The sequence below is a fragment of the Mucilaginibacter metallidurans genome (genome assembly GCF_003286435.2).
Lineage (GTDB): Bacteria > Bacteroidota > Bacteroidia > Sphingobacteriales > Sphingobacteriaceae > Mucilaginibacter > Mucilaginibacter gossypii.
The window spans coordinates 6,448,951-6,564,293 of sequence record NZ_CP043449.1 but is presented as its reverse complement, the minus strand read 5'-3'; the positions used below and the strand labels follow the sequence as shown (position 1 = coordinate 6,564,293).

Below are 115,343 nucleotides of genomic sequence, written 5' to 3'. Positions count from 1 at the left end.
ATTGAACGAAACCTGGGAGTTTGAAGCCAGAGATTTTAAAAACTTCAAGTCCGCAGATGAATGGGCAGCCATTATTGAGCAGGCGGGATTTAAAGATGCCGGTAAACGAATACTACAAGATAAAGATCCATCCGATAACACCTTAATGTTGTTTACCAAAATATAGGCATGAAAAGGTTAAGGATACTGACATTAATTGCGCTGCTACTGGCTATCATAACTTTTGTTGTTAAAAACAGGAAGCCATCCACCGTGCCTGCCGGGAAGGGTTTGTTAGTGGATAAAGCCTGGCTATCAATCAATAAGCACCCGCTAACGCCTCAGGCAGTCGTACGTCCGCCTGATCAAACTTTTCTGACCTACCCCGAATGGTTCCTGGTGTTTAGTCCGGCTGAGCAGGCAGATTACTTTAAAACCCATACTTCAACCACCTTTCCATACCTGAAACATGTTGACCAGATGTGGGGTGGTTACGGTGTAATGTACGATCAGATTAAAGGAAATTTTCCATTCAATACCGGTTATCATGTGATGATATGGGTAATAGCCGGCAGCACAACCGTTGAGTACGGTATCAAATCATTTTACGAGACCATTATTGGCCGTGTGACCGATACCGGCCCCAATGAAGAAATGACCGCCGAAGATACGTTTAACGCTGATTATGAATACAGTTATGTGAAATTTATTGAGGTGCTGCCATGGTACGAGTATGATTTTAACCATCAGCTCAAAATGTTGTGGAGTAGTACCTCTTTCTCCGGTCCGCATTTGCTGCGTAAACTGGAGAGGCGCTATTATCTAACCACTGAACTATTGATTAAAAGCGGCTATGGCTGGCTGATCGGCCTCGGCACCAAATCGGCTTATGAAACAGCCTCGTTGCAAACAGCAGTAGTGATGGATAGGCTACCCACAGGGTTGGATACAACCGGATTTATGCATAATATAAAAGTATTGCCAAACGGTATGGTGCTGGCTAATTTACCCCGTTATGCTGAATTTAATACAGCGGTTAGTAAGCTGGCAAAAAATGGTGTTGGTTTTACTGAGATTGCCGGAAATAACAGTGCTATTATGCTTACTGTTTTAACCGAAAAGTCTTTAAATATAACCGCTAATTACAAAATACTATTTACTCAGCCAATCTTTACCAAGCCGGGCTTAACTAGGGTTGCTATAGTGACAACGGTGGGAAACCTTAGCTCGCTTGTAAGAACACTTAAACTAAAAGGAGTGACGATAGAGCATATTTATGATTATTAATTAATTCTTTCTACAACTTATGAAAGTTAACCTACTTATCATATTAATAGTATTTAGCCTCGAAAGTTGTTTAGGCCGAACAGATAAAAAGCTAATCAGTAACTGGAATACGCATCCAATTCCTACTAATCCGGACAGCCTCAGAAAATATGGTTTCTCTTTTCACGAATGGGCTGTCTATAAGAAAAACGATTCTGTTTTTGTGGTAGATAAGAAAGAACTTCCATCTCCTCAATTACCTTTTCAAATTAAAGTTAAAAAAGCTGATAGTCGTGACTTTGGGGGAAGGGCCTCAATCTTGAAGGTAGAAGATGGTTATTTAGTAGGTTTTTACAGAGGTGAATGGGGTGGTGCTCTATACTGGGTTTCAAGTGATGGTAAGAATTATTATAAAATATCAAATCATGAGATAGTGCAGTTTATTAATAGAGGAGGCAAACAATACGCCATTGAAGGGCTTGCACACTTAGGAACCTCGGAAGGAAGCATTATTGAAATCTATAAACCAAATGATAAGTGGGCTGTAAGAGAACACTTAAAATTACCAACAGCACCAGAAGCTATCGCATTAGATCATCAAGATAACTTTATCATTATTACTTCTAAAAGTTTGTTAAAAGTAGGTCGAAATGCACAAATATCTTTTTTAGTAGATAAAGGATTATGGTACGCGGCTCTTTATCCCAATTCAATGGTTATCAGAAATAATATTATTTACGCAGGCATGCGCGCGGGAGTTTATCATTACGATCTGGGTACAGGGAAGGATTCCTGGTTGTTGCCATATTAGTATTAGCGATTCCAAGCTTGACAAAATTGAAAAGATCAAACATAACTCCGCTCAAAGCCCTTGCCATATTGGCCATCTGTTTAGGCCTGGCGATAATTTACTTAACCGGTGGGTTTGGACTGGGAATAGGGATATTGATGATGATAAGTTCAATATTACTTTATCTCATTAATTATTTTGCTTCCAAGACTAAACATTTTAAACTAATACAGATGGGAGTATCGGCAGTATATATTTTTACTGTTTCTTATTGTGCTTTGAAATGGCAGGAACATACAACTTTTATCTTCTCTAAAGCATCCAGGGGCGCAGCAGGGATAGTTTTCGGAATTCAAGGTTACCCTGCGCTGCCTCCAGCTTTTCTTTGGACTAAAACTGTTACCATCCCGGATAGCGGTATTGTCATCACGTCTACAAAAGGGGAAGAGATGCCAACCTGGCAACGATACCGGTACTCCGATAGATCTGCAGTTGAAACGAACGACATTGAATGGAACCCAAACTTTCAATATCCCTGCATTAAAAGCAAGGGAATAGTAAAGGCATGGTTATTTAGCAAAAGAGGGCAATCCGATTCATTAGCGCAAAAGCGTATAGTAGAAATTGTGAACAAAATTGATGCAGGCAAATTGAAAACCCTTTATACGTCTCCAGGAGTGTCAATTGTAATGGCTAATGAGGGAGCCTATCTAACTCTTCAAGGTGCCGGACTTGCTTACCGGCCCGATGCTGTCAGCACATTACCAATTAATACAATTTACCTCGCACAGAATAAATTTACAACAATACCCCCACAGCTTTATAAAATTAAATCACTTCATAATGTTTATTTGGGTGCAAACCCCATAAAGTCACTTCCTAATGATTTGTATAAAATGCGAGGGCTAAAAAGCCTGCTGGTAGGAAAAACGGAAATCCGCGAAATTAAAACTGATCTTTCAAACCTTGATAGTTTAGAGTATCTTGATATTTCTGGCAATAAATTGTTAATGTTTCCTGAAAAAATCAAGACTATTCCCCACCTAAAATGGCTTTCAATTGAAGAGAATGAGTTTAAAGATTTGGGCTTCGTAGATAATAAATTAAGTGGGCTTCAAACATTACAGGTCTATAGCAATAAGATTAAACGCATACCTGATAATATTCGCTATCTGTCAAATCTTAGAGAATTACTAATTTTTGATAACCAAATAGATAGTATCCCTAACTGTATAGGTTCGTTGGTTAATCTCGAAAAACTTGAAATTTGGAATAACCCACTTCGTTATATTTCTCCTGAAATCAAAAAATTAACAAAATTAAAAGAGGTAAGGTTGGATGACAATTACTTATCAAAAGAAGACAAGACACAGTTAAAGCAGTGGTTGCCGCATTGTGATATTCACTTTCAACCCAGATAAATAATTAATATGCTGGTGCTGTGTCGACAGTATCAATAGGATCAGCCGATAGTTAATTCATTAACAAAACGGATGACAAGATACTTTCCGCTGGGACAACAACGTTTTGGCCAAAAACCTTACAAGTCTATTTTTCACGCAGATTGGGATTGGAACATATCAATAAAACTTACGGAAAGTGTTGTGCCGGTGTAGTACCCATAAAAAACAGGCTTTTAGAAATTAATCTAAAAGCCTGGTAATCGATATGTGGAGAATATCAGAGTGTTCAAAACCTCTAAAACAACAGCCAAACGCCGTTTTGAGGCTTTTACGAAAAAAACCGGTTACTTTTGCCGCCCGTTTTAAATTACTGCCCTGATGGTTTTAACCGGATTACCACGCTCAAGGGCGTTATGCTCCTGCCATTGGCTTTGCTGTTGCTCTATCAATTTTTCTGTTTGCCAGATCAGTATTTTGGCTTCCAGCCGGGCTAAACAAAGCTTTTTGTTTTCGATCTGCGACCGGCTATCCATTGCCATAACTTGCAGTCCCGATGGTAAATGTGTCCCCCGAACCGCGGTTTCCACTTTGTTTACATTTTGACCGCCAGGCCCCGACGAACGGCAGGTTTCCAGCTTTACATTTTTAGGGTTCCATTGCATCAGTTCTTTTACGTCAAAAACAGATACGCCCACAAACCAGTTTTTACGTTTATGATATTTTCGATACGGACTTTGCGCTATCCATTGTATTGTACCGGTCCATTCTTTTACAAAGGCATCCAGGTTATTACCTGTAGCCATCATCGTAGCGGATAGTAAAGTGCCGTTTAACCCGCCGGCTTTGTTTTCCAGTACTTCAAGCTGAATGCCTTGCTGTTTGGCTTGCTTCAACATCAGGTTTTGTACGCGGGCTACAACCCGGCAGCATTCTGCCGGGCCTTTGCCTGAAGTGATTTGTATCATCATCTTTTTCATCACTACTCCTTATTCATCCGAACGATACGTGGATAAAACTTGCCCTGGATATCAACCAGGTCGCTTTGCACCGCCATTACGGCCTCGATATCCTTATAAGCTAAGGGGTTCTCTTCAACGGTACCGCCAATTAAGGTTACACCTGCATTGGTCAGCAACTTTTTCATGGCCGAAACCGTCATGCTGTCCTTAGCCTTTTGCCTGCTCATGGCCCGGCCGGCACCGTGCGATGCAGAATATAAAGCATCATTTGCACCTTTGCCCGATACCAGGTAAGCCGGCGTGGTCATGCTGCCAGGGATAATGCCCAGCTCGCCTTGATGCGCCGGTGTCGCTCCTTTGCGATGGATAATAACCTCCCGGCCGTCAGCCAATTGTTCTTTCCAGGCAAAATTGTGGTGGTTTTCCACCACGTGCAAAGCTTTCAAGCCTAAAGCCTTTAACAGGTTGGCGTGTATGCGCTCGTGACAAGCTTTGGCATAATCTCCGGCCAGGGTCATGGTTAACCAATATTCCTGGCCCGCCTCACTGTTCATATCCAACCAGGCCAGTTGCTGTGCGTGGCGCGGAAGTTTGCAGGTATTCATGGCTATCTGCGTGTACTGCCTCGCTATTGCCGAACCTAAACCCCGGCTGCCCGAATGTGTTAACAAGGCCGTATACTTTTTGGCGGGTAAACCTAAAGCGTTATCAGCCAAAAGTTCGATCTCGCCAAACTCCACAAAGTGGTTTCCGTTGCCCGAGGTGCCTAATTGCCGTACCGCCTTACTCCGCAGTGGTTTTAAAAATGGAATCTCATTAAATACCCTGCTATCCAGCACTTCATGCTCCTGCCTTACATCCAGGCCTCCTTCCATACCAAAATGAGTATGATTTTTTAAGGCTTGTTTAATTTGATATTCGAATCGTTTTAGAAAACCATCGCCCTCATCGATAATTGACAGCGCCATGCGACAGCCAATATCCATACCTACAGCATAGGGAATTACCGCGTTGTTTGCAGCGAGTACGCCACCAATAGGCAAACCAAAACCCATGTGCGCGTCAGGCATTAATGCACCTTGAACGCTTACAGGCAGCATATTAGCCAGCTCCATTTGTTTTTTGGCCGATTGCTCAATGCCCTTGCCACCGTAAGTTTTGCAGTATACCGGTTCATTACGCAGTGCAAACGTTTTAAAGGATGGTGTGTCCGTTTTGCCAATTACCTTTTCGGCTATCTTGCTTGTTAACTCATCATCCAGAAATGCTTCCGGATCGTTCTTAATATTCACCAACAGGTCCAGTAGCTGCTGCTTACTATGGTGCTTGAAATTTTTAGAGGTTATACCAATAACCAGGCTTCGCAGCTGATCATTATGATAACCTATTTTACTTAAATCTTTTGTTCTTAAATTGCCCATGTGGGTTATGTTTCTAATTCCAGGTAAGCTTCTTTACAGGCATACCTTGGTGTGTTTTTAAATTTGTTAATGTATTTTGGCCGGTCGTTAAACTCATCTTTCCAGCGATAGCTCCGGCCACGGGTTAACAGGTTGATGCGCGGCCACAAGTGGTTGTTATCAATGTGTTCGTCTATCCACGCTAATTCCCTTTCAATATCCGCATCGATCATTTTAGTATGTGTTACCATATGCGGCGCTACCTTTAGCACATATCGCCAGGGCTCGGCAAACACGTATTTCACCTCGGTACGGTAGGTTTTAACATCAAAAGTTTCAACACGGGTAAAGCAAGTCTTTTCCTGTTCGGTTAAATTGATCCTGTTGATATCCCAGCTATGCTGCGACAGCTCACGCAGCATTTGCGGTTTTGCCTGGTACACATAACGTTGTTTGCGACGTTTTTTCCGTTTGAAGGATTTGTCCTGATGATATTCAACCGTGTTAATTTTCATCAGCAGAGCTTCATAAAAGTCCTTCCCCGGGTTACGCTTCTGGTCATCCCGCAACACAAAAAAACGTTTCCAGCCACGTTGATACGGGTGTTCAAGCGCAACCATCGGCAAAAGCCTTCTTTGCCCCCTTAGTTCATCGCGCCGTTTGTCCAACTGTATTAGTTGTTTATCCCGACCGGTTTTAACGAGCCGCCTTTTGCGCCGTGCCGATTTGATACAGCGCGGCCATTCATGTGTGTTCATCACACTTTCATTTAATTTTCCTGAATTTGATTTTTGATCTCAGTTCGTCCTTGAGTAAGGATATACCCTTGTTAGAGCGCTCAAAAAATCCTGTGAATTTGGTGGCAGGCAAAATAATGCACAGGTTACTGACGCAACCGTTTAATTATTTAATAAAATACAGGGTTTGCCTGCCTGATCAGGCAATGAGCGAAAGGGGCGATATGTAGATTTGCTCTGTCATGATTCCTTGATATTTAAAAGATTAACAAATCAGGAATTGGATGCAAAGATAGAATTTAATTCGAAATATCAAGAAGCGGCTATTTAGTTTGCAGGTTTGGGCCGCAACGTAGCTACAATTTCCATCGCCGGCGCTTGTTGCTTATGATTTAAACTGCGCTTACCTATTACCATAGAATTGTAAAGCATACCTGACGAATTATCAACTTTCGCTTTACGTCCAGGATTGCGCGGCGCCGGGCCGTGGTCAATACTGTAAACGAGTAATAATTGTAGTGTGGATATTAAGCGGATCATCGGGTTGGTAGGGATTATGCTTGTTATAGTCTGCACCCTGTTTAGAGCTGTTGTTAATGGGAATATTGATAGTGCAGGTAATCAACATCAATAAAACCGGCATCTTGCAGGTCGTTAAAACTGTAGATGGCCAGCCTGTCGCCCCTGTATGATCCCCATCTTAACTGATAGGTTTCACCAATGGGTTTAAAATGCCTGCCATCCGTGCTGTACGTAAAATTACTTTTGCCATCCAGGCCCCACGCTGTGCGTAACCAAATGCTATTGCTCTTGATGATGGGGCCGTCGGTTACGGCATTTTCAGTAAAAAACTGCAACTGTTTACCGCTGCTGGTTTGCACTATACCGGCCGCCGCATAATGGGGTGCTCCAAAGTGCGATAGCCCGGCGCGCTGGCCGTTAGCCATACCGCTCAGGTCAATTTTAACGGTGGCCTCGTTGGCGTTGGTGCGGTAGCAGCGCTGGGTTATGGTGTTGCCGGCATATAACAAATAGTTTTTGAGCGGTTTGAAGGCGTGCAGCCTGAGCCAGCCTCTTCGCTGAGTTAAGGACCATTTGCCGGCGCGGGGCTGGTAGTTCCATTCCCACTGGGGGCCAGGCGTGTTGCCGTTAAACTCATCCGAACTTTGCGGAACAACCCGACCGGTGCCGGTTACGGGCATAGGGGCCTGCCACACCATTTCGCCAAGGCCCGCTGCATTAGGCCGGCCAATGATAGGCCAGCCATTAGTCCAGGTTACAGGTAACAGGCTCAATATCCGGCCCGACCAATCGCCCGAGCCATGGTGGGTCAAAAAGTACCACTTATCGTCAGCAGCCTGTACTAATCCGCCCTGGTTGGGTTCGTTAAATTGCGGCTGACCTTCGTTCAATTGCTGTGGGCCTTCGTAAGGGCCCCGGATGTTTTTGGCCCGCTCCATCATGAGCACCCTTACGTTGTTGCGCACCTCGCTAAACAGGTGGTAATAATAGCCATTAATTTTGTACAGCTTGTTTGCCTCGCTGCCCTGCGATTGGTAGATCACCTTGTCGCTTTCCCGGTTAATCACCGAGCCATCGGCCGACATTTTAAACAGGTGGATTTTATAGTTGTCGGCAAACCTGGTGCCTATCAGGTAGCCCTGGCCGTCATCATCCCAAAACGGGCAGCAGTCGTCCCAGCCTTTTTCGCTCAGTACATGTTTTAAAGGTGCCCAGGGGCCTTCGGGCCGTGTAGCCGAACTCATAAAATAACCCTCATCCGGATCTCCGAAGTAGATCCAGAAACGGTTGTTGTGATAGCGTATGGCCCCCGCCCAGATCCCACGGCCATAACGGTCCATCCTGGTGTAATTCATAGCGGGCGAAATCACCGAAATATCGTTGACGGCGTGCCCCAGGATGCGCCAGTTCACCAGGTCCCTGGAGTGCAGGATCACAAAACCAGGCGAATACTGAAACGTAGAAGATACAGCATAATAGTCAGTACCCACCCGGATGCAATCCACATCGCTGTAATCACCGGGTAAAACAGGGTTACGGTAACTACCGTCGGGTTGGTCGCCCCAGTGAGTCCAGTTGCCCCATAGCGGGGCTACTTGTTTAGGCTGGCAACTGGCTTTATTAAAACAAAGCAGGGCTAAAACAAGGCCCGCAATAACGGGCGCAAAAGAAATATTACCGAACATAGTATTAAAAAATCAGGGAAAGCTTAGTTTTCATTTTTCCGGTTTAAAATTCTGTAAGGTCATAACCAGTTTAAACAAAGTTTATAATTGCACCTCAGTCGACCCGGCTTATCAAGTCCTGTAAAAATCCGGGCTTTTCAACCGCAGGCATACCAAAATTGATGGTGCAACCAGCAGATATGATCACGGCTTTGTTTGCTCAGGCTAAATGGTTGATACGAATTTATGGGTATCAAAAAGAATATTGTTGTTCCAAATAGACTTTTTGTTATATAAACCCGACCTGACGATGTCAGCATTTCCGGCTATATTAATATTTTTAAAAGGTTATTCTAACCTAACCTGATCAAACCTGACCGTTGTAGATACCGCTTCAAGGTCTGAAAAAACAATTATGCCGGCTTCTGTCAGCGACAGGTTTTGTGCTACAGTCCCGATCAGTTGCCACTCTTTGCCATCTGCGGAATAAAACGCGTTTACCTGGTTTTGTTCCTGAACCAACTTCAACCAGCAACCGCCCGTCATACGGTTAAAAGATATCACGGGTTCTTTTATATCGAACGTTGCTCCCACCTGTGTTAAACTATCGCCCGGGTGAAGCCGTGCCGTACAGGTTACTACCCATTTTGGAGCCTCAAGTTGTTGCGAAACTTCTGGATAGATCAGCAAATTTACCCCGGTCCCCTTTTCCTTCGCAGACTGCCGGAACGAAATGCCGAAGCCGGTGAACTGCGAAGTCAACTGCGGCTGGTAATGAATGGCGAGCGTTTGATAAGGCACTAATTTGTGATGGATGTAGGTAGCCTGCTCTTCGTTTCCGGTAAATCCCATGCCGGTACCTTCAACAGTAAAACCAGAATCCAATGACCGTGCTTGTCCTTTTTTTGATTTGGGGTCGAGATCGGTAACCGACCATCCGGCGGGCAATCCCGCTGTAACAGCAGCAGGATAGGCATCCATACTTTTACCTTTATTATTCACCGCCGATACGGTATACACATACTTGCGCCCCGATGCTACGTTTTTATCCTGAAACTGTGCATTGGTAACCCTGGTGGAAATTATTTTAAACTTTCCTTTCCTGTTGACCGCCCTTTTAACCTGATAAAAAGTGGCTCCCCGTACCGGTACCCACGTCAATTGAATGGACCCATTCTCGGGCACGGCCATCAATCCCGACGGTGTGCAGGGCGTAATGGTTGCATAGGGATCAATAGTTTGTATACTGCGTGTGTACAATAAAGTACCGAAGCCAATATGGTCTGCACCTGGCGTGCCTTGCGGTTCCGGCCGTACCTTTTCAGCAGCTTTCTGTGTAAAAATGGCCGTTTTATTCGCCCGGTGAACATAGTGATTAAATACCTCTTCATAAACCGCACGCAGTTTGCCGCGCCCTTCTGTAGCTATCTGCGCATGCAAATATTTTCCGGTCCGGTCCATTGCGGGCAAATAAGGAACATCCTCCCCCAAATTATATTTCGCGGTATACTCGAAGCCCCTGAGCAGGCGATCATTGAGTATACCGTAAAGGTTTAGTCCCTGTTGCCACGCTATCTCGGCGCAATCGGCAAGATGCGCAATACCTAATTGCGTATGCGATTGGTCTCTTCCGCTTTCCTGACACTGTCCTTCTTCATTAATAATATAATTGGGCAGGCTGCCGTTGCCTTCGCCATGTTGATAGTAAACAATCGCGCGTTCAAACATTGGCCGGTCATTGCAGAATACAGCTATGGCCATCATTGTTTTTAGTGCAGCTGAATCCCAGTTGCCGTTAGCAAAAGGTGCAAAATCTTTAATAACCGGATAAACCACTTCTTTAAAGTGCTTCTCAGCCTGCTTAATTTTGAGAGGTGCCCAGTTTGAATTGGTATAGCGCAAAATTTCCGCGGCATTAACCATTTTGAACGGTCCAAGACCGGCCATTAATACGGCGTCACGGCCTTTTATGGATTTTAATGTCGATGCCCAGGCATCAATAATTTGTTTTGCTTTTTCCGCATAACGTTGATCGGCTGTTATGGTCCACATGATGGCGTTCTGATAGGCCGCATTAGCGTCAGCATCATAAACACCCTGGCCCACGGTAGGATTTCGGCCAACCATCTCCATTGGCCCCTGCATTTTATAATCGAACTGCGACTGGCGATTATCTTTTAATTCATTATAGCCCGTAAAAATGGGCTCAATGCGCATGGCAACGCCGTTTTTTATTCTGGCCAGGTCTTCGCGGCTTTGAAGCAGCCCCGGATGGACAAACTGTTGTGCTGTTGAAGTTTGAAAGCAAAACAACAGCGCTGAAGCATTAATAAGGTACCTGACAACTGTTTTCATAAACGTGTCTTAAATAATTAAAATTGAATATTTTTTTTAATTCGCCGAAAATTTAAACCAACCGGCCCTGCGGATATTACAAAAGGCCCGGTAATACGTCAATTGTGCCTAATGTTTATCATTTGTTATAGTCATTATAAGTGACAAATCGGACGCCTTGCACACGTTCAGCCCGGAAGATACTCACTATATCAGCAGGAAAGCACACAGTACAACTCTTAACAGTTTTTTATAAAAAAGACACATACAGGAAAGACACTTTTTACCTTTTTTTATACTCATTACTATTGCCGCAATGACTTAAAAATGGAACAATAGTCTTGTTTTGATAATTCGGCACCTTTGATCATGTCATCTAAAGTCTAATGACAATATGGATAATCAGCTATTCGATATCTGCAATGAGCGTTATCAATATGGCGGTTTTGCACATTCGTTGTACGATTAGTTACATACAGGACATCCGGGCGAATGCTGTAACCATATTTTTAGGTCTTATATTCATTTGTACACTGATGACTTTCAAATCCATTATTTTCCGTTGTAATTTAATAGTTGTTTGTTCTATCTTCTGGTATCATGGCGCTATGGCCCAGTTCAATAAGGTAGAAGATATCAAGCCGGCCCCTTACCCCCGGGATGCAGCAAACCAGGTTAAAACTTATGTTAATCCGGTGCTCGCCGGGGATCATCCGGACCCGACGCTCTTAAAAGTTGGCGATCACTTTTACATGTGCGGCTCCAGTTTTCATTTCGTCCCTAATTTACCGATTCTCCATTCCAAAGACCTGTTGCATTGGGAGCTCATTTCAAGGGTTGTGCCCGCGGATTGGGATGAGTTAAAGTCCGGGGCGCCGGGTGCCGGCATTTGGCAAGGCGCAATAACCTATTTTTATGGCGTTTATCGTATTTATTTTTCAAACAGCGCAGGGGGCGGGCAATACATGTCAAGCGCCACGAAACCGTCGGGGCCATGGTCTGCGCCTGAAAAAGTTAAAACAACCCCGGATACAGGGCCTATCGGCTACGATAATTCTATTTTCGTAGATGACGACGGCACGCCTTACATGATCATTAAAGCCAGTCAGACAGCTAACCGCATACAGCAGATCGATCGTTCCGGCCACCTGACAGGCAAATTGATTAACCTGGACTGGATCAATCATGACAAGAAATACAGCTGGGCTGAGGGCCCTGTGATGTGTAAGAGGGATGGCTGGTATTATTACTTCATGGCTGGTGATGTTACAGGCGGGCAGTATGTACTTCGTTCAAGATCACTTACTGCGGATTCAGCGAAATGGGAGAACCTTGGAAAAATATTCGCGTTTTCAAAAGATCCGGATAACAGGTTCAGATCAGTCAATCACATGTCGTCTCCATTTCGGTTAAGTGACGGTACCTGGTGGTGTATCGCTCAAAGTTACGATGCACCCAAAGGGGACGACTGGAGCGGCCAGGGAAGGCAGGACCTGATTTTGCAGGTTCAGTGGACAGCCGACGGCCGTCCGTTCGTTCCTTATCCCTCAGATATGCCCCTTGCACGTCCAAATCTTACAAATAACGGCCTGGCCTGGCGCTTACCGAGGTCGGATGAATTTTCAAGTTCAAATTTGTCGTTGTATTGGCATTTTTTCAACAAGAACGCTGCGCAACAGTATTCAGTCACTGACAATAAAGGCTGGCTTAGGCTTAAGCCGAAAATTGGCAGGACCCACATTCTGCAAAAAGAGGCGGGACATTATTATTCGCTCGTTACGCGGGTAAGGCTGAATGCCCTGGCATCGGGGCAAGAGGCGGGCATTTACCTTGCTTCCGGCAATGAATCGGTAAACGTGCGTCTTTGTACTGGGTTTGAAGGAGGCAGAAAAACATTCAATTTCGCGATGGGCGGCCAGTCGTTCAGCACAGAAAACAAAATTGGGGAAAACGTATGGCTAAAGCTGGAGCGAAAAGCGCATGAGCTAACCGGTTACTACAGTTCTGATGGTCTGCAATGGCATCAAATCGGTACGGTCATCAATGCAAGTGAACTGGACAAAGCCCAGCCTAATTTTAATTCGTGGGTAGGTACCAGCCTGGGCCTTTTTGCTGAAGGCAAGGAAGCTGATTTCGATCTTTTCGTTTATAAAGACGGTTATTCGGAGCAGCCTTTAGCAGGCGCCAATAATTATTGGGGCGTTACGTTATCTCAGGTTGATGGCGCTATCTTAAATAATGATGCCGGAGGTTGGGTGATGTTAGGCGGAGTGGGTATGGGGAGAGGGGCAAACCAAGCAACCAGTATTTTTTTGACCGCCGCGGCGCTTAGTAACGGCAGCGTTGAAATATGGATCGATGACCTAAACAAAGAGGGCAGGAGAATCGCCGTTATACCGGTTAAAAGTACGGGCTCATTGAATAAATGGTCGGCCATATCTGCAAAGATACCGCCCATTGCCGGTCAGCATGATCTATATGTTAAGATAAAAGGATCTAAGAATGCATTGGCAATAAGATCATTATCATTTAAATAAGCTGTCCCTGCCCGAAACTAATTGATCATAAAGGCAGGCGTTCTCAGTGCTTTCCGATTGCCATCCCTGGGCGGAAAAAAGGTAATAAATTAATAAGCTACGGTCTTTAGCCCAATTGAAGACCGTAGCTTATTCTAAATTTTATTTTGATTTAAACGGGTCAATCAGGGCTATACTGCCATCTGAACGGTGGTAAAGCGGCGTTACCTTAACATTTCTCAGGTGTGTTTTGCCGGAGATTTCCGTGTCGTGGTAAAACAGGTACCATTTTCCTTTAAACTCCACAATAGAATGGTGCGTGGTCCAACCCTGCACCGGTTTCAAAAATATTCCTTTATAGCTGAAGGGGCCGAATGGCTTATCACTTGTAGCGTATGCCAGGTAATGCGTGTCACCTGTAGAATAGGTGAAATAGTATTTGTCTTTAAATTTATGCATCCAGGGCCCTTCAAAAAAACGCCTGTCATGGTCTTTTCCCAGCAGCGGTCGCCCGCTCTCGTCCAGGATAATAACATCCTTCACCGGCCCCTCAAAATGCTTCATATCCGAACTTAGCCTGACCACTTTACAGCTGAGCGCCGGGGCATCATCGTTCTGAAGGTCGGTTTTGGAACCGTTGGGCTGGTATTTACCCGTGGCCCATTGCTGTAACTGACCTCCCCAGATACCGCCAAAATACATATAACTTTGGCCATCCGAATCTGTATAAACCGCCGGATCGATACTAAAACTGCCTTCAATTGGCTGTGGTTCCGCTTTAAAAGGCCCCGCGGGATTTTTGGAAGTAGCGACACCAATATGGAAAACATCTTGTTTATCCTTCACCGGAAAGTAAAGGTAATACACGCCATTTTTGTAAGCACAATCCGGCGCCCATAGCTGCCTTCCTGCCCAGGGGATATTTTTTATATCGAGGGCTACCCCGTGATCGGTTACCGGCCCGTTGATATGATCGAGCGAAAGGATATGATAATCCCTCATCGCAAAGTGATCGCCGCTGCCGTTGTCGGTTACGGCTGTGTCAATGTCATGAGAAGGGTAAATATAAATTTTACCATTGAAAACATGTGCGGAGGGATCTGCGGTATAAATCGATCTGACGAGGGGAGGAGATAAAAATGTTTGTTTTTCTTTTGTTTGGGCGGCGGCCTGACTTACGGTGAAAACCGCCGCCATGAGTGTGCAGATAAGTTTAAATTGGGTTTGTTTCATCTTTGTTAATATTGTTTTCCAAAGGCAGCAGGCAGGGCATTTATACTTCGATGCTTAATTTGACGGGGCTGGATAGCCCGGGTTGTCCGGCATTTTTTTATCATATCGCCGGCCAATTCCCTTTTATATGTTTATAGCGGGAAATTGCTACTACAACTCATCGTATTAATTACTCAAATAACGCGGTATGTTTTACCTGCCAGGGTTGGAAGATCATATAAATAACTTTTCGGGAGTTTTACGCTTAGATCTTTATCGTTTTTTTTGATGATGGGTTGCGCGATGTCGGTGATACGATAGAATCGATTGCTGTTAACCCCGTTTGCTTTTTTTAACATCCGGTTGTTCAGCAGTTCGTTAACACGCAGCCGGCAATTCCCGCCAAGGGCCGAATGTATAACGAGTTTTGTTAGGTGACGGCCTGACCATGCCAGGTCTATCTTGAATCCGCCACGGGCCATCAGCCCGTTTACGCTGCCTTTATCCCAGTCGTCGGGCATAGCAGGCAGCAGATAGATTGCAGCATCATGGCTTTGCATCAACATTTCGGTGATCCCCGAAGTGCAGCCAAAATTGCCGTCAATCTGAAAGGGGGGATGTGCGTCAAATAAATTGGGATATGTGCCTCCGGATCCGGTCATGACTGGTTTTATCTGGTCTTTGATTAGCTTGTAAGCGTGATTGCCGTCTAATAACCGGGCCCACAAATTAATCTTCCAGGCCATTGACCAGCCGGTAGATACGTCACCGCGGTATACCAATGAATTTTTGGCCGCGGCGAATAATTCCGGATGTATAAAAGGAGAAATCTGGTTCCCCGGGAAAAGTCCGTAAAGGTGCGATACGTGGCGGTGATTGTCAGTTGGCCGGTCAAGGTCGTCCAGCCACTCCTGCAATTGCCCGTACCGGCCAACCTGCATTGGCGGCAATTTTTCGCGCAGCGCTTTCAGCGAATCGGCAAATGTTTTGTCCGTATTCAGGTCTGCCGCAGCATATATAACATCTGTAAATAAGCCATATACCAATTGGTTATCCATCGTGGTCCCGGCAGCAACCGACACCTCATGGCTCCCGGTTATGTATTCGTGCTCGGGCGAAACAGACGGGCTTACGACGAGCCAGCCATGATCCGGTTCTTTTTGCAGCACATCAACGAAATAGGTAGCGGCACCTCTCATTACCGGGTAATATTGCTTCAGAAATTTTTTATCTCCTGTGAAAAGATAATGCTCCCACAGATGCTGGCACAGCCAGGCATTTGCGGTTGGCCATAAACCCCAGAATGCGCCGTCGACTACACCAGTAATCCGCCAGATGTCTGTATTATGATGAAGCATCCAGCCCCTGGCCCCATACATCTGCCTGGCTGTTGCCTTACCGGTTACGGAAACATCTTTGATGAGGTTAAATAAAGGCGTGCCCAGCTCAGACAGTTGGGTGGCCTCAGCCGGCCAATAGTTCATTTCAGTATTGATGTTGACGGTATACTTACTATCCCACGGGCCTTTCAGTTCCCCGTTCCATATGCCCTGGAGGTTGGCCGGTTGTGATCCCGGTTGTGACGAACAGATCAGCAGGTAACGCCCGAATTGAAAATACAGTTCGGCCAGCTGGGCATCGTTGTTACCTGCAAAGTTTTGTATCCGCACATCTGTGGGCAGCTTGATCGCGTTTGTCATGCCCAGGTCCAGTTTTATCCGGTTAAAGTACGATTGATAAAACCTGATATTAGATTGGCGCAGGGTATTAAACGATTTGTTACAGGCAGCCTGCATATCGTTGCGGGCCCGCCCAGGCGCGTTTCCTGACAGGTCGTGATAGTTGATGAAATTAGTGCCGATGGAGAGGTAAATAGTCGCCGTGTCCGCATGGGCGATGGTCATCCCGGAAGTATCCGTTTGTATAGTACCCCCATGATTTTTTGCACGGGCGATCATGTTAAACCTAACCTGGCCTTTTTGATTTTCGTGATCGCTGCTTTTACCTGAAAGAACGATTTCCTGGTTAGCTGCGGTAAGCTCTTGTACAAGCGGGCTCTGGAGCCTTACCTTGCAATTGATCATTCCCGGTTTATCAGCACTCAGCCGTACCAGTAACACATGTTCTTTGAAAGAGGTAAAGTATTCCCGCTTATACTGAACACCTCCCGAGCTGTACCGTACTGTAGCTGTGGCATGTTCAATATCCAGGTCGCGGTAATAATTGCTAACATCTGTTTGGCCGGGAAAAGTGATATACAAATTGCCGGCGAGCTGATAAGGCATGCCGCTGTTGCCCTTCGGGCCGAGATATTTATTGGCCGCCGCCTGTGCCTCGAGGTGTTTTTTTTGAGCCAAAAGCACACGTACTTCTTCAATATGAGGCTTAGCGGCCGAATCAATGTTATTGTTGGGGGCGCCTCCCCAGATGGTAGATTCGTTGAGCTGGATGCGTTCCTGCTGTACGCCGCCAAAGACCATTCCACCTATAAAACCATTCCCTATCGGCAGGGCCTCATTCCAGGTGGTCGCGGGCCTGGTGTACCATAACTTATAACGCAGATCCCGAAGAGCGGATTGATTGTTTTGGCCCCAGGCGACGGCACAAAAAAAGCCTGCAATTATTGCTAAAAATGTCTTTTTCAATTTTATCAGTTTAGTTATGACAGGGGTATACAAGCCCGTGCCGGTTTGCAAGTCAGTTTATTGGGTTATAGCGCAAGTCACTTTTTTAAGTATGGCTGCTTTTTTCTTACAATATATTGACTATTAGCCTCATGAACAATATTTTATCCCCGGATTAATTATCCCGATTGATTTTCGAACAAGCTCCGTTTTAAAGAAAACAGGGTTCGCCGAATAGGCCTGCGCAATACAATTGCGCAAATGTTAAACCGGAAAGCTGCATTAAGCTGTATAAATTGCCTCTCAAACACGAGAAAGATCATTGTATAATTTATGCAAATGCTGTGCGCTAAGCATCACCGACCGGAAGAAATTAAGAGGCTGTTCACAAATTGAACAGCCTCATTAAAAAATCATTATTTCTCCAGCTTAGTATCCCGGATTCTGGTAGGCAGCCTTATCAGCAGCGCTCATAACCAATGCATCTATTTGCCCCTGCGGAATAGGGCGAAGATAGAGATGCGAGTCGATGGAACGTGTAACTTTAACCGGCGTGTGGTCTCCAAAGGTGGTTCCTGCAATTGTAAAGGAAGCAGCAAGTTCCCCCCACTTTTGCGTCCGTACCAGATCGAACCAGCGGCCGCCTTCTGCATAAAATTCCCGGGAACGTTCCGCTAATACATAGTTCATGTCGATGATTGCGGGAGTAGCCGCCATCATAGCCTGGCTATCGTCTTCAATCTTTACTACATTACCATTATTATTGAAACGCCACTTGCCTGCGCGTGCCCGCAGCACGTTAACGAGTTCACGTGCGGATTTTCCGGGTTTAACAGTGGCGCCTTTAACTGCCGCCTCTGCTGCGATCAGGTATAGCTCCGAGAATTTTGCTATTGGATAGGGACGCGTACTACCGGCATTTGGCTGTCCCAAACCTGTGCCGTTATCTGTACGATAAGGCCCCAGTTTCCAGAGTCCCGGATAAATTATCCGGCTTATATCGCCAGGGTTGACCACCCAATCTGATCTCCCCGGCAGCAGTCCCGCACCAACATTCCCGTTTCCTTTGGCATACACTACGTTCGGATCGTCATTATCCAGGAACGAGAGTATCGCGCCCCCCTGTGCTACGGGCAAGCCGTTGGCATTGGCTAAGGTCTGGGCCGTATTTCCGCCCTTTTGCCAGTTTCCGCGATATACGGTTGTGAAAGTTCCGTCATATCGCGAATCGTTCACTTTATCAGCGAAAGTGTTTTTCAGTACTTCAACAGTAGGGGCCATGCGGACCCAGGGCCGGCCCAAATGTTGATCTGCCTCACGCAGAACTGAGTTCACCCCGCCACTGATTATGTTAGGATAGTTCCAGGTCATCATCCAGCCGGCAAAGTTATCCGGAGCGCCGCCGCTTCCGTAGGTCAAACTCGAACCGTTATATTTTTCACTGGTTTGGGTATGGTCTGCATAAAGCACCATTTCGCTGTTACGGTCGTTTGTTCCAACATTCACATCGTAAAATGTTGGCTGTAATTTGAACGAGCCCGGATTATCAATTGCGGTGGTGGCGATATCGTAGGCGTTTTGAAAATACCACGCAGCATCGTGTCCATTGGGATCTGTCCGGTTACTTGCGGGATAGGTCGGGATACTATTGGGATTTTGCAACCACCATGCATAAGTTAAATAGGCTTTAGACAGGAAAAGGCGAGCTGCCGTTTTGGTCAGTCCGCCGGTTACCCGGCCGGTTTCCGGCAGATCATTGATCGCCTGCAGCAGATCCGGGAAAATCGCCTTTGTATAAACTTCGGGTACCGTATTACGCACCGACGTCCTTGAAGGCGTGATATTAAATTTCAACGCTCCCGACCCCAGATCAAGCGGTACGCCGCCGTAGGATTGCACCAGCAAAAAATAATCAAATGCCCTGAAGAAGCGGGCCTCAGCAATCAGAGCGCTGGAAATCCCCACGGCACTGGCGTTTTCGATTACACCGCTGGCAGTGTTGATGTCGGTAAAAGACTCGCCCCATATGATACTGGTAGGATAACTGGTTGAAGATATAATGCCCACGCCTGAGCAATCCAGGTCTTTGAAGTTTCCGTCGGCGCTCTGGCCCCATGTAGCTTCATCGGTACCGGTAACACCCGAATTATAGTAATAAGCCTGCCCGTAAATATTACGCAGGTGAGCGTACATGGCTGTTAATCCACCATTTACACCCTGTACCGTTTTAAAATATTCCGGGGTGAAGGAGGAACGCGGTTGTTCATCAAGCACTTTTTTACATCCCGTAGATAAGACCGTTAGCAAAAGCGTGGATTTTATGACGCTTTTTATCTTTAAAGTTTTCATGTTGATAATGTTAAAATGTCAAATTCAATCCAAGTACATAATTCGTGGTCGAAGGGGCGTTGCTGCCGACTGTCAGGAATCGTCTTAGACTGTTTGACAGGGGCACCGCCGCGTTTTCATTACCATAAGAGTTTGGTTCAGGATCCATCCCGGACTCTTTATGATAAGGCGAGAAAAATACAAATGGATTTTGCACGGTGAAGTAAGTGCGCAGGCGCATATTCGCGTGCTTTGAGAGCAGCTTGCTAAAATCATAGCCAAGCGTCATTGTCCGGATTTTGAGATAGGATGCATCAAAGTAACCGAGCGTACTGCCATATTTCGGATTATCGCCACTCAGGATACCGCCTGGTTTCGGGTATTTTGCTCCTGTGTTATCCGGCGTCCAGTAATCTTCCTGAACGTTATTACTGCGGCCTGTCATCAGGTTCAGATAGCCACCTGAGCCGTACAGGCTACTGATGAGCGTGCCCCCTTTCTTAAAGGCACCTACAACACTAAAATCAAAACCTTTATAGGCCACACGCGTATTAAAGCCGCCTTCGAATTTAGGATCAACATCGATGATCTGACGATCGGCAGCCCCGATAGCCCTTGTTGGCTGGCCGTTGGCGTCATAAGTACCGGTATACAACACTTTGATCATGCCCACATTTCCGCCCGGTTCAAGGGTGCTCAGGTAAGGATCGCCTGTCTGCCACAATCCGATTTTCTTATAATCGTATATGGCGTTTATATTATGGCCTACGAACCATGCGTTGCCCTCATCACGTGTCTGACCTGAAGCAAGCGCCACAAGTTTATTCCTGTTTCCATAAATATTAATACCCAAATCCCAGGTAAACCCGTTTTTATTGATGAGCGTACCATTCAAACTTAACTCAAGCCCCTTGTTCTGAGTCCGCCCAACGTTTGCTGTATAGCTTCCAACCCCTGCGGTAGGAGGCAGTCCTACGCCCAGTAAGATGTCGTTTGTATTTGTAACATAATATTCAACAGTACCTGATAAGCGATGTTTAAACAAAGAAAAGTCTATTCCATAGTTCCATGTCTTGGAATATTCCCAACCTAAAGTTGGACTTGGAAGCTGGGTTACATAATAACCCGTAGCATAGTTTGTGTCGCCGAAATTATACTGACGCGTACCCAAAGTACCTAATGTCTGATAAGCGTTTACTGCCTGGTTTGAGGTTTGCCCAAAGCCCGCGCGCAGTTTCAGATTATCTATGACCGAAATGCCTTTCATGAACGACTCGTTCATGATATTCCAGCCTGCTGAAACCGCGGGATAAGTGTGCCATTTATGACCTGGAGCTAAGCGGGAAGAGGCATCCGAGCGCACGGTGGCAGACAGCAGGAAGCGGTCATCGTAGGAATACATCACACGCCCCATGTAGGACATCAGGCCGCTCTGGCTGTAGTTGCCGTTGCCGATCGTGATCTCGCCGGTTGCTGCACCCAAATTATAAAACTGGAAAGCATCAGCTGGAATATCTTTGGCCGACATGCTGGAAGAATTGTACCTGGTTTGCTCGGTAGAATACAGGGCTACGACATTTATGTTATGCTTTTGAGCGAAAGTATGGTCGTAGGTCAGCAAATTTTCAACCGCCCAGTGATATTGGGCTGAGTTGCTTACGCCCGCTGTTGACGGCGTTGTAGGCGTGGCACTGCCAATCCCAACTCCGGTATAGTTGCCGTTGTTACTTTGCACATAATCGAGACCAAGGTTTACCCTGTATTTCAGGCCTTCTACCCACGGAATTTTTACTTCGCCATAAACGGAGTTGTATGTGGCGTAATTTCTTGTTTCGTTAAGCCATTGATCGTGGAGGTTATTGATGATACCTTTGGTCAACACGAAACTTTCAGACAGTGGCGTTTTAACCGTCCTTTTCAGGCTTCCGTCCGCATTATAGGGGTTGGCAAGGGGCGAAAGTCCCAAAACACTGCCAACGCCAACCTGGCTGCCTTCAGTAAGGTTATAGTTATTGTTAGTTGTAAAGCCAACTTTAACGTATTTGCCTACATTCTGGTCCACTGACCCTCTCATGGAGTAGCGGGTATATTGCTGCGTAGGAATAAGGCCCTGATTTTTATAATAGCCGCCGCCGAAATTATATGTACCCGTTTGACTGCCTCCGGAAACACCTACGTCATTACTGAAAACCATACCGCTTCTGTAAAAAAGCTTCTGCCAGTCGGTATTAACGTCGTCAGCTTCGTCTACGGCGTTAGTGTACAGGCCTGCCGCTTTACGTAGTTTTAAAAATTCGGGACCGGTCATCATCGGGTACCTGGCGAAAAGTTTTTGCTCCCCATAATAGGCGTTATAGGTAATTTTAGCGGCTCCTCCCACCTGGCCCCTGTTAGTGGTAATAAGTACAACGCCGTTTGCTCCCCTCGAGCCATAAATAGCTGTGGCGGAAGCATCCTTGAGAATATCGATACTTTTAACGTCGTTAGGGTTAATATCTCCAAGAGAGCCGGTAAAAGGGATACCGTCAAGTACGATCAAAGGATCATTGCTTGCAGTAAGCGACCGTTGGCCCCTGATGAGGATCTGCATCGTTGCACCTGGTTTTGTAGAAGTTTGAGAGACCTCTACGCCGGGTAACCTGCCTTGTATAGCCTGGCTGATATTAGGCGCGGGAATATCACGGATCCGTTCGCCGCTGATCGACGCGACTGAACCTGTTACAGCTTCCCGCCTTTGGCTACCATAGCCGATAACGATCACATCGTTAAGGCTGTTACTGCTTTGGCTAAGACGAATGGATAAATGGGTTTGCCCGTTAATCTGGATTTCCTGGTCGGCATAACCAATAAAAGTCACAATAAGCGCCCTCTCGGTTGGAGGGACAGTTATGGTGAAATTGCCGGCAACATCGGTTACTGACGTTGCTTTAGCTGTTTTTGCCCTTACGGTAGCGCCCGGTAAAGGCAGACCCTTCTCATCGACTACGGTACCGTTTATTTTCCTGCCTTGCCCAAATGCTGTAAGGCTGGAAAGCAAAACCGCCAGCAGCAGCAAGAATGGTTTCTTTTGAATAGTTTGTAATGATTTTTTCATAATTCAGGTTTAAAAAAATTGAAGTTTTTGTGCCATGGAGCAATTTGCCCAGGTTTGAATTTTATATGCTTCCCGTCCGGGCCTCTAATCAGGTTTTTCATTTTATAGTTTGTTAAATCACAACGGTAACTTTATTATGACCAGCTTCGCAATCGATTGCGAAATTGACGGTGACATCATGCGGATCTTAATCCGGACGATATCAAATAAATCAGAATGCTTTTTTTAGTTTATAAATTGTACATGGCGGCAGGAATGCCCCTCATAGCTATGCCGAAGATCATCGCTTTAAAATGATTAGGGTAGGACAAATCGCAAAATTCGTGATACATTTGTTCAATGATGCCCTTATGGGTGGTTTCTGCAGTGTTGTTGAATTACTTTGCCTTGAGCGCGCGCCCCCCCGAATATCCGGAATGCTGCTTCCGATACATGTACCATTGTGTGAAAAGATGGCTGCGGAGGCTATAGGACGCCTTAAATTGCAGGAGTGGCCTTGTTTTTAGACATATTCCTTTTGATGATCATGTACTCCGACGGTAACATGCCGAAGCGTGTTTTAAAGATCCGCGAAAAATAACTGGGTGTGCCGAAGCCTGTGATATAGGCGATCTGAGCTACATTATAATCACTGATTTCCAGCAACTGGGCTGCTTTGTCAAGTTTGACGTTGCGGATGTACTCCACCGGGGTTTGCCCCGTAATTTCCAGAAGTTTGTAATAAAGTGATCCCCTGCTCATGCCCACATGCCGGCTCAGTTCTTCAACTGACAGCCCCGGCTCACTTAATTGATCTTCTATATATTTCATGATCGAATTTAAAAGCTTTACGTCGGCCGACTCCATTTCAACCTGAGGGCTAACCATCTGTATTTGCCTGGAATATGTATCTTTTAGATTTTTGTTCAGATCAAGAAGGTTATCGATCTTGGTTTGCAGGATTTGGAAATTGAAAGGCTTCGTAAGATAGTCATTAGCGCCTGTTTTGAGGCCTTTTAACTGATGCTCTTCCCCGGTTGTTGCCGTTAATAATATTACAGGGGTATGGCAGGTGCGTTTATCGGCTTTAATTTTTTTGCTCAACTCAATCCCATCCATGTGGGGCATGTTGATATCACTGACAACCAGGTTAACATGCGCGCCAAGTGTTTTTTGCCATCCTTCTTTACCGTGGGCCGCCTCAATAATATGATAGTATTTTTTCAGATGATCCGACAAATAAGAGCGGAATTCGTCATTGTCCTCTACCAATAGTACGGTTGGCTTTAGTTCAGGGTTTTCACTGCCGGCCGGCCTGTCTTTAACGTTTTCTTTATTAGAAACGGGAGGTGTTTCGCATGTACCGGCTTCCACCGCAGCGGTGAGCGGAAGCCTTACTAAAAAGCTTGTTCCCTGTCCGGCTATACTTTCCGCCTGAATTGTGCCGCCGTGAAGTTCTATAAATTCTTTGGTTATGGAAAGGCCTATGCCGGTACCCTGGTTGACTATTGCACTGCTTTGGCGCGATTGATAAAAGCGTTCAAATATTTTTTCGAGATCATCGGCCTGTATGCCAATTCCGGTATCAGTAACCTTAAGCAGCAGGCCCGTGCTTAACAACGAATTCTTTTCAGCCCGGGCGCTTACAGAAACCACCCCGCCGGCAGGGGTGAATTTAAATGCGTTAGACAACAAGTTGAAAATAACCCGCTCCAGTTTATCCGGGTCAAAGTAGGCCCGCATCTCTTCCTGTTGCACATCAACCTCCAGTGTAACCTGTTTTTTTAAAGCAAGATCCTGAAATGCTTCGCACGACTCAGTGATAAAAGACATAATCTCTCCCGCCGAAAGGCTGAGCTTCAACTTTTGCTCTTCCATTTTACGAAAGTCAAGCAACTGGTTGACCAGGTTGAGTAACCTGCGACCATTTCTATTGATCATTTTCAGATCCTCAATGTCATTCCCCGGAACAGATTTTTCAAGCAGTTTTTCGACCGGGGCCAGGATCAGCGACACCGGGGTTCGAAACTCGTGGCTTAGATCTGTTAAAAACTTTATTTTCAGCAAGTCCAGCTCATGCAAACGTTCAGCTTCCCGCCTTTCCTGTTCAATAAGCTGACTGACTTGAAGTTTCTCCTGGGCCTGCTCAAATTGCCTCCGGATCTTCTGAATACCACGTCTCCTTATGAAAAACAAAGCCGATCCTAAAATAACCACGTAAGCAATATAGGCATAAACTGTTCGCCAAAACGGAGGCAATATAGTTATCCTGATCGTCGTCACCGGGTTATTCCAGTGGTTTTCATCTTTACTGGCCATCACCTCAAAACTGTATGTCCCGGGATCAATATTGGTATAGCTGGCTGTCCGAATATTTTGAACATAATTCCAGGCTTTATCAAAACCTTTTAACCGGTAAGCATATAAATTCTGTTTAGGAGATGTATAATCCAGTGCCACATAACCGATGGAAAAATTTTGGCCGTATTTCAAAGTGATTTCTTTTGCGGTACTGATATGCTCATGAATCGGTGACTCATTTCCAGGATTTACAATCGCATTATCAACGGTTAAATTGCTTAGAATTACCCGTCCGGGACGAGAGACAACCGGTAATCTCGATGGATTAAAAAAATTAAAGCCGTCCTGACCTCCAAAATAAAGATTGCCGTCCCTGGTTTTTATTCCTGAGCCTGAAGAAAAAGCTCCTTGCTGTACGCCGTTTTCGTTAGTAAAATTGCGGAAAACCCTTCTTTTGTAATCAAACGAACTGATTCCGCGATCTGTGCTTAACCACAGGAAACCTTTATCGTCTTGCAAAATTGATTTTACGAAGGAATTAGCCAGGCCCTGATCTTCACCGTAAGAAATGAATTTTTTTTGATTTTCGTCGAAGTAGCTAATCCCCTGTTTGGTGCCAGACCAAACACTGCCGTCATTGGTTACAAATAAGTTCAGTACCACGTCGTCGGCCAGTGCCGAATTTTTTTTATTGTAATGCGTCCACTTTTGATGCTCAGTATCAAGCACTACGATTCCAGTTCCCATCGAAGCAATCCACATGCGCCCGTCCCGGCCCGGAATAACAGAAGAAATAAAACCGTTAACGGGTAAACTCCGGCTCTGGCCGCCGGCCCCGTTTTGACTTGTCAGATGTGAAAATGAATGGCTATTTTCATCATATATATCTATTCCCCGACCCAGTGTACCTATCCAAATTCTGCCACTCGCGTCGGCGTTAATACAAGTAATATCATTGCTACAAATTCCATGACCATTGCCGTCAGCTGTATATTGTACATATCTATGAGTAGCGGTGTCGATTCGGAAAAGCCCGTTATGGTAAGTTCCCGCCCACAAGTTTCCTTTCCTGTCTATATAAAGTGATGTTACGGCCAGTGAGCTTCCACGGCGTTTCAACTTACTTTGTATATCATACGAATGCAAAAGGCCTGTCTTTTTGTCGAGCAAAGCAATACCTGCGTCGGTCCCTACAAAAATGTCACCGCTGCTGCATTCCGCGAAAGCGGTTACAAGCGGCGATTTTAAACCGAGAGGATCGAAAGGGTCACTTTTCTTGTGATTGAAGAGTGCAAGATGAGGGTCGTATTTTCCGATCCCTTCGGTAAAAGTTCCAACCCAATATATACCTGCAGGGTCAACAAATATGCTGCGTATGGAATTGCTTTTCAGGCTGCCCGCATTCCTGGGATCTGCGGTTAATTGCTGAAAAACCTCCAGTTGAGGATCGAATAAATTGACCCCACCCTCTGTTCCGATCCAGATCTTGCCGTCTTTAGCCAGGCTCATCGTGAAAATTGCGTTATTGTCCAGACTCAGTGACGATTGAGTGCCAGAACGAAAAATTTCAAAATGCCCATCATCTGTCCACTTGTTCAGCCCGTCGTACGTACCAAACCAAATGCTGCCTTTTCTATCTTCAATGATTGCTTTAACCGTGTTATTACTTAATGTGTACCTGCCCTGTTCATTGTGCGAAAACCTTTTGAAAGAATTTGATGACCATTCATACAGGTATAACCCGTAATTGGTACCAATCCACATCCGCTGTCGACTATCTTCGAACAAAGAGAGCACGACAAACGCGCCCGCATCCTTTTTATCAGGTTCCGGAATCTTAACAGGCGTAATTCTGCCGGTTTTCGCATCAATTATCCGGAGATCTTCATAAGTGCCTACCCATAATTTGCCCTGGTGGTCCTGGCAAATAGCCCTGACTGATATGTCTGAAATTTCTGGCCAGGAACCGTCTCCCCTGAAAGGCTCGAATCGATCAAACTTGCGGTTGTAATAAGAAAGCCCCCCTCCGCTGGTGCCAATCCATATCCGCCCATTTTTATCTTCAAACATTGACAAAACTTCGTTGGAAGGAATACTATTACCAGATGCGCCATGCCTGTAAATAACGAAATTACTGCCATCGAATTTGTTAAGCCCGTTTCCCGTTCCAAACCACATCAATCCAAACCGGTCTTTTATAATGGTATTTACGGTATTCGAAGACAATCCTTCTTTTATTGTAATAGATGTAAAGTTTATAGCGGCCTGTCCATAAATTTGAGATGGGACATACAAAAAGAGCAGGCATGTCAATATATAACAGCTTTTAAACTTAAGCATGATTAAAATTTGATGAATAGTCACTCGCAGCAACCAATAAAGGCTTCAGTAATTTATTTTAATTGGTGTTGTTTTGACAAATATAACCCAGTTGATGCAAATATCATTGTTAATTTATGACCAGAGGGTATTTCCAGACTTATTCTCAAATATTTCGTCTTTTTATCAGGCGGCAGCGGGTCTTATTCGCCATCATTTTTGGGATATCCCAGACTGTTTAAAAACGTCTTACCGCAGACCGCAGATCGTAAATGGAGCTGGTGGTGAATTTAAATTAAATAGCCATTAATCGATTTTACTTAACAATCACCAAAAATGTAATAAGGAAGTAGCTGGATATTCCCGAGCCGTTGATCATGAAGTTCGGAAATAGCGGACCAATAGTTCGGCTACACTTTGACCATATCAAATCTTGATTAGTAATTGCGATTTCGAAGCGATAAATACAAGGTGTTGTTCGAATGGCACAGAACCACCTGATCAAGGCCTCTGGGACCATCAATCAGTGCTTCCAGTCATATAATCGCATTAGCGATACGTAACACAATCGATTCAATTTCAAACAACGTCCTTTATACTGATCATGTGTGGTGCTCAAATATTCAGGCTTACGGTCAAGCGCACCAAAAACGGTAAAAACGTCAGAATCTTTAAAATTAAGTTATAGGAAGTTTTTGATTATCGGAGAACAAGTGTTTGTGACATGGTATTCGTTCATTTCGTTGACCTTATGGACGAATTTGTTTAGGGCCTTTAAAACAACCCAATTTCTTAACCTTTTGATTTCGGCGATAAGCTCAACCAGGCGTTTTGGACGAAATCAATGCAACAAACTCTAATGTATTTGCAACAAGTGCGAAAGTAAAACTGATTACAATGCTGTTTTTTTGAATGACTTTATTAATCATAAAATTCTGCTATTTAAAATCTACCTGCCCACTTTTGCTTGTATCACGCTGATGGGACAGTGAATCCCGTAAATGTGCCTTGTATACAAAAACAAATAGAAAAATCTAAGAATATATAATTAAATAAAATTGACAACATGACTTTATTTCTTAAACGGCAAGGTTACCGTACCGTATTGTTCCTGATGTTCGCTGCCCTGTCGATGCAACCTGTATATGCCCAGAACTCAGCCAAAAAAAGAAAAATATTCATTTTTCCCATAGAAAGCCGGCGCGATACTTTTGACACGATGGAAGATGCGGGCAAAAGATGGTTTGACCTCAACAAGAAAACAGCCAAGGGAGATGAAACCCAGTATAAATACCTACGTGCCAAGCCAACTCCATCAGGGTCATCCGTGATAATTATCGTCCAGCGCACCTGGATAAACCGAGCAGGCATAGGTGGGGCTTTACAACCCAAAAAGGAAACGGACGATCCTGAAGAAGTATGGACGAGTATAGATATTGACTCTGTCGATAACCGTGGGGCAGGGAGAACTTTAGAAAGAAAAAATAAATCAGAGGCGGACAATTTCGAAGGCGGCGCCATGGGCGTGGCTATGAGTCTTGATTCCAATAATAAGCTCGTTCCCGTTCTCAGATATGATAACAAAAACCCAAAAGGCAGACGATTCATTAAGTTTGATGGAATAGAGGGCAATACCTTGATCGACAGAAAGCTGAATGTAACTACGCACAAAAAATCGATCGACCAGGTACAAAGAGCTGACGAGGCGCTGAAACAAAACACCAATTACAACGTCAGGTACGAGGTACCTGCTAATAGAGTAAATGCTATGAAAAAGTTGCTAATTAAGGCGGGCGTAGCCGGTAATCCCCATATAACGGTAGTGGCTGTAAAGCCATAGCACATTAATATTCGCTTGAACTGTCCCGATGATCAGGGACAACGAAATTTAATTGCATTTTACTACTCGCAAAAAGCTATTCAAAAACCACATGTCTGCGTATTTGCAAAGGCTTTATACTTTATAGTATTCATATATTTAAAACCTTTTTTAACTTAAATTGAAAGAGGGTTTAATTGATTTTATGTGTTAACAGTATTTGGCTGAAAAGAAAAAGGGCTTTACAGATCCTGTAAAGCCCTGATTATCAGATGTGGAGAATATCGGAGTCGAACCGATGACCTCTTGCATGCCATGCCGTTTTTAGCAAATTAAAAAGAGTTTCAAAAATCATGCAAAACAATTGAATATCAGATATTTAAGTGAAAATATTTTGCTAAAAAATTTGGAATTTTAGACCTAAAATCACTACTTTTACTTTATCTCAGCTTCATCTTATGTGGGATAAAGCCTGACCGCTTGCATACATACTTGCATGCACTAATAATTTAAAATTTTGGACTATGAAAATTTCGACAACACCAATCATTTGGACATATCGGAAAATTAAAGACACGGATAATAACTTCATAAAAGACGAGCATGAAGTAAGGGTTAGGATGTGGCAAAATGAAAAGCCGATATATATTCCTACTGGTTTCAGCAGTTCAGTAGAAAACTGGGATAAGGAACATGCCAGACCAAAAACAACTCATCCAAAGTTTTTGGAATTATCATCCAAGATAAAGGGTATCATCGATGATATTGAATATGAAATAAAGACTGCGGATAAGGCAGGCCGTGTTATTACACACATTGAAATCAAGGCAAATCTGGGTTTAGATCGTAAGCTTACTCCGGTTATTGATAAACCGAATAAGATTATGGCTTATGCGCAATCAATTGTTGATTATTACAACTCAGTTGATAATCCCGGTTACGCCAATGTATTTTATAACTGCAAACTAACATTAAAGAAACTGTTAAAAGATAGAGACAAAATGTTTCTGTCTTTCACAAAGGCAGACCATGAAGCATATGAACAGCAAATTACCGGGCTCTCGGAATCAACTATTAGTAATTATCTGCGGACTTACTATCGTATCTGGAATTTGGCCATAGAAGACGGTCTTTGTACAAAAAACCACCATCCTAAAAAGTTTATAAAATTCAAAGCTTATAAACGTATCAGGACAAAAAAACGATCCATCAAGTCTGATTACTGGGATCGTATAATGAAGCTAAAACCATCAAAGGAAACCCGAATTTATAGGTCACATTTGATGATGCAGTTTATGTATTACGGACGGGGGATGAACTTCAACGATATGTTAAAGCTGAAAAGAGAGCAATTCGTAAACAATGGTATCGTATACAGGCGTTCAAAAAATAAAAGAAGTTATGATTTTGAATTGCACCCAAAGGCGGTTGCTGTGGTGAAATTATTAGAAAACTTCCCAGAGCAGTCTGATGCCGGTTACATATTTCCGTTTATTATGCAGGAGCACGATACAGCTAAAAAAATTGATGCGAGGATAGATTCTGCCTTAAAGGATTTTAATGAAGATTCGCAAGCGATGGCAGATGCGGTGGGTTGGAAAAAAAGGTTTACTTCAAACGCTTTAAGGCATGGGTTTGCAAGTCATTTAAATGAAGCGAATGTGCCCATTAAGATAATTCAGGAAGCATTAGGGCACGAAACTCAACTGCAAACGAGGGTTTATCTGGATGATATAGAGGATGGAATTATTACAAGTGCAATTAATGCAGCGCTTAAATAAACTTACTTTGAGTGAATCATTATGCTTTCGTTTATTCTGATGATTTTACTAAATTATCCAATAAACAGAACTTTTCAGGACATAAATATTAATCATTTCTCAAGCGTCTTCATCATCAGGTTAATTAACGCATAACCGCGAAAAAACAGATAGTCGATATGTTGAATATTGGTCAGGGGTATTTTATCAGTTTCAAAATGCCTGATTTGAAACTGGTTTCCAATGGTAGTAAGTTGTCCTGCTTCTAAGGTTAGTAAATCCGCGAATGGTTGGTTCCCCGCAGAGATTTCATTAACCAGTTGTTGAGCTGAAATCTTCTTATTGGCTGAGTAGTATGTTTTGGCTCTTTCAAAAGCGTCCCATAGCCTTTCCAACCCATGCTTTCTATCAGAAAGCGCTGGCATGTGAATTTGTTCCGCTGCTTGGTTTAACAAATCATTTAAGTCAGCGTCGTTAGTTTTATAATTCTTCTTGATGATATTTTGCATTTCCTCTGGTAATAGCCGTTGGACTTCGCCATTAGTGTTCATTTCGTAAGCGATGCCGTTACGTTGAAATAAATAATTTACGTCTGTTCTAAACTTTGCCTGTGCAATTTCTCGAGTAGAAAACGAATAATGATAATGTTGAAAATAGTCGTGTAAGTCGCCAACTGATTTGGCATCATATAAGTGCTGGTAGCAGAACTCTAAAAAATCCAGTATAGCAATTGTTTCAGTTAAATCAGTTTCATTGCTGGGCTTCGGTTGTGTGACATCAGGCGCAGGTTCTCCCCAATCGCTATAATCTGGTTTTACTTCTGCTCTTTTTATTGAAATAGGTGTTTCTATTTCAGGAATGGTTGCCTTTAAGAGATGATTGAATTTGTAAGGATCAAAACCAATAATACCCCTTCCGTCCTGGCATTGTTCCGGAAAATCCTTATCCAAAGAATGGTTTGCTACGTAACTTTCATAAATAGATACTATACCGTTCCAAACTGATATTTCAATTTGTTCATTTGTTGCAGGTTTTTTTCCGAACTCTCTGTCGCTGAATAAGGCCATTGTCATAAAAATTTAGTTGTAAAACTACTAATTTAGTTGCGTACTGCTACACATTCTGTAGCTATATGCAAATTGAAAATATCAGTTGTAAATCATTTCATTAATACTATATTTGCGTAACACTACACAATTCGTAGTAAAATGCAAACCAAAGTAACTAATTTTCAAGGGCCATCATATAATTATTTAGAAGACTTTATTACTGAGATAAGGTCTAAGGGAAGGTATGTGCTTACCCTCGAAGAAGTTAAATCTAAATTTAATCTTTCCGATAAGGCTGTTAATCAGGCATTATACCGACTCAAAGCTAAGAAGCGAATTGCTCAAATAAGAAAGGGTATTTATGCAATTATTACCCCTGAGTATCTAAGACAAGGAATGGTTCCCCCCGCCCTATTTATTGACGACATGATGCAGGCATTAAACAAGCCTTACTATATTGGATTATTGTCTGCCGCTGCATTATACGGTGCCGCGCACCAGCAACCAATGGAGTTTTTTATAGTTACTGAAAAGCCCGCCTTACGCCCTATCAGAAATAAGAAGGTTAAAATAAATTTTTACATAAAAAAAGAGTGGTTTCAAGAAGACATAAGAAAAATTAAAACAGATGCTGGCAATATTAAAGTTTCCACACCCGAAATGACGGCGTTAGATCTGATCTATTACCAGGAAAGCATCGGTTTAAGCCGAACGCTGACTATTTTGGAAGAACTCGCTGGACAAATGAAACCATCAATTTTAAACCAAACAGTTAGACGATACCCACACGTTACAGCTGTCCAACGTCTGGGGTTTTTATTGTGTATTGAATTGCAATTGCCACACCTTGCCGCTCCTTTAATAAAATTTATTGCTGAAAAAAAAGTCTTGCCAATTCCTTTATCGACCAATAAACAGCGTGGTGGGGAATTGAATGAGCAATGGAAAATTATAAAAAATATTGAATTAGAATCAGATTTATGATTGCTCGGCGCTATATAGAAGAATGGAAGGAATTTGCTCCCTGGCCCGATAATGCCCAGGTTGAACAGGATCTGATTATTGAGCGCGCATTAGTGGAGATGTTTTCAGATGAGATGATTAGGGAAAATCTCGCGTTCAGAGGTGGTACGGCTTTTCATAAGCTATTTTTAAAACCTCAGGTAAGATATTCAGAAGACATTGACCTGGTTCAAATACAGGAAGGCCCGATTAATCCAATTTTAAAACGTATACGAGAACGGCTAGATTTTTTGGGGACAAAAAGGATTGTAAAACAGAAAGCCAATAATAATACAATTGTTTATCGATTCGAGTCGGAAATAGCGCCTATAATTAATATGGCTTTAAAAATCGAAATTAATTGCCGTGAACATTTTAATGTCTTGGGTTTGCAATCATTTCCCTTTAAAGTTGAGAACTCTTGGTTTAATGGTGAATGTGATCTGACCACTTATCAATTAGAAGAATTATTAGGCACCAAATTAAGGGCGCTTTATCAGAGGCGGAAAGGGAGAGATTTGTTTGATTTATACTGGGCGTTGACAAATCATGAAATTGACAAAGAAAAACTACTGCACTGCTATCGTAGCTATATGAAGTTTTCTTCCGCGCAGCCGCCTACTCCAAAAATGTTCATTGCTAATATGGATGAGAAATTGAAGGATAAGGAGTTTACAGATGATATCCACGTGATACTGAGACCCGGGATTGAATATAATAATGAAATAGCATACGAATTAGTTAAACGGGAATTACTGGAGAATATATAAATGACACCCAAAACTTGGAAAAATGTTGCGCTAAGTGACTTATTTATTTTTATTGGGGGAGGTACGCCGGATAAATCCAATTTAAAATTTTGGAATGGGGATATACCTTGGGCATCTGTTAAGGATATTAAATATGAAGTTTTAAACGATACCATTGATAGAATAACCGCGGCTGGGTTGGAAAACAGCTCATCGAATCTCGCAGTTAATGATGATTTACTTTTGGTTACTCGAATTTCACCTGGAGAGGTAACCATTTGTAAAAATTCAATGGCAATAAACCAAGATCTGAAAATAGTAAAAAGATTTGGAGGAATAAGTCCCCTATTTTCATACTATTTAATTAAGGCACATAAACAGAAGTTTTTAGAACGCGCAAGCGGCACAACGATTAAAGGAATCAGATTAGCTGACTTAGATGAAATTGTGTTGCCACTTCCTCCAGTTCAGGAACAGATAAGAATCGTCAATGCCATTCAAGAATATTTCAGCGAAATTGAAGATGCAAAAAAGGAAATTTCCACTGCGCTGAAAAGACTTGATATTTATAAACAACTGGTTCTTTATAAAGCTTTTGATGGCACTTTGTTACCGATACCACCAAACGAATATGAAACGGGAACGACTTTAATCGAAAAAATTCAAAACGATTTTCAAAACCATTATAGGCTGAATTTAGACGACTATTATAAAGATTTTAAACTATGGCAAGCTGATTCTAATAAGGGTTTAAGACCAGTTAGACCGTCGAAGCCGCAAGCATACGTTGCAACCGACGCAAAAGAGTTAGAGAGCATGCCAACTATACCTAAATCTTGGAAGTGGGAAAAATTAGGTAATTTTTCTTTTGTGACAAAGCTTGCTGGTTTTGAATTTTCAAAATATATAAAATATGAATCAACGGGAGACATCCCGGTGATTAAGGCTCAAAATGTTTCTAAAGGCGGATTTTCTGATAACGAGTATTCCTATGTAACTAGAGAAATGTTGACGCACCTACCTCGAATTAAGTTATCGGGCGGAGAAATACTATTTGTGTTCGTTGGTGCTGGCTTAGGTAATGTCGGTGTTGTGCCATTGGGTAAAGAATATATGCTCGGTCCTAATGTTGCTTTAATTAAGCCAAGTGAATATGTTTTTAATAAATATGTGCAGTACTTTTTGTCATCTCCGATCGGTAAAAAGCACATTTTGGAACTTTCAAAAGCGACAGCACAAGGGTCTATTTCAATGGAGAATATTAGAAATATTTCAATTCCACTTTGCAATTTCGAACAACAGACTTCCATTATCAACAAACTCGACACGCTGTTGACTCATGCGGATCATTTGATTGATATGTTAAAAATCGCTTTAATTAAAGCTGATAATTTCAAATCTTATATTTTAGATAATGCCTTTAAAGGCAAACTAACCGACCAGAATTTGGACGATGAAAACGTTGAAATTTTACTTAATAGAATTAAAGTCGAAAAGGAACAATTTCTGTCTGAGCAAAAAATCGCAAATAAATTTAAACAGAGTAACAAAATAACAATGGAGCCCCTCAAATCGATCATAGAAATATTAATGGAGAAAAAAAAACCGGTTTTTACAAAGGATCTTTGGAAACTCTCTGTTCATAAAGACGATATAGAAGCCTTTTTTGCGGAATTAAAATTAATTGAAGCAAAAATCCAAGTAACATATGAGAATCAAGAATCGTTAATTTCCCTTGTTCCATGAGAATCGACAAAGTTTATATTGAAAATTTTAAGAATCTCAAAAAGTTCAGTATTGATCTCGATGAGTCACAAATGAACACGGTGCTTCTTGGTAAGAATGCTACGGGTAAATCCAATTTCATAGAAGCCTTGATTTTAATATTTAAATATTTAGATTTAAAACAGGAGCCGCCAAAAGAACTTCAATTTCATTACCGAATAGAATATCGGGTAAGAACATATAAAATAATAGTCGACTTTTTGGAAAGCGCTTATTCATTCGAGATTTTTAAGCAAAGTGACACTGACGGAACTGTTTGGGAAAAATTGGCAAGACCGGTTACGAAAACAGATTTTTTCAGAAACAAAGATTTATATCTTCCAAAATATGTGTTTACTTATTATTCTGGTTTGAGTGATCGTTTAGATAAAATATTTTGGAAACACCAGCAAAATTTCTATAATGAAATTAAAAAACCAAATTTTGACAGAAAGAAATTAGATGATTTAAGACGTCTTTTCTACGTTAAGCAAATTCATAGTTTTTTCGTGCTCTTGGCGTTTTTCGCGCTACCGACTGTCGAAAACAGAACAAAACAATTTCTGAATGATGTGTTAGGCATAGAAGACTTGGAATCTGTTTTGTTTGTTTTAAAACGGCCATCGTGGCGCGGAAAAGGCGATCAACGGTTTTTCGGAGCAGAGGGTCTTGTCAGCGAATTTTTAAAAATTTTATGGCAGTATTCACTAGCTCCCATTTATTATTCAGAAACCGTTTATCCGGATTTCCGAAGCAAGGGCGTGAAGCAAGATCAATTGTATTTATATATAACTGATAAGAAAAAACTAAACGAATTTGCGTTAGAATTTTTTCGATTGTCTGATATACAACCCAATAATACGGATCTCTTTAAGGCGCTTGAAAGCACTTACATTTCCGAGTTATTAGAAGAAGTGAAAGTCAAAGTCAAAAAAAGAGTTGACGGGGAGGTAAAATTCAAAGAATTAAGCGAAGGAGAACAACAATTGTTGACTGTAATTGGATTGTTGATTTTCACGAAAGAAGAAGAGTCACTGGTTTTACTTGACGAACCTGACACACATTTAAATCCATTGTGGAAGTACGATTATTTGCAATACCTAAATAAGTATGTAAAAAATATTTCGGTGGACGAGAGTGATCCCTCAAATATTATAGAAGACTCTACTACCCAAATAATTATTAACACCCATGATCCATTGGTAATAGGCAGTATGGACAAATCACAGGTAAGAATGTTCGGAAAGAAAATTATCCACGTCCCGAATACTGAGGATATCACCGAAGACAAATTTGAACAACTAAGAATTAATGGTTTAAATCAAGCTATTGAACCTGAAAAGAGTCCACGAGGAATGGGAGTAGCGGGTATCTTGACGAGCGATATGTTCGGACTTCCGAGTATTTTAGATAAGGATACCCAAAAGAAATTGAATAGAAAAAGGTATCTGCAAGGGCGGCTAATGAGGGAAACACTTAGTCCAGAAGACTTGGAGGAATATAAAGGTCTAAAATTAGACCTTGAAAATTATGGTTTTTATGAGGAGACGGAGGATTATTGGTTTAAGGAGTACATTTCCGAAATGTCGAAAGACGAAGCATTTCAAAAGGTCGAATTCACTGAAGATGAACGAGATAAACTTAGCCTTCGTAGTCAGGAGGTAATTCAGCGCCTATTAACTAAGAGGAGGGAGAAGTTATGAGGTATATAAAGATCAGCGAGTTAAAAGCTGTTTTTGAAGCACTTCATGGAACTGGGTCTTTTATTGCATGGGAAGAAAGAGCTAACCGACATCTTGCGGCGATTACTACGAAAACTCAAAGAGAACGAAAAACATATTGGGCAGCAAACAATATTTGGACGGACCTTTATGATGCAATGTCGGAATTATCAGGGCATAAGTGTTGGTATACTGAATCTAAAGAAAATTCAAGTGAATGGCAAGTAGATCATTTCAGGCCTAAGGCTAAGTCATTGAATTCAGAAGGCGAAATAATTTCCGCCACTGGCTATTGGTGGCTCTCTTATTACTGGCGAAACTTCCGCCTATCTGGCTCTCTTTCAAATCTATTAAGGAAGGATCGTTTTGTTGATGACGATGACGTTTTTGGAAAAGGAAGCTACTTTCCTTTGAAAACCGGATCGCAATTCTCGTTAGAGAATGATATGCGCTGTCGCGGTGAAATTCCAATGCTTCTTGATCCAACAATTTCACGGGATGTGGGGTTGCTTTCATTCGATCAAAATGGGGGGGTATTCGCTACTTATAACGCTGACGATAATGATCATAATCACAATCGTGCGGTCCTTTCTATTAAATGCTATGGGCTTGAACATAGCCCATTGATACGTGGCCGGAAAAGGGTATGGGATGAATGTGAAAGTATTGTCGAACTTACTCAAAGTGATTTGAAGGTGCATATAAACAATGACGAATTAATAGATCAATCGCTTGAAGAGTGCTATCAAAGATTGGCTGATCTTGCAGCAAAGAATCAACCACATTCCATTGTGGTTTTTAACTTTGTTCAGGAAAAATTAAATAACGAAGATTATTATTGGCTTAACGAAGCCTTAAAAGCTATTGCATGAAAGCAAATACCCTTGTATCAAAAATTTGGACGTTTTGTAATACACTCCGAGATGATGGCTTAGGCTATGGCGATTATTTGGAACAACTGACTTACTTATTGTTCTTAAAAATGGCCGATGAAAATCCAGGAGAATATGATTTGCCGTCAGATTGTGACTGGTCATTTCTTAAAGATAAGGAAAAGGGGGACTTGATAGGAACCTATGAAGATATTTTAAAAGGTTTGTCAAGGTCAGGCGGAATGCTCGAAAAGATATTTGCTGGCGCGCAAAACAGAATACATGATTCATTTAAATTAAAAAAGCTAATAAAACTAATTGACGAAGAAAACTGGACATCAAAGAATTATGACTTAAAAGGTGAAATCTATGAGTCGCTATTACAAAAAAATGCGGAAAATAGCGGCGCAGGTCAATATTTCACCCCGAGGCCAATTATTTCAGCCGTTATCGAGTGCATTAGGCCAGTCTTAGGCGAAACTATCGCTGATCCAGCATGCGGAACCGGAGGTTTTTTTTTAGGTGCATTGGAATCACTCTCCAGACTGGAAGCAGATAGCGTTCAAAAGGAATTTATTAAATTTCACACATTTAAGGGCTGGGAAATAGAAAGCTCAACCGCCAGACTGTGTTTAATGAACTTATTTCTTCATGGGCTTGGAGATTTAAAAGAAACTCCAGATATAGAAATCGGGGACAGTTTGAAAAGCCTTTCTTTGAATAAAGTTGATATTGTCCTTGCTAACCCCCGTTTGGAAAAAGCAGCAGTGATATTCCTACTCCTGACCTAAAACTATCTGAAAAAGATGGTTATTATCTACGTTCCGATTTTTGGGTCACCACTAGCAATAAACAATTAGCCTTTCTACAGCACATTTATTCCTTAGTAAAAGAAAATGGCCGTGCCGCAGTGGTGCTCCCCGATAACGTTTTATTTGAAGGAGGGCCTGGTGAAATTATACGCACTAAATTATTAGATCTGGTAAATTTGCATACGATATTGAGGCTCCCGACAGGAATTTTCTATGCTCAAGGCGTAAACGCAAATGTTCTGTTTTTTGAAAAAAAGAGTGAAAATTCATCGCCAGCTACTAAAAATTTATGGTATTATGATTACCGAACAAATATCAGACATACGCCTAAAAAAAATCCTTTAACCTTTGAGAATTTAAAAGATTTTATTAATTGTTATCTTTCGAAAGAGCGGGCAAATAATGAACAAACCTGGAGTGAAAGTAATCCGTTAGGCCGTTGGAGAAAATATACTTACGATGAATTAATTTCCAGAGAAAAAGTTAATCTCGACATTTCTTGGTTACAAGATGAAAATTTGATTGATTTCAGCAATATGCCTGATCCCGAAGATTTCCTTAACGATATTATTGAAAATATAGAAAGTGCTCTTCGCAATTTTAAAACGATAAGAGAGAATTGGTACTAAATTAATAGCTTGTAATCTATTGATCCATCGCACAATATCGGCAGCAATCTAAAATTGCATTTAGGAAACGGGGGCTTTCCCATAAATTTAAGAACGTGGGAAGCATCGGGAAAAAGGATCTCGAAGTTATTCGCGGGAAATTTACGGCAAAGGGATTTGAAATGCCGGAAGCATCTGAATAGCAGGGCAGTTATTGTCCTTTATGAGCTTTCGCCTTTGTTTTTTGGGTAAGAGTGACTAATAATTCGTCGATTTCTTCCGCATTATAATAGCAGACGCCCCCTAACTTTCTAAACGGGATCTTGCCGCGATTGCGTAGTGTTTGTAAGGTCACTTCAGATATATCCAGCATTTCCATAACTTCTGCTGTCTTCAGCCACTTTTTGGCGGGCTTGGCCAACAACAATTCCTTGATTTCGGAGATTAACTGTAACCGGAATTTTTCCAAGTCTTCAGTTGTTAAGACTTCTAAGCCCATAAGGATATTTGCTTAAAGTTATAACCGTCCCGGTCTGTCCGGAACGGTCTGTTGATAATAGTGATTGACGGCTATTGGGCCATAGCGGAAAGAGGTTCCACTGCATCAATCATTTTTTGGTAGTAGTTTTTGCGTACTTCTAAAAATTCGATGAGGTCACCGAATGTGTTTTTCATACCTGAATTACTAACCCCTTTCAATGTAAACCGGATAGCTGGCGATCCCTCGCTGACAATGGTAATGTTAACCACATCTACCAAGTTCATTATAGGGGTTTGGTGAATGAAATAATCCTTGATTTTCAGGTGTTCTACCCATGCTACCTGCTTTTTCAGCAAGCCTTTGCTCACCAAAAAATATTCGGGAGTAATGAAGTAGGTATGAGATTTCAATAGCAAAACGTGGTATAAAAAAGCGAAAAGTGAAACCCAGCTGCCGACGATCAGCAGCGGAAACACATAATATCCGGCGACAGTTAATATAAAAAACACAAAAAGCCAGGGCGCTGTGCAAATGGCGGTATAGCGGATAGATGGCCTGACAGGCGCTATCCAAACCTGATGTAGATTCATGATATTAAAATAAAAGGATGAGTGATCTGTAAAAAGCCTAACCCGGAAGGGGAAAAAGAAAGGTTTAAAAATAGAAAAGTCCTGAACGCTCGCCGCCAGGACTCTTCAACCTAAACCTTATCACATACAGTGTTGAGCACTGTAATAATGTGGCCAATTTACATTAAATTTTTAATTGATTAATAGCGGTGACTATTCGACCTTGAGCGCATGTATTCGCGGAACATCCATTCTTCGTACTCGCGCTTCATGGCATTGCGTTTAGCACGCACATTATAACGCCAAAGAAATATGCCCCAGATCCCAAATGCTACTGCAAAACCCGGCCAAGGGTTGTCTTTCATACTTAATGCACCGCAAAAAGCAAAGAAAGAAACCATGCAGGTAAAGAGAAAATGGATGAAATTTTTCATATCGGCTCAATAATTAAATTTACTAATTATGTTAGTAAATCCCAGGCGAAATTTAATTTATTTCATAGATATGATTGTCCTGCCGGGCCTTTTGTACACGCTCGCGGATGGTATCTATAATTTCCGACTCGGGAATGCCGAACATGTTAATGGCATGGTTTTCCGGGTCGGTAGTTATTAGTGTTACATTCATCAATTTAAAAAGCTGCTGAAAGAAAGACTGCGTAACGATGTAATCTTTGATGCGGAACATCTCAACCTGGTCGGAACGCTTATTAAGTATACCATGCTGCAAGCGGATGACTTCAGTGGTTACATGGAAAGTGTAGCTGCGCAGGTAGAGCATTCGGTACCAGGCAGCGCCGGTGACGGCAAGGCTGAAAAGGATAAAATAATGTGACAGCCACCATGCTAACAGCAGGAAGGTGACCGCCAGCAAGAGTAATGGCAAACATTTGAGGAAAGCCCAGATATAAGCGGGCTTTAACTCGATATCTTTAGCTGGTATCATATCTTAATTGATCTAAAAAAGTGGAATAATGAATTGGTTTACGGGTACGGATGCCGGTGCGGATGGAGAAGGCCAGTTCAAAGGTATTCAGTGAAAGCTGATCTACGGGAAATTTAACGCTCCTGTTTTTGCAGGCTACCACTACTGTTTCACCCAACCATTGCAGCCTGATCGGGTGGGATTTTAAACCGGCAGCAACCACAATGTCTGTGGCCCTGCCGGCCAGGTCATCCTCAAAAAGCAATGTATATTTTCGTTTTTTGAAGTTGTCCCTGATCCAGTTAAGCTGTCCGTTTGCCGGCCTGTTGCCAAGGCCGATAAAGCAAAGTTTTTCCGGTTGACGATATTTGACCAGGTTAAGGGAAAGAAAGGCGATGCAGTCCATGGCCGAGCGACTGATTAAAACCTCTGTGGCAGATTCGTTACCTGCGATCCAGAGATTACGGCTGGCAGGGATAAAAAATGATGCAGGAGTATAAGTTTCTACGCTATCACCATAATCAAACACGGCATCCCGCAGGTTAAAAAGACGCTGTACTTCTAAGGGAACGCCGAGAGCATTTAGCGCTTCGCACATTACCGCGATTGTTCTTCCGCACGGTCGGTTCGTCCAACCTGCGGAATGGCCTGCCTTTGCTGATTTTGCATGTCCTTCACCGCGTTATGATAACCGGGGCTTAATTTCTCGGCTTCTTTAGCATCCCGCTTTTTATTAAACAAGGCATTCAATCCTTTGTACAGCACATAGGATAAACCTCCATCGATCAGGATAGATGCTATTAAGGCAATTTTATTGGACCGTATACCGTGGGTATCTTTTCCTGAGTAATTAAATACGGTATGGTCGGGTAGCTCTACCTGCTTGCCTTTGCGATAATTTTCTTTCTGGGCAGGTGTAAGGAACTCGCCGTTAACCATATCCGGTGCCAGTATTTTATCGGTATCGGATACGATAAACTCGCGGGTGTCCGCATCGTATTCAACCAGCAATTCCTTTTTATTGCCCTTGTCATCAATGGTGATCTTCTGAAAGTTTTCTACCTCCCCTTTTTGCAGCAGTTCTGCCTCGTTATCTTCCAGGAAGGAAGGGGTTACCGCTTTGCGGTACACCGGATGGATGAGCAAGTCAAGTTTGCCGTTCTCATCCGGTGCCAGGGAAATTTTGGCGTCCAGGGTTTTGATATGTATATTTTCGGCCTGCAGGTTATGCAACTGCATAAGGCCGGTGCGGCGACCTGAAAGGAGCGCTTTCAGGTCATCCACGTTCAGCAGGAGCTGGCCGCCTGCGGCCAGTCCTATGGTTTCCAGATCTTCAATCGGAAGTTTGTTTTCGTTATAGCTGATCAGGTTCATATTATCGTTCCATGTTATACATTTGTTCAGCACCATACAAGTCCGCATCCCGTGTCTTGCCTTGTCCCTGTTCTTCCCCTACCTTCGGATGGTTACGGGCTTCGAGCAGGGAATTATAAAGGCCATCAGTGGCTTTGATAGTCTTTCTTGCGCCATCAAGGTCTTCCACCTTGATGCTTTTGTTTTTGTAAACATCAAGCACTTTGTAGCTGGTATCCATATAGGCAATCTGGTCGCCTTTTTGGAAGGTCAGGTTTTTTTCTGCACCCACTTTCTGTTCCGCTTTTGTGCTATACCCAATAGTTGCGAAGCGATCTTTTGGGCGTCACGGGCAACCTTGGTGATTTCGAACGGCTCATCCCGCAGGATCTTCTGAAAGTTGTTGGAGTAAGCAGCATGCGGGCCAAACTGATGACCAAGCTTTATTTCACCGCCAATGAGCATGGATGCTACTGCCGCGCGCATTTCTTCGCGGGAATATTCCAAAGAACCAAATTTACCTTCCATCGGGCGATTCTGACGGCTTTCGTGCCCGGTCCAGTGTGCCAGCTGGTGAATGGCCGCCTGGTAGTATTTTACCTCGCTTTCAAATTCCTCTTTTTCCGGCAAAAAGATGGCATCACGCTGCTTATCGTAATAAGCTTCCTTACCGCCGTGGATGATCACGGCTTTGCTGTCTTCGATGATTTTTTCAGCTTTCTGGATCGGTGTTAGCGTTTGGCCCTGCTCTTGTTTTTTCAGAAATTCCTCCAAGGGCGGCAGGTCATTGATCTGGGAGCCGTTAAACAGGAAGGCCTTGCCTTGCTGCGGCTTTTCAAATTCAACCGTTTTGGTTTGGGTTTTACCATCTGCGCCTTTGATTTTTTCCCCTTCAGGTGTGCGGATGGCTTGAATGTCATTGGTTTTCGGGAACTCGATCAGGGTACCGGTTGAGCCCTTTTTAACCAGGTAACCGTTAAAGCTGGCGGCATCGGCCGACATCCAGCGCGGATCATCATGGCCTTTCATGGCCAGGATGATCTGGTTCATGGCGCTATACCCTTTACCGGTAGTGGGGTTGATGGGTGTTACAAAGGCGGGCATGCCATTGTCTTTGACCGGCTTTTGAAACAGGGAAGTTCCGGCTTTGAGTTCAGCGGCCAGCTTTTCTGATAACTGTACCGGCAGTCTTTTGAAATTTTCGCTCATCTTGTTGATTATTTAGTAGTTCATAAAAAAATTTGATAGGGTTGATAAATCGCTGCTGATAGCGCAGGCTGAAATGCAAATGCTCCCCGGTCACCCGGCCTGTGGCACCGGTAATCGCTATGGGCTGGCCAGCAAAAACGGAATCCTGTTCGCCAATCAATAGCTGACTCAGATGGCCGTAGATGGATTCTAACTGGCCATGGCTGATGTGCAGGTTGATGCCCAGTACCTTGTCGTAGCTTTCCGCCGATACGCGGCCATCCATAATGGCGTAAACGGTATCGTCATGAGCTTTCAGGTCGATACCATAGTGCATGGCATATTTCCCCGAGATCGGGTGCAACCGGTAACCGTAGTAAGAATTGATTTTAAAGTGTTTCAGGGGGAGGCAGATCAGGCAGAGGCCGACCAGCCATTTCATCTGGAAAGGGTATTTTCCAGTTCTATTTTTTCGGAGCGGTTTACCGCTTCGAGTGTTTTATCCCAGATACCGGGATGATCGCGTGCGATCTCTAACGCGTTGAACAGGTCTGAAGAAGTTCCCATATCCTGCCGCATCATGATCTTGTACATGGTCTTAAAATCGTTTAAGGGCATCTTGGAACCATTTTGCAATAATTCTTTCATGATCTCCTCTTTAGGCTTTAGCATCATCAGGTCTTTGGCCTGATAGACAGATTCACCGCCTTTGGGAAAGCTGACGTAATTCTCGCTGGCATCCCTTGCGTAGGTCAGTACGCCAACCTGTCCCTGCTTGCCGACAGGGTCGTTTTTCACCTCCGGATGCACGAGCACGAGCGAACCGGTAATCGTTTCATTTTTCATTTTTTAAGTCATTTTGTTAGCTATTGAATTTTGTTTCTATTTGGTTTTAGGTGCCGGTGGTTCGGGTGGTTTGAATTGAATCACCATTTGCTCGATCTCCTGGCTGATGCGGAAATAGTTTTGTGAAAGCTGCTCATCACGCTTGCCACCAAAATCATAGTAGGCGGGCAGCGGTTTAAATGCTTTTTCCTCTTTGGCGATCTGGACCATATCGAGGTTAATGCGGCAATTGATGGCGGACGTTTCAAACTGCCCGGAGTATTTCTCCTGTGCTTCCGCCGCGATGACGCCCACCATTTCCCCCGAATTGAGCGAGGCTATTTTCCCTGCCGGGATAAGCGCTTCCAGTTTTTCGTTGAGGGAGGTAGATGTTTTGTTGCGGTCAATGGACAGGCCTTCTCCAAGCTGTTTGGATTTGCCAAAGAGCCGTTCCAGCCAGTCCAGTGTTTCCTTGTTACGAACCGAACCGGAAAGTACATTACCGACTACGGCTGTGATGGTGGCAGCCGTATCTTTACCATATTGCTGATTGAATTGGGGTAATTCCTGCAAGCCCATCAGTACCGCCACTTTATTACTTCGTGCGGTCGCGATCAGGTTCTCTACCCGGTGTACAAATAAGGTTGGCACCTCATCGACGATCAGGGCTGAAGGAAAATTGCCTTTGGTATTAATGAGTTTGGTCAGGCGGTTGATAACAATGGAGTAACAGGCCGAATTGATGTTTTGCGTATTCGGGTCATTGGCAAGTACAAGCATGCCCGGCTTTTCCTTATCGGAAATTTTGAGGTTAAAGTCGTCACCGCTGAAAACCCAATAGGTTTCTTTGGTAGCCAAACGGCTGATAAAGATCTTCAGGGTACCGACCTGCCCTTCGAGCTGGGAAAATGCTTTGGCGTGATAGGCGGTCATAAACGGCGAAAGCAGGGCTTTCAATTCCGGCTCGGACATCAGCGTATCAAAAATCTCTTCGTATGAACGGTTGAGCAGTGCCAGCACATGCGGAAAGCTGGAATATTTGCCACCCTGGTATTTGCTCATGAAATAGATACAGGATGCCAAGAAGTTAATGGCAGACTGCGTAAAAAACTGATCACTACCGCCTGAGCGGTCACCCTTTTTTAGTGCCTCTACCAATCCCTCGGCAGTTTCAGCCGCATCTGCCAGTGAGCGAATATAATCCGCCCGCCAGGGATTGATACGGCGGCTTTTTTCGATGTCATTCAGGTTGATGACATGAAAGGCAAATCCCTTTAGTTTGCCCTGTTGTTTCGCCAGCAGGTAATGATAATAAGCAATCTGGCCGAGGTCGGGAAACTTGAAATCATAGAGGCAGACCGCGAATTCTTTAGCGATCAGTTGCCGGATAAAAGGGTTGACGATGCTAAAACTCTTCCCGCTGCCGGGGGTACCGATTACCATCGTCCCCCTGAAAACATTGCAGATATTGATCCAGCCGCTATGCACTTTTTTCCGGTGGTAAAACAACATGGGGATGTTAACCGAGTAAGGCGTATCAATCCGTTTTACCGGCTGCATGAAACTTTCCGCTTCTGTATTCCATTTATCCTTGCCAAGCCCGGACTTGATAATCTTGGATATGTTGTCCATGGAGAGGCTGACCATGAGCGCGCCGACCAGGGAGCAGGTCAAATAAGCAAAGTCAAACCACGAAGTGTAAGCAAAGGCAGGCGGTGAGGCACGTCCCTGAAACGCGATACTGCCAAAGAACAGCAGCAATCCTGCGCAAAGCGGGTAAACGATATGCTTTTTGGGGTCAAGTTCCGTTTCCTTTTTTGCCAGCGTACCGATAGAGACGAGGCAAATCAGGCCAAACGTGGTGAGTTTGGAGTAGACCAGTTTCTGATAGATAAAAATGCTCGCGAGCCTGGCGAGCGGGTTAATGAAAATACCCCAGAAAGGGGCATTTAAGTAAACAAATATGGATGCTTCTAATAAAACAGATACATAGATCGCGCATTGCAAAAACCCATGGAGTTTTTGTTGCTCCCGTGTTTCTTCCATAAACTGAAATTTTAAATATGATGCAGCACGAATGCCACGCCGGCCAAGTGGAATCAGGGCTGGTAGCGTTCGACGGTGGCAATGGTGTCATGAATAGCTCCACCGTGACTAAATAGGGCAAGCCGTTCCAGGTTGAATTGTCGGCTTTTTCCCATAACAATAGAGTGATAACCAAAAGTAATTACACTTCCACCAGGCGAAAGGCATAGGGGTATTTCATCTTTCAGTTGCCGAAAAGGACTACAGATCATACCGTTGTATAATTCCATGCTTTTCCGGAGAGCGTAGGGCGGATCGAGTATAATCGTTTGAAAAGGCGGGCCATCCCATTTTCTAAGGAAGGTAACCGCATCGAGGTGGTAATCGGCCGGCATCAATGGATCAAGGTCATTTCGGACTTCATTGACCGTAAGTATGGTCGCGCCTGCAAAAAGATTCAGTACCCGCCCTTCACACCGCTGCTCTACCCAATCCCTTACCGGTTTTACCGAAAACGTATAGCGGTGTAACGGACACCTGAAATGTTCAAAAAGGATCATTAAGTAATTGAATAGTTGTGTCTGATTTTTTCGCTTAAGTTCTCCTGAGATACTTCTAAAGCGTGATAATCAGCGGGTAAGTTCCGTAGAGACGGAAATGTCCGCTGTTTTTACCTGGTCCCGGGCAAAAATTTCCGCACCGGCGGATTCCCTTTCTTTTTGGGCGATGCGCTGACTGATCTCGGCTTCCAGCTTTTCCAGCTGGGCTTTCATACGGAGCAGGTCCTGCTCCTGGTCAAACGGGCGCTGGGTGAGTTCCAGAATTTCAGGAATCTGTTTCTCCAGATCCACGAGATCTTTCTCATAACGCTCGGCCATTCCTACCACCCGGTGAATGGCATCGAGGAAGTAACGGGCAGCGATCTTTGGATTGTCCACGTTGGGCGCGCCGCCGTTTTGCAGGTACTTGATCCCTGTTTTGCGACTTTCGGCATAAAGGGAGGTAATAAATTCCACTCGGTTACTAAAAACCGGATCCGAAGCTGATACCTTCCGCCTGATATACAGGTCAAATCCATAAAGTTCCCCGAGGTGAAGTTCCGGTTTGTTGAAATCCGAGGGCGACCAGTTGGTATACAGGTCGATCAGCTTTTTACCGATCACCGCCGCATCGGCTTCCGGTAAGTTAGATAACCTGATGGGATTTAATTTGCTTCCATCGGTATCGTGTTTAAGTGCTTTCCGGTAATTGGCTTCGTCCTCCTTGACCAGGTGCAGCGTGTGCTTGGTGTCCGTGCGTTTTTTCTGCAGGTCTTCCAGCAGGTAACGGCTGCGGGCTACTTCCTTATAGTGGGCCGAGCGGTAGCTTTCCAGTTCAGCCACTTTTTTTTCGAGGCGGGTTTTTTCCAGCAAAGAAGTATCCCCGGAAAGAATGGCGATATACTCAGAAAAGTTCATACCGCTTTCTTCATCGATAGCCCCTTCATCAAGCGTACGTTTGGCCAGTTCATTGGTTTTCATCTGGCTGATAAATACCTGTTTGTTTTTAAGCAGGTTGAACTTGTAGTTATCCAATGATTGTTCCACAGCATAAATAAAATTGCGGACTTTGTTGCCAAAGTGCATTTTAGCCAGCCAGTTGCCCTGGCGTGCGCCACGGCCGTTTCGCTGTTCCAGTTCGGAGGGTTTCCATGGAATATCCAGGTGGTGCATAGCCACCATGCGTTCCTGCACATTCAGGCCGGTACCGGCCTTTTCAGTGCTGCCGATCAAAATGCGGATCTCCCCGGCATTCATTTTCCGGAACAGTTCCTTGCGCTGTTTATCGGTGGCCCACTGGTGGATGTAAGTGATCTGAGCAGCAGGGATGTTAAAGTCGTTAACCAGCTTATCCCGGAGGGCATCATACACGTTAAACTCATCGGGCTTTGGAGTGCCGATATCGCTGAAAACGATCTGGGTGCCTTTATGCTCTTTGCTTTCCTCGAAGATCGTGGCAATGTTCCTGGCGGCTACGCTGACCTTATTGCCCGGATGGTCGCCATATTTAACCGGATCGATCATACGCATATCCACCGCCATTTTTTTGGCGTAGTTGGTTGCGATCAGCATCCGGCCTTTGTCCTCATCGGCGCTTAATGGCCTTCTGCCAATCAGGGTGGCATTGCCGGATTTGGCAAACTGCATCAGGCGTTTGGTAAAATCCTGCTGATCAGGCGTAGGTTTGATGTTAACCAATACCTCATCAATTTCGGGCTTGTCCAGGTTGATGTGTTTTGCGGTTTTGTAATCCGTGATCTGGTTATAGAAAAGGGCCAGTTCGGGTACTTTGATAAAGTGCCGGAAGCGTTCTTTGGCGCGGATCTCGTTGGTGACCGAAAACTCAAAGTCCACCGACTTCCGGGCATAAACCGCTGCCCAGGAATCAAAGTTGGAAATGCGCTGGCTTTCCAGTTCGTTTGGCCGCAGGTATTTAAAGATGAGGTACATTTCCGTCAGGCTGTTGCTGATGGGCGTACCGGAAAGAAAGGTGGCATTGAGGTCACTGCCAAACCTATCCTGCAGAGAGCGGATCGCAAAAAGCATATTCAGCGCTTTTTGGCTACCGTTGATGTTGCCTAAGCCGGCAACCCGGTTATGCCTGGTGGTAAAAGTCAGGTTCTTAAACTTGTGGGACTCATCAATAAATAAGTGATCAACATTCATTTCCTGGAAGTTGATGCCGGTATCCTTGCGGCTTTCGATGGCCTGTATCACACCATGGAGTTTGGCTTGCAGGTTCTCTTTGCGTATTTCAAGGCCTTTTAGCATTTCACGGGTGATGTCATCACCGGATTTCTTCACGGCCAGCAAGTCGAGTTCAGTGTTATCCAGTTCTATTTCAAAAATCTGCCGTTGAATTTCCGGGGATTGCGGAATTTTTCCGAACTGGTCATGAGTAAGGATAATGGCATCCCAGTTATTGTTTTTGATCTCATGGAAGATGCGTTTGCGTTTAGCAGGCTCAAAATCGTTTTGGCCCGGAGCCAGCAACCTTGCTTTTGGATAGGCTAAGCGGAATGTATCGGTGATCTGCTGGATATTGGCCTTTAAAGCGATGATCATCGGCTTATGAACGATCCCGAGGCGTTTCATTTCCATAGCCGCGATGATCATGGTCAGGGTTTTCCCCAGGCCAACCTCATGGTCGATGAGTGCGCCGCGGTTTTGTATCACCCGCCAGGCTGCATTCCGTTGGGACGGATACAGATCGGTGATTTTTAGCGCCTTTCGGTCAAGTCCGGGAAATTTAAGGTGGCTGCCGTCATATTCCCGAAGCACATAACAGTTGTAGGTGTCATTGTACAGCTTTTCGAGAAATTGCTTGTCCTCATTAGGCAGTTCCAAAAGCCATAATAAATACCTGCTGCGAATCGTATCAATCTTCCGGTAGGCAGTTTGAATAGCCTCGGTATCAGGAATCTTGATCGTCTTACCACCCTGCTCAATCGAAATGGTAAAGTTCGGGCTTGTATTTAGCAGGGCATATTCGAGAAGCCCCCTGCCAGTCACCTTGTGGCTGTCTTTGGGTTTAACGGCAAATTCGGTATCCGTGATTGTGTTTCCACTTCGGCCATAACTTACTTTGTAAGTATCCAGCGAGCCATAGTAACTGACGGTGGTGTTCAAGTTGAACAGGTCGCTGGCAAACCTTGCATAATACTCTACGGGTACCCAGCGCTCCCCAAGATTAAAATCAAGCTGTTCAAAAGGAATATGTGCTGGTTGCACACGCCGGATAGCAGCAAGGCTCCTGGCAAACTGAAGGTTACCAGGCTCTTTCAGCGCCTGTTCATCGGCCTCCTTCATTTTGGCTACTACATTTCCAGATAAATAATTATCAGTGGTTTCCCAGTTCATCGTTCCCGGATTCAACAGTATCTGACCGTCGAGCCCGATTATTACCTCCTCTTCAGTAAGGCCCGTTATTTGGCTGATCAGCGGAAGGTCAACCCGGCCGAGATCATTCAGGCTGATGGCCAGCGCTTCCGTAGGGTCGTCTGTTTTTATGGCGGACTTTTGTGCAAAAAGCGGCCCGTGGAATATGTCGGATTTGACATAGGATTCGCCTTCGCGCAGTTCCAGTGAAGAGATAATTTTAAAGCCGTAGGCGATGTCGTTAAAAACCCGGTTACGGTTGATGTTTTTGTTTAACAGCCCGTGTTTGGCGACAAACTCATCGTAAAGCTTGTTCAGGGATTCCCGCAATTCAGGGAACTGCGCCAAATGTTCATTTTCAGAACCTGAAAGATCGAGGTAAGTGTCCCGGAGCGGAATATAGGCACGGTAAAATTCAAGGTCAGCCTGCTGATCAAATTCGGTAAACTTAGCCTGTCCATTTTTAGGCTGCCCGATGGTGCCCAGCTTGCCGCCATGAAATGCCAGCGTGTCCTTAATGTAAAATGATTTAAGGGCGGAGAACGGTTTTTCCCGGTCACCGGTTATTTTAAAGGCCGGTTCGAGCGTAGTATCACCTTCGTACCGGTAGTCATGGCCGTATTGTTTCAGTTTAATAGATAAGGCATCCAGTTCCTGGCCAAGTGTAACCCCGGAAATCCATTTGGCTGAAAAATTAAGTTCGGCAACATTGCTGTACAATTTATAGAGGTACCGGTTGTTGGCAGCAGATCGTGCGGTCATCAAAACAATACTGTCATGCAGGGGTCGGTCGGTTGTCCGGATGGTACTGATCAGTCTGGCGGAATCGGCAACAATGAGTTTGCGGTCGATATCGTCGAGATAAGCAATGGCTTTATTTACCGCTGGCGGTGGCGCATCAAATAAGCCAAGCTGCCCGGCTCCTAAAGGCTTTTTTTCTTCCGGTTCCGGTACCGGCAGGAAGGTTAACTGCCGTAACTGGGTTTGCTTGGGCTCATAGGTAATCGCCTCCCATTTTTCACGGTTAAAATTGCTGAACCCGTTAATGATCATTTCCTTCAGCGGGCCGGCGATGTCCTCCATCTTTCCGTTTTGCCAGACCTGTGTGGTAGGACTACCATAGGCGTTGGTACCCTCAATCACTTCATCGCCTAATGCATTGGAAAAACGGTCGTTGAGATAAGCATTTTGATGGTACTTACCATACTCATTTTCCTTTTCTATGGTATCGATCAGCAGCGTTTCGGCAGGGCTTAACGCATTTTTATGGTCGTTTTTTTGAACGATGATCAGGTGGGTGCCCACTTCCACATTGGCGTTTTCTTTCATCAGGTTGGCGGGCAGTGCGGCCACGGTAAGCAGGTCAGCGGAGGTGAACAGGTATTTGCGGGCAGTTACATTACCCGGCGTATTCAGAAACGCATCGGTTACCAGGTAAGCCAGTATGCCACCATCCTGTATTTTATCCAGTCCTTTAGCAAAAAAGTAGTTATGGATACGGGAAGCTATACCACTTTTATTATAGGCCGGGTCATGTACGGCAACATTTCCAAATGGAATATTACTGATGACCAGATCAGACTGGCCTTTTTCGGTTGCCGCAGTTTCTTCCAAACGCCTGATTTGTACCTCAACCGGCACATTAAGCTCTTTAGCAATAAGTGTCAATATCCTGCCGGTGATCAGATCCTTTTCTACCGCATCCATTTTTTCCAGATGGGGAAATGCGGCGGCAGCTTCGGTCAGGAATATACCAGCCCCGGCGCTCGTTTCATAGAGACGACGTGGAATAATATCCAACTCATTTAAGGCCGCATATACCGTTTGGGGTATAAGTGCCGGCGTAAAATAAGCAGTATGGACACTGGTTTTAATAGAGTCAACGGCCGATTTGTAATCCTTTTCACTAAGGTTATCAGCAAGCAACTGGTGGAGTTCCTGAACCTGCAGGTAAAGCTTAAAGTCAGTATTGGAGGCATTTAATTGCTGCCAGTCTTCACGGCTTCCTTTAGGGAGCAATACCGTTTTCAAACCACCAAACCCCGCGTATTGCTTTAAAGATTCAAGTTCGTTGGAGGTCAGCGGTTCGTCGCCGTGTGTAAGCGCGATACGTATGGCGGCTATATTGCCGGCCATGACTTTAACGGGATTAAAGGCCATTTAAACCTCCTGTAAATAATCTGCAATGGTTCCGATTACCTCATACCGGAGAAATCGGTCGTCCTCGTCCAAGCCCAGCACCAGCGGGGCGCATATTTCGAGGATATTGGTCAGCTCATAATGAAGAATGCCATGGTTGGAAAACCGCAGGTAAGTTCCCAGAAATTCCTCTTCCAAAACGAGCTTTAGATAGTCGTAGGCTATGGAATCAGTCATAAAATTTATTTGGGGTAGCGACCTGTTAATCGGGAAGCGTATCAGCGTTAAGCACATCCTGATACGATATATTAATAGTGATCACCCGGCCGGAGATCTGCTGTTCACTGAGTTCAGCTTTCAGCACCTTGTTTCCTGGGAAGGTTAGCTTTTTAAGTACGAAAATGTTGCGGGAATTCTTTTCAAATGAGGGTATCGGAAACAATATAAATTCCGGCTTCAGTTCCACCGACTGGCTGTTGGCGGCTTTAACCACTTTTTTATCGTCTACCTTAAAGCGAAAATCGGCGATATCGTATTTGAGGTTAGTTTTATTGTGGTAAGAAATATCCAGGAAGATATAATCCCCTACGGTATAAACGTGATTTAGGGTCGCCTTCAAACCGAAAGCTTTTACTTTTTCAATGGCACGACCAGGGCTATGGGCGATGAGATTTAGCGACATGGCTTTGAGCTGATTTTGTGAAAAACCGATCCCGGAAATATCCAGCGGTTTGGTATCGCCGGGCTCAATGTCTACCTCGGTTGGAACGCCCGGATGGCCGGGAATCAGGTTGTATTGTGCGATAAACTTTTCGCCGACGATGGTGACCACGGCACCGGTAAAGGATTTAAGGGTATCCTTTAATTTTAACCGCAAAACATTTTTGAGGGGCAGATCGCCTACAATATCACTGGTGGATATATCTACGTACTGGATGTTTTCAGGCGATACGAAATGGATGGTCAGGTTTTCAGGCAGGAAAACCACAGGCAACTTTCCCTGAGCAAACAGTGTATGTGCGAAGAAGAAGGATAAAATAATCATTAAATTTTTCATATCAATAAGTTTTTTGAGTGTTCTGTAAAGCATCGGTATCGATGAGATAGATGTATGAATTGTACTTCAGCCTGGCCTTGTTTTTCCGGATCAGGTCGGCAATAGCAGATGAAGTGGACTGAAACATTTTATCGAGCGAACTCATGATGAACTGGCTGTTTCCAGAACTGCCGTCGATAGTTACCCCCTGAACCGCGTTGCCTCCAAGGTCTTTGGTAAAATCACGGAAGGCTGAAGAAGGCACATATAAACCCGGCAAGCCATCCAAGTCATAGAGATCGAGTTTGACCGGTAATATTTTGCCCTGGTACAGGATGGAGCTGATGGATAAGGTTACCCGCTGTTCGGAAAACCCCGTGATTTGTGCAAAGAGGTAAGTTCCTTTTTTGACGAGGTAGTTACCCGCTTTGATATCTTCCATGAGTTTAAGGCGAAGGCGCGAACCTGCATAACCCGTCACATTTTCATCGATGGCCGCGCTGATAAAGTTGTTTTCCCTCGAAGGGATGATGGTATTAAAATCTGATGACGGCTCGTCTGACCTGGAAACAGTCAGCTTGGTCTGCCCGGCTTTGAGCTTCGCCAGTTTGTCGGCCTCATCCCTTTTTTGTTTTTCCGCTTTATAGGCGGGGTCGTTGGCCTTGGTCATGCTGTCCATGATCGCCATTTGCTGTTTAAAGATCTCCATGGGGTCTTTATAGCGCGGCGGATCGTCTGGGGTATCGTTTTTTTGACGCAGTGCCTGCTGTTTGGCGATAACCGCTGCTAACCTGGCGTTATCCATTTCAGGCCGTGCAGGCACATATCCTGAATTTGAAGAATTGCTGCCGAGCCTGTTCTGCATTGCCGCCCTGATGGAATCCAGCGTTTTTTGCTGCTGTTCGGCGCTGTTCAGCTGGTAAGCAGGATTGCTTGAGTTTTCTTTTGGGATGACCGCGACTGCGGTCAGGCCGTCTGCATCTTTATAGGTATTGCGGTAGGCATCCAGCTTGTCAGCTAACTGACGTTTGCGAACTTCGGAAGATACACCGCCAACATTGCCATTAAGGCCCACCTGTTGTTTAACCTCGGTGCTGGGTTTACTGAAACCGCTTTGCCAGACGTAAAAAAAGAAGCACAAAAAAGGCAATAATATGAGGGGCAGCACATATTTAGGCTGCCGGAGATTAATTTTCATGATTTGAGTTTTAATGTTTAGTGATGACCTTAAGCCGGTCGAGGGCGCTGTCCAGCGTTAGGCTGTCGCGGCCGCTCAGTTGCTTTTTGCTGGTGAGGCTGTCTACCAGTTTTTTAAGGGTCAAGGTTTCCTTGATCCCGTTAGCGGCATCCATGATCCTGCTGAACCCATCGGAAACCGGGCTAATAACAGCTTTGGCAGCTACAGGACCTGGCTTTTCGCGGTGGCGAAACAAGGTGAATGATAAGGCAGCCGAGGTGAGTAAGAGCACGATCATCATTGCAAAAGCAATTTTCGGATACCTGTCTAAAATCCGCTTGCTACCTTCACCGGCCAATTGAAAATAAGTTCCGAACTCTTTTTTGATCTCACTGTACAGGGTATCCCTGGGATCCCTGTTAGAATGTATTCTTTTCCACATCTTGCAGGTCTTTATTTTCGAGGGTTTTCCAATTGGTGATCAGTACCCCATGGGGATTGTTGTCACTCCGGGGAATATCTTTGAGATAGCCTTCCGTGATGAGTGAGCGTATTACCGTGGAGCTGCGCCGGTCGATTTTGAGCTTGCCGTAAAAGCGGAAGTAATGCTTAGGCATATCTACCGCGATAGAGTCCGTTTGCAGGGTAAGTACCGAACTGGAAGAAAGAATAGAGTTGAAAAATCCGTTTTCTTTCAGGTCGTTGTATTGGCGCATGCCGGATTCGTCTACGAGGTACATGGCTTTTTTCATTTGGTATTCCATGTAGTTATCGTCCGGGGTCAGGGAAAAGAACAAGGAATGAAAAAGGTCTACATGCGCCCTGTATTCAGCAGGACGGTTCATTTGCATATCCGTTTGCCTCGCCAGTATGGGCACGTTATTATCCAGGATATAGATCGTTTTCTGTGCATTGGAAACCATTTTGTAAGCAGAAAAACTATTGATGGCGACGATGATGAGCGCCGCTACAAAGCTGCCGGCCGCGACGAAAGTGGCCAACCGTACCTTCGACTCGATATTTTTGATGATCATAATTTTTAGGAATTAAAAAAGGCCGCCCGGTATACCGGTACGGCCTTCAGGATGAAAAGAGAAGAAAAGAGAACCAAGAGAAAAAGCGCATTCAATGAAATCAGATAAAGCTGCCTGATGCTTTACGCACCACACCAAAGACGGTTCCAGCGCTGCGTCCGAAAGTAGATGTAGCGGAGCTGATACCTGAAGTAGAGATGATCCAGGTAGAGATGCTTGGCACGGTAAACATGCAGATGGCACCAATGAGAAACACAATGATCACCGTTCCGAAGGATAGGATACCGTTACCGGCGAACCAGGCCATCTTTTCGAGGTTTGCGCTGGCACCATCCTTGCCGACCAGTTCCTGGTATTTAGAAATTTCGGAGGTAAGCGCGTATTCCTGCATTAATCCGCACAGGTACATGATGAGGTAAGCGATGCCGCTGTAAAGGTTAACGGAAACATAACGTGCGATCCAGGTACTAAAGCTATCCCGGAAAGCTGGCAGTATGCTCACCGCAACGGCGAAAGGCCCAAGGATGATGAGGATAGAAGAATAAATGATCTGGATCATAAAGATGATATATACAGCCAGGCGGAGTATCCAGATACCCAATATTTCCAGTAGCTGGGTAAAGAGCAATTGCATACCAATGGTCAGCCTGTTTTTTAATTCCAATAGCGGTGAAACCAAGCTGCTGATCCCTTCTTTAACCGTGCTGGTCACTGAATCCCATGCCCGCCCGTACCAGGTATCACTTTCCTTTTCAGCTACCTCGGTCTGTGCCTGGTAGGTGTACATAGAGTTGGCCATAGCCAGCATCAAGTTGGCGCGGTTGAGCCGGAGGTCGTTAACAATCGTTTGTTCACTTTCGAACATCTGTTCTGTTTGATTGGCCACCAGGTCGGTTGGAAAGGCAACCATCCTGGCGAAAGCGCCCCACCACAGGATAACCATGGCGAGCCCGAAGGGTCTTAATAAGGGCATCACTTCAAGCTGTTTGTCGCCTACCATCATTTCATAGCTCTTAATGGCAAAAAAGATGATCATAAAAATAGCCGATAAGGCTTTGGCATCGGTGATGAACAAATCAAAATGGGCCCAGACTGAATCTTTAAGGCCTTTTAGAAAAACCATTACCCCGGCTTCATAGACGCCATCACCTTGAAGAAATTGTAACGTTTTATTGTTAACCGTGGAGGTCTGGGCAAAAAGCTGGTTAGCCGTACAAAGCAGCAGCAAGGCTGCGGAAATCTTCTTTTTCATTGTACATGTTGTAAAACTTTATTGGCGATCTGGATATCCGATTGCGGAGTCCAGTCGGGAACGCCAACCAGATTGCTTTTCAATCGCTGCTGTTGGGCGGTCATATTTATAGTGGCTTGTGCCGATGAGGTTCGGGTTGTCCATACCGCCGCAAGCTGACGGTATTCCATGAGGTAACGGTGATAGGCCATGATCCGGGCACCACGATCCATCGTTGTGCTATGTGCTGCGCTGACCCGCTCTTTAAGCATATCCAACTCATTTATATACCAGTTATACAGGCCTTCAGATACCAGCTTGGCACTCACCTGCGGAGAAAGGCCGGAAAGAATGGATGCCGAGTTATAATTGAGTACCGGTTTAAGTTTCTTGCCGTAATAAAGTTGCCATAAAGGATCGAAGTCGGTTATGGTTCCTGATTGATTGGCTACCTCGCTTAGTTCGGTGTTACGCAGGGTATCAGATTGCAACTTGTACTTATTGTCGGTAGCGTTCATAGCAGCAACAAGGGCAAGCCGCTGGGTTTGAGGGCCGGTCGCGCATAACGGCCGCAAATCATTCTTGTGGTAATCGGGATGAAATAAGCCCCAGGTAAGCCAGTAATAAGGGTTCAAGTGGAGAAAGCCGGGCGTGGGCGTAAACTTTTTCTGATCCCATTGCAGGAAAACCATACGTTCCTGCTGGTAACGGATACTCTGATCTTTGACCACGGATTGCGCGTTACATTGCTGCCAGAGCAGCAAAAAAGTAAATGATACAGGTGTTAAAAATTTCATGGTTTCAGGTATTTAGCATTTTGGATAATTTGGGTGACGAAGGTTTTATCCTGGTTAATAAAACCGGCATAAGGGTTGATCGATGCGATGATACCACGCTCTTTAGCCCAGTACATCGCCTTCCATGCGCCATAGGCCAGCCCGTCAAGGATCTGCAGTTGATGGGTAACTTTACGGAGTAATTCATCCCGCGTGTTATAATCGGCCAGTACATTATTGCCATCTTTGAGGACATAGGATGAAACATCGCTAACCAGGGCTAATGCCCGCCGGCGCATCTCGGCAGCAACATTATTGGCAAAAGTGAGCAGGTAAGGTTCGCTTCCTGCCAAGGTCAGGGCCTGGTTGATGTAATAGGTCATATCCGCTACCGTGACGGCCATGTTCTTTACGGCCAGCCCGTTTTTGAGCGCCGAGTTCACGTTGGATAAACCTTCATAAATCATGGTTTGGGCGAGCACAACCGCGCCAACATTGGTATTCAGGTCGTTGATATTATTATTGATCTTTCCTAAATATTGTTCGTGGGTGCTTTCAGCGCTGCTTCGTACCGCCGCGTTTTGCGCGACGGCATTCAGGTGCCAGGGGTCAATCACATATTGCTGGGCGGATGTGTAGCATATGGTCAGCAGGCCATAAAGGCAAATCAGACAGGTCTTTTTCATTTCAGGTATTTTGCGTTTTGAATGATGTCTTTGGCGATATCCTTATCGGCATCTATGAAGTTTTGAAAAGGATTGGCGGCGCGGAGCAATGATGCCAGGTTGGAATACTGCAACAGGTTCATCATGTTATTGGAGAGATCTTCAATGTTGCTGAGTTCTGATAACACGTAGTCAAACAGTATTTTCCGGTCGGAGCCCTTCATCTGGTTGACATCACCGTAGGCCAGTGTTAAACCGGTGACATAAGCCAGGAGGTCTTTGGCTGCCGAGGCGAATTGCAGTTCCGATTGGTAGCCGATGGCAATGAGCGCCGGGTTCTTTTGGGCAAGTTGTATGATCTGCGCCTGATTGCTCACGATGCGGCTAACCATTGGGGCGGCATTGATGCCGATATTGGCGATGTTGATGGCCGTGCCTAATGTATTGTAGCGCTGCTGCAAGGTGCGGGAGATATTTTTAAGCTTCTCCAGCAAGGTGAGGTTGGCCTGTTCGTTAGCGGTGGCGAGTGCCTGTTGGTTTTTGGCCTTCACCTGTAGTTTGTTTTCCGATTGCGATTGGCCGACCAGTTGGTGGATACCGGGGATATCCAGCATGCTTTGCTGTGCCCGTGACTCATAGCGCATAAAAGCCACCAATAAAAATAATAGCAGGAACTTTTTCATAAGCCATTAAATTCAGGGTTTGAGGTATTTGGCATTGGTGAGCACATCGTTGGCGATACGCACATCCTGGTTTTGCCATTCCGCCCATGGGTTAAGCGAGCGAAAAACACCGTTTATTTTTGCCCAGTACATGGCGCGATCCATGCCGTAGGCAATACCGCGAAGGATCCGCATCTGATCGGCGATGTGGTTCAGCAAGCGCCCCCTTTCACCGGAGTCCATGAGGTTACCGTTACCGCCTTTCAGGACAAAAGCGCTTACCTCAGCTGCCAGTTCAGTAGCCCGCAGTTGAAAGTCCCTTGCGCCCCGTTCGGCAAATAATAGCAGTACAGGGTCATATTTGGCCAGTTTTACAGCCGCCTGCACATCGTTGACAATATCTATTCCGCATTCCCCGATCTCTTTAATGACGGTCAGGTTCTGAAGGATTGACGCGACCTGGCTGAGCCCCTGAAATATTTTGTTTTGAATGCTGTTGGCCACAACCAGCTGGCCGCTTACGGCCAGCTGTCCTTTTTGGATTAGGTCGAGTTTGTTATTGGTGTTATTCAATTGCCCGTTTATGGTAGCAGAATTGACGGCGATGGCGGCTGAAACGGCGGGGTCAACCACTAATTCCTGGGCCTGAACTTTACAGGTGAGGCTGATCAAGGCGGCTATTAAACAGAAGCTTTTGATGAAAGAAATAATAGGCAAATTTTTCATGAGTCTTGTGTTTGATTAACTGATGAAATGAAGGAGGGCAGGGATTTTCCGCTGTCCTTAAAATCCCGGATAAAAGCATCAAGGCCTTCGGGATATGATCCGTAGCGATTGGTATAGGTTTCTACGGCTGACTTTTCGGGTTTTTCCGTGGTGTAGGTCAAATACTGATGCAGGGAAACTTCAACACCATAAACTTCGCCTACGGCACCGCGCCGGATGTACACCTCTTTAAAGCGGCCACGGCCATCCGTGTTATCCAACTGGTTAATGGTAAAGATTTTCCGCTGCTCGGTATCATTAATCGAAAGCAGGGCGGCGATCTCCTTATAATTGTCCTTGAATTTGGTTTGATCTAACAGACATACCGTATCAGAATTATTGATGATGCTATCCTTTACGACCGCGTTGCCGATAATGTCGCCCAATTCCTGGGTAACGACAATCGCTTCCCCCCAGAATTTGCGGACTGTTTTGTATAAATAAAGCAGGTAACCTGCCATCAGCGGGCTTGCAATCGCTTTCCATGCCTCCTCAACAACCAGGGCTTTTCGCCTGCCTGAACGGTATCGCATCTTCTGGATGAATACGTCCATGATCGTCAACGTGACGAGTGGAAAGAGGGTCTTGTTCTCCTTGATCGAATCAATTTCATACACGATGAACCGCTCCGTGAACAGCGATTTATCGGTCTCTTCGTTCAGGATCCGGGCAAATTCACCGCCTTTGTAGAACTTTTTAAGAACATAACGGAACTCGTCAAAATCGAACACGATCTTTTCTTCGGTTTTGATCTCCGGTATTTTTTCAAGCGCGAATTCATAAAAGGTGTTAAAATTCAGCTCACTGTTTTCGGCAAAGAACTGGCTGTAATAAGCAGAGATCACATTAGCGACCACATCGCGCTCTACCGGACTAAGCGTACCTTCGGCACCCTTCCAGGTTACCCCGATCAGGGTACATAGGAAATCCTTTTTTTCAATGTTATATTCCGCCTCGGTGATGCGGAACGGGTTCATCGTGATCGGCGACTTTTCAGTATAGGTGATATACTTGCCCTGGTAATAGGAACACAGGCCGGAGTAGGAATGCCCGGTGTCCACGATCACCATGTCCATGTTGTAAAGCATGTACTGCTCGATCAGCGCATTCATGAAGAAACTCTTACCCGAACCGCTGGGCCCCAACACAAATTTGTTCCTGTTATTGATGCGGCCGGTGCGCATCGGCAGATCAGCCGGATCGATTCCGACTGGTAAACCTTGCCTGTCTGTAAAGCGCAGCAGGAAATCAGAAGGCTCATCGGACGGCAGCGTTTCCTTGAAAAAGAAGCAGGCTGCGGCATCGCAGGTAGTCAGAAACAGGTCATAAGGTTTCAGTTCGGAACTGTTACCCGGCAATACCGATCTGAAAAGTTCCAGCTGGTTGTAAGCGTTTTTACTGGGGATTATCCCTAATTGGAAAAGCGAGCTTTCAATAAAATTACAGGCCTTTTGCAGGGAAGCTTTAGGTGCAGCAACCAAAATATTGAAATGGCAATGAACCAGTAGTTGATTTTCGCGGGCCACATCGGCAAGCAACTGGTCGATATCTTCAACACAAAGCTGGTTGGCCGGGTCAGGAATACCCGAGTGCCTTTTCTTTTTTTGTTCCAGCTTTCTAAGGGTACCAACCTGGTTAGGAATTTCTATAACCTGGTTGAACACGATCACATCGCAGCCTGGCACCTTGAATAAGAAAGACAGGAAATCCACGGGAAAACCGCGGAGGCTTTCTTTTTCATTCAGTTCAATATAGGTAGCAACTGCAGGCGGCAGATCGATACTATCAATATTGATCAGGCTAATGCTCCTCGCTGCCCGGTCGCCAAGATCTATCTCGTTATCTGTTGCCGAAAGGTTATTGAGTACAATAGATTGACGACTGAAATCCAGGCTGAGCATCTGCAAAACGAGGTGATTGATCTCCGGCTCTTTGAGCACCCTGGAGGATGGGATGATATCCAGCACCTTACCAATCGCCTGCCTGAAGTTGATGAGTGCGCGGGCATCAAATACATAGAATGCCCCTTTTTTGACCTGCCGCGTAATGGTCAGGTAGGTGGTTACCTGCAGACGCTCCCTTCCGTCGAAGTGGGCGTTGTATTGTTTTTGCAGGTATTCAGAAGCAGGCTTTGCTTTATAAGGTGAGGTACTGATGATATCCTGTTTTTGCACCAGGTAGCCATCACCAAGAATTTTGACAATATTAATCAGCAGGTAATGAAACTCTTCGTAGCCAGCCGGGTATGCCGAATAGCGGATCACAGGGTTTACCATCCTGATGACAACTGAATATTCACCGTTTAAGCCGATCAGGAGATCATAATCACCGCTCCGGTCAATACCCGAATAGGGTATCTCAAATAAAGTTTTTGCGGCCATGATGATGGAGGATTAAAATGTTATGGTTCCGGCTTTTGGCGTGGAGGCCGCCTTTTTGTTTGGTGGCACAGTAAAGCAAACCGCCGACTGTAAAGCCGATAAGCACCATCGCGCCAAGCCACATATTGACAAGGGACATGGTGAGGGCACCGAAAACGAGGCCTGATAAAAGGGAGGCGATGCCCCAATAAATGTATTTCCCTTTGAAGCCTTTGAATATAAGGGGCCTTTGGAGCCCCTTATAAACAGCAAATTTCCTGGTCATTTTACAAGCCGAAAAAGGCTTTGATCACCAGTGCGGAAACCACCAGGAACACACAGCTGCCACCCCAGCCCATTAGTTCCTTATTGATATCCTGATCACCAGAATTCCATTTGGAGTACACGCGGATCGCGCCGACGATGCCCACGATACCACCGATCACCAGCGTGATATTGGTGACAGGTGCCACGTAGGTTTTAAGGGTGGTGGTGGCGGTGTTAAGGCCATTTACGCCACTTTGAGCAAATACCGGCACAGACATGGCCAGCAACACGGCCGAAGCCAGCAGTTTTTTGGTTTTGTTAAACATTTAAAAAGGAGAAAAAATCGAAGCGGAGATCTTTTAAAGCCGCTTGGGGGCGACCGGGATATAAATTAAAGAGCGTTCAGATCACGAACAACGCCCAGGGTTTATGCCCAAAGATTTTGCAGGCTTTTCTAAGAAAGCCCTTTGAGTAGGTAAGACAGAAATTTTTTAGTAGCCTCCGGGCGGAAGCTATTTATCGGGAGCCAAAAGCGATCAAATTCCAAATATCGCTTTGAGAAATGCACCGGCCAGTACCATAAAGAATGCAGCAAAGAACCAATTGGCGACTTCATTGTCGATCCGGTCTTTGCCCATCTGCCAGTTATGGTAGATCCTTACCGCGCCGATGATACCAAAGATGGTGGCTAAGACAAGGGAGCAGTCGAATGCGGAGAAGAATGTGGCGGAGAGGTTTTGCTGCGCCTGCTGCATTTCTGATATGCCGGGTTGCGCCATTGCCAGGATCGGCAAAAAGCAGCACCCCACTACCAGGATCACTTTCATTAATAAAAGCTGACGGGTCGAATGTATTCAATGGCCTCTTCACGGGCCAGGCTGAATACTTCCTTCAGAGATACCCCGCCATGCGAGACGATCGGTGAAGTTTGCAGGTCGAGCAATTCCCCGATAAAGGATTTGATCGGCTCGATGTGTTCTACGAAGGTAAGCTCATGCTTATCCCCGGACTGGGCGGATTTACCTGCCCGCTGCCTGTCCCAAAAGATCAGGACAGCATAATAAAGGCTATAGATTCCCAATAGCCATAATGCAAATTTTAGCCAGGTCATAATTCTGTGTTTTGAATAAATTGTTTGATGATCGTTTTGAGTTCGGGATGGGTCTCAAAAAGGTGCTTGACCGCGAAGGCAACGAACTTGGTTACGTCAATGTTAGTCGCCATTTTGAACTTGTTCATGGTATCAGCCGTTTTGGAGTCAAATCGCACATGCACCATTGTTTTATTTTGGCTGTTGTCGAACGTGGCAATCGCCTCCATGATGGGTAAAGTGGCTTTGGCCGGCTTCTCCCGACTCTTGGCCGAACCGGCAGGCTCTTTTTTAGAGGTAGGGACTTTTTCTTTTTCCGGGGCGGTGACCAACTTTTCCCGAAGTTGGTCTGCTAAGGATTTCATGGATTCCATAGGCGTTTAGCGAAGATTTGCTCGAATACGGGGCCGATAACCGCGTATAGGGATAAAGGAGTTTGAAAAGTGGTGATCCGTTGAAAATCGATCCGGTCAGGAATGACCGGCGTAATGGTGCCGAACTTTAACAGCTGCTCGTTTACTTCGGTCAGCGTTTCAAATTTGACGTTCGCCTTGATGCGGTTGGGTACAAAAACTACCTCTATGGCCGGGTTTACTTTCTTCAGTACCACGGTAAACAGCACGGTTGATTCGTAGGTAAACTCATCATAAGCAAAAGGACAAACGACCATATCTGCCGATTGAAAGACAGCGATTAAACCGTCATCATCCAGTTTTCCGGGAAGATCAATCAGGATCGCATCCTTTTTATTTTTGGTCAGGACATCCCGGAGCATCGGAAAGGTTTCGAGGTTTGCCGGCAATACCTCGTAGGGTTCGGCATTTTCCAGCACTTTGGCCTTCTCGTATTTTTGCGAAATAGACTGCTGGTAATCCATATCGATCACGGTTACCGGCCAGTCCTTAGCCAGGGTCAGGTAATTGCCTGACAGGACGGTGAGCGTACTTTTGCCGACACCGCCTTTTTGGTTTCCAAATAAACAAATCATAAATATTCATGGGTTTATCCCTCATCGGGTATTAGTTCTTGCTTTCTTTTGCCTTCGGCGTTTCATGCCGAGGACCTGCTGGTCATCCACATCGTCTGCGATATAGATGGGGCCGATATAAACGGGCGTTTGGTATTGCTCGCCCAAAGATTCATTCTCCGATTGCTCGCCGGGTGATGGCTGATCCCCGTCAGATGCCGTTTTATAGACTACTTCCCCGTTCAGGTATTTAAGGTTAAGTACTTCGCTGCCTTTAAAAACCTGTTGGGTATCGTGGTCAATAATGGTGTAACCGTATGGCTTTTTGCCTTCCGAACAATGGAACACCAATTCAATACCATACTGATTTTTCAATACTGCACCAAAATTGGGCACACCATTTAAAGCAATAAAGAGCTGCCTAAGCGCTGATCCCCGTTCTTTATCAGGTTGAAACTGATCAATCTTCCGCTGTAATTTTTCCTCGTCATAGTCTTTTCCCAAATACCCGGCGCGTTCTATCAGGAGGTAGAACTGGGCTCTGGTAGAAAACCGGTAACGTAAAGCGTGATCGTAACCGAGAACCTGGTTAAGGTTATTAAAAGACCGTACATGCTCATAAGCGCTGCTGATCTTTTTACCGTCCCTGCCGACCCGAGTGGAAACGATGTGCACATGATTATTGTCGGTGTCTTTATGAAATACGATCAAATAAGGCTGCGTACCATAACCCATCAAGGTTAACCAGGCTTCAGCCACTTTGGTTAATTCCTCCTTCGTATAGGATTTGCCTTTGGCGGAAAGTACCGCATGAAACTGCGGGTTGCCTATTCTTTTATTTTGGGCGGATACCAGCTGAAAGTAGTTGATATAGTCCTGCGGCCGGAGATTGGTCATCGCATCCAAAGGCCCGAAGTTGGCGGTTTTCATCAGCTCACCCTTGTTGCGGTCAACCTTATTGGTGTTGTATTGAACCCCAGCAAAGTTTTTGGATGGCTTTGGCAGGATCTTCGCAATCATATCGGTAAATCTATTGAGCTTGGTATCTCTATAGTCCTATGACCGGCTATACTATATACCCGTGTAACTGTATCTCCACAGATCCTTGTAACCATATAACTGATGATCTGTATAGCTTGAGAACGGAGTATCAAGGGATCTGTATTACTTTGTAACCACATCGCAAAGGAGCAGGCTAACTAACGATCAGTATAGCCTTACAGCTATCAATCGCTATAACTATGTATCGCAGTAGATTTGTAACCAAATAACTCTGAAACTAAATAACCCTATAATCATATGATCAGCTATATAGTAACATCGAGATACGGTTACATTGATCATTAGATATAATGGTATATGGTTCTCACGATAGCCGGTTATGAAGATCAATGGTTATAGTTATTTCACTTACCCATCAGGCGGATGATCTTACGAAGTGCAATTTCCAATTGCTGCTGGATGTGTAAGTATTCCTCAAAAAGTTCCTCAAATTTCAGGATGATCCCAGGGTGCATTGCTTTTTGAAGTTTGAGCAAATTGGCATGCCTGGCCAACTGGTTGATATTATTGCCAACCCGGCCCATTTCTGCGCCGATGTGGTCAAGGTAACCTAAAAGCTCCCTGGAGTTAAGTACCACCTTTTCGGCATTTTCCAGCACCCTCATTCGGATTAGTTCAGTTTTTGTAATGTTCAGTTCCTTTTCCAGCTCGGTTACTGATTTAAACTCCGCTTCGGTGAACCTGACGTTAACGATCTTATTCCGTTTACCATCTTCCAGTTTGGGCCTCCCATTGGACTTTTTTTGATCACCCATAGAAAAAACGAGTTGCGAGTTTTTTACAATTCCCCCGGAGGGCAAGATACTTTTTGTCTTACAAAAAGACATCTTGCCGTTGAGGAATCAACGGAATTTTGGATAACCAATTGGCCTTTTGGACACGATCACCAGGTTTAGAAGTTTTTCAATTTAAGCCATACGCTAACGTTCAAAAGGTACTTTAAGAGCGGCATGAAAGCCTTTTACAGTTTTGCGACTTTCAGAAACAAGCTTTAGCTGGGCTTTAATCTTGTCGTTATAATCGTTAAATCCCTCATACGCTTTGGAACGGTCTGTTGCGTATGGCAGAGCGGCAATAAAATCCTTTGTTGCAGCAAAGCCCGGTTTGTCCCGGTCAAAATAGATATCCAGCGATGAAAAGCTTTTAGCTTTAGCAATGCCCGGCTTCAAGGCTGAAACGGAGTTGAGTACTATAATGCTGTGGTCGGCTGATGGGTTTTCGCACCGCCAACTTAGAAAATTCATGTAGCCCTCAAACAGCACAGCGTTCTTCGCATGCCCTTTTATAAATGTAATGCCCTGGTGACCGATACAGCCTTTGAAATACTTATTTCGTACTTCCCAGCCCTTGTTTTCATTCTGCCAGCCGGCTGAAAAGAAATACTTGCGAACGGCGTTGTCATCTTCCACGTAATAGTAGATCTCGGAAAGGTGGGCCTTGCCGACCTCGAATAAACCGCGGCTTTTCAAATATTCCGTAATAGCCGGATGTGTACCAATTGGCTTGGTTTCAACAACAATATAATGCGGAACTTTAACCGCAAGCCGCTGGCGCGGTTTGCTGGGCCTGTCTACGGCCATGATATCCGTTTGCGGAATCGCACAGGTGGTTGTCAGTTTTTGGATGACCTCGCCAAATCGCAGGTTTTTCCAGTAGGTTAAACCAAAATCGATAATGTTGCCGCCTTTACGCATGCCGTGATCGAACCAGACACCAAGATCATCGTTAACGGTGAACGACGGATTAATGTCGTCATCGCGGATCATACTGATGTAGAATTTTTCATGACCTGACTTTTTCACAGGCTCATAGCCGAGGCGGGATAGCAAATCAACTAAAGACGCCTCTTCCTTTAACGTTTTAGCAGCTAATAATATGGACATAGTAGATTAATTTAAGATGTTGTATGGAAATATTGGGTTTTGATGACATCCAATGGACGCATTGGATGAGTTGGTACCGGCAGCGGGTAACGAACCCGATAATTCATTTCTGCCGGTATATATGTTCGGGACTACTCACGTCGGTTCCTACGAACCGGGCTGCCGCCTGCCAATGCGTTTTCGGTATTTTGATACTATCTCACCTTCGCAAAATTTCCTGATGCTAACAGGATAATGCTTTGTCCCTGGATGTCAAAGATCTCTTTTAGACGCAGTGTTCAGCGTCATCGGGATCAAAATTCCGGGTATTCCGGACGGGGACTTCAGTAGCTTTTTGGTAATACCGTTAAATAAATTTTGGCGATTTTTAGGAGGCATAACCAATTAAAATCATGCATTTGAATGAAGGTTGGCACTATTTAAAGTTTACTCCATCCAGTTAATTTCATTTTTGAAAAATATTGGGTAGTTTATCGGTAGTACCGAAGTTTTTAAAATGTCTATAAAACAAAAATGGCGGGTTTCCCCGCCTTATGATCATTCCCATGATATTATCCAAAGCAAAATCAGGAATTACCTGAATCTATTTTTTTAAGGATAGCTTGCTTCATCTGATCCAAAAATTTGGTGATACTTAATCTCTTCCTTCGTTCAATATCGGTAAATTTTTTTTGTATGATCCCGACGTTCACCTTCAGGCTTTTCTCCAGCCAGCGGACAATTTGGTTTAAGCTTGCATTGCCGTGATTGATCTGACCGGTGAGGTAAATACCGTAAGCGAGTTCAACAACATTGGTGATATCGCCTGTCCATTTGAAATCTGCAAATTCATCGCCACCCTCACTTTCAGAATATACCGAAGGCCAGTTTCTCACTTTTGCAATTTGTTGCAGGATGAAATACTGTGTACGTTCGTATGCAATGAATTGGGCAAAAAGGAAGCTCATAGGTGTGCAGGAATAAATGATGTTATACGGGATTTCCGGTAGCGGGATAGTGACCGGGCCATTATTCTTCAAAAAGTAGATCTTATCTAATTCCATAAAGTTATTTTTATAGTATTGATAATGGAAGTTATTCATCCGGTAAAAGCTTTGCATGGTTTTCATTTCTTCCTCATAGTACTGAACAATATTTTCAGTAGTGTTGATGGGCTGATTGATCAATAATTTATAACGCAGCCCTTCCTCAATTTGGTGAGACAGAATCTCAGGGTTGATATGTTTAAAGAACTGAATTTCCTCTTCCTCACTTAGAAAAACATGTTCCTTAATGAGTTCTTTTAACCGTAATGTGATATCGCCGGATATGATGTTTGCAGCATGTAACCTTTCAATCGGCGTGAGTTGTTCTTCAAGATTTGAAAGCCTCTCCAACAGATCAACCTTCAACTTTTCAAAAATTTCATTCATAAGATTTTGTATTAAGTAAGATACTGGACAGATCAATTAGGGGCATAGCAGTAGCAGGACTTGCCGGGGTCAGACAAATCGAAAGCTAAATCAGGAAAAATTGACAATTATTGATTAGCCAACTGTATTGCAGCATCGGAACCTTCCGCGATCTGCTGAAAAGATGCATGCAATTTCGGCATTAGCGAAGCAATCAGGTAAGCCTCAATAACGGCCAGCATGAAAGAATTGTAACTAAGATCCCCCTTGTTAAGCTGCTGCGCTCCTGAAAAAAAAACAAGAACAATAGCGACAGTTCCACAACACTCATATAACATGTAGAGCCTCGAAACCCGTAAAGCCATCTCTTTTGCAACACCAAGGTTTCGCTGATGAGATTTCAAGAATGCGGAGTAATCAGGTAATAACAAATCACTTTTATTGATGGAAATATCATCCGCTAATTGTAATTCGCTTGCAATCGATAATTGCTTCAGGCGTTCCTGGTTGTAGGCGGCTTGTGGCAACGATTTGAAAATCGCGTAGCCATAAGTGATTAGATAGATAAATATAATCGCACCAGCGAGTGGATGAAGGTAAAACAGGCCGCTTAACAATAATAGGATCATGCTGCCGTCAGTGACAACTACCCCTAAGAAGGCCGATATTGCGTTTTGCATTTTTTGAATATGGCCTAAACTGTTCCGCGCGAATTGTCCGCCTCTTTGGTGATTAAAGATGGCGGAAGATATTAACCCAAAAACGAGCGCTTTGCTTAATGCACTGTTTGCATTCAGGTTAATGTTGATCAAAATATGCTGACGAAGAAAGGAAAACAAGCTTTTAAAAATGCTGATAATTAATAGCAAGGCCGTCAAGCTTAAAAAGACACCGCCCTGAAGAATGCGGGGTTCATTTAATCCCCGCTGCAACAGCCAGGTAAGCGCGATCCCAAAAGCAGCAATGGAAAAGCTTAATAACGGCAGGGCGGCAAGTATTCCAGACGGATAATATTTGTTATCGAAAATGAATTGGAGGGGATTATTGGAGAATGGCCGTAAGTCAGCAGTTAATGGAGGAAACCACAATGCGGTTTTACTTTTCCAACGCTTCAAAAGTTCCAGTTCGGAAATCCAGCTGACTTGTATCGCCGGATCGGCAACCAGGTACTGGAAGCCTTTTTTAGATTTTTTACTGCCATACAATACCTCAAAGTGGTCAAGGCCGAGTTCGTTTCTGGTATGTATAATACATGGATTAGTTACGGATCTTAAATAGTCAGTTTCGAACTCTACACATTTGCAGTCCAGGTGAACAGCTTGGGCTGCCAATTTCAGATCGAGCAATGATAGGCCGCCATTTGATGGTGCCTGGTAGATAATGGATTTGGCTAAATCCGTTTTACCGATATAATTCATGATCATGGCGAGGCACGCATGGCCACAATCATCGGTGTTGTGCTGCTGGACAAAAGTCCGTTTTATCGTGTTGATGTTGAGCATACAGGTAGATTTCGTTAATAATTTCGTTAAGCATTTCCAGGTGATAAAATGACGGTACAAAATGAAATAAATGCGATCCAGACAAATAGAGCAGGTACATAGCTTAATACCACTATGCGAAGTGATTGGTCAAAATTGAGCTTCGATATTTTTTTTATGCCAAAGGCCAACAGGAACCAGTAAGCCACTTCAAAAACATTCAAAGTTTGCAATGGGTAATACCAGTCCGCAGGCACTTTGTCGACTAAAGAAAGTGCAGATAAAATATAAACCCGGTGCCAATCCGTGAGTGTGCCGTTCGGATAATAATGTTTGAACCAAAAGATTTTGATTATGGCAGGTACCAGAAAAATGAACTCGCAAAGCACGGTAATCAAAAAAGTTTTGCCGAAGGCCACATTTACATCAGATAGATATAGCCCCGTATTGATAATTAACGCGATGAGCGTTAACTTAAAAATGCCATATAAAATATTGGACAGGTATAAATATTTTTGTAGTGAATTATATATTCCCGTTTCCTGGCCAGGAATCCCGGAGAGGTATTCATTGGAGTTTTCAAAAAATTTTATTGTCAGGATAAAGTGGCTTGTGATACTAACTAATATAAGAGATAGTCCGAAATATAGCCCCAGACTAACTAAAATGAGGTTTCTTGTAGAATTCATTACCTAAATATTTTAGGTAAAATTCCGGGAGTTAAGAGCCATATCCAATTACTGTAACTTGTAATTTATAAGTTTTGGTTATAGAAAAGATAAATTAAATTACTATGGCAATAAATACGTCTACTTATAAATTATTAGATCTGCCGGTATGTTCGATACTTGGCATTATCATTTTTGCCGTTAGTTTATTTGGCTTTTTTAACAAGGAATATGTTTTGCAGTTATTATTACATCCGGTAAGCATTATTCGGGATAAACAATATTATCGACTATTTACCTCCGACTTTGTTCATCACGATTTTATTCACTTAATGTTGAATGAGGTTATGCTTTTCACTTATGGAGGGAATTTAGAACAACATCTAAACGAAAAGCTACCATTTGGTACCTTGCGGTTTGTTGCGATCTACATATGTAGCTGTTTGTTCTCCTCTGTGGGTAGTACCTTGAGGAACCGAGAAGATTTTGGCTATTCTAGCGCTGGCGCATCAGGCAGTGTAATTGGGTGTCTGTTTAGTTATACCATGGTACAGCCAAATATGGTGGCATTTTCATTACCGGTGATAGGCTACGTTACCAACCTCTATTTTAGCTTGATTGTTATTATTGGCATATCCATTTATAAATGGCGGCGTAGCAATGAATTGTTAAATCATGATTTACATTTTTTCGGTGCGTTAGGCGGAATAATCAGCACCTTAGTTTTTTGTCCGGGAATTGTTAAGTGGCCGGGATGATTCCCGGCCACTTATTTTACCAAATGCCCAGACAGCCAGGTCCTGTCGCAGCAGCTACAGCACCGATAATTGCGCCGGCTCCTCCAAACAACCCACCTACAACGGCTGAGGAAACGACTTGATAAGCACATGAACTAGCGGCATATCCCCCTTTAAATTGGTTTGCAGCTTCATCAGAAAGATCCTTCATAAGACAACTTTTTATATTTCTTCTCAGTATTAAGAATTGCCTTAAAGGTCACTCCGGGTAATTTTTGAAGCTAAAACCTTAACTTGTAAATTATTACTTTTGCTTATAGGAATATTAAATACTTATCACTATGGATACAACAGGAAATAAGATACGCCTCCAAAGACAAATGAAAAACTATAGCCAGCAGTATATGGCATTCATGTTGGAAATTTCGCAGCCTGCCTATTCCAAAATTGAGAGAGATGAAACCGAACTAAGTTTACGGAGGGTATATGAAATAGCGGAGATATTAGAAATCGATCCATTCAAATTAATGCCACCGTCTAAATATGGTTTAGGTATTAACTACCTGAAAATAAAACAATTCTTTTTTCGGCTTGGGAAGTATGTATCCCGCAAGTCTAAACAAAAAAGAGTTGAAGCTGAAAGTCTGAATATTGTTCACAGTGACAAATCAAACAACTAAAACTACTAAATTATAAGATTGATTTATAGGTAATTGCCGGTCAAATTCTCAAATTCAACTCTTTGAATTTGAGAATAAAGAGGGATATTTATGGATTATATATCTTATCAAAAACGGCTGGAATATCTATTAGAGCTTATCCAAAAAAATCGTTTTCTATCAGTTGAAGCGACTGCTAAGCGCTTTGATTGCAGCACCAGGACAGTAAAGAGAATGATTAATAATTTGCGGGATCAGGGTCACGATATTCATTATGACCGCCAACAGAAGAAATATCTCGTAAAAGGCGACGAAACCGAAAAATAGTTTTTATTAAATCTTTTTTAATAAAAAAATTTGAGGGACATTTTGTGTCACTAACCCCGCGCTAACTTTATTCCATGCTTAACAATCTGTTACATGGAAAAACAGGAATTTAAAATCGCCTCATCTGAAATATCCGAATCGCCATTTCGAGCCTTTCCGGAATTAGTGACTCAAGATGCAGGTGCTAAAACTTATCATTCCTATCTTCAGGATAGGGATGTTCGCTTTATTACCAGGACTCCTAACCTTTTGATAAACGAGGATCGTCAAAAGCATGGTCAGTGGATGCTCCATATTTCTGTAATCAAACAACAGATGGGCCAATTATTGTCCGACATTCTTGACGTTTTAGTAGAATCAGGCTGTGCCTTTTCGATACCTCAAAGTGATTTTCATCATAATATGATTTTAGACGGCAGTTTTGGCGTCGAAGAAATTGGTAAAATCATTACGATATGGCCATACGATACGGTTCAAGCTTCATCACTCGCCGATTATTTAATAAAGCATACGGAAAAATATAACGGCCCAGCTATTCCGGCTGCTGTTCATTTAAAAGCCAGTGTTTATACTTCTTATGGCGAGTATTCGATAAAAAACATTGGCGACCTAAAAACAGCTGCGAAAAAGAGCTGGCCGTTTAAAAGTATAGCGACCTTTCAATTGCCCAGAAATGGTAAATGGATAAATAAAAGATTTTTCAAATACTCAGTTTTGAAAAATGATGCCAAGGGAAATGTATACAAAGGTTTCGATTTTAGCAAATTGACGGATATACAATGGTGTGTCCTTAAACAAGGAAAGAAATACCAATGTGTAGATTCTGCCGGCAGAGACATAAGAGACCGACTCCAATGGCAATTTAAGGTACAAACGGCCTTAGCAGGTGATCTTCCAATACCTAAAGCAATCGATCTTATCAATTTGAATGATGACGTCTATTTTATCATGCAGTTTATCGAAGGCGATTCCTATCACAACCAGATCAGTTCCATCCAGGAAGGGGTTATATGGCATTCGTTGGCTCCTGATCGTCAGGACCGGCTAATCTCGTTAGCGCTTCAGGTCATTGATTTGATTGACGGTATGCATAAATTGGGATACCTGCACAGGGACCTTAATCCTTTGAATTTTATTGTCACACCTGGTGAAAAGGTATTTGCTATAGATCTTGAGCTAAGCTATAATATACTTATTAATCAACCAAAGCCATTTTTTACGCTTGGAACACCTGGATATATGTCGCCTGAACAGGTAGCTGGAAAACAGCCTCTAATTGAAGATGATGTTTATGGAATAGGAGCCATTTTGATTCGAACGTTAACCGGCCTGTCGCCAATTAAATTCAATTTGAGCAATACAGAAAAGCTGTTTCAAAGCATTAACCATTTTATCAATAACAAACGTTTATCAGCTTTGCTTACCTCGTGTCTTAACACTGACGTTAATAAACGGCCCACCTTGTCCTCTGTAGTTAATGAATTAGAGTTCTACAGGTCAATGATTCTTGCCAACAAGCAAAATAATAGCACACGGGAGAAGATTACTGCGAGCAATGATTATTTGAAACAAACGATAAGTTCCGCTATTGAAAGTTTGTTCAAACCGCCGTTATTATCAGAGCAGAATTGGTTGTCGAAAAAAAACATTGATACTGGTAGTTTGGCGAATAGTTATAAGGGGTATTCTTCTTTTCCGGATTTCTATTTGGGGGCTTCGGGAATAATCTATGCATTGATCATGGCAGTGGAAGCAGGCTACGACCTATCTGGAATGCAGTCAACGATATCAAGGATTTATGTAGTGTCGGAAGAGAGTTATAATAAACAACCTGAAAGCCACAATATAGGTTTGTATAAGGGAATATCGGGATTTAATGTGATAACAGCTTATTTGAGCCGAATGGGCTGGATTCCCCTAACTGATGAACAATTAAACCTGATGGCACAGCGATTTTCTCTGAGCGGACGAAACTTTAATTTGTCTGATGGTTTGGCCGGACAGGGATTTGCCATCATGAAATGTGCTGAGATTTTGGGTTTTCCCAATTTGCCATCAAAGGGTTCAGAAATCGCTACGGTGCTTATTAACGCCCAAGGCCGGGACGGCTCATGGGAAATTAAAGAAGACGGCGGCAACCAAGGCGCAATTAAATTTACAGGGTTCTTAAATGGTGTTTCCGGAATATGTTATTTCCTGATGTTTTACGGCTTCAGGCAGAATGATTCAAAAGCCAAAAATGCCGCAAAATCAGGCCTCGAATGGCTTATGAAATTACGGACGAAGTCAAAAACTTCATCTAACTGGCCAGTTAGCGCTGGCAGTACCTATGTCAATCCCTGGTTCGATACCGGGTTTACCGGTGTGGCGTTCCTGTTCATTAGCGCATATCAATTATTCAAAGATCCTTATTTAAAAGAGCATGCATGTGAGTCTTTAATGGCACACCCTGCAGAAATTACCAGTAATTATATCAGTCAGGGAACAGGGCTCGCGGGATTGGGCGAGGTATATCTTGAAGCATTTAAAGTGTTTGGTGATATTGGCTGGATACAAAGAGCAGAGAAAATCGTCGACTTTTTCCTGCAGACGAGCCGCTCAGAAGATGGCGCATTATTTTGGTTGGATGGCAGTGAGGAAAGACCTGAAGCTGCATTTATGACCGGTAATGCTGGGGTCATCCATTTTCTGCTCCGCTATCAATTCCCGGATAAAATTCCATTCCCATTGCTAAGCTTATCTGATGTAAAATGAAAAAACAGTTTGTTATCGACGTTGCCGTTATTTTGTTACTGATCATGTTTTTATATGCAAGTTTCAGTAAACTTTTTGATTTTGCTGCCTTTCAAAGGGCCATGCATAAGCAGCCTTTTCCACATTGGTTCGCAAGCTTGCTTACCTTCCTTATCCCAGCTATTGAAATCGGCGTATGTATTTTCCTATACCGTGAAAAGACGCGAAAAAACGGGTTGTGGGCAGCGGCTGTACTGATGCTATTATTTACCGTTTATGTGGCGGCCATCCTGTTGCACCTATTCAAAAAAGTTCCTTGCTCCTGCGGGGGGGTGATCAGCAGGCTTGACTGGGGGGAACACCTGGAATTCAACGTCTGCTTTTTACTTCTCGCCGGTATAGGCTTGATTCTGCAATACAAAGTTGAAAACAAAATTGGTGGCTGATAGCCACCTGAAGATATTTCACGCGCGAAATCAGGTTAAAACTGGTCCTGCAATAAAACCGGTGTTTTTTAATTTTTAAATACAATATCATGAAAAAGATCAAAATGGGCCTTATGGCCTTAGCTGCGGTAAGCAGTATTGGTAGCGCATTTGCTTTTAGCCCGACGGCCAAACCTAACGCGTTAACCTATTATGCAGTTAGCACGGAAAACCCGTCACAGCCGAATTCATTCTTTTGGACTACTACGCAACCGGCGGATAAGGATTGTACAGCCGGATCTGTAGGCATTTGTACAATTGTTACAAACACCGCTCCTACAAACAACGTAGTTCCGTCAACTCACACCTCAGAGTCTGATAAAGGGATCTATCGCTAAGCTAAGAAAGGAGGCTGTCTCAAAAGTCAGAGAACAGCCTCTTTTTCTTTAATTTATTCGGGGAGGTGATAGAGTAAGTTTTCGTATAGACGATTCTCAAGGACTCGATTTTACTTTTGAGACATCCTCTTTCTTAATTTATTGTTTTAACACTCGCTCCAGTTTATTTATAAAATCCTGGCCGTTATCATCACGCAAGTCGTTAAAATTCGGCGTGAGATGCCCTCTTTTGTCAATAATAAACATCGTAGGAAAACCTTGTATATTCAATTCTTTAATAATTGGATCAGCATTTCCGTTGCCAGAAGTATAAAGGTTTGTACTTAATGTTGAGCCGTATTGATGGGTACTAACAGAATTCAACCACCGTTGCTTAAACTTGTCTATTGAAATAGATAAAAAAACAACTTCTTTATTATCTTTATAATCTTCTTCAATTTTGCTTAAAATCGGTGTCAGCTCTCTACAATTACCACAACCGGTATACCAAAAGTCAAATACAATTGTCTTGCCGAGAAAATTATTTAGATTGATTTTTCTATTATTTTGATCAGTAAGCGAGTAGTTCAGAATATTGGATTCATAATAAACTTGATTTAATCCATTCAGAAAGTCCTTGTAAAACGGATCTTCAGCCAAGGGAATTAACCGGTTGATATAAGGTTTAAGATTGTCCTTTGACTTACTTTTCTGATAAACAAGCGCATAAACTGATAGCGGAACCAAGAGTTTTCCGGAATATTTTTGGTTAACGTAATCAAGGTATTTTGCATCACTAAAAGGTTTAAGCGAAAAAAAGCAAGAATCTAACCGATACTTGCCGTAAACGTAAAGTGGGAAATTACTTCCGATAAACTTATTTTGCAATTTATCTGTTTGGATTTTTCGGGAAATTTCTGGTATAATTCGGTGCTCTTGATATATTTTCTTCAATACTAAAATCGTCGAATCTGGCTGACGTCCTGCTTTCTTCATCAATAGATTATCCTTTTGGGATTGAATTCCATAAAACGCATTCGATTTCAATAAGTTGTAAAGCGATATATTGAAAGCAGATCTATTTTCGGAGAGAAAATTCAGGGCTCTAACGATACTTGAATCTATTTTAGTAAGAATTTTTTCAAGGTTTTCAGGCTTAAAATATCCTTCAAAGTTATTGGAAATGGTGCTAAGTTCCTGCAAATGGTGCACTATGTTATATTGTTTTGCGTTCTCGCGTATAAATTCATATTTGCCTTTTTGCTCTGAAAAACTTGAAGATTTCCCTTTTTCCAGATATAGACTTAAAGAAGGGAGACTTCCATCCTTAGGTAATACCTCAATATGTGTTATGGCCGTTTTGGGGATAAAACTAAATTTTAATTTATTATTTGCGAGTACAATATTTTGGCATTCAATTAGATGAACGGTCGGAGGCAGTTCAGGATGATTATAGATTTGAACCAATACCGTATCGCTTTTTTTAAGGGATGAATAGATACCTTCAATAGTGATTTTTTGTTGGGCGTGTGCCGCACCGATATATAGTGCAAATAATATCGCGTTCAAGATGATTTTCTTCATGATGTAAAATTTATCTGGGATTCTGGGTGATACCTTCAAATGAAATTTCATTGTCGGGAATTGGCATCGCGTACCTGGGATCGTTAGGCGGCAACATATAAGTTGTGTTACCAACAACACGGGCTAATTGCACAGCGTACCGTGGATCTCTATTTAATCGACGTAGGTCAGTCCATCGCAGACCTCTAAATAGTAATTCTTTTCGACGCTCCAATAAGATTTTATTAAGGGCATCATCCTGCTTACTTGCCGAGAATGGAATAAAGGTGTTTGGTTTCCAACGCTTAATTAATAAGGTATTAAGGGCACTCATGGCGCCATCGATGTCATTGCTCCTTGCGAGACATTCTGCTTTTATCAAATACACTTCGTCAGTTGCGATTCCACTATATTTCAAACTTCGAATGTCATATGAGCCGACAAACCTAGGGTATTGCGCTTGGTTACTTAGAATCGTGAAAAGCTTTGTTTTTCGGAGGTCGTTTACGTCATAAAGCGCCACAAATGATGGATTGACATAGTTAAATGTTCGAGAAAAAACAGAGTAATTATTCAACGTGCTATGATAAATATCCTCTTCCAGATATGTTTTGCTGAGGCCTGTGGTACTCGGTGTCGTTAACTTATTATAATCTGTTAAACTACTATACTTCGCTAAACAGGCATTTGCGTAATTTAAAGCTTCAGAATAATCACCTAACGCAAGTTCTATGCGCGCAAGAAGGGCATTTGCCGCCGGTTGCGAAGGTTGGGTTTTCAGTTTAGGAACAACGGGAAGTAAAATTATTGACTGCTTGATATCGGCTATTATTTGCTTATAACAATCTGCCAAGTTTGATCTTTGGGGCCTTGAGTTTAAGTCTGACGTAAGCCTGATTGGGACTCCGGGTATATTGGTTGCGTTACCGGCATTGTAAGGGAGCGCAAATGTTTGTACTAAATTGTAGTACGAATAACCACGGTAGAACAAAGCTGCGCCTTTAATTTGATCTGCTAAAGTTTGTTGTGCGGGAGTGCTTACCTTCGGAAGCGTCTCCAGTATAACATTGGAGTAGTATATAATCGCATAAGGATTATTCCAGTCAGGGATTTGCGTGAAAGTTGCATCATACAGCGTTTTTTGCCAGGTGTATGTATTGCGCTCCAGGTTTAGTGATAGGTTGGGATAAATAATATCTGCAACATTAAAATCATCTGAAGATATTTCACCTAAGGCCGGATCAGCGCCACGATTGAAAATTGTTTCGTTATTTAATAGATTGACTAAGTCATTGAGACTTGATGGTATCGCCAAATTCTGATTGGGTTTTGTATCCAAAAATTTGTCTTCTTTTTTGCAGCTTCCTATAAATATCAATGAAACGGAAAGTGCAAAAGCATATTTGATATTGATTATTGGTTTCATGATTAGAAATTAGTGTTAAGTCCTAAAGAAATAGTAAGAGGCAATGGCAACGATCCGGTAAATAGATCGGGATCAAGGTGGTCTTTATTTGCGCGCCAGATAATGCCGACATTATTCAGGTAAGCGAAAAGAGTCAAATGGTTAATCTTTGACTTACTTGCCAGGTTAAATTTCATTTCGTAAGCAAGCCTGATATCTTGGAGCCTGATATGATCGCCCCTATCTACGAGCGTCTGGGAATAATCATAGAAGGTTTCCCGGTCGTTATTGGAAGGCGGTAGTTGGATCGATGGTACCGTTGTTGAGCTTTCATCACCTGGTTTCTGCCATCTTTTCGAGTAATCGGAATTCCAGCCACCGTATGCTATACCTACATAAGAGAGCGACGTGGAAGTTCGTCTGAAATAATAGTTAAGTTTAAAAATCAGATTTGCCGAAAGTGACCAGCTTTTGTATCTGAAATTATTCCGGAACGAGCCGAAGGTGGTCGGCCGGGATGGCCCGTTATAATAAAGATCAGAAACCGTGGTTTTGGCAATAATGTTAGTGTAATCCGTACTTATCTGGCCGTTGATATAACCCTGCGGGTCCCCGGCGTCGTGCGTCAAAGAACCAGCTTTAAAACTATAAATCCCAAAGGTAGGCGTACCAGCGATGGGGGTGATTGATTCTGCGCCAGCTCTTAGATAATCGATAACGGTGTAGTCCCCCGAATAACTTTTTACTTTATCTATAACATAGCTTAATAGAAAATTAGATGACCATGTAAAGTTAGATAGGCTAACATTTTGAGAATTCAAGACCAAGTCAAATCCGTGTCCGACGGTACTTGCTGTGTTTCCGAAGAAATTAGTTACCCCGGTAGACGGAGGCAGCGGCGAAGGGCCAAATAGATCAGTACTTCGTTTAAAAAAATAATCGAATGAGCCTGAAATAATGTTTTTCTTCGATGCGAAATCAATTCCAAGATTAATCATCCTGTCTTTTTCCCACCGTAATTCGGGGTTTCCGGGGTTTGCAATTTCATTATATGGTTGCCCGTTGAAATACGAATTACTTAGTTGCAATAACGTGGTAACCGCGGTAGCCGATTTATTAATATTGGCGTTGTAACCATAGGTTGCCCTAATTTTTAAATCGGGCAACCAGTCGATGTGATAAAACTGTTCTTTACTTAAATCCCACGCAATGCCCGACGAAAATAACGGCACTGCTTTATTGTTGGTCGCTACTCCAAACAAGTTGGACTTATCAACTCTGCCACTTAGCGAAACTATATACCGCTGTTTATAAGTATAAGAAGCATTTCCAAAATATGAAACGAAGTGGTCTGTTGTTTTGGAGAAATTTTGATTATTGGGTATTTGCCCTGTGCCTAAATCAGGATTTAAGTTGAAAAGATCAGCGAAGTCAATTTTTGATGTACTTGATTCCGTATCCTTATTATAACCATAAGCTGTATTGGAATTACTTTTATTAATTGTGCTGTTTAATTCCGCGCCTAAAATGGCTGTTACTTCGTGGTCATTGCCGAATACATTATTGTAATTCAGTTGTGCCCTAGCCTGGTAGGCGTTAAGAAATCCATTTGATTGCTGCAAAATACCGCCGACCGGAATGGGATAAGTTATAGATCCGTCTGCATTTTTTTGCGAATATTCGTTGATCAGGTTTCTGGCATAATAACTATCAAGGCTGTAGTAATTTGAATTTTGCCCGTTTGAGTTTTCAAACTGATATTTCAAATCCGCATTAAGGCCTTTTATGATTTTGTAGTTAACACCAAAATTCAACAGGTTATCCCGTGAGGAAATTTGGTTATCAGAGAAACTTTGCTCGTCGAGCGGACGATAATTCCAATCTAAATAACCTGCTTGTTGTGCTGTGTTGACGAAATCCAGATTGTAATTTTTTGTTGTTGCGAGGGAATTACCCTTAGGATCTGCAAATTGTGTATAGGGGTAAATATGGTTACCTAAATTCCCTCTTACACCAATGTTGTTCAACTGGCTATTATTCCACTGGTTTGAAATAGTATATCTTGATCCAATGTTAATCCTTAAATCTTTGGTGGGATAGAAATTGAAGTTCGAGCTTAAGGTAAACCTGTTATTCGAGTTACCTGCCAGATTTGAAAGAAGATGGTCTTCGCCGACTGAGATATAGTAATCGCTTTTAAGGCCGCCGCCCCTAATGTTTAAGTTATATTGTTGATTAACCGATTTTCTATAGAAATATTTACTTAAGCCATCCCGGGAGTCAACAGCCCTCAAATTATTTATTGCTGCATTTGCTTCGTCATTGCTAAGTGAACCTGAACGCTGTTTGGCTAAAATTTGCACAACTGGTGAAATAACCTGTGTTGGATCACCTATTTGAGAATCGAAATATCCTTGATTGAAGATTAGTTTCTCAATATCAATATAGTCACCTGATTCCAAGAAATTGGGATCATAATGTAAATCAGGCTTTTTGGCAAACGTTACATTGGCGTTTAATTCAATTTTAAGTTTTTGATTTTCCTTTCCTTTTTTTGTTGTGAGAACAATTACGCCATTTCCGGAACGAACGCCCCAGATTGATGCCGCGGCTGCGTCCTTTAACACAGTAACATTGTCAATATCATTAGGATTGATATTATTTAAGTCGCCCTGGTACGGGAATCCATCAATAACTATTAATGGTTGATCATTAGACAATAAAGTACTGTGCCCCCTGATGTTAATATCGTTAGTTCCGTTAGCGTTGACGGCGGTATTTCGGTTAAATAACAAGCCGGGGACTACGCCTTCTAATTTGCTCAAGATATCTGAACTGGTTCTGCGATTATATAATTCGTAATCTACTGTAGCGAAAGAGCCCGTAGCGCGGTCTTTAGGCAATGTTTGATAACCCGTTGAAACAACACTTACTTCCTTCAGATTATTCCTATCATCGGTAAGAGATATGGTAATATCATATTGATTTTCCACACTGAAGCTTAGCTCTTTTGTCTTGTATCCAATGAAACTTACATTTAATATGCCGCTGACGTTTTTACTGGATAATGTGAACTCACCTTCCTTGTCGGTATGATTTAATATCTGGGTTGTTTTTATTCGGACTGTTGCGCCAATCAGCGGGGAATTCGTGGCAGAGTCAATTACGCGGCCCTTTATTAGGTAATTAGTTTGGCCATGTACCTTAAAAAAAGGACAAAGCGTGGCCAGAGCCATAAAAATGATGATTTTTTTCATGAATGATTTGTAGGGGTTATACTGCAAATCGACGATGACTAAGGTATTTCATGCCTGATTTGCAGGCGTTATTACAGGAAAATTTGGAGGAACTACAGAGAACGGCAACCGGTAAAATTAACTAACTGATCTTATTACCGATTGCCGCCTCCGAACGTTATTCGGGAGGGGAAATTAGAAGCAACCAGGTATGGACAGGATTATTATTCATGTCGATCTCCCTTCTGCTTATTGAAGTTAATAGATTGATGTTCCAGGTAAGCTGCAACGACGAGTTCAGTTAGTTGATCAAAGAATTGAGCGACTTCTTCATCAGAAATCTCCGCTTTGACCTGACAGTCTTTCAGCGCCCAGCATTGGAAGAACTTCCAAAACATATATCTCGCCGAATCCGGCGAATGTTTAGCAAAGAAGCTTTCCATCACCTTTTTTAAAGGTAAACCTGGATAAGGCTGAATGTTATAAAAAACCGCTTCCATGCATCTTTGAGTTTGCAAGTCGGTCCTATGAAAAACACATAGGGTGGACTCAACCTATCGACTTAAGGCACGTGAGAATGGCCCACCCAACGATAAGCGAGCCCACACCTATGGTATAGGATATGGGCGGTCACTTACGTCTCGGAGGGTTGAAATTTCTCACGTTTCTAAGTCGAGACAAAGCGAATGCTTCAGTTAAATCAAGAAGTATCGCAAAACAAATATAATAATCTTTTTGATTTGCGGAAGAATATTACCGCATTTTAGTAAAAATAATCACTCATTTTGAATGTGAATTTTATAACATTGAATTGAAAAGTAATTACGACCATTTGAAAGAAAGTTTTGGAACAAATTTGAAAAAAATCCGAAACGACAAAAAGCTATCACTCAGAGCTCTCGCCGCCAAATGCGATCTTGATGATAGTCAAATTTCAAAAATTGAGAATGCTACTTGGGATGTTCAATTATCAACTATTTTTGAGTTGGCAAAAGGATTGGAAGTTGAACCAAAAGATTTACTGGACTTTAAGATTTGATTGGGTATTCTGAAGTTTCTTTTAATTTCTGATAATCATAAGAATTATCTTTATCTATTTCCGCCAGCTCGTCATAAAATTTGTTTGTCAACTGCTTGTATGAGTTAAAGAGCTTACGTCGTTCAATAACTTGTTTTGCATTAAATTGCCAGGACTGGTCAGCTCCGAAACGATAACATAAATCCTTATAAATCTGCGCCCTTAAAACTTTTAGTCTGAAATCCTCCATTTTTAGCGAGATTGCTTTTTCAACTAAGTTTGCCGCCTGCTGCAAATTTTCCAATGCTCCCTTCTCGCCGGGCGATGGCTTGGCAAGTTGCTCATTAAAGCGGTCTAAAAGCAAGGCTCGGTAAAAAAGGCACGTTGTGTCTTTGGGGCTAGCTTTAAGTTTTTTATCCAGGCTATCGGCTAACTTCGCGTACTTGTCCGGTCGCGGTGTTAAACTTCCATCGTTGATCAATAACTTACCGCTCACTATCCTGGTTGGCAGTTGTGCAAAAGCTGTCGCACAGTTCACCAATATTCCCACTAAAAATATCTTTTTCAAGGCGTTTTTCATAGCACATAGTTTAGATGTGTAATTTACGGCATATAGGTAGTTATAACTCGTTAAAATTATAACTGACGGTTATAAAGAATGGATCACATTTAGTTTAATTAAAATATAAACAAAGACCCAAAGCAAAATTAATCCCGCTGCGAAATACCATTGAATCCTTTTATTTTTTGCCTGCCAATTCTGTCTTTCGGCGTCTGCAGGTACACCATTAAATGGCCTTCTTTTCCCAAGAGGTTGAAATTTTGACATCACGTTAAATTATAATTGGTGTTTAATATTACGAAATATGCCGTTATAATCACTCATGCTCAGACAAATATAGAAAGTGGTGGGTTAATCCCCACCACTTTTGGTCTAAAAAACAACAATTTTCGCTGTACCAAAAATTATAATGCTCAGCGAAGAACACCATGATATTTTGATCAAATTTGGAAAGCATCTCCAGGCGCTTCGCTTAAAACAAAATCTTTCGCTGAGAAAACTTGCCATGAATTGTAATATTGATCATGCTGACGTTAAGAAATATGAGAACGGCGAATTAAACATGACGCTCATTTCACTGACGGAACTGTCTAAAGGATTAAGTATCCCGCTTAAAGAATTGATGGACTTTTAGTCAGCGACATCGTATTTAATTTCTTAAATAACCTCTGTAATTATTAAAATATTAGAGGTGTTAAATCTGAAATCAAAAGTAATACCGCTTGACATATAATTCGACGATGCCCTGAATCAAATACACAGATAGTCAATTAGTTATTTTGATTTTTATTTGTTTTTCACAACATGTGGTTGTATATTTAAATACTTAAACCTAACACTAATGGCAGAATCAGTTCAGCCGGCGGAAGCAGGGTCATCATTTCTAAAATCGGCCCGTGATATCGCCTTCATTATCGCTATCTACCTATACTTTGCAGGGTGGGTTTATATCTATACCTACTTTAGTGCCTTTGGAATTTCTATTGGACAGGCAGGCCTGGAATTTTATTATTTTATCGTTTACTCCGTAAACGTGATCTCGTTTCTGGTCATTGATCATTGGTTTTATTCGTTATTGGCGACAATGATCTTTATTATTCTGATTTATAAAATAAAATGGAGCTGGTTTCCGTATGCTTCATGCATTGCGCTTTTTGGTTTGCTTTATTACTGTGCGATACTTGCGGGTATATCGGACGCAAGAAAAGACTTCGCTTACCGAGGATCCGGGTTATTGCGAATTAAGTTCGTGATGAAAGAAGAAATCAAAAAAGATAAGAATGCTGTCGTCATTGGCGTTCGCGATTCAACAAAATCCATTTCCTCAAATAAGGACAAAACAAAAAAGGAGCCTATCACTGCAAAAGCAGTTGAGGCCTCTCCTGACGACGATGTTATACCAGAGAACATTGACAGCACTTTTACAGCAAACAACAAAAAAGAGAATCTCCGCCTTCTGCTAAATTCAAAAGAGGTCTACGTCGTTATCGTGGCAGATCGAAGTGTAACATTTGATAATGCCTTTGAAAAAGACAAAAAGATATTCACGGTCAAGAAAGAAGATGTAAAACTGTCAAGGATTATTAGATAAATCAAAATGAAAAAATATCTTACAATCGCTTTTACTTTAAGCTCCACCTGCGTTTTTGCACAGGTTGTGCAAACACCCGGAGGTGTCGTAGATTTGAAAACGGAGATGCATTACGGTGGCTATTTACGGGATAAAAGCCACCCGGATAAGCAAGATAAGATTATTTGGTATCCCACTCAAAAGCTATACCGGCCTTGTGCCAAGTATGACCAACTCTTAGAGGTGCCTTCTGGTTTCAAATATGTGGATGTAGACTGCAATTGCACTGAGGCTTTTCCATACAGGTTCGGTCCGGCAAGTGCTTATCAGTCGATCCATTTTGAAGAGAATACGGCCGTTCTAAGTGCCTCTTCTTATGCAATTCTTGATTCAACGGCGGCGGATCTGAAAAATACACACGCAAAGGTAGTATTAGGTGGATATGCGGCAAACGAAGGAACTGCTGCCCAGGCGCTTAGCTTAGCAAAGGACCGCGCAAATTCAGTGAAAACCTACCTTGTTAATGCCGGAGTAGATGCAAGGCTTATCAAGGTAAAAGGTTATGGTGAGACCAAACCAGTAGCTGATAATTCTACCGAAGAAGGTAGGGTAGCAAATAGACGGGTCGAGTTTCAAAGGCAGTAAATTGCTATATAATCAGAATCTCGGTTCTCACTGGCCATATAATCTCATAAATATTTCTTAGTTGCGAGCGTATGTGCATCTATTGTAAGATTTGAATTTTATTATCTTGGTAGGTAACTAAGCGCTTATTATTTTGACTTTTCCCTACGATGAATCTGTTGGTTTAAAACATGTCGGCTATGAGTGCATCGGCGACAAATTCCTGAAAGAAGAAATGCAAAAAAGCGGCAACCGCCGCAAATGCGCTTATTGCGGAAAAGTCTCAAAAGGTTATCGTTTGGTAGATGTAGCTTTAAGGGTGGAAAAAGCTTTTGAAACCTTCTATATTCGTACAGCAGCTGATATGGATGGCTTTGAATACGCCATGCATAATGATCGCGAAATTAGCTATGAATGGGAACGTAATGGCCAACCGGTGATAGAAGCCATTGCTGAGGCCTTAGAAAGCGAAAACGATATTGCCGAAGACGTACAGGCTATCCTTGCCGATAAAAATGCCAATTGGGACCCTTCCGATCCTCTTGAAGAAACTGAATTTCATGCAGATTCCTATTATACCAGCAATGAAACCAGTGATAAATGGTGGCGTGACCAGTGGGAAAAGTTTGAAAGCAGCATCAAATCGCAAAGCAGGTTTTTCAATAGAGAAGGCACTAAATTATTGAAAAAGGTTTTTGAGGGTATCCAGGAAATGAGTGCACGTGGCGGACGTCCCATTGTAAAGACAATTGGGCCACGCACTGGTATCACTTCCGCATTTAGGGCAAGGGTATTTCAGTCAGATGCAAGATTGAGCGATGCGCTCAAAAGCCCGGCGCTGCATATAGGCCCGCCTCCTTCACAATTTGCCAGTAGTGGCAGGATGAATGCCCGTGGTATTTCGGTTTTCTACGGCGCAATTGACGAAGAAACAGCACTTGCGGAAGTAAGGCCTCCTGTTGGTTCACAGGTTATTGTGGGCGAGTTCACGCTAACAAGGCGGCTCAAAGTTTTAGACCTAACTGCTTTGCCGGACATCAAGGCAGAAGGCAGCATTTTCGATCCCGATTTTGCCGCCGAGTTGGAGCGCATTACCTTTTTGAGCAACCTTACCTCGATATTAACAAGGCCGGTGATGCCGGATGATGAAGTTTTTGATTACCTGCCGACCCAGGCGATTGCTGATTTCCTCTCAAGCGAACCGCCATTCGAGTTTGACGGCCTTTTATTTCCATCGGCACAGGTAGAAGGGGCAAAGCAAAACATGGTATTGTTCCATAAATCATCAAGGGTGGCCGAAGAGACATTGCCGGCCGGAACTAAAACTGAGGTACAACTATGGGGTTGGGAAGAAAGCGGCCCGTATCGCAATTATCAGGTTATTGAGAGGGTTCCCGAGGATGTAACTATTGAAACTGAAGAAATACCCTTAGAGGAAAAATCACCGGTAGATGCCCTTTTAGAGGAACTGGAAAGTTCAGGCTCAGCAGATCCTCGTCAGGTTACCTTAAAATTGATTGTAAAATCTGTTAAGGTTCACGTGATCAAGGCAGTAAAAATCCTGAGTGAGGACCACAGTGTTTACCGTTTAAGATATACAGACACGCCCATAACTGATGATTGACCGGGCTTGCTAAAGTCAATGTTAGTTTCCCCGCTCGAAGTACCAGTTCCGGTTGGCACTTTTGCGGACGACCTTGCAATGTTTGAGCAGGTTTAATTTGTTTTCGGCATCCAGTTCCCTTAACAGGTTTCGGATGGGTGAACCTGCCCGGTGATCTTTTTTAAAGATTTCCTTTTGAATGAAAATATCCATCAGATTTTTTGCAATGATCAAATTCTCAGCAGGATTCTCCTGGAAATAATCGCGGACCGCCTGGTCAACCCTGCCTGTTAAATGTATTTTCTTTTCATCCATAATTGTGATAGTTTTAGTTCCTCAAACAGGTATGAACCCACTGGCTTAATTTATTTATAAATGTACAAAGAGAACAAGCAACTGCAAAACCCACCAGATGATACGATACTATTCCGGTATATGGACTTCATCAGCTTCTATTCCCTGCTGCGCAATCAAAACCTGTTTTTTAAACTGATAGATTGTTATACGGATAAACTGGAAGGACTACTTGTAGAGGAAACTATTGAATCAAAGGTCAGGTGGCTGCAAAAGATCGATCCATATATGTCCCTGACAGAAGCGACCCAAAGGGCAAACGAGGAGGCGGAGCATATCAAGGACTACCGGCAATGGACACTTTCAAGCAGCTGGAACATGGATAATAACGAGAGTTATGCAATGTGGAAGATCTATTTGCGGGGATCTGGTGAAGGCGTGGCCATCAAAACAACTGTCGGAAAGCTGAAAGCGCAATTGGCAAGCAATACGAAATTTGAATTTACAGGTGGCTCAGTAACTTATGAAGCGCTAAGCCACTTCAATGTTGGCCAGTTTCATGTTTCTGCGAATAAACGCCCCCCTTATGCCTATGAAAAGGAATACCGGGTTTTAGCTATTAACCAATATGACAAGTTAACTAAGGAACCCCTGTTTGAGATAGGCGCTGCCGTCGATATGAATATGGAGCAACTTATTGACCAGGTTTACATATCTCCGTTCGCAACGGGTTGGTTTGAATCTATGATTAAACAGCTATTAACAGATAGGCTTCCCAATTTAAATAATAGTGATGTCGTCTGGTCAAAAATCCAAGATGTTTAATACTGCCAAAACTTTATAAGTTACACCATGCTATGCGCAAAGAACTGCGGGAAATTCTCTTTAAAGATGGCTTCTTCGTAAACCACTACAATGATCTCTATCTCCTCTTTACTATAGATTGCCTGTAAGCGTTCCGCATAGAAAACATTGCCATCATCCAACGCCTCAAACTTTTTGATCACTTTTTTATCGTCAAAAAAGTCGGTGATCCTAAAGTTAACCGAGTCACCGGTCGCGGGGATATGCGGCGGATTTTCAAAGATGATGTTCCTCGGGCCATTATAAGCCGGGTAGAATAACTGGGTATCAAATTCAAAGCGGACTTTCGTTTTCATAGGCTGACGGACTTGTTATTTTAAATTTCGCTATTAAATATCACAATTACAAATATCTCAGTGCGTATTAGTTGGCAACCCAAGTGGCTGGATTACATTACGTTTGAACCGTCCAAAGTAGGCATAGTCCGTAAAATTCTGAACCCTATGCGGTACCTTATCAAATTGATCCCAGGCCGTGGCAACGATTCCATAATATGGAAAACCTGCTTCTACCAGATTATTTGGTTTTTTAATAATCTCCTCCAATTTTGTTCGCAAGGTATCTGTTTGCCCGTTATCCTTTAAGTTGCAATAAGTTATAAATAACAGGTCAAGCATCCTGATCTTATCCTTTTCCGGGTATTCGTTAGAATCATTAACCACCTGCAATACCCTACCGATGCATCTTATAATATCATAATACAATCCAGTATGCTCTCTTTCGTTAGCAAACTCAAGCCATTGCTGGAGGGTATCAAAAATATTTTCGATGAATTTATGGCCCACCGTTTTTCTGATGTCTTCCACGGGCGGATTTTTCTCCCATGCTTTGATGATCTTTTCAATGATCCGGTCATAATAAAAGAGCCAGAAATGTTCACCGTCATGCAGTTTATTAATGGCTTCGATAATCAGAATCTTATAGAATTGAAAGAAGAATTGGGTTTTAAATTCCCAAAGCTGGTTGTCAGAAAAATATTCCTGATAAAGTGGGCTATCCAAACCCTTTTGAATTTCCTCCTGGAGTTCATGCACCGCGGTATCACCGAAGGACTGCCAAATCTTGCTTTTCGCGGAAACCGTCAAATCTTCCAGTAAGCCTGATAGTATTTTATTTTCCTCGTGAAATCGTACCGGCTGACCGGTATCGAAGGATTCGCTTGCTTTCAGTTCCTTTTTTAACCAGTAATTTTTGTCCCGCAGCAATTCATTAAAAAAAGAGTTAATTAATTCTTTCGGATATTGGTCGTCCTGCGCGGCAGTAAAGTGCCGGTAAATATCCGGGAAGAAATACGGGCGAAGATTGGCGGCATGGCAAACAAATCCCGGCGTGTTGATAATAGCGTACAGCACACTACGGGCATATGTACTTCGGTTATTCCATGATAGCGGAAATAGCCCGGCTATAAATCCAGTCCACCAATTAGCTACTTTAACTTGCCATGTTTCTGGTTCATCAATTTCAATATCCGGTTCGGGATTGTCTTCCTTGACTTGCTTTTTACTCACCCATCGGATAATATCATTTTTGTGGTATCGCTCGATCAGGTCAATTAAAAAGGATAATTCCAAGTTCTCGATCTGCTTATTATAAAAAGCATTGACCTTTTCAATCTGAAATTTGGCATAGAATGAACCGTAGATCTTATAAAAAAGGTAAATCAGACTGATGAGCGTAATGATATAGGCCCAATGCCGTGGCTGGTGCAAACCGAAACCATTAAAGTAAAGCGAATGAATCACCCAATCTTTTTGCTCAAAATCGGGATAAAACACAAAATAATTGATCAGCACCAAAGCCAAACAAAAAAGCCACCTGTCCAGCTTGGTGAATTTCAGCAGCAGGTGCGCCCGGTTCTTTTCGTTAATGATAGCGATCAGCGCGATGATCAGCGTTAACAAAACAATAATATCGTTGATCGTCATCATAAGAAAGGGTATCAAGTAGTGAAAAGGTCTCTAAAATTATGCTTAAAGATACAAAACCAGCATAATTATTAAAAAACAGCCTGTGTTTTGTTAAAGCGGGGAAACCCTGAGAGGGCGCTGCTTTAATGAAAGTCAGGCTACCTTATCGCCGCCCGGCCTGTTGCGGATCAAGGAGCAAGTGGCCGGGTGGCGCGATTTTTTTTGCCTCCCAATCCCTAAAAGGCGGGATTTCTCCCGCACTTATTAGCACCTAATAACCGATTATCACGCCACTTTTAACGGCACGGTTTTGAACTTTTTGATATTGATAAATACACCCCTGTATTCAATCATACCCTCGCAGAGCAATTGCCAAAGCAATTCTGCACCGTTAACAGCTAAGCCAGTATTGACAAACAAATCCTGTTTCTTTAGGGCTTCTGCCTGTGAACAGCTTGGTTCGTCGTTATCGTCTACTTCCTCCAACAGGTGTTTAAATTCATCGGTGACTTTGGGCAGTTCGGCGACGGTTCGGAAACGTTCCGAGTCGGGCTGTTTGATTTCGGTTAAGGTGGCCAATAATACCTGGCCTGTAATCCTGCCGTTCCCGCAATCCATCCAGTAAAAGGGCTGGGCACGGTCGTTACGGCTGTTTCTGCAAACTTTTCGTAAAGCGTTAGCAATATCAAAACGTGCGCTAACGGTATCTACACAAGTAATGTAGATATTGGCTTTACCCGATGATGGTAACAGGTGCAGGGTGTTGGTGCTGAACCGTTCGGGTATGGCTTTCCAGTTGGTGCCATTGCTCCGGTTGATACGGTTGATCAAGATAACAGATTTGTAATGCCCGATTTCCGATTGGGCAAATAGCTGCCGTCCCCTGTTGGCATCACTGATGATGTCATCATCGAACACATTGACCTGCAAGCCGGGGCGACCGAATGCCTGTAAGGATATATGTATCCTGAGCAGTTCAGTGAGCATGCGGTGGCCTGTGCCACCTGCACCAATCAGGTTAACGGTTATGGGGTTGGTCGGGTCAACCAATGAACTGGCGGTAAAATGTATGGCGGGTAGTGTTTTCATTTGATGAGGTCTTTAACGGTGGTTTTAAATGGGATTAAGTTGTCGGCGGGGAATGGCGCATCAGTACCAATCAGCTTTTTCCAAAGCTGAACGATATTACCTTTTACGGGGCTTACGCCGCCGAGCGTATGGCTGAAAAAGCTATTGAAAAAATAGATTTGCCATTGGCGCATAAATTCCTCCAAACCGCAATCTTTGGGGATTTGGATAGAAACCGTGCCGAGACAAACTTTACCATCGGCGTAAATATTGAAGTACGGGGCTTTGTGCAGGGTTGAGGTTAAGTTCACAGGCTCGTCCGTATACAGTGCATAAACATAAAGGGTAGTGCGGGAGGCTTTCCAAACCATCGGCGGGATATACGCCTCCCCGTTGGGGATGCCTAAATCGTCCTTGAATAACAACCTTACCTTTTGCGCCGGGGTCTGCCAAAGAGCAAAAGCATTGCGCCCACGGTTGATGTACAATACGTTTTTGGGCATTAGGCCTATGGGGTCTAAAAAGCTGGTTTGCAAATCTTCCGAAGTATCAAGGGCTTTAGCTAACGAAATGCTTTCCTGTAACGATAAAGGGTGCGCATTAACGGGCTTACCATTCTTGTCCATATCGAACGCTTCCACATAAACATTTTTCTCCTGAGGTTCGCGATAAATAACAAAAGCCTTCAGCGGTTCGTATAGTTTTCCAAAACTATGGGTGATGTTCTCTCTCATGGTAAATCAAATAAAATGGTGGATAAACTGAGTACCAGTTCGTATAGCCGGTGTTCAAATTCAAGGGTGCGGGGTTGGTTGGTGTTGCCTTCATAATCAACGACGATAGTCGGCTGATGCACGTAGCTGAAATTCCCGAGGTAGTCATTTACATTCTGCTCGATCCTATCATACAGCCAGCCCGTACCATCGGCAATAAAAGAGATATAAGCATCGCATCCGGCAGTGTCATCCCAATCTTCCAAATCGCTCAGGTGCTGCCAAATGTGATTGGCCGGAAAATCACGGTAGAGCGACAAAGCCTCAGCAGCCATGTTCAAACAATCATCATCCCGCTGGTTCTGCGGATGGAAACGCTGAATTGCTTTTTCCAAATTTTGCAGGTGGTAGGGACTGCGAATTTTTCGCAGCATGATGTCGCTGCATATCTCCGTGCGGTTGATGTCGGCCATATCTTCTTCGTAATCGTCAGGACTTTCTTCCATTGTTTCTAAAAAATATTCTTTAAACATTTCATATTCCCCGGCCATAAAACTCTCCTGTTCCCTGTGGTAAGGAACTCCGGCCTCTCTGTACAGGTAGGACATCACCGCAAGTAGAAGATTACCCGTTGCCCTGTTTTTACTATCCCGCAGGAAACGGTAAAGCGGGATAACCGGAATATAATACAGGGTTTGCCCGAACTCAAATTCCTGTTTCGTTGAGAGCGCAACGGCATCATTATCATCTTTGGTAATGACCAGTTGAACTTCGTAAGGTTGCCTGTTCAGCTTGATGGACAGGTCATGATGGCTGAGTAAGATGTTATAGGGATATGGCAGGTGGCTTACATCCAACTGCTGTATTCCGTTCACATTGCACAATTCCGTTATCGATTGAAAATACCCCTGCTCAACTTTTTCCCGGTCAGGCAATTGGGATTCCGACACGCAAAGCGGTAAAAAGCGATGGTTCATAAAACCATCGGCACATGAGGCAAGGGTATCGATTTGGCTTTGTCCCTTTGCACGGCTGCTGCGTCCGACAGTTGGTTGAGGCTTTCTGCGAATGTTGCTAATTGTTGATAGAGTTTGCATTGTCTTTTGGATTTAGGCAGGCTGATAAAGCCTGCCTGTGTGTTGTTTTTCATGTTATCCTTTTGTGCCTAATGTGGTGACAAACTGGTATTGGGCGGTGTCGTTCTTAAATTCCGGCCCAATGATTTTGGCAGTTGCCAAAATCGCATACAGGGCAGCATAAGAATCACACACTTCTTCGGGGCTAAGGTTTCTATCGGGGTCGGTCAATAATATTTCCTGCCCGTTTTCTTTATGGATAAAAACCCTTGGTAATAAATCACTAAACATGGTCGTATCTGTTAGGGTTAGAATAATTTGATTTGTGCTAATTGTTCCTTTTTGCGGTTGAGGTCAATCCGCAGGTTTTTTAACTCGGTTTCCTTTTCGGGGTGTTCCTCAATGGGGGGTAACAGGGCTAAAGCTTCCTCGTATTTGCAATCAGCCTGTAAATCATGAATTGCCTTGATAGCCGTATCGTAGGCCTTTTTCTTTTCCGCTTTCGGGTCGGGCAGTTCCTGGTCGGGGCTTTTGGCAACCGTTGGTGTCGCAGGTTTGGCGGTTGTGGTGGCTTTGGACAGGTTTTTTGCTTTTTCCAGTCCTTTGCGGTAATCTTCCATATTATGAAATACCCCTGCGGTTTCCTGTATCGGTTTCTCTATGGTATCAAAAAAGGTGTTGTCTACCTCTTCGGCTGTACCGCTTACAATAAAAGGCGGTACGACTTTGGCTGCTTGTGTGCCGTTTTTAGGCAGGTTATATAAACCCATAATTTTTACTTTGCCCTGCTCGTCGGTGGTAATGCTGATATTCCAAACGCCGGGGGCGTTCAAGCTGATGATATTTTGAAAAAAGTTAGTTGTCATTTTAGTAAAATTTGAATGGTCAATAATTCGTTATTCCGGCTATTCGTCTTTCAGGATGATTATAGTATTACCCTGCATTTTGTAGATAAAAGCACCGTTGGATAATAATCTACGGCGGTTCAGTTCTACCCCCTCATCGTCCCATTTGAAATCCGGCAACCCGTTAATACGCTTTACCAGTTCTTTATTAGTTATGTTCCTGAATTTGCGTTTAGTGAATAATTCGGTTTCCGTTTCCAGTTTTTTGAGGTAAGAGATGTAACGCCCTGTCAGGTCGATACCTTTTTTTAAGGTGTCCTTGCCGTAGTTATAATGTTCCTCGTAAAAACCGATATGCTCGTTTTTCAGGTCGATAATGTAACGGTAGTCTGCGTTGGTGCGCTGTCCGCCTAATGTGCAATGCTCCGTTATCAATGCCATTTCCTTTTTAGCATCGTGAAAAGACAGTAAAGGCAATAGCAAATGCTCTACAATATATCCCTGTTCGGGTGCGCTGCTTCCATCTGCAACGCATTGCAGTTTGTCGCCATTTGATAAAGTGATATGAAGATTTGAACGTGTCATGTGTGTGTGGGATTAAGGGTTAAAGAATAGGTCAACGGCGGTTTTGAATTTGGGGTCGCCGTGTTTGCCCTTTTCGGTATAGGTTACGAGGCAATGGTTTAAGTACAAAGCGCCGTAACCGTCAAAAAGCTGGTCGGCAAAAACGCTGCTGCTTTTTTCCAGTTGCTTGCCGTAACGCTTGATTTTGCGGTCGGATTCTTCTGCTAACTCAAACCAAAAATCCACGCCGAACAATTGATTTTTCCAAACCTTGCGCACTTCATCGGGGTGCGTTCTCATGTATTCGGACAGTTCACGGGTAAAGGCTAAAAAGCCGGGTATTTCGTGTATAAATAAGCCGTGTACCAGTTTGGCCTTATCTACATTAGTGAAGTTATTTAATGTTTTCATCGTTAAATCTTATTAGGATTTAAAGGGGGATTGCTCCCCCTTTTGAGCGGTTAGTTAAGAGTTAAAAAATTGGCGTTAAGGTGCTTGGAAAAATTCCGGCACAGGTCGAATGCGGTCTGGCCTTTCAGTTTGGCGTTGCCCTCGATGATGGATTTAAATTTGGCTTCCCCGTCTTTGTAATTGCGGACGTTTTGGAAATAGCCGGTGATGGCATTGTAGGCACCAAACACAGTTCCCGCTGTTGTTTCCATCTGCTGTGAGGGGCAGGTCATGGCATACTCAAAAGCCTTATCTACCATGTTGGTGTAAACGGTGGATAGTTCTTCGTTTTTCCCGTTTAACAGGTTTTGTACGGTTTCCTTATTGGGTGCAAGTGCCATTTCAATCAGCTTTTTCACCTCTTTATCAGTGATGCGCACTTTTGACCAGTGATTAAAGATATCGTTCAGGTCATTGGATAGATTGTTGGTAATGCCCATCAGGGTATGCGCCTGTTTCAGGCGGTCGTTAGCCGAGGCGGTATGCCTGATTTTGATAGCGTTACGGTGGTTGGACAATGCGGCGTTAAGGGTATTGTTGCAGACAATGCGCACGGGTGTAAATGCTGCCATAATACTGCCGAGGCCATCGTGGGAGGTGGTCAGGAAAAGGTATTGTTCAATAAAATCATCCTTGCCCACTTTAATATAGCCGGGGAGTTTGGCAGTAATAAAAATGCGTTCGCCCTTTCCTAAAGCCCCTGCGGTTTCGTACAGGATACCATCCCCGCCACCTACGATAGCATCAAAAAAGCTGAATGCATCCCGGTTTTGTACGATTTTGTAATCCTTACCCACTACGCCTAATACCTGCTCGGTATCGGTGCGGATGGTGGCAAAATAGTTGGGTACTTCAATTTCGGGAATAATGAGATCGGTGTCGGGGTCGCCGTTGTGGTTTTCGCTATCATAGGTAAACAGGGGGCGTTTTTCTACGGTATAATCCAATCCTGCATATTGGATGGCTTGGCTACTTGTCGGGTAATCCTCCACGATTTTGCCTAATCCGTGCCATGCTTTTTCTTTACGGCTGAAAAAGCTGTATTCATTGGTATTGTTATTGAAATTTAAGTTATGAGCCATGATGGTAATTTTTAAAGGTTTGAAATGATGGGTTAATTAAAATGGCAGGTCGTCGTCGTCAGCCCCCGCGCCTGTGGTGTATGGCGGGTTGCCCGCTTTTTCCGGTTCTGCTTCCGTGCGGGTTGCGGTGCTTAGGGATGAAAAAAGCTTGATTTTGTCCACGGAGCAAACAAGCCGGGATTTGGCCGTTTGGTCTTTGTTGCTGAGATAGGCTTGGGCTTCCATCCATCCGTTAATTTCCACGATTGCCCCTTTGGTGAGGTAAATAGCGAGGCCGGGGTTTACCCAATAGGCGCAATCAATAAAGGCCGTTTTTTCCTTTTTTTCGCCAGCTTTGGTTTTGAATTTGGTGTTGAGGGCTACGGTGAAATTGGTGACTTTCTTGTCGTTTTTGAGTTTTTTGACTTCGGCATCTGCGGTTAGTCGTCCTGTGAAAAGCATAATAAATTTGTTTTTAGTGAATAAATATTTCGTTTCGCTTTCCTTTTCCCGCCGTGACTTTTGGGATGATTTTTTTCAAAAGAAAAAGGGAAAAAAGAAAGCAAATCGAAACGCCCGTACGGAGAAGAAAGGAAACGGAATAAGTGCCGGAGGCTGAAGGAACGAGGTACGAGTGACTGAATTATGCCGTAGTCTTTCTTCAACCCAAAAACTACTACGGGCGTGATTTTAGCTGCGCTTTTTACCCGTTTCGACTGAAAAAAAATAGGTTTTAATAAAAAATGCCATTGGAGCCGTAGGCGATTAACAACCCCAAACAGATCGGCGTTTTAACCTGGATATCTGTTAAAAATGGTAAACCATCCGTTAGGGATAGCAATGGAAATCCTTTGAAAAAGATTGCAATGGATAGCCCGGCCGAAGGCAACGGCCGGATTATTTTTTAGGAATATGAAGTGTGTGTTTTTACTTGGGAGCCTTATCTTCGTTGCTGCCGGAAAACCGGCGTTGTAATTAAGATGACGGACGAAACAATCTCACAAATCATTAAGGCGCTGAATAAGCCAAACCCTAAGTTTTTTATAACAGCACAGCCGATTGGCTTTGATGTGCATTTTGGTTTGGTATGGACAGACCTGGATTTTAAGAAAAACGGGAAACCATGAGCCGAAGAATTTCTATTTTATCGGTAACGGGAAGGGAAAATTTGTGGGTGCTGTGTATGACATGATCGGTGACCTGCATTGGTATGTTGAACCGAGAAGCAGGAAAAAAGGTTACCTGGGCAGGGCCTTAAGCCATGCGATACTGCCGCATTTGGCACGTTCGCGCCGTAAGCAGGAGATCAGTATAGATGAAGAAAATATAGGAGAAGAGAATTACAATGATTCGCTGAACGTAGCGATGGGTGCCGGGTTCCGGATCAAGCGTACTCCGCAGCAACGGACCATATGTGTACAGGATTTAAAACCCTATAAAACGTTGCCTTTGGAAATAACCCATGTTGGAATGGATCGGGAACGCCTAGCTGAACTGAAGCGGGACATGAGTGAAGTAGTAGGTAAACTATGGTGTATCCAGGCGGAGGTAGAAATGAAACTAGGTAAAACATACTATACCCGTCAGCTGCAAGGGTTTGTTAATGATTTGAAAAAATATCGGACTTTGAAAATGGAGGATGCACTAATCTATTTTGAAGATTCGCAGGCCCGCCGCAAAAGTGCGATCAAAAGGGAAACAAACAACCTATCCTGAGAGCCGGCCTTACAAAAGGCAGTAACGGTTGTGTCCGGAATCAATAAGCGATTGCTTTAATAACGCCTTGAGCGCGCAATTTCTGCTCGATATCAGCTATTAATTTTGTTCTGTTTTTTGTTTCCATCGCACCACTATGTTCCATTGTGCCGAATGGTCCATACTTGAGACCCCATAAAGTTAAATCGACTATAACGGGTATAAGATCGAATGCTTTTTCGGTCAGTTTATATGGCCGGTTCCAGTGCCGTGCCTGACTACCGGATCTGGATATAAATCCATGTTCCGTTAATTTTATAAGACGGTCGCGGGCAATGTTAGAAGCTATCTTTTCCTGGGAGTTCAGGAAATCAGAGTAGGTACTTTTCTCAAAAAGCATCATATCTCTGATGATAAGCAATGACCATTTATCGCCAATAAAATCAAGTGAAAAGCTAATAGGACAGTTCGATCTCTGGGTAATTGTATTTACGTTTTTCATTATTCAAGGTTTAAACAGGCTAAAATAAATTAGTACTGTCGGTTGCTGCAATATCAAAGTTAGCTAAAATGAGTTTCTTATTGGTATGCTCACTTTTACGTCATAAATAGCATTGGTCATCATTGTTAATTGTCGCTTTGACTATATTTGGATATTGCATAATGCAATATCCAAAGCCCTAATGACGTTACCAATGAAAGGCCTATGCCTGGTGTATTAAAGTATATAGACTAATATTTTGATAGAAGTTTTGCAAAAAAGTGCGGCATTTTTCTTTTTAAGTACGGTGATTGTGATGAGCATGCCTGAGCCGCCATCATTAATGGTTGCCATTCCGTATGGTAACCCTAACCAACCCTTATCACATCAGCTATGGAATCCAATAAATTGTCACAGCCGACCTTAAATAGCTATTTCGGCAGCGTTAACCCGGAATGTTGGAACGATCAATATTCAGACTACCTCCATAGATACGCAAGGCGAAAGTTAAACGATGAAGACCTTGTAAAAGATATCGTTCAGGACACTTTTCTGACTGCGTTCGAACAGGTCTCTAAATTTGGATATCGCAGTACAGAGAAAACCTGGCTTATCGGCATTCTTCGGATTAAAATTTTATTGGCCTACCGAAAAAGAGCAAATGAGCGGATCTTTTTTTCTGATGAATTAACACTTGGTATAAGCACCGACAAGCATTCAAAATCTGAAAAGCTATTGAATGTTCATACTGCTGTTTTTATAGACGATCCCATCGATAAAAAAGCACTAGCCGCTACAGTCTGCCGCACGATATCGGATTTTCCATTTGCCTGGCGGGCCGTATTTATTTCAAGGTATGTCGAGGAACGGCGTAGCGGAGAAATTTGCAAGTCGTTAGAACTTACCCAAACCCAATATTGGATGATCTGTCATCGCTTAAGGGTGGGGCTCCGAGCCAGCTTGCTGAAGGCAGGATTCGAAAGATAGGCTTTCACCCGGGCTGCCCTATATCTCTATTTCATACACCTTTAAAGATTATCGATTTTAATTTACAGAAAATCAGTGAACGGAGTCGCCGGGCTTTTGTATTCCAGAAACCGAGGTACACTTTCCAGCCACCATTTTCCTTTTTCCATTTAACGATGAACTTGCCTTATCAACGCCATTCAGCCAACACGATTTCGGAGCTGGCCAAGCTATATCAGTTGATACAAATTAGCTCAAAAAAAAAAGTTTATTCAAAAACCTTTAAACTAAAGTCTATTATCGCTTTAATTTTTGATACATCTTTTTCTACGAATTTAGTGGCGTTAAGACCTGTCCATAAATTGAGCAGATATAGATTCCACATTTCCTGTGGTATCTGCGGTTGAATAATCCCGGCTTCCTTAGCCCGTAGAAGGGCGGCTGAAAAGGCGTCGGCAATAGTCACCACATACCCGATTGCGGTATCCTTTAAATCCGGCTCACTAACCTGGATAATCGCATTACTGAAATAACAGCCAAACTGCCGGAACCGGCCTTTCGGATCTGCCATGACGTAATAATACTGGCGGATCACTTCGATTGGATTTTCAATCGTCTTCAGCATGGACAAGGCATGAGTTGGATAGGTAGCGAAAAAACGATTCATTGATTTGATAAACAATTCCTGTTTTCCTCCTTTGTAGGCAAGGTAAAAACTACCCATTCCAATACCCATCGCATTTTGAAGATCACGGGATGACGCATTATCATAACCTTTTTCCCAAAACACGCCGATTGCCTTGTCTAAAGCTTCTTCTTCGTTATATATTTTATTTCTTCCTGCCATTGAGGAGATAAATATAATTACTGTATCGGTTGATACAGTAATTATATATTTTTTTTTACACTTCCAGGAGATTCCTGTTTGAAAAGCTACCTCTGACTTTTAAAAGCTGTGGCTAATGCTAGCGTTGAAAAGGTTGAAAGTGTTCTGACTGGTCACCCGGACAACTTTAGTTATTCTTGAGCCAGTTGAGTCTCCGTTGGTCTGGTAAGTGTTTTACATTGAAATTCTCAAATTTCGCTTCAAAGCCTTGTCCATCCGGACTTGCCGCCATTAAGCCCACGGTCACCGGCCGATTATCCTGTAAAAAAGAGTTCCTGGACAAAATGTAGGTTTTATCGTCCAGGGAGTAAAAAATTTCTACGGCATCCAATCTCCTTACAACTTTGATCCAGATAAAAGGAGGAAGTTTGTCCAGTGTGATCACGCTCCAGTCGCTTGTATGGTGGGTTACGACAGAACTCACATTCAGCTTTCCGTCGACGAATTCTACGCCGGTTTTGATATAGTTCTCATGATCTGTGCGAATCATGAGGCAGGTCTGGTCAAACCTGGCCTTGTAGGCTCCGGATAACTTAACCTTAGCTTCAAATTCCCCGCCGTAAGTGGTATATAAATAGGGTGCATCGTCAACGGTAAAACCATAGTGGGAAATCCTCCAGTAATCGCTCTGGGGAGTTACCGACATCGTCAACGTGTTATTTTTTATCTCCCATTTTTCCGGTTCATTAAACCATTGCATTTTTTCGAGGGTCTGCGCCTGCCCCTTCTGTCGGGAAAGCAAGAAACCTGTAAACAGGAAAACTACAATTCTCTTTTTCATATGAGTTGCCTAAATATTTAATTATAAATTACTTAATCTAAAGTCCTGAAAAGCAGAAAAAGCCCATTTTTTTAAAAGTCTATCACTGCGCTGGATTTAATACTGGCGCCCTCCACTACATAAACCAGGGAGCTGATTCACTCTCCGGCAGTGGCGCAATTTACAATTTGTACCGAATGACACAAATTGTAAATTGCTTTTTTATTCGTGATCAAATATTTATCAAACACTTGGCTGGCTAACGTCAAAATGTATAACATCTTCCGACTTTTGTATACCTCAGGGATAATGGCTGGCATTTATGTTTGTCGCATTAATTAACGATGCGGATTGCAGGGATATTTAACAGCACCTTCCCTTGCGGAAAGGTTAGTCAGGCCGGAAACACGGCTGTATGCCCAAAGATTGATCTGTGTCCGCAGTTTACAACCCTTTTAAAATGAAAAAGTTAAAAACAGCCATTACCTTATTCGCCGCACTGTTGTTCATCAATTCTGTTGATGCGCAGAGCCAGGCGAAATCAACAATCAGCACCGAGCGGCTGACACCAGAAATCTGTAAAGTAAAGTTTGCCAACGGACCGGTGAACTTAATTATCCCCGAAACAATCGCCAGCCTGAACGAGACTGTTAAAGAATTGAGTAAGGATGAGCACATCAAAGTAGTCATCTTTTCCAGCGAAGTTTCCGGTTACTTTTACAACCACTTCGACCTTGGCCAGTTTCCGAATTTCGTGAAGCAAACAGGCGCAGATGGCAAGCCACTTTGGGTGGAACTTGTCACAAACCTTTCCAAAGCGCCTTTCATCAGTATTGCTTCCATCAGGGGCCGTACCCAGGGCGGCGGTGATGAACTGACGCTCGCATTTGATCTTCGTTACGCCAGTAAAGAACTGGCAGTTTTTAATCAACCGGAAGTTGGCGTTGGTCTGTTCCCGGGTGGTGGCAGCACCAATCAGTTACCCAGGCTTACCGGCAGGGACCGCGCATTGGAAATATTGATAAGTGCTGATGACTATAACGCAGACATAGCCGAGCGGTACGGTTGGGTGACGCGGGCTGTACCTGACGACCAACTGGATAAGTTCGTGATGACCATGGCCAGCCGCATTGCCACTTTTGACAAGACAGCCCTGGTTACCGTCAAGCAGCAGATCAATGCCGTTGCTTACCCGCCGGAATCGGAAATCCTGAACTCACAGATTGAGTTTCAAAAATCATTAGCCTGGCCTGGACTTTCCCTGCGAATCCCCGTTTTGGGAAAAATGCTGAATGACGTTGGCCCGCTGAAAGTCGAGAAAAACATGGGCTATTATATTGGTGAGGCCAACAAGCAATTACAAAAAAAATAATCATAAACGATCAGGCCAAGTTGCGGTAAAAGCAACAGCATGATGAACAAAAAAATCAAATGAAAAAAACGATTTTAATCACAGGTGCATCATCAGGTTTCGGCCTGTTGTTGGCCAACAACCTGCACAAAAAAGGCTTCAATGTGATTGGCACCAGTCGGGAGCCGCAGAAATACGCCGGCAAAGTAGCCTTCAAACTGCTGGCTTTGGATATTTCTGATGAAGACTCCGTCAGTTCATTTCAAAAGGAGTTAACCGCAGTAGCCGGCAAAATCGACGTACTGGTCAACAACGCGGGTTATATGCTCATGGGGCTGGCAGAAGAGACGCCGGTAGAGCTGGGACGAAAACAATTTGAGACTAATTTCTGGGGCACCGTCAACATCACCAATGCTTTATTGCCAATTTTCAGAAAGCAAAGGTCGGGACAGATCATTACGGTCAGTTCTATTGTCGGGATCATCGGTCCTCCGGGTTTATCCTATTATTCGGCTTCTAAACATGCACTGGAAGGATATTTCAAATCGCTGCGCTTTGAACTGCAGCAATTCAATATCAAGGTGAGCATGATTGAACCGCTTTGGTTTAAAACCGGGCTTGGTGAGCATTCCGAGGGCGCTAAGGGCGATATTCCGGATTATAATAATTTCAGGAATAAAGTTAACGCCAATGCACAGAAAAGCATGGAGGCCGCGCCCGGACCTGAGGCGGTAGTCGGTGCTATAGAAAAACTTATCGGCGCAAAAGAGCCTAAAATGCTCAATCCGGTAGGTAAAATGTCAGGCATGATTGTTTTCCTTCAGAACTATGCACCAAAGATGTATGAGGGTGCTATCATGAAAGACCTGAAATAAGCAATATCATTATTAAAGGAACCCAACCGGTCAAGCCGGTTTACTATCATCAAAACATGGAAGAATTAGTAAAAGCGCAGCGGGATTATTTCAACAGTAATGCGACCAAACCCGTTGAATTCAGAATAACTCAATTACAGAAACTAAAAGGGATACTGAAAGAAAATACGGTTCAGTTGAACGAGGCCGTATTTAAAGATTTCGGAAAGGGCACTTTTGAGAACATTGTCACCGAACTATTTATCATTCACCAGGAAATTGACGACGCCTTAAAAAATCTCGCAAAATGGGCTGCCGTCAAACCGGTAGAAACAGACGGGTTTAACCAACCAGGCGAAAGCTTTATTGTACCGGAACCATTGGGCGTCAGCCTAATCATAGGCGCGTGGAATTACCCTTTGAATCTGACTTTGTCGCCTGCGGTGGCGGCTATTGCAGCTGGCTGTACCGTTGTGCTGAAGCCGAGCCGCCAAACCGAACATTGCAGCAAGTTAATGGCCTCGCTGATCAACAACAATTTTGACCCAGCTTTCTTCACAGTGGTTGAGGGCGGCAGAGTAGAAACCAACGCGCTGCTGGAACAACAATTCGATAAAATATTTTTTACCGGAAGCGTTCCGGTTGGTAAGATCGTTTATCAGGCAGCGGCCAAACATCTTACACCGGTGACCCTGGAATTGGGTGGCAAGAGTCCGGCAATTGTGTTGCCGGATGCTGACCTGCAAAACGCCGTCAGAAAATTGGTCTGGGGGAAATTCATCAATGGAGGACAAACCTGCATCGCACCCGATTATATTTATGTTCATCGCTCGGTTGAAACACAATTCCTGCAGTTATTGAAGGACGAGATCGTCAGGGCTGATTACAGGATAGAAAATAACAATTACGCTAATATTATTACGGTAGAAAATACCGAGCGTTTAGTCAATCTGATCGATCAGCAAAAAGTAGTTTTAGGTGGCGGCTATGATATTGAGGGCCGCATCATCGAGCCTACGGTAATGACAAATGTAACCTGGGATGATAAGATCATGCAGGATGAGATCTTCGGTCCCGTGCTGCCGGTTATGACATTTGAAGATTTGGGAAATATCATTTCTGTAATCAAACAACAGGCCAAACCGTTGGCTTTGTACCTTTTTACAGCAGACGATGCGGCTACGCAACGAGTACTGTCAGAAGTTTCGTTCGGCGGGGGCGCAATCAATGAGACCATTATGCACACCGCAAACGGCGCATTGCCTTTTGGAGGCGTCGGTAATAGTGGAACAGGGAATTATCATGGCGAAGCAGGTTTTCGTTCATTTTCTCATTACAAGAGTGTTCTTAAAAAGCCAGTTTCCGGGGAGCCTGATTTCAGGTATCCACCGCATAACGACGAAAAGATCGCTGCGGTATTGTCGATGATTTAATTCGCCTTTATAACTATGTCAGGTAAACCCCGCCCGGAGAGGCGGGGTTTTAATCTTTATCATCCAAGTGAAAGAAGCGCTTTACATCGTGCTCGTAAAACGCATTTGGTTTATCTGTAAAAAAATCACAATCTTTAACTTATATAAAATGAAGCACTTTCAGACAATTGCAGAATTATACACGGTAAACGGATTTCCGCCTCCTGAAAACCCCTTGCTCGGGCTGATCACTTTTGACGACATCAAGGGTTGTGTTTTCGCGCATACGGAATTCACCATGGGATTTTACAAGATCGCCTTAAAAAAGATCAGGTCCGGCACAGTGATGTACGGTAAAACAAAATATGATCATGATAACGGCTCCATGTTCTTTCTTAAGCCTAACCAGATTATCAGCATGAGCGATTTGGAACTGACAGAGCGTGGTTTTATGATCTACATCGATGAGGATTACCTTTTAGGCCATCCACTTCATGCCATGATAAAAAAATACGGCTATTTTGACTATGAGGCTAACGAGGCTTTGCATTTGTCTCCGAAAGAAGAAGAGATCATCTGGGACGTTTTCAATAAGATCCGTCATGAGTATGACAATAACCAGGATGATTACAGCAAAGACATCATGCTGGCACATATTGATTCCATATTAAAATATGCTCAAAGATTTTATAAACGTCAATTTTTAAACCGCTCAGTATTGTCCGGCACCGTAACTTCGAGATTTTCGGAAATATTGAAGAGATATTTTGAATCCGGCAATTTAGAAAAACACGGTTTGCCTACAGTTGCGTACATGGCATCGCAATTGTCACTGTCTGCCCGTTATCTTAGTGATCTGCTCAGGCAGGAAACCGGTAAAGCTGCTCTCGAACATATTCATATTGCTTTAGTAAACGAAGCAAAAAACATACTGATGAGCACAGATAAAACCGTAGCGGAAACCGCATACCAATTAGGTTTTGAAAATCCGCCTTACTTTTCAAGGTTGTTCAAAAAAGAAGTCGGACTTACGCCTACAGAATACCGTGAACAGTTTTTGAACTAATTAAATTAAGCCGAGTGTCAGACAGATATTTCCCGAATATGATCCCTAAAATGTCTGCTGATTGCTCAGTTGGGCATTTGATCGCTTCCAAATGAAAAAACGATCAATCATAATCTTATATATACCCCAGCTGTTCTTCTTCGAGGTTAAGATACTGCAATGGTTTGCGGATGAGGTCTTCATTTAAGCCGGTTTCTTGGCTGTTTTTTTCCAGCAGCCATTCCCGCTGACGGTTTAAAATTCCCTGGTATACTTGTTTGACTTGCGTTGTCATCGCGTTGGTATGCTCCAGGTCTTCACCTTGCCGCCGCTAAGCAGCGATCTGCCTCAATGCAGGCTGGGCTTTTAAACGTTCGGGGCATTGGCCATGATGTATTCCAGTCCCGTTGCGGTATTTGTTTACGTAAACCAATTTTAATTTCCAATTGACTGATCTTTTCAAATCACGGGTTTTCGGCGAAAGTCCATAATGGAAGGTATTGCCTTTGGTAAAATAATTATTACATTTGGATGCCAGTTATAATGTTGTCCCTAAAACGGATTAGTTATAAATTTATTTAGTGAATAGGACTCGGTTTGAAATAAACCGGTTCGTTATTTAATGTAGTTTGTATTTCGATTTATTCTTATACTGATAAATTTAAAAATCATGTTAGTCCAATTAGATGAGAGTGAATTGATAAAGCAACTCTCTCGTGGCGACCGTAAAGCTTTCACGGTATTGTATAAAAGGGACATTAATAATTTATATCGTTATATCTATTTCATCTGCAATTCAAAAGAGTTAACCGAAGAGATTGCGCAGTGTATTTTTATCAAAATCTGGGAGCGCAGGGAGACACTGGGAAACATTACCTCCTTCCGCTCATACCTATATCGTTCCGCTAAAAATCTGTTATTAGATCATATTAAAAGAAGCAAGACAGAAGCTAAAATACTGGTTATGGTTCAGCCCGTATCTGAAGAAAGCTGTGAACGGTCAGACGATTATATTAATTATAAAGATTATTACCTGATAGCGCAGGATGCCATTAATCTGCTCCCCGAAAAAAGAAGACAGATTGTGGAATTACGAACCAAGGACGGTCTTTCTTTAGACGAAATTGCCACCAAACTATCCATCTCTAAAGCCACCGTAAAAAAACAATTGTACACCGGAATGGATTTCGTTAGGAAATATATACATAGCCACAGCGAACTGACCATAGGGCTGTTTTTGATTGGTATTTGGAGCCGATTATTTTCATCCTGATTACAAGTATTTTGGGAGTTTTCTAAAAAGATTTGAAAATATTTTTTTTCGGATACTCCTTTCTTCTTTCCTGATCGTCTTATGCATATATGGACGAAAGAACACGCCGCAATTTTCTGGAAAAGTTTTCTAAAAACGAGCATACCGAACAGGAACATGAGCTGTTTACTAAATGGCTTAAATCAATTCCCGAAGAGGAACTAGCACCCTTGTTGGAAGAGTATGGTCATTTTTTTAAAGAACTTGCTGATCATGAGCCGATGCAACATCCGGAACTACTCAGCAAAATTGACGCCAGGCTGGATGACTTGGAGGCTGATGACAATCGGAATACTTCAATCCAATCAAAACTCTCCTTAAGAAAGGTAATCGCTGTAGCGGCGGCAATCTTATTATTTCTCACAGTCGGAATATATATCCGGAAAGTTTCGGATAAACAGCAAATGGCAAAAAATGGAGCCAGCTTCAATAAAATATCTCCGGGTGGTAACAAGGCCATGCTAACATTGGCTAACGGCTCTAAAATTATTCTGGAAACGGCAAAAAAGGGTCTTTTAGCTAATCAGCGTAACAGCACCGTTGATAAAACAGCGGATGGAAAATTAGTATATAACGCTTCCAATAAACAAGTGAATAATCAAGAACCTTCATCTGAATATAATACGATTTCCACACCAAACGGAGGGCAATACCAGGTTGTATTACCCGATGGCACTCATGTATGGCTAAATGCGGCCTCCTCACTTAAATTCCCGGTTGCCTTTGCCGGTAAGGAACGGAATGTTGAACTATCCGGCGAAGCTTATTTTGAGGTGGCAAAAAATAAGACCATGCCTTTCAGGGTAACTGTAAATCATTCCGTAGTAGAAGTATTAGGGACGCATTTTAATATTATGGGATATACAGATGAAAAATCCACCAATACAACCCTGCTCGAAGGTTCGGTAAAAGTAATTTCAGGAAAAGACCAAAAGCTGATCGCTCCCGGTGAGCAGGCCCGTGTAAACGAAAGTATACAGGTATCAAAAGTAAACGCTGCCCAGGCTATAGAATGGAAGAACGGGAATTTCAATTTCGCACATGAAAATATTGAAACCATCATGCGTAAAGTGGCACGGTGGTATAATGTAAGTATACAATACCAGGGGCCCGCGACGCATGAAGGCTTCGTTGGAACCGTACCGCGTTCTGAGAACATAACCGAAGTGTTAAATGCACTTGAATTAACAGGATTAGTACACTTTAAAATTGTAGAAAGGAGAGTAATAGTTATGCCATGATTTTTACAATAACGGTATAAACTTTATAAACGAAACCGGAAGTGCTGAGAACACTCCCGGTAAGGCGCTTGAGTTTAACAAACCGATATACAATTGATCCACAACGATAAACCAATTTAAACCCAAACATTTCAAAGATATGAAATTTTATACTCTTACTGGGTGTAGGCTTTCTGCCTATATCCATAAATTTCTGTTGGTAATGAAACTTACCCTCGTTTTATTGATCACAGCTTTTCTTCAGATATCCTTTGCGGCCCGTGCTCAAAAAGTAACCTTCTCCGGAAAAAATGCATCTATTATCCAAATATTTACTGAAATACAAAATCAAACCGGCTATACATTCCTGTATACCGATGAGATGCTTGATGGAGCGAGCACGGTAAATGTGGATTTTAAAAATACCCCTCTGGCGGAAGTGCTTAAAGCATGCTTCCGTAATCAGCCGTTGACATATAGTTTTAAAAATAAGCTCATTGTTATTCAACGTAAACCCCGGGTACCCGAGGTTGAGAATGTTCAGGCAGTAGTTGTCAAAGGTGTCGTCACAGATGAGAAGGGTGGGCCTCTCCCCGGTGTCACGGTAACTATAAAAGGAAAAAACATTAATACCACGACGGATAATACGGGTACTTATTCAATTACTATACCTGCCGGAGAAACCAATCTCGTACTTGTTTACAGCTTCATCGGTTTTGAAACCCAGGAGATCCCGGTGGCCGGCCAAACAGCCATTAACGTCAAACTTAAAATTTCGGACAATAAACTAAACGAAATTATCGTGGTTGGTTATGGTACGCAAAAAAAGGCAACATTAACAGGAGCTGTTGAACAGGTGAGCAGTAAGGTTTTTGAAAGCCGTGCAGTAACTAACCCGGCATTAGCACTGCAAGGAGCAACACCAGGTCTCGTGGTAACCCGAACGTCTTCAAGGCCGGGTAATGAGGGTATCAGCTTTGACGTCCGCGGTGCCACTTCTGTAAACGGTGGTTCTCCGCTTATCGTGATCGACGGCGTGCCCGCGGCTACAGGGAACGCGTTTTTTACGATGAACCCCGATGACATTGAGTCTGTCAGTGTTTTGAAAGATGGTATGGCAGCGATCTATGGATCAAGGGCTGCAAACGGGGTTGTTCTGGTAACTACCAAGAGAGGCAAGGGCCAGATGAAACTGGATTACAATGCCAATATCCGTTTCAATACCATCGGCATTAAGACACCTACGCCTACCATGCAGCAATATGCGACATTTTGGATAGATGCCAATCAGCAGGAAACAGTACCCAACTACTGGGGCTGGCAGTCACTTACCAATCTGCAGAAAATGCAGCAAGGCGTTGAAGGCATATATTCAACGCAATACTGGGGCAATATATTTATCGGTCAGGCCAACAGGTTTGATGAGTTGTTCGCTTCCCGCCCTTCACAGCAACACAACCTGGGCATTTCCGGTTCAACGGAAAGAACCAATTATAGGCTTTCGCTGGGTTATGCCGATAACCGCGGAAACCTGGCAACAGCTTATGATGGCCAAAGGCAATATAATCTGAGGTTAAACTATGATTTTAAAATTACTGACTGGTTTAAACTGCAATCCGGTGTTACCTATCAGAAAGACCAGACTTCGGGGCCGTCAAGCGGTTTGGGTTTTGATATGATTGCCGAAGATCCGCCATTTTTCCCCGCTAAAAATCCCTATGGGCAATGGTATGCCAATTTTGGCAGCGCCGGCAACAGAAACTCGGTGGCCAGTACCACCGATGGCGGAAGAAATATTGCAGGAAATGAATTGATGAGGGTGGATCTGAAAGCCGACTTTGCATTGACAAAGGACCTGGAGCTGGAAGGTACCGGCTCTATCCAGTCAAACCAATACCGGTTGGATAATTATAACCTGACTATCCCGATGTATCAGTGGGATGGTACACTTGCCCCTTCAAGCATTAATCCGACATCTAATATCCGCGCCGAGTCAGACAATACTTTTTATCAGAATTATGGCGCTTATCTACGGTATAACAAATCATTCGGAGATCATCATATCACCGCTTTTGGTGGGGTGAATGCGGAGAAAAATGATATTAAAGGATTGTATGCTTACCGCACCAATATAGGTAGCAATGGTGTTTATGACCTCAATGCTGCACCCGCTACTTACGTAGAAGGAAGCGGAGGTCAGAATCATTGGGGATTTTATTCCTATTTAGCAAGGGCAAACTATTCGTATAAAGATAAATACCTGCTGGATGTACTCGGTCGTCGTGATGGTTCTTCCCGTTTCGCGCCGGGATACCAGTTCTCTAATTTTGGTAGTGTTTCCGCAGGCTGGGTATTAACCAGCGAGGATTTTATAAAGAATTTGAACATAACGGCACTTAGTTTTTTCAAAGTGCGTGCCAGCTATGGTGTAACCGGTAACCAGGTAGGTATTGGACTATACGATTATATTTCCACCATCAACCAGGGTTATGCAATTTTTGGCAGTACACCTACTAAGCAGACTACCGCGTTTTTGAGTGGGCTGACCAGTAACACCCGTACCTGGGAACGTGTAAACAATAAGAATATAGGCGTTGACCTGGGATTCCTGAAGAATAGGCTTACCGCAACATTTGACTATTATAAAAAACAAAACAATGGGATGCTAATTAATGTGACCTATCCTTCTGTATTAGGCGGCACTGCTCCGACATCCAATAGCGGCGTTTTAAATGTACACGGATGGGAAGCAACAGTCGCCTGGAAAGATAAAGTAGGGCAGCTTAGCTACAATATAGGGTTTAATATAGGTGACAGCCGCAATAAGCTGATATCAATGGAAGGTGCTACAACCTGGTGGGCCGGACAAAATAGCACCATTGTAGGCTATCCGCTTAATTCCTGGTTTATGTATCAAACAGACGGCTATTTTAAAAATCAGGCCGAGGTAGATGCCTATTATGCCAAATATGCATCCGTTAAACAAGGGGAATTGCCTTCACAGGGTGATCCTACTCAAAATTTACGTCCCGGAGATACAAAGAAGGTAGATTTGGATGGTAACGGCTATATCAGTGCCATCGGAGATCCAACCAAAGGCGATAAAGGCGATGTGAAATACATGGGCGATGCAGCACCGCATTATGTTTTTGGATTGAACCTGGGAGCCTCGTGGAAAGGAATTGATTTCAGCGCCTTCTTTCAAGGTGTAGGCTCACAGTATCTTGAACGCCAGGGAACCCTGGAATATCCATTCTGGGCAGTATGGACCAATTCAAATACCGCTTTTTTGGGTAAAACCTGGACACCTGAAAATACAGGTGCCCGCTATCCAAGGCTGACCGTGAATAATACACGTTCGCAATATGATTATTTGCATAATGATTTTATGCTGCAAAATAACCGTTATATCCGTTTGAAATCATTGATTGTTGGCTATACGCTGCCCCAGGCCTGGCTGACAAAGTTGAAAATCCAACGGGTGAGGGTGTATTTCTCCGGAAACGATTTGTTTGAAGTTACCTCTATTAAAGACGGGTTTGACCCGGAGCAGAGTGCAGTTTCTCAAAATAACGGCTATCCGTTTATGAGAACCTGGGCATTTGGACTTAATGTGGGCTTCTAGTCTAATTATTATTTGATCAGTCAAAAAAAAGCATAATGAAAAAATTATTAACTCTTATAGCCATAGCCGGCGCGGTTTTACTGGCGGGTTCATGCAAGAAAAATTACCTTGACCTGAAGCCTTTGGATCAGCTTACCGAAGCTAGCTATTTTACCACACCGGATCAGTTTAAAGCTGCCGCAAGCGATTTTTATAATAAAATGATCAGCTGGCAATCCGTTGGGGGAAGCAATATTTACGACTTTATGGACTTTGGTTCAGATATTTCGTCCAACGTAACGGTGGGGTCGACGGTTAGTTATGGCCGTGGGTCTGTCAATGCCCCAAATAGTGATATTTATTGGGATAATACCTATGCTTATATCCGGAACATTAACATATTGCTGTCAAAAGCTAATGTTTACGCCGGTAACAAGTCTGATATTAAACAGTATGTGGCCGAAGCGAAATTTTTCAGAGCTTGGCAGCATTTTTTCCTGCTTAAACGCTTTGGGGGTGTCCCGATTGTAACAACCGTGCTCGATTTAAATTCCCCCGGATTGACAGGTCCCCGTAACAGCCGTTATGAGGTGGTCAATCAGATTTTGAGTGATTTAAATGATGCCATTGCCGGCTTGCCTACAGAGCAGGCTATTCCGTCTGCCGACAAGGGACGTATCAGTAAATGGGCTGCCGAGGCATTTAAAGCCCGGGTGGAACTTTATGAAGCTACCTGGCGTAAATATACCGGGGTAACAACTGACTTTAAAGGATCGGCAGGCCCGACAGCTGATCAGGTTTCCGAATTTTTAACTGATGCCGCCGCCATGGCAAAAGATGTGATGGATAATGGCGGTTATCAACTATGGAATTACAATAGTACTTTGAACAACCGCAGTGCTTACTATTTGTTCAGTATTGATGGTTCTGGTTCGAATCCCCTGAACCTTGACAAAACCAGCAACAATGAATTTATTTTAAAAAGCCTTTACGACTTCAATTTGCGCCAGGGGGGTATCAACTTAACTCATACGGTCCAGGCCTTTTTGATTCCCAGCCGTAAAATGATGGATATGTATCTATGTTCGGATGGTTTACCTGTTGATAAATCGCCTTTGTTTCAGGGATATCACACGGCTGCATCAGAGTATCAGAACAGGGATTTTCGTTTGTACGGCTATGTACTAGGCTATGGCGCACTACCGGCGTCGGGTTCTGTCACCCTGAACGGCGCATATGGCTATGGTAATCAAAAGTTTGCGGCCTATAATTATCCAACCTACCGTAATGATAATCAGGAATCCCAGGATTACCCTCAAATACGCCTGGCTGAAGTTTACCTGATATACGCAGAAGCAAAGATGGAGCTGAATGGTAGCATTTCGGATGCCGACCTGAATATATCCCTGAATCTGGTAAGGGCCAGGGCAGGTGTCGCCCCGCTGACCAACGCTTTAGCTGCTGCTAATGGCTTAGATATAGGCAAGGAAATCAGGCGTGAAAGAACAATTGAATTGTGGGGGGAAAACTCCCGCTTTGATGACCTCAAACGCTGGGGAACTGCGGAACAGGAATTAAATCAATCGATATGCGGGGCGGTTGTAGGAAGCGCCTCCTATCCAACAGACTTTAAAGATGCCAGCGGAAATGCAACACAACTATATTCACCGAATTTATATGTCTACGGTGAAACAGCAGTCGCCACAGGCAAAGGAAACCTGAATTGTGTCACTGTCGATGCTGCCGCCAACCGGAATTTTAAAAGGATAAACTATTTGTTCCCGATACCATTGAAGCAAATTCAATTGAATACCAAATTGGTTCAAAATAATGGCTATTAACAGATAAGATTTTTAAAATATTAAAATCATGAAATCACTAAAAAAATATATACATACAATGGTGGTGCTGGGTCTGGCTGCCATTTATATCGGTTGCAATAAAGCGCCGAATATAAAAATTTATTCCTACCCCGCCCCTCTGCCCACAGGTATGACGCCGGGTCAGGGATATCCGGGCATCGATGTCACGATTACGGGGTCTCAGTTTGGAACCTATACCAATGCGGTTTCGGTTTTTTTCGGCGGTATCAAAGCCGATACTATCCGGTCCTGTACTGATGGACAGATCGTTGTAAAAGTTCCGGCAAACGCCATCAGCGGGAAAGTAACACTGAAAATATGGACACATACCGTCGATTCTATCGGTTCATTTAGGGTTCTCGCGGTGCCCACTATAACTAAAACAAGTGCAACAGCAGCTGCTCCGGGCGATGTTTTTACCATTTCAGGAACCGGGTTTGGAACTACTTCGTCTGCTGTTCAGGTTAAATTCAACGGTACAAACGCCAGCATCGCGGCGTTGAAAGATACACTTATTACCGTTACAGTTCCAACCGGATTTACCTCGGGGAATGTTACCGTAAATGTTAACGGGTATACTATCCAAGGACCGGGTGTGGCTTACTTGGTTTCTGTACCTTCACCCGTTTATCAGTTAGATTTTGAAGGTAACCTAAATGCAGCTATTGGTACCGATGCTACCTATATCCAGGGAG

The 115,343-nt window shown here is 43.3% G+C and carries 108 protein-coding genes (2 of these 108 only partly in view); 39 read left to right on the top strand and 69 right to left on the bottom strand.

Going from position 1 to position 115,343, the window contains the following annotated elements; translation table 11 throughout:
* The 4 genes in view from DIU38_RS28200 to DIU38_RS28185 are tightly spaced (at most 26 nt apart) and all read left to right on the top strand, a layout consistent with a single transcriptional unit that may run on beyond the window.
* Positions 1-166: the end of a class I SAM-dependent methyltransferase gene (locus DIU38_RS28200; RefSeq protein WP_112653019.1), read on the top strand. Its footprint begins 692 nt before the window's first position; the window shows 166 of its 858 coding nt (coding positions 693-858); its start codon lies beyond the left edge, outside the window; its stop codon occupies positions 164-166.
* A gap of 2 nt (positions 167-168) precedes the next feature.
* The gene (locus tag DIU38_RS28195) at positions 169-1,266 is read left to right on the top strand and encodes a hypothetical protein (protein WP_112653020.1); all 1,098 of its coding nucleotides are present in this window, start codon (positions 169-171) and stop codon (positions 1,264-1,266) included.
* 19 nt (positions 1,267-1,285) lie between these two features.
* Positions 1,286-2,056, top strand: coding sequence for a hypothetical protein (locus DIU38_RS28190; RefSeq protein ID WP_112653021.1), 771 nt, complete (start codon positions 1,286-1,288; stop codon positions 2,054-2,056).
* Positions 2,057-2,082: 26 nt separating this feature from the next.
* Positions 2,083-3,456: a leucine-rich repeat domain-containing protein gene (locus DIU38_RS28185; protein ID WP_112653022.1), complete on the top strand. Its 1,374-nt coding sequence runs from the start codon at positions 2,083-2,085 to the stop codon at positions 3,454-3,456.
* Between the two features lie 344 nt (positions 3,457-3,800).
* On the opposite strand, the gene prfH is transcribed toward DIU38_RS28185, so the two are convergent.
* From prfH to DIU38_RS28155, 6 genes are all read right to left on the bottom strand, one after another.
* Positions 3,801-4,415, bottom strand: coding sequence for a peptide chain release factor H (gene prfH, locus DIU38_RS28180; protein ID WP_112653023.1), 615 nt, complete (start codon positions 4,413-4,415; stop codon positions 3,801-3,803).
* Between the two features lie 2 nt (positions 4,416-4,417).
* Positions 4,418-5,818 (bottom strand): RtcB family protein, encoded by a 1,401-nt coding sequence (locus tag DIU38_RS28175; RefSeq protein WP_112653024.1) that lies wholly within the window; start codon positions 5,816-5,818, stop codon positions 4,418-4,420.
* Positions 5,819-5,823: 5 nt separating this feature from the next.
* On the bottom strand, positions 5,824-6,555 hold the full coding sequence (locus tag DIU38_RS28170) for a hypothetical protein (RefSeq protein ID WP_112653025.1): 732 nt from the start codon (positions 6,553-6,555) through the stop codon (positions 5,824-5,826).
* Between the two features lie 306 nt (positions 6,556-6,861).
* Positions 6,862-7,110, bottom strand: a complete 249-nt coding sequence (locus DIU38_RS28165; RefSeq protein WP_112683107.1) for a hypothetical protein — start codon at positions 7,108-7,110, stop codon at positions 6,862-6,864.
* A 17-nt stretch (positions 7,111-7,127) separates the two neighbouring features.
* Positions 7,128-8,741, bottom strand: a complete 1,614-nt coding sequence (locus tag DIU38_RS28160) for a glycoside hydrolase family 43 protein (RefSeq protein ID WP_112653027.1) — start codon at positions 8,739-8,741, stop codon at positions 7,128-7,130.
* 327 nt (positions 8,742-9,068) lie between these two features.
* Entirely contained in the window at positions 9,069-11,075 is a 2,007-nt protein-coding gene (locus DIU38_RS28155; protein ID WP_112653028.1) for an alginate lyase family protein, read from the bottom strand.
* Positions 11,076-11,440: 365 nt separating this feature from the next.
* Between DIU38_RS28155 and DIU38_RS28150 the strand changes: the two genes are divergently transcribed.
* Complete coding sequence (locus DIU38_RS28150) at positions 11,441-13,591, top strand: family 43 glycosylhydrolase (protein WP_208057670.1); 2,151 nt, start codon at positions 11,441-11,443, stop codon at positions 13,589-13,591.
* Between the two features lie 141 nt (positions 13,592-13,732).
* On the opposite strand, the gene DIU38_RS28145 is transcribed toward DIU38_RS28150, so the two are convergent.
* The 5 genes from DIU38_RS28145 to DIU38_RS28125 form a co-directional block, all read right to left on the bottom strand.
* On the bottom strand, positions 13,733-14,803 hold the full coding sequence (locus DIU38_RS28145; protein WP_112653030.1) for a glycoside hydrolase family 43 protein: 1,071 nt from the start codon (positions 14,801-14,803) through the stop codon (positions 13,733-13,735).
* Between the two features lie 173 nt (positions 14,804-14,976).
* On the bottom strand, positions 14,977-17,427 hold the full coding sequence (locus tag DIU38_RS28140) for a glycoside hydrolase family 95 protein (RefSeq protein ID WP_243770629.1): 2,451 nt from the start codon (positions 17,425-17,427) through the stop codon (positions 14,977-14,979).
* A gap of 408 nt (positions 17,428-17,835) precedes the next feature.
* Positions 17,836-19,755, bottom strand: a complete 1,920-nt coding sequence (locus DIU38_RS28135) for a RagB/SusD family nutrient uptake outer membrane protein (protein ID WP_112653031.1) — start codon at positions 19,753-19,755, stop codon at positions 17,836-17,838.
* 10 nt (positions 19,756-19,765) lie between these two features.
* Positions 19,766-22,828, bottom strand: a complete 3,063-nt coding sequence (locus DIU38_RS28130) for a SusC/RagA family TonB-linked outer membrane protein (RefSeq protein WP_112653032.1) — start codon at positions 22,826-22,828, stop codon at positions 19,766-19,768.
* A 477-nt stretch (positions 22,829-23,305) separates the two neighbouring features.
* Positions 23,306-27,448, bottom strand: coding sequence for a hybrid sensor histidine kinase/response regulator transcription factor (locus DIU38_RS28125; RefSeq protein ID WP_112653034.1), 4,143 nt, complete (start codon positions 27,446-27,448; stop codon positions 23,306-23,308).
* Between the two features lie 1,045 nt (positions 27,449-28,493).
* On the opposite strand from DIU38_RS28125, the gene DIU38_RS28120 reads away from it, so the two are divergent.
* Both DIU38_RS28120 and DIU38_RS28115 read left to right on the top strand, forming a co-directional pair.
* On the top strand, positions 28,494-29,267 hold the full coding sequence (locus DIU38_RS28120; RefSeq protein ID WP_112653035.1) for a hypothetical protein: 774 nt from the start codon (positions 28,494-28,496) through the stop codon (positions 29,265-29,267).
* Between the two features lie 503 nt (positions 29,268-29,770).
* The gene (locus tag DIU38_RS28115) at positions 29,771-31,027 is read left to right on the top strand and encodes a tyrosine-type recombinase/integrase (protein WP_112653036.1); all 1,257 of its coding nucleotides are present in this window, start codon (positions 29,771-29,773) and stop codon (positions 31,025-31,027) included.
* A gap of 92 nt (positions 31,028-31,119) precedes the next feature.
* Here the strand turns inward: DIU38_RS28115 and DIU38_RS28110 are convergent, their stop codons facing one another.
* Positions 31,120-32,073 (bottom strand): AbiJ-NTD4 domain-containing protein, encoded by a 954-nt coding sequence (locus tag DIU38_RS28110; protein ID WP_112653037.1) that lies wholly within the window; start codon positions 32,071-32,073, stop codon positions 31,120-31,122.
* A 141-nt stretch (positions 32,074-32,214) separates the two neighbouring features.
* Here DIU38_RS28110 and DIU38_RS28105 point away from each other — a divergent pair, with 141 nt between their 5' ends.
* From DIU38_RS28105 to DIU38_RS34540, 7 genes are read left to right on the top strand one after another with little or no spacing between them, the layout of a single operon-like run.
* Positions 32,215-33,039: a type IV toxin-antitoxin system AbiEi family antitoxin domain-containing protein gene (locus DIU38_RS28105; protein ID WP_112653038.1), complete on the top strand. Its 825-nt coding sequence runs from the start codon at positions 32,215-32,217 to the stop codon at positions 33,037-33,039.
* On the top strand, positions 33,036-33,827 hold the full coding sequence (locus DIU38_RS28100) for a nucleotidyl transferase AbiEii/AbiGii toxin family protein (RefSeq protein WP_112653039.1): 792 nt from the start codon (positions 33,036-33,038) through the stop codon (positions 33,825-33,827). The genes DIU38_RS28105 and DIU38_RS28100 overlap by 4 nt, the downstream gene beginning before the upstream one ends.
* Positions 33,828-35,552, top strand: a complete 1,725-nt coding sequence (locus DIU38_RS28095) for a restriction endonuclease subunit S (protein ID WP_112653040.1) — start codon at positions 33,828-33,830, stop codon at positions 35,550-35,552.
* On the top strand, positions 35,549-37,273 hold the full coding sequence (locus tag DIU38_RS28090) for an AAA family ATPase (RefSeq protein WP_112653041.1): 1,725 nt from the start codon (positions 35,549-35,551) through the stop codon (positions 37,271-37,273). The genes DIU38_RS28095 and DIU38_RS28090 overlap by 4 nt, the downstream gene beginning before the upstream one ends.
* Positions 37,270-38,163: a hypothetical protein gene (locus tag DIU38_RS28085; protein ID WP_112653042.1), complete on the top strand. Its 894-nt coding sequence runs from the start codon at positions 37,270-37,272 to the stop codon at positions 38,161-38,163. Before DIU38_RS28090 ends, DIU38_RS28085 begins: the two co-directional genes overlap by 4 nt.
* Positions 38,160-38,954 (top strand): type I restriction-modification system subunit M, encoded by a 795-nt coding sequence (locus tag DIU38_RS34545; protein WP_208809203.1) that lies wholly within the window; start codon positions 38,160-38,162, stop codon positions 38,952-38,954. Before DIU38_RS28085 ends, DIU38_RS34545 begins: the two co-directional genes overlap by 4 nt.
* Positions 38,936-39,604 carry an HsdM family class I SAM-dependent methyltransferase gene (locus DIU38_RS34540; protein ID WP_208809248.1) on the top strand — a complete coding sequence of 223 codons (669 nt, stop codon included), beginning with the start codon at positions 38,936-38,938 and terminating at the stop codon, positions 39,602-39,604. The genes DIU38_RS34545 and DIU38_RS34540 overlap by 19 nt, the downstream gene beginning before the upstream one ends.
* Before the next feature lie 190 nt (positions 39,605-39,794).
* Here the strand turns inward: DIU38_RS34540 and DIU38_RS28075 are convergent, their stop codons facing one another.
* From DIU38_RS28075 to DIU38_RS27960, 24 genes are all read right to left on the bottom strand, one after another.
* Positions 39,795-40,082, bottom strand: a complete 288-nt coding sequence (locus DIU38_RS28075; protein ID WP_112653044.1) for a helix-turn-helix domain-containing protein — start codon at positions 40,080-40,082, stop codon at positions 39,795-39,797.
* Positions 40,083-40,153: 71 nt separating this feature from the next.
* Entirely contained in the window at positions 40,154-40,654 is a 501-nt protein-coding gene (locus DIU38_RS28070) for a PH domain-containing protein (RefSeq protein WP_112653045.1), read from the bottom strand.
* A gap of 179 nt (positions 40,655-40,833) precedes the next feature.
* The gene (locus DIU38_RS28065; protein WP_112653046.1) at positions 40,834-41,067 is read right to left on the bottom strand and encodes a hypothetical protein; all 234 of its coding nucleotides are present in this window, start codon (positions 41,065-41,067) and stop codon (positions 40,834-40,836) included.
* Positions 41,068-41,119: 52 nt separating this feature from the next.
* Complete coding sequence (locus tag DIU38_RS28060) at positions 41,120-41,578, bottom strand: PH domain-containing protein (protein WP_112653047.1); 459 nt, start codon at positions 41,576-41,578, stop codon at positions 41,120-41,122.
* A complete protein-coding gene (locus DIU38_RS28055) occupies positions 41,565-42,155 on the bottom strand; it encodes a hypothetical protein (protein ID WP_112653048.1) in 591 nt (196 codons plus the stop codon). Before DIU38_RS28055 ends, DIU38_RS28060 begins: the two co-directional genes overlap by 14 nt.
* The gene (locus DIU38_RS28050) at positions 42,155-42,931 is read right to left on the bottom strand and encodes a DUF4099 domain-containing protein (protein ID WP_167516301.1); all 777 of its coding nucleotides are present in this window, start codon (positions 42,929-42,931) and stop codon (positions 42,155-42,157) included. Before DIU38_RS28050 ends, DIU38_RS28055 begins: the two co-directional genes overlap by 1 nt.
* Before the next feature lies 1 nt (position 42,932).
* Entirely contained in the window at positions 42,933-43,202 is a 270-nt protein-coding gene (locus DIU38_RS28045) for a hypothetical protein (protein ID WP_149354192.1), read from the bottom strand.
* Positions 43,181-44,119 carry a zincin-like metallopeptidase domain-containing protein gene (locus tag DIU38_RS28040; protein WP_149354191.1) on the bottom strand — a complete coding sequence of 313 codons (939 nt, stop codon included), beginning with the start codon at positions 44,117-44,119 and terminating at the stop codon, positions 43,181-43,183. The genes DIU38_RS28045 and DIU38_RS28040 overlap by 22 nt, the downstream gene beginning before the upstream one ends.
* Complete coding sequence (locus DIU38_RS28035) at positions 44,064-44,540, bottom strand: M23 family metallopeptidase (RefSeq protein ID WP_112653051.1); 477 nt, start codon at positions 44,538-44,540, stop codon at positions 44,064-44,066. Before DIU38_RS28035 ends, DIU38_RS28040 begins: the two co-directional genes overlap by 56 nt.
* The gene (locus DIU38_RS28030) at positions 44,537-44,944 is read right to left on the bottom strand and encodes a hypothetical protein (protein WP_112653052.1); all 408 of its coding nucleotides are present in this window, start codon (positions 44,942-44,944) and stop codon (positions 44,537-44,539) included. The genes DIU38_RS28035 and DIU38_RS28030 overlap by 4 nt, the downstream gene beginning before the upstream one ends.
* 36 nt (positions 44,945-44,980) lie before the next feature.
* Positions 44,981-46,969, bottom strand: a complete 1,989-nt coding sequence (locus tag DIU38_RS28025; protein WP_112653053.1) for a type IV secretion system DNA-binding domain-containing protein — start codon at positions 46,967-46,969, stop codon at positions 44,981-44,983.
* A 53-nt stretch (positions 46,970-47,022) separates the two neighbouring features.
* A complete protein-coding gene (locus DIU38_RS28020; protein ID WP_112653054.1) occupies positions 47,023-47,508 on the bottom strand; it encodes a class I SAM-dependent methyltransferase in 486 nt (161 codons plus the stop codon).
* A gap of 69 nt (positions 47,509-47,577) precedes the next feature.
* On the bottom strand, positions 47,578-53,001 hold the full coding sequence (locus DIU38_RS28015) for a helicase-related protein (protein WP_243770630.1): 5,424 nt from the start codon (positions 52,999-53,001) through the stop codon (positions 47,578-47,580).
* Between the two features lie 24 nt (positions 53,002-53,025).
* Positions 53,026-53,241: a hypothetical protein gene (locus DIU38_RS28010; RefSeq protein WP_112653056.1), complete on the bottom strand. Its 216-nt coding sequence runs from the start codon at positions 53,239-53,241 to the stop codon at positions 53,026-53,028.
* Between the two features lie 25 nt (positions 53,242-53,266).
* Positions 53,267-54,061: a DUF4138 domain-containing protein gene (locus DIU38_RS28005; protein ID WP_167516300.1), complete on the bottom strand. Its 795-nt coding sequence runs from the start codon at positions 54,059-54,061 to the stop codon at positions 53,267-53,269.
* Between the two features lies 1 nt (position 54,062).
* Positions 54,063-55,238, bottom strand: coding sequence for a conjugative transposon protein TraM (gene traM / locus DIU38_RS28000; protein ID WP_112653058.1), 1,176 nt, complete (start codon positions 55,236-55,238; stop codon positions 54,063-54,065).
* Positions 55,239-55,248: 10 nt separating this feature from the next.
* Positions 55,249-55,659, bottom strand: a complete 411-nt coding sequence (locus tag DIU38_RS27995; protein ID WP_112653059.1) for a hypothetical protein — start codon at positions 55,657-55,659, stop codon at positions 55,249-55,251.
* Entirely contained in the window at positions 55,637-56,251 is a 615-nt protein-coding gene (gene traK / locus DIU38_RS27990) for a conjugative transposon protein TraK (protein ID WP_112653060.1), read from the bottom strand. The genes DIU38_RS27995 and traK overlap by 23 nt, the downstream gene beginning before the upstream one ends.
* Before the next feature lie 100 nt (positions 56,252-56,351).
* Positions 56,352-57,503, bottom strand: coding sequence for a plasmid transfer protein (locus DIU38_RS27985; RefSeq protein ID WP_112653061.1), 1,152 nt, complete (start codon positions 57,501-57,503; stop codon positions 56,352-56,354).
* A complete protein-coding gene (locus DIU38_RS27980; protein WP_112653062.1) occupies positions 57,500-58,279 on the bottom strand; it encodes a hypothetical protein in 780 nt (259 codons plus the stop codon). Before DIU38_RS27980 ends, DIU38_RS27985 begins: the two co-directional genes overlap by 4 nt.
* Complete coding sequence (locus tag DIU38_RS27975; RefSeq protein ID WP_112653063.1) at positions 58,276-58,944, bottom strand: hypothetical protein; 669 nt, start codon at positions 58,942-58,944, stop codon at positions 58,276-58,278. Before DIU38_RS27975 ends, DIU38_RS27980 begins: the two co-directional genes overlap by 4 nt.
* On the bottom strand, positions 58,941-59,606 hold the full coding sequence (locus DIU38_RS27970; protein ID WP_112653064.1) for a hypothetical protein: 666 nt from the start codon (positions 59,604-59,606) through the stop codon (positions 58,941-58,943). The genes DIU38_RS27975 and DIU38_RS27970 overlap by 4 nt, the downstream gene beginning before the upstream one ends.
* A 12-nt stretch (positions 59,607-59,618) precedes the next feature.
* Complete coding sequence (locus DIU38_RS27965) at positions 59,619-60,311, bottom strand: hypothetical protein (RefSeq protein ID WP_243770631.1); 693 nt, start codon at positions 60,309-60,311, stop codon at positions 59,619-59,621.
* On the bottom strand, positions 60,308-62,731 hold the full coding sequence (locus DIU38_RS27960) for a TraG family conjugative transposon ATPase (RefSeq protein ID WP_112653065.1): 2,424 nt from the start codon (positions 62,729-62,731) through the stop codon (positions 60,308-60,310). The genes DIU38_RS27965 and DIU38_RS27960 overlap by 4 nt, the downstream gene beginning before the upstream one ends.
* A 22-nt stretch (positions 62,732-62,753) precedes the next feature.
* Here DIU38_RS27960 and DIU38_RS33285 point away from each other — a divergent pair, with 22 nt between their 5' ends.
* The gene (locus tag DIU38_RS33285; protein ID WP_167516299.1) at positions 62,754-62,897 is read left to right on the top strand and encodes a hypothetical protein; all 144 of its coding nucleotides are present in this window, start codon (positions 62,754-62,756) and stop codon (positions 62,895-62,897) included.
* A 100-nt stretch (positions 62,898-62,997) separates the two neighbouring features.
* Here the strand turns inward: DIU38_RS33285 and DIU38_RS27950 are convergent, their stop codons facing one another.
* The 11 genes from DIU38_RS27950 to DIU38_RS27900 all read right to left on the bottom strand — a co-directional run bounded on the left by DIU38_RS27950 (position 62,998) and on the right by DIU38_RS27900 (position 71,540).
* The gene (locus DIU38_RS27950; RefSeq protein ID WP_112653067.1) at positions 62,998-63,303 is read right to left on the bottom strand and encodes a DUF4134 domain-containing protein; all 306 of its coding nucleotides are present in this window, start codon (positions 63,301-63,303) and stop codon (positions 62,998-63,000) included.
* Between the two features lie 210 nt (positions 63,304-63,513).
* Positions 63,514-63,804, bottom strand: coding sequence for a DUF4134 family protein (locus tag DIU38_RS27945; RefSeq protein WP_112653068.1), 291 nt, complete (start codon positions 63,802-63,804; stop codon positions 63,514-63,516).
* Positions 63,804-64,088, bottom strand: a complete 285-nt coding sequence (locus DIU38_RS27940; protein ID WP_112653069.1) for a hypothetical protein — start codon at positions 64,086-64,088, stop codon at positions 63,804-63,806. The genes DIU38_RS27945 and DIU38_RS27940 overlap by 1 nt, the downstream gene beginning before the upstream one ends.
* Entirely contained in the window at positions 64,085-64,441 is a 357-nt protein-coding gene (locus tag DIU38_RS27935; RefSeq protein ID WP_146750374.1) for a hypothetical protein, read from the bottom strand. Before DIU38_RS27935 ends, DIU38_RS27940 begins: the two co-directional genes overlap by 4 nt.
* Positions 64,429-65,055 carry a ParA family protein gene (locus DIU38_RS27930; RefSeq protein ID WP_112653071.1) on the bottom strand — a complete coding sequence of 209 codons (627 nt, stop codon included), beginning with the start codon at positions 65,053-65,055 and terminating at the stop codon, positions 64,429-64,431. Before DIU38_RS27930 ends, DIU38_RS27935 begins: the two co-directional genes overlap by 13 nt.
* A gap of 21 nt (positions 65,056-65,076) precedes the next feature.
* Positions 65,077-66,054, bottom strand: coding sequence for a relaxase/mobilization nuclease domain-containing protein (locus tag DIU38_RS27925; RefSeq protein ID WP_112653072.1), 978 nt, complete (start codon positions 66,052-66,054; stop codon positions 65,077-65,079).
* A 386-nt stretch (positions 66,055-66,440) separates the two neighbouring features.
* On the bottom strand, positions 66,441-66,851 hold the full coding sequence (locus DIU38_RS27920; RefSeq protein WP_112653073.1) for a plasmid mobilization protein: 411 nt from the start codon (positions 66,849-66,851) through the stop codon (positions 66,441-66,443).
* Between the two features lie 165 nt (positions 66,852-67,016).
* Entirely contained in the window at positions 67,017-67,979 is a 963-nt protein-coding gene (locus tag DIU38_RS27915) for a toprim domain-containing protein (RefSeq protein WP_112653074.1), read from the bottom strand.
* 566 nt (positions 67,980-68,545) lie between these two features.
* Entirely contained in the window at positions 68,546-69,391 is an 846-nt protein-coding gene (locus DIU38_RS27910; RefSeq protein WP_112653076.1) for an RteC domain-containing protein, read from the bottom strand.
* A gap of 107 nt (positions 69,392-69,498) precedes the next feature.
* Positions 69,499-70,872: a cysteine peptidase family C39 domain-containing protein gene (locus tag DIU38_RS27905; protein WP_112653077.1), complete on the bottom strand. Its 1,374-nt coding sequence runs from the start codon at positions 70,870-70,872 to the stop codon at positions 69,499-69,501.
* A 26-nt stretch (positions 70,873-70,898) separates the two neighbouring features.
* Positions 70,899-71,540 (bottom strand): hypothetical protein, encoded by a 642-nt coding sequence (locus DIU38_RS27900; protein WP_112653078.1) that lies wholly within the window; start codon positions 71,538-71,540, stop codon positions 70,899-70,901.
* Between the two features lie 104 nt (positions 71,541-71,644).
* Between DIU38_RS27900 and DIU38_RS27895 the strand changes: the two genes are divergently transcribed.
* Positions 71,645-72,277: a rhomboid family intramembrane serine protease gene (locus DIU38_RS27895; protein ID WP_112653079.1), complete on the top strand. Its 633-nt coding sequence runs from the start codon at positions 71,645-71,647 to the stop codon at positions 72,275-72,277.
* 16 nt (positions 72,278-72,293) lie between these two features.
* Here the strand turns inward: DIU38_RS27895 and DIU38_RS33275 are convergent, their stop codons facing one another.
* A complete protein-coding gene (locus tag DIU38_RS33275) occupies positions 72,294-72,467 on the bottom strand; it encodes a hypothetical protein (protein ID WP_167516298.1) in 174 nt (57 codons plus the stop codon).
* Between the two features lie 130 nt (positions 72,468-72,597).
* On the opposite strand from DIU38_RS33275, the gene DIU38_RS27890 reads away from it, so the two are divergent.
* From DIU38_RS27890 to DIU38_RS27870, 5 genes are all read left to right on the top strand, one after another.
* Positions 72,598-72,936, top strand: a complete 339-nt coding sequence (locus DIU38_RS27890) for a helix-turn-helix domain-containing protein (protein WP_112653080.1) — start codon at positions 72,598-72,600, stop codon at positions 72,934-72,936.
* Positions 72,937-73,026: 90 nt separating this feature from the next.
* Complete coding sequence (locus tag DIU38_RS27885) at positions 73,027-73,242, top strand: HTH domain-containing protein (protein WP_112653081.1); 216 nt, start codon at positions 73,027-73,029, stop codon at positions 73,240-73,242.
* Positions 73,243-73,335: 93 nt separating this feature from the next.
* A complete protein-coding gene (locus DIU38_RS27880; protein ID WP_112653082.1) occupies positions 73,336-75,996 on the top strand; it encodes a lanthionine synthetase LanC family protein in 2,661 nt (886 codons plus the stop codon).
* The gene (locus DIU38_RS27875) at positions 75,993-76,421 is read left to right on the top strand and encodes a MauE/DoxX family redox-associated membrane protein (protein ID WP_112653083.1); all 429 of its coding nucleotides are present in this window, start codon (positions 75,993-75,995) and stop codon (positions 76,419-76,421) included. The genes DIU38_RS27880 and DIU38_RS27875 overlap by 4 nt, the downstream gene beginning before the upstream one ends.
* An 89-nt stretch (positions 76,422-76,510) precedes the next feature.
* The gene (locus tag DIU38_RS27870) at positions 76,511-76,798 is read left to right on the top strand and encodes a DUF6520 family protein (RefSeq protein WP_112653084.1); all 288 of its coding nucleotides are present in this window, start codon (positions 76,511-76,513) and stop codon (positions 76,796-76,798) included.
* Between the two features lie 138 nt (positions 76,799-76,936).
* Here DIU38_RS27870 and DIU38_RS27865 read toward each other — a convergent pair whose 3' ends face one another.
* The 4 genes from DIU38_RS27865 to DIU38_RS27850 form a co-directional block, all read right to left on the bottom strand.
* Positions 76,937-78,361, bottom strand: a complete 1,425-nt coding sequence (locus DIU38_RS27865; protein ID WP_167516297.1) for a TlpA family protein disulfide reductase — start codon at positions 78,359-78,361, stop codon at positions 76,937-76,939.
* A gap of 10 nt (positions 78,362-78,371) precedes the next feature.
* Positions 78,372-79,766, bottom strand: coding sequence for a RagB/SusD family nutrient uptake outer membrane protein (locus DIU38_RS27860; RefSeq protein WP_112653086.1), 1,395 nt, complete (start codon positions 79,764-79,766; stop codon positions 78,372-78,374).
* Between the two features lie 2 nt (positions 79,767-79,768).
* Positions 79,769-83,002 (bottom strand): SusC/RagA family TonB-linked outer membrane protein, encoded by a 3,234-nt coding sequence (locus DIU38_RS27855; RefSeq protein ID WP_112653087.1) that lies wholly within the window; start codon positions 83,000-83,002, stop codon positions 79,769-79,771.
* Between the two features lie 203 nt (positions 83,003-83,205).
* The gene (locus DIU38_RS27850; protein WP_112653088.1) at positions 83,206-83,481 is read right to left on the bottom strand and encodes a hypothetical protein; all 276 of its coding nucleotides are present in this window, start codon (positions 83,479-83,481) and stop codon (positions 83,206-83,208) included.
* A gap of 311 nt (positions 83,482-83,792) precedes the next feature.
* On the opposite strand from DIU38_RS27850, the gene DIU38_RS27845 reads away from it, so the two are divergent.
* Positions 83,793-84,020, top strand: coding sequence for a helix-turn-helix domain-containing protein (locus DIU38_RS27845; RefSeq protein ID WP_112653089.1), 228 nt, complete (start codon positions 83,793-83,795; stop codon positions 84,018-84,020).
* On the opposite strand, the gene DIU38_RS27840 is transcribed toward DIU38_RS27845, so the two are convergent.
* Positions 84,010-84,579, bottom strand: a complete 570-nt coding sequence (locus DIU38_RS27840; RefSeq protein ID WP_112653090.1) for a hypothetical protein — start codon at positions 84,577-84,579, stop codon at positions 84,010-84,012. The two genes, DIU38_RS27845 and DIU38_RS27840, sit on opposite strands and share 11 nt — an antisense overlap.
* Before the next feature lie 391 nt (positions 84,580-84,970).
* Here DIU38_RS27840 and DIU38_RS27835 point away from each other — a divergent pair, with 391 nt between their 5' ends.
* From DIU38_RS27835 to DIU38_RS27820, 4 genes are all read left to right on the top strand, one after another.
* The gene (locus DIU38_RS27835) at positions 84,971-85,195 is read left to right on the top strand and encodes a helix-turn-helix domain-containing protein (protein ID WP_112653092.1); all 225 of its coding nucleotides are present in this window, start codon (positions 84,971-84,973) and stop codon (positions 85,193-85,195) included.
* Between the two features lie 207 nt (positions 85,196-85,402).
* Positions 85,403-86,152, top strand: a complete 750-nt coding sequence (locus tag DIU38_RS27830; protein ID WP_112653093.1) for a hypothetical protein — start codon at positions 85,403-85,405, stop codon at positions 86,150-86,152.
* Positions 86,153-86,158: 6 nt separating this feature from the next.
* Positions 86,159-86,776, top strand: coding sequence for an OmpA family protein (locus DIU38_RS27825; RefSeq protein ID WP_112653094.1), 618 nt, complete (start codon positions 86,159-86,161; stop codon positions 86,774-86,776).
* 133 nt (positions 86,777-86,909) lie between these two features.
* The gene (locus DIU38_RS27820; protein ID WP_112653095.1) at positions 86,910-88,379 is read left to right on the top strand and encodes an RES domain-containing protein; all 1,470 of its coding nucleotides are present in this window, start codon (positions 86,910-86,912) and stop codon (positions 88,377-88,379) included.
* Between the two features lie 21 nt (positions 88,380-88,400).
* Here DIU38_RS27820 and DIU38_RS27815 read toward each other — a convergent pair whose 3' ends face one another.
* On the bottom strand, positions 88,401-88,673 hold the full coding sequence (locus tag DIU38_RS27815; RefSeq protein ID WP_112653096.1) for a hypothetical protein: 273 nt from the start codon (positions 88,671-88,673) through the stop codon (positions 88,401-88,403).
* Positions 88,674-88,733: 60 nt separating this feature from the next.
* Between DIU38_RS27815 and DIU38_RS27810 the strand changes: the two genes are divergently transcribed.
* A complete protein-coding gene (locus DIU38_RS27810; RefSeq protein ID WP_112653097.1) occupies positions 88,734-89,477 on the top strand; it encodes a hypothetical protein in 744 nt (247 codons plus the stop codon).
* Between the two features lie 20 nt (positions 89,478-89,497).
* On the opposite strand, the gene DIU38_RS27805 is transcribed toward DIU38_RS27810, so the two are convergent.
* From DIU38_RS27805 to DIU38_RS27755, 11 genes are all read right to left on the bottom strand, one after another.
* Complete coding sequence (locus DIU38_RS27805; protein WP_149354190.1) at positions 89,498-89,812, bottom strand: hypothetical protein; 315 nt, start codon at positions 89,810-89,812, stop codon at positions 89,498-89,500.
* A 57-nt stretch (positions 89,813-89,869) separates the two neighbouring features.
* A complete protein-coding gene (locus tag DIU38_RS27800) occupies positions 89,870-91,444 on the bottom strand; it encodes a hypothetical protein (RefSeq protein ID WP_149354189.1) in 1,575 nt (524 codons plus the stop codon).
* Positions 91,445-91,708: 264 nt separating this feature from the next.
* Complete coding sequence (locus DIU38_RS27795; protein ID WP_112652557.1) at positions 91,709-92,512, bottom strand: PRTRC system ThiF family protein; 804 nt, start codon at positions 92,510-92,512, stop codon at positions 91,709-91,711.
* Complete coding sequence (locus DIU38_RS27790; RefSeq protein WP_112652558.1) at positions 92,509-93,225, bottom strand: PRTRC system protein B; 717 nt, start codon at positions 93,223-93,225, stop codon at positions 92,509-92,511. The genes DIU38_RS27795 and DIU38_RS27790 overlap by 4 nt, the downstream gene beginning before the upstream one ends.
* Positions 93,222-94,301: a hypothetical protein gene (locus DIU38_RS27785; RefSeq protein WP_146750386.1), complete on the bottom strand. Its 1,080-nt coding sequence runs from the start codon at positions 94,299-94,301 to the stop codon at positions 93,222-93,224. Before DIU38_RS27785 ends, DIU38_RS27790 begins: the two co-directional genes overlap by 4 nt.
* A gap of 54 nt (positions 94,302-94,355) precedes the next feature.
* On the bottom strand, positions 94,356-94,571 hold the full coding sequence (locus tag DIU38_RS27780; protein WP_112652560.1) for a PRTRC system protein C: 216 nt from the start codon (positions 94,569-94,571) through the stop codon (positions 94,356-94,358).
* Between the two features lie 17 nt (positions 94,572-94,588).
* Positions 94,589-95,146, bottom strand: coding sequence for a PRTRC system protein E (locus tag DIU38_RS27775; protein ID WP_112652561.1), 558 nt, complete (start codon positions 95,144-95,146; stop codon positions 94,589-94,591).
* A gap of 39 nt (positions 95,147-95,185) precedes the next feature.
* Entirely contained in the window at positions 95,186-95,710 is a 525-nt protein-coding gene (locus DIU38_RS33625; RefSeq protein ID WP_208057671.1) for a hypothetical protein, read from the bottom strand.
* Between the two features lie 12 nt (positions 95,711-95,722).
* Entirely contained in the window at positions 95,723-96,100 is a 378-nt protein-coding gene (locus tag DIU38_RS27765) for a hypothetical protein (RefSeq protein WP_112652562.1), read from the bottom strand.
* Positions 96,101-96,150: 50 nt separating this feature from the next.
* Complete coding sequence (locus DIU38_RS27760) at positions 96,151-97,221, bottom strand: DUF932 domain-containing protein (protein WP_112652563.1); 1,071 nt, start codon at positions 97,219-97,221, stop codon at positions 96,151-96,153.
* Positions 97,222-97,257: 36 nt separating this feature from the next.
* Positions 97,258-97,662 carry a single-stranded DNA-binding protein gene (locus DIU38_RS27755; protein WP_112652564.1) on the bottom strand — a complete coding sequence of 135 codons (405 nt, stop codon included), beginning with the start codon at positions 97,660-97,662 and terminating at the stop codon, positions 97,258-97,260.
* Positions 97,663-98,180: 518 nt separating this feature from the next.
* Here DIU38_RS27755 and DIU38_RS33270 point away from each other — a divergent pair.
* Both DIU38_RS33270 and DIU38_RS27750 read left to right on the top strand, forming a co-directional pair.
* On the top strand, positions 98,181-98,327 hold the full coding sequence (locus DIU38_RS33270) for a hypothetical protein (RefSeq protein ID WP_167516296.1): 147 nt from the start codon (positions 98,181-98,183) through the stop codon (positions 98,325-98,327).
* A gap of 52 nt (positions 98,328-98,379) precedes the next feature.
* Entirely contained in the window at positions 98,380-98,916 is a 537-nt protein-coding gene (locus DIU38_RS27750) for a hypothetical protein (protein ID WP_146750387.1), read from the top strand.
* 40 nt (positions 98,917-98,956) lie between these two features.
* Here the strand turns inward: DIU38_RS27750 and DIU38_RS27745 are convergent, their stop codons facing one another.
* Positions 98,957-99,397: a winged helix-turn-helix transcriptional regulator gene (locus tag DIU38_RS27745; protein ID WP_112652566.1), complete on the bottom strand. Its 441-nt coding sequence runs from the start codon at positions 99,395-99,397 to the stop codon at positions 98,957-98,959.
* A gap of 372 nt (positions 99,398-99,769) precedes the next feature.
* Here DIU38_RS27745 and DIU38_RS27740 point away from each other — a divergent pair, with 372 nt between their 5' ends.
* Positions 99,770-100,363: an RNA polymerase sigma factor gene (locus DIU38_RS27740; RefSeq protein ID WP_112652567.1), complete on the top strand. Its 594-nt coding sequence runs from the start codon at positions 99,770-99,772 to the stop codon at positions 100,361-100,363.
* A 247-nt stretch (positions 100,364-100,610) separates the two neighbouring features.
* Here the strand turns inward: DIU38_RS27740 and DIU38_RS27735 are convergent, their stop codons facing one another.
* Both DIU38_RS27735 and DIU38_RS27730 read right to left on the bottom strand, forming a co-directional pair.
* A complete protein-coding gene (locus tag DIU38_RS27735; protein ID WP_112652568.1) occupies positions 100,611-101,189 on the bottom strand; it encodes a TetR/AcrR family transcriptional regulator in 579 nt (192 codons plus the stop codon).
* 166 nt (positions 101,190-101,355) lie between these two features.
* Positions 101,356-102,009 carry a DUF1349 domain-containing protein gene (locus tag DIU38_RS27730; RefSeq protein ID WP_112652569.1) on the bottom strand — a complete coding sequence of 218 codons (654 nt, stop codon included), beginning with the start codon at positions 102,007-102,009 and terminating at the stop codon, positions 101,356-101,358.
* A gap of 439 nt (positions 102,010-102,448) precedes the next feature.
* On the opposite strand from DIU38_RS27730, the gene DIU38_RS27725 reads away from it, so the two are divergent.
* The 4 genes from DIU38_RS27725 to DIU38_RS27710 all read left to right on the top strand — a co-directional run bounded on the left by DIU38_RS27725 (position 102,449) and on the right by DIU38_RS27710 (position 106,671).
* Positions 102,449-103,360, top strand: a complete 912-nt coding sequence (locus DIU38_RS27725) for an enoyl-CoA hydratase/isomerase family protein (RefSeq protein WP_112652570.1) — start codon at positions 102,449-102,451, stop codon at positions 103,358-103,360.
* Positions 103,361-103,419: 59 nt separating this feature from the next.
* The gene (locus DIU38_RS27720; RefSeq protein WP_112652571.1) at positions 103,420-104,214 is read left to right on the top strand and encodes an SDR family oxidoreductase; all 795 of its coding nucleotides are present in this window, start codon (positions 103,420-103,422) and stop codon (positions 104,212-104,214) included.
* Positions 104,215-104,270: 56 nt separating this feature from the next.
* On the top strand, positions 104,271-105,626 hold the full coding sequence (locus DIU38_RS27715; protein WP_112652572.1) for an aldehyde dehydrogenase family protein: 1,356 nt from the start codon (positions 104,271-104,273) through the stop codon (positions 105,624-105,626).
* A gap of 148 nt (positions 105,627-105,774) precedes the next feature.
* The gene (locus tag DIU38_RS27710) at positions 105,775-106,671 is read left to right on the top strand and encodes a helix-turn-helix domain-containing protein (protein WP_112652608.1); all 897 of its coding nucleotides are present in this window, start codon (positions 105,775-105,777) and stop codon (positions 106,669-106,671) included.
* Positions 106,672-106,786: 115 nt separating this feature from the next.
* Here DIU38_RS27710 and DIU38_RS33265 read toward each other — a convergent pair whose 3' ends face one another.
* On the bottom strand, positions 106,787-106,945 hold the full coding sequence (locus DIU38_RS33265) for a hypothetical protein (protein ID WP_167516295.1): 159 nt from the start codon (positions 106,943-106,945) through the stop codon (positions 106,787-106,789).
* Between the two features lie 375 nt (positions 106,946-107,320).
* Here DIU38_RS33265 and DIU38_RS27705 point away from each other — a divergent pair, with 375 nt between their 5' ends.
* From DIU38_RS27705 to DIU38_RS27685, 5 genes are all read left to right on the top strand, one after another.
* Positions 107,321-107,923: an RNA polymerase sigma factor gene (locus tag DIU38_RS27705; RefSeq protein WP_112652573.1), complete on the top strand. Its 603-nt coding sequence runs from the start codon at positions 107,321-107,323 to the stop codon at positions 107,921-107,923.
* Between the two features lie 89 nt (positions 107,924-108,012).
* Positions 108,013-109,203 (top strand): FecR family protein, encoded by a 1,191-nt coding sequence (locus DIU38_RS27700; RefSeq protein WP_112652574.1) that lies wholly within the window; start codon positions 108,013-108,015, stop codon positions 109,201-109,203.
* Between the two features lie 202 nt (positions 109,204-109,405).
* A complete protein-coding gene (locus DIU38_RS27695) occupies positions 109,406-112,807 on the top strand; it encodes a TonB-dependent receptor (RefSeq protein ID WP_208057672.1) in 3,402 nt (1,133 codons plus the stop codon).
* A 35-nt stretch (positions 112,808-112,842) separates the two neighbouring features.
* Positions 112,843-114,627, top strand: a complete 1,785-nt coding sequence (locus DIU38_RS27690; RefSeq protein ID WP_112652576.1) for a RagB/SusD family nutrient uptake outer membrane protein — start codon at positions 112,843-112,845, stop codon at positions 114,625-114,627.
* 28 nt (positions 114,628-114,655) lie between these two features.
* Positions 114,656-115,343, top strand: the 5' portion of a protein-coding gene (locus DIU38_RS27685) for an IPT/TIG domain-containing protein (protein WP_112652577.1). 620 nt of this gene lie beyond the right edge of the window; the window shows 688 of its 1,308 coding nt (coding positions 1-688); it begins with the start codon at positions 114,656-114,658; its stop codon lies off the right edge, out of view.

What these genes read in the sequence shown, in the direction of transcription:
- DIU38_RS28195 (WP_112653020.1), top strand. Translation starts at nt 169, where the DNA reads ATGAAAAGGTTAAGGATACTGACATTAATTGCGCTGCTACTGGCTATC.
- DIU38_RS28190 (WP_112653021.1), top strand. Translation starts at nt 1,286, where the DNA reads ATGAAAGTTAACCTACTTATCATATTAATAGTATTTAGCCTCGAAAGT.
- prfH (WP_112653023.1), bottom strand. Translation starts at nt 4,415, where the DNA reads ATGAAAAAGATGATGATACAAATCACTTCAGGCAAAGGCCCGGCAGAA.
- DIU38_RS28175 (WP_112653024.1), bottom strand. Translation starts at nt 5,818, where the DNA reads ATGGGCAATTTAAGAACAAAAGATTTAAGTAAAATAGGTTATCATAAT.
- DIU38_RS28170 (WP_112653025.1), bottom strand. Translation starts at nt 6,555, where the DNA reads ATGAACACACATGAATGGCCGCGCTGTATCAAATCGGCACGGCGCAAA.
- DIU38_RS28160 (WP_112653027.1), bottom strand. Translation starts at nt 8,741, where the DNA reads ATGTTCGGTAATATTTCTTTTGCGCCCGTTATTGCGGGCCTTGTTTTA.
- DIU38_RS28155 (WP_112653028.1), bottom strand. Translation starts at nt 11,075, where the DNA reads ATGAAAACAGTTGTCAGGTACCTTATTAATGCTTCAGCGCTGTTGTTT.
- DIU38_RS28150 (WP_208057670.1), top strand. Translation starts at nt 11,441, where the DNA reads ATGACAATATGGATAATCAGCTATTCGATATCTGCAATGAGCGTTATC.
- DIU38_RS28145 (WP_112653030.1), bottom strand. Translation starts at nt 14,803, where the DNA reads ATGAAACAAACCCAATTTAAACTTATCTGCACACTCATGGCGGCGGTT.
- DIU38_RS28135 (WP_112653031.1), bottom strand. Translation starts at nt 19,755, where the DNA reads ATGAAAACTTTAAAGATAAAAAGCGTCATAAAATCCACGCTTTTGCTA.
- DIU38_RS28130 (WP_112653032.1), bottom strand. Translation starts at nt 22,828, where the DNA reads ATGAAAAAATCATTACAAACTATTCAAAAGAAACCATTCTTGCTGCTG.
- DIU38_RS28125 (WP_112653034.1), bottom strand. Translation starts at nt 27,448, where the DNA reads ATGCTTAAGTTTAAAAGCTGTTATATATTGACATGCCTGCTCTTTTTG.
- DIU38_RS28120 (WP_112653035.1), top strand. Translation starts at nt 28,494, where the DNA reads ATGACTTTATTTCTTAAACGGCAAGGTTACCGTACCGTATTGTTCCTG.
- DIU38_RS28115 (WP_112653036.1), top strand. Translation starts at nt 29,771, where the DNA reads ATGAAAATTTCGACAACACCAATCATTTGGACATATCGGAAAATTAAA.
- DIU38_RS28110 (WP_112653037.1), bottom strand. Translation starts at nt 32,073, where the DNA reads ATGGCCTTATTCAGCGACAGAGAGTTCGGAAAAAAACCTGCAACAAAT.
- DIU38_RS28105 (WP_112653038.1), top strand. Translation starts at nt 32,215, where the DNA reads ATGCAAACCAAAGTAACTAATTTTCAAGGGCCATCATATAATTATTTA.
- DIU38_RS28100 (WP_112653039.1), top strand. Translation starts at nt 33,036, where the DNA reads ATGATTGCTCGGCGCTATATAGAAGAATGGAAGGAATTTGCTCCCTGG.
- DIU38_RS28095 (WP_112653040.1), top strand. Translation starts at nt 33,828, where the DNA reads ATGACACCCAAAACTTGGAAAAATGTTGCGCTAAGTGACTTATTTATT.
- DIU38_RS28090 (WP_112653041.1), top strand. Translation starts at nt 35,549, where the DNA reads ATGAGAATCGACAAAGTTTATATTGAAAATTTTAAGAATCTCAAAAAG.
- DIU38_RS28085 (WP_112653042.1), top strand. Translation starts at nt 37,270, where the DNA reads ATGAGGTATATAAAGATCAGCGAGTTAAAAGCTGTTTTTGAAGCACTT.
- DIU38_RS34545 (WP_208809203.1), top strand. Translation starts at nt 38,160, where the DNA reads ATGAAAGCAAATACCCTTGTATCAAAAATTTGGACGTTTTGTAATACA.
- DIU38_RS28075 (WP_112653044.1), bottom strand. Translation starts at nt 40,082, where the DNA reads ATGGGCTTAGAAGTCTTAACAACTGAAGACTTGGAAAAATTCCGGTTA.
- DIU38_RS28070 (WP_112653045.1), bottom strand. Translation starts at nt 40,654, where the DNA reads ATGAATCTACATCAGGTTTGGATAGCGCCTGTCAGGCCATCTATCCGC.
- DIU38_RS28065 (WP_112653046.1), bottom strand. Translation starts at nt 41,067, where the DNA reads ATGAAAAATTTCATCCATTTTCTCTTTACCTGCATGGTTTCTTTCTTT.
- DIU38_RS28060 (WP_112653047.1), bottom strand. Translation starts at nt 41,578, where the DNA reads ATGATACCAGCTAAAGATATCGAGTTAAAGCCCGCTTATATCTGGGCT.
- DIU38_RS28055 (WP_112653048.1), bottom strand. Translation starts at nt 42,155, where the DNA reads ATGTGCGAAGCGCTAAATGCTCTCGGCGTTCCCTTAGAAGTACAGCGT.
- DIU38_RS28050 (WP_167516301.1), bottom strand. Translation starts at nt 42,931, where the DNA reads ATGAACCTGATCAGCTATAACGAAAACAAACTTCCGATTGAAGATCTG.
- DIU38_RS28040 (WP_149354191.1), bottom strand. Translation starts at nt 44,119, where the DNA reads ATGAGCGAAAATTTCAAAAGACTGCCGGTACAGTTATCAGAAAAGCTG.
- DIU38_RS28035 (WP_112653051.1), bottom strand. Translation starts at nt 44,540, where the DNA reads ATGAAATGGCTGGTCGGCCTCTGCCTGATCTGCCTCCCCCTGAAACAC.
- DIU38_RS28030 (WP_112653052.1), bottom strand. Translation starts at nt 44,944, where the DNA reads ATGAAAAATGAAACGATTACCGGTTCGCTCGTGCTCGTGCATCCGGAG.
- DIU38_RS28025 (WP_112653053.1), bottom strand. Translation starts at nt 46,969, where the DNA reads ATGGAAGAAACACGGGAGCAACAAAAACTCCATGGGTTTTTGCAATGC.
- DIU38_RS28020 (WP_112653054.1), bottom strand. Translation starts at nt 47,508, where the DNA reads ATGATCCTTTTTGAACATTTCAGGTGTCCGTTACACCGCTATACGTTT.
- DIU38_RS28015 (WP_243770630.1), bottom strand. Translation starts at nt 53,001, where the DNA reads ATGGCCGGCAATATAGCCGCCATACGTATCGCGCTTACACACGGCGAC.
- DIU38_RS28010 (WP_112653056.1), bottom strand. Translation starts at nt 53,241, where the DNA reads ATGACTGATTCCATAGCCTACGACTATCTAAAGCTCGTTTTGGAAGAG.
- DIU38_RS28005 (WP_167516300.1), bottom strand. Translation starts at nt 54,061, where the DNA reads ATGAAAAATTTAATGATTATTTTATCCTTCTTCTTCGCACATACACTG.
- traM (WP_112653058.1), bottom strand. Translation starts at nt 55,238, where the DNA reads ATGAAAATTAATCTCCGGCAGCCTAAATATGTGCTGCCCCTCATATTA.
- DIU38_RS27995 (WP_112653059.1), bottom strand. Translation starts at nt 55,659, where the DNA reads ATGTGGAAAAGAATACATTCTAACAGGGATCCCAGGGATACCCTGTAC.
- traK (WP_112653060.1), bottom strand. Translation starts at nt 56,251, where the DNA reads ATGATCATCAAAAATATCGAGTCGAAGGTACGGTTGGCCACTTTCGTC.
- DIU38_RS27985 (WP_112653061.1), bottom strand. Translation starts at nt 57,503, where the DNA reads ATGAAAAAGAAGATTTCCGCAGCCTTGCTGCTGCTTTGTACGGCTAAC.
- DIU38_RS27980 (WP_112653062.1), bottom strand. Translation starts at nt 58,279, where the DNA reads ATGAAATTTTTAACACCTGTATCATTTACTTTTTTGCTGCTCTGGCAG.
- DIU38_RS27975 (WP_112653063.1), bottom strand. Translation starts at nt 58,944, where the DNA reads ATGAAAAAGACCTGTCTGATTTGCCTTTATGGCCTGCTGACCATATGC.
- DIU38_RS27970 (WP_112653064.1), bottom strand. Translation starts at nt 59,606, where the DNA reads ATGAAAAAGTTCCTGCTATTATTTTTATTGGTGGCTTTTATGCGCTAT.
- DIU38_RS27965 (WP_243770631.1), bottom strand. Translation starts at nt 60,311, where the DNA reads ATGAAAAATTTGCCTATTATTTCTTTCATCAAAAGCTTCTGTTTAATA.
- DIU38_RS27960 (WP_112653065.1), bottom strand. Translation starts at nt 62,731, where the DNA reads ATGGCCGCAAAAACTTTATTTGAGATACCCTATTCGGGTATTGACCGG.
- DIU38_RS33285 (WP_167516299.1), top strand. Translation starts at nt 62,754, where the DNA reads ATGGTTCCGGCTTTTGGCGTGGAGGCCGCCTTTTTGTTTGGTGGCACA.
- DIU38_RS27950 (WP_112653067.1), bottom strand. Translation starts at nt 63,303, where the DNA reads ATGTTTAACAAAACCAAAAAACTGCTGGCTTCGGCCGTGTTGCTGGCC.
- DIU38_RS27945 (WP_112653068.1), bottom strand. Translation starts at nt 63,804, where the DNA reads ATGAAAGTGATCCTGGTAGTGGGGTGCTGCTTTTTGCCGATCCTGGCA.
- DIU38_RS27940 (WP_112653069.1), bottom strand. Translation starts at nt 64,088, where the DNA reads ATGACCTGGCTAAAATTTGCATTATGGCTATTGGGAATCTATAGCCTT.
- DIU38_RS27935 (WP_146750374.1), bottom strand. Translation starts at nt 64,441, where the DNA reads ATGGAATCCATGAAATCCTTAGCAGACCAACTTCGGGAAAAGTTGGTC.
- DIU38_RS27930 (WP_112653071.1), bottom strand. Translation starts at nt 65,055, where the DNA reads ATGATTTGTTTATTTGGAAACCAAAAAGGCGGTGTCGGCAAAAGTACG.
- DIU38_RS27925 (WP_112653072.1), bottom strand. Translation starts at nt 66,054, where the DNA reads ATGATTGCGAAGATCCTGCCAAAGCCATCCAAAAACTTTGCTGGGGTT.
- DIU38_RS27920 (WP_112653073.1), bottom strand. Translation starts at nt 66,851, where the DNA reads ATGGGTGATCAAAAAAAGTCCAATGGGAGGCCCAAACTGGAAGATGGT.
- DIU38_RS27915 (WP_112653074.1), bottom strand. Translation starts at nt 67,979, where the DNA reads ATGTCCATATTATTAGCTGCTAAAACGTTAAAGGAAGAGGCGTCTTTA.
- DIU38_RS27910 (WP_112653076.1), bottom strand. Translation starts at nt 69,391, where the DNA reads ATGAATGAAATTTTTGAAAAGTTGAAGGTTGATCTGTTGGAGAGGCTT.
- DIU38_RS27905 (WP_112653077.1), bottom strand. Translation starts at nt 70,872, where the DNA reads ATGCTCAACATCAACACGATAAAACGGACTTTTGTCCAGCAGCACAAC.
- DIU38_RS27900 (WP_112653078.1), bottom strand. Translation starts at nt 71,540, where the DNA reads ATGAATTCTACAAGAAACCTCATTTTAGTTAGTCTGGGGCTATATTTC.
- DIU38_RS27895 (WP_112653079.1), top strand. Translation starts at nt 71,645, where the DNA reads ATGGCAATAAATACGTCTACTTATAAATTATTAGATCTGCCGGTATGT.
- DIU38_RS33275 (WP_167516298.1), bottom strand. Translation starts at nt 72,467, where the DNA reads ATGAAGGATCTTTCTGATGAAGCTGCAAACCAATTTAAAGGGGGATAT.
- DIU38_RS27890 (WP_112653080.1), top strand. Translation starts at nt 72,598, where the DNA reads ATGGATACAACAGGAAATAAGATACGCCTCCAAAGACAAATGAAAAAC.
- DIU38_RS27885 (WP_112653081.1), top strand. Translation starts at nt 73,027, where the DNA reads ATGGATTATATATCTTATCAAAAACGGCTGGAATATCTATTAGAGCTT.
- DIU38_RS27880 (WP_112653082.1), top strand. Translation starts at nt 73,336, where the DNA reads ATGGAAAAACAGGAATTTAAAATCGCCTCATCTGAAATATCCGAATCG.
- DIU38_RS27875 (WP_112653083.1), top strand. Translation starts at nt 75,993, where the DNA reads ATGAAAAAACAGTTTGTTATCGACGTTGCCGTTATTTTGTTACTGATC.
- DIU38_RS27870 (WP_112653084.1), top strand. Translation starts at nt 76,511, where the DNA reads ATGAAAAAGATCAAAATGGGCCTTATGGCCTTAGCTGCGGTAAGCAGT.
- DIU38_RS27865 (WP_167516297.1), bottom strand. Translation starts at nt 78,361, where the DNA reads ATGAAGAAAATCATCTTGAACGCGATATTATTTGCACTATATATCGGT.
- DIU38_RS27860 (WP_112653086.1), bottom strand. Translation starts at nt 79,766, where the DNA reads ATGAAACCAATAATCAATATCAAATATGCTTTTGCACTTTCCGTTTCA.
- DIU38_RS27855 (WP_112653087.1), bottom strand. Translation starts at nt 83,002, where the DNA reads ATGAAAAAAATCATCATTTTTATGGCTCTGGCCACGCTTTGTCCTTTT.
- DIU38_RS27850 (WP_112653088.1), bottom strand. Translation starts at nt 83,481, where the DNA reads ATGGAAGCGGTTTTTTATAACATTCAGCCTTATCCAGGTTTACCTTTA.
- DIU38_RS27840 (WP_112653090.1), bottom strand. Translation starts at nt 84,579, where the DNA reads ATGAAAAACGCCTTGAAAAAGATATTTTTAGTGGGAATATTGGTGAAC.
- DIU38_RS27835 (WP_112653092.1), top strand. Translation starts at nt 84,971, where the DNA reads ATGCTCAGCGAAGAACACCATGATATTTTGATCAAATTTGGAAAGCAT.
- DIU38_RS27830 (WP_112653093.1), top strand. Translation starts at nt 85,403, where the DNA reads ATGGCAGAATCAGTTCAGCCGGCGGAAGCAGGGTCATCATTTCTAAAA.
- DIU38_RS27825 (WP_112653094.1), top strand. Translation starts at nt 86,159, where the DNA reads ATGAAAAAATATCTTACAATCGCTTTTACTTTAAGCTCCACCTGCGTT.
- DIU38_RS27815 (WP_112653096.1), bottom strand. Translation starts at nt 88,673, where the DNA reads ATGGATGAAAAGAAAATACATTTAACAGGCAGGGTTGACCAGGCGGTC.
- DIU38_RS27810 (WP_112653097.1), top strand. Translation starts at nt 88,734, where the DNA reads ATGTACAAAGAGAACAAGCAACTGCAAAACCCACCAGATGATACGATA.
- DIU38_RS27805 (WP_149354190.1), bottom strand. Translation starts at nt 89,812, where the DNA reads ATGAAAACGAAAGTCCGCTTTGAATTTGATACCCAGTTATTCTACCCG.
- DIU38_RS27800 (WP_149354189.1), bottom strand. Translation starts at nt 91,444, where the DNA reads ATGATGACGATCAACGATATTATTGTTTTGTTAACGCTGATCATCGCG.
- DIU38_RS27795 (WP_112652557.1), bottom strand. Translation starts at nt 92,512, where the DNA reads ATGAAAACACTACCCGCCATACATTTTACCGCCAGTTCATTGGTTGAC.
- DIU38_RS27790 (WP_112652558.1), bottom strand. Translation starts at nt 93,225, where the DNA reads ATGAGAGAGAACATCACCCATAGTTTTGGAAAACTATACGAACCGCTG.
- DIU38_RS27785 (WP_146750386.1), bottom strand. Translation starts at nt 94,301, where the DNA reads ATGCAAACTCTATCAACAATTAGCAACATTCGCAGAAAGCCTCAACCA.
- DIU38_RS27780 (WP_112652560.1), bottom strand. Translation starts at nt 94,571, where the DNA reads ATGTTTAGTGATTTATTACCAAGGGTTTTTATCCATAAAGAAAACGGG.
- DIU38_RS27775 (WP_112652561.1), bottom strand. Translation starts at nt 95,146, where the DNA reads ATGACAACTAACTTTTTTCAAAATATCATCAGCTTGAACGCCCCCGGC.
- DIU38_RS33625 (WP_208057671.1), bottom strand. Translation starts at nt 95,710, where the DNA reads ATGACACGTTCAAATCTTCATATCACTTTATCAAATGGCGACAAACTG.
- DIU38_RS27765 (WP_112652562.1), bottom strand. Translation starts at nt 96,100, where the DNA reads ATGAAAACATTAAATAACTTCACTAATGTAGATAAGGCCAAACTGGTA.
- DIU38_RS27760 (WP_112652563.1), bottom strand. Translation starts at nt 97,221, where the DNA reads ATGGCTCATAACTTAAATTTCAATAACAATACCAATGAATACAGCTTT.
- DIU38_RS27755 (WP_112652564.1), bottom strand. Translation starts at nt 97,662, where the DNA reads ATGCTTTTCACAGGACGACTAACCGCAGATGCCGAAGTCAAAAAACTC.
- DIU38_RS33270 (WP_167516296.1), top strand. Translation starts at nt 98,181, where the DNA reads ATGACGGACGAAACAATCTCACAAATCATTAAGGCGCTGAATAAGCCA.
- DIU38_RS27745 (WP_112652566.1), bottom strand. Translation starts at nt 99,397, where the DNA reads ATGAAAAACGTAAATACAATTACCCAGAGATCGAACTGTCCTATTAGC.
- DIU38_RS27740 (WP_112652567.1), top strand. Translation starts at nt 99,770, where the DNA reads ATGGAATCCAATAAATTGTCACAGCCGACCTTAAATAGCTATTTCGGC.
- DIU38_RS27735 (WP_112652568.1), bottom strand. Translation starts at nt 101,189, where the DNA reads ATGGCAGGAAGAAATAAAATATATAACGAAGAAGAAGCTTTAGACAAG.
- DIU38_RS27730 (WP_112652569.1), bottom strand. Translation starts at nt 102,009, where the DNA reads ATGAAAAAGAGAATTGTAGTTTTCCTGTTTACAGGTTTCTTGCTTTCC.
- DIU38_RS27725 (WP_112652570.1), top strand. Translation starts at nt 102,449, where the DNA reads ATGAAAAAGTTAAAAACAGCCATTACCTTATTCGCCGCACTGTTGTTC.
- DIU38_RS27720 (WP_112652571.1), top strand. Translation starts at nt 103,420, where the DNA reads ATGAAAAAAACGATTTTAATCACAGGTGCATCATCAGGTTTCGGCCTG.
- DIU38_RS27715 (WP_112652572.1), top strand. Translation starts at nt 104,271, where the DNA reads ATGGAAGAATTAGTAAAAGCGCAGCGGGATTATTTCAACAGTAATGCG.
- DIU38_RS27710 (WP_112652608.1), top strand. Translation starts at nt 105,775, where the DNA reads ATGAAGCACTTTCAGACAATTGCAGAATTATACACGGTAAACGGATTT.
- DIU38_RS33265 (WP_167516295.1), bottom strand. Translation starts at nt 106,945, where the DNA reads ATGACAACGCAAGTCAAACAAGTATACCAGGGAATTTTAAACCGTCAG.
- DIU38_RS27705 (WP_112652573.1), top strand. Translation starts at nt 107,321, where the DNA reads ATGTTAGTCCAATTAGATGAGAGTGAATTGATAAAGCAACTCTCTCGT.
- DIU38_RS27700 (WP_112652574.1), top strand. Translation starts at nt 108,013, where the DNA reads ATGGACGAAAGAACACGCCGCAATTTTCTGGAAAAGTTTTCTAAAAAC.
- DIU38_RS27695 (WP_208057672.1), top strand. Translation starts at nt 109,406, where the DNA reads ATGAAACTTACCCTCGTTTTATTGATCACAGCTTTTCTTCAGATATCC.
- DIU38_RS27690 (WP_112652576.1), top strand. Translation starts at nt 112,843, where the DNA reads ATGAAAAAATTATTAACTCTTATAGCCATAGCCGGCGCGGTTTTACTG.